At 71.0% G+C, this 113140-nt stretch carries 106 protein-coding genes, 1 tRNA gene and 1 pseudogene (2 of these 108 running past the window's edge); 63 read left to right on the top strand and 45 right to left on the bottom strand.

What is annotated here, in order from left to right; genetic code table 11:
* On the top strand, positions 1 to 496 hold the 3' end of the coding sequence (locus ACWD26_RS07855) for an acyl-CoA carboxylase subunit beta (RefSeq protein ID WP_451267347.1). It extends 1100 nt beyond the left edge of the window; only the last 496 of its 1596 coding nucleotides appear in the window; the start codon falls outside the window, past its left edge; its stop codon occupies positions 494 to 496.
* A gap of 57 nt (positions 497 to 553) precedes the next feature.
* Positions 554 to 748, top strand: coding sequence for an acyl-CoA carboxylase subunit epsilon (locus ACWD26_RS07850; protein ID WP_451267345.1), 195 nt, complete (start codon positions 554 to 556; stop codon positions 746 to 748).
* A 238-nt stretch (positions 749 to 986) separates the two neighbouring features.
* On the opposite strand, the gene ybaK is transcribed toward ACWD26_RS07850, so the two are convergent.
* From ybaK to ACWD26_RS07830, 4 genes are all read right to left on the bottom strand, one after another.
* Positions 987 to 1493, bottom strand: a complete 507-nt coding sequence (ybaK, locus tag ACWD26_RS07845; RefSeq protein WP_451267343.1) for a Cys-tRNA(Pro) deacylase — start codon at positions 1491 to 1493, stop codon at positions 987 to 989.
* Positions 1494 to 1510: 17 nt separating this feature from the next.
* Positions 1511 to 2251 carry an LON peptidase substrate-binding domain-containing protein gene (locus tag ACWD26_RS07840; protein WP_451267341.1) on the bottom strand — a complete coding sequence of 247 codons (741 nt, stop codon included), beginning with the start codon at positions 2249 to 2251 and terminating at the stop codon, positions 1511 to 1513.
* Between the two features lie 11 nt (positions 2252 to 2262).
* Positions 2263 to 3330, bottom strand: coding sequence for a hypothetical protein (locus tag ACWD26_RS07835; protein ID WP_451267339.1), 1068 nt, complete (start codon positions 3328 to 3330; stop codon positions 2263 to 2265).
* A gap of 168 nt (positions 3331 to 3498) precedes the next feature.
* On the bottom strand, positions 3499 to 5082 hold the full coding sequence (locus ACWD26_RS07830) for an oxidoreductase (protein WP_451267337.1): 1584 nt from the start codon (positions 5080 to 5082) through the stop codon (positions 3499 to 3501).
* Between the two features lie 182 nt (positions 5083 to 5264).
* Here ACWD26_RS07830 and hisD point away from each other — a divergent pair, with 182 nt between their 5' ends.
* From hisD to hisF, 8 genes are read left to right on the top strand one after another with little or no spacing between them, the layout of a single operon-like run.
* Positions 5265 to 6614: a histidinol dehydrogenase gene (hisD, locus tag ACWD26_RS07825; protein WP_451267335.1), complete on the top strand. Its 1350-nt coding sequence runs from the start codon at positions 5265 to 5267 to the stop codon at positions 6612 to 6614.
* Positions 6611 to 7723, top strand: coding sequence for a histidinol-phosphate transaminase (locus ACWD26_RS07820; protein ID WP_451267333.1), 1113 nt, complete (start codon positions 6611 to 6613; stop codon positions 7721 to 7723). Before hisD ends, ACWD26_RS07820 begins: the two co-directional genes overlap by 4 nt.
* Positions 7720 to 8313 (top strand): imidazoleglycerol-phosphate dehydratase HisB, encoded by a 594-nt coding sequence (hisB, locus tag ACWD26_RS07815; RefSeq protein WP_200304785.1) that lies wholly within the window; start codon positions 7720 to 7722, stop codon positions 8311 to 8313. Before ACWD26_RS07820 ends, hisB begins: the two co-directional genes overlap by 4 nt.
* Entirely contained in the window at positions 8310 to 8474 is a 165-nt protein-coding gene (locus ACWD26_RS07810) for a hypothetical protein (RefSeq protein ID WP_033528086.1), read from the top strand. The genes hisB and ACWD26_RS07810 overlap by 4 nt, the downstream gene beginning before the upstream one ends.
* Before the next feature lie 26 nt (positions 8475 to 8500).
* On the top strand, positions 8501 to 9145 hold the full coding sequence (gene hisH / locus ACWD26_RS07805; protein ID WP_451267419.1) for an imidazole glycerol phosphate synthase subunit HisH: 645 nt from the start codon (positions 8501 to 8503) through the stop codon (positions 9143 to 9145).
* Positions 9146 to 9147: 2 nt separating this feature from the next.
* Positions 9148 to 9873: a bifunctional 1-(5-phosphoribosyl)-5-((5-phosphoribosylamino)methylideneamino)imidazole-4-carboxamide isomerase/phosphoribosylanthranilate isomerase PriA gene (gene priA, locus ACWD26_RS07800; protein WP_451267331.1), complete on the top strand. Its 726-nt coding sequence runs from the start codon at positions 9148 to 9150 to the stop codon at positions 9871 to 9873.
* Positions 9870 to 10262, top strand: a complete 393-nt coding sequence (locus ACWD26_RS07795) for a RidA family protein (RefSeq protein WP_451267329.1) — start codon at positions 9870 to 9872, stop codon at positions 10260 to 10262. Before priA ends, ACWD26_RS07795 begins: the two co-directional genes overlap by 4 nt.
* A gap of 28 nt (positions 10263 to 10290) precedes the next feature.
* The gene (gene hisF / locus ACWD26_RS07790) at positions 10291 to 11061 is read left to right on the top strand and encodes an imidazole glycerol phosphate synthase subunit HisF (RefSeq protein ID WP_451267327.1); all 771 of its coding nucleotides are present in this window, start codon (positions 10291 to 10293) and stop codon (positions 11059 to 11061) included.
* 80 nt (positions 11062 to 11141) lie between these two features.
* On the opposite strand, the gene ACWD26_RS07785 is transcribed toward hisF, so the two are convergent.
* On the bottom strand, positions 11142 to 11777 hold the full coding sequence (locus ACWD26_RS07785) for a TIGR03085 family metal-binding protein (protein ID WP_451267325.1): 636 nt from the start codon (positions 11775 to 11777) through the stop codon (positions 11142 to 11144).
* Between the two features lie 140 nt (positions 11778 to 11917).
* On the opposite strand from ACWD26_RS07785, the gene hisI reads away from it, so the two are divergent.
* The 11 genes and pseudogenes from hisI to lgt all read left to right on the top strand — a co-directional run.
* Positions 11918 to 12373 (top strand): phosphoribosyl-AMP cyclohydrolase, encoded by a 456-nt coding sequence (gene hisI / locus ACWD26_RS07780; protein WP_451267323.1) that lies wholly within the window; start codon positions 11918 to 11920, stop codon positions 12371 to 12373.
* Between the two features lie 11 nt (positions 12374 to 12384).
* Positions 12385 to 13872 carry an anthranilate synthase component I gene (locus ACWD26_RS07775; RefSeq protein ID WP_451267321.1) on the top strand — a complete coding sequence of 496 codons (1488 nt, stop codon included), beginning with the start codon at positions 12385 to 12387 and terminating at the stop codon, positions 13870 to 13872.
* A 52-nt stretch (positions 13873 to 13924) separates the two neighbouring features.
* A complete protein-coding gene (locus tag ACWD26_RS07770; RefSeq protein ID WP_451267319.1) occupies positions 13925 to 14569 on the top strand; it encodes a TIGR02234 family membrane protein in 645 nt (214 codons plus the stop codon).
* A gap of 158 nt (positions 14570 to 14727) precedes the next feature.
* Positions 14728 to 15000 carry an HGxxPAAW family protein gene (locus ACWD26_RS07765; RefSeq protein WP_451267317.1) on the top strand — a complete coding sequence of 91 codons (273 nt, stop codon included), beginning with the start codon at positions 14728 to 14730 and terminating at the stop codon, positions 14998 to 15000.
* A gap of 74 nt (positions 15001 to 15074) precedes the next feature.
* The gene (locus ACWD26_RS07760; protein WP_451267315.1) at positions 15075 to 15518 is read left to right on the top strand and encodes a DUF2752 domain-containing protein; all 444 of its coding nucleotides are present in this window, start codon (positions 15075 to 15077) and stop codon (positions 15516 to 15518) included.
* Between the two features lie 175 nt (positions 15519 to 15693).
* The gene (gene trpC / locus ACWD26_RS07755) at positions 15694 to 16503 is read left to right on the top strand and encodes an indole-3-glycerol phosphate synthase TrpC (RefSeq protein ID WP_451267313.1); all 810 of its coding nucleotides are present in this window, start codon (positions 15694 to 15696) and stop codon (positions 16501 to 16503) included.
* A 130-nt stretch (positions 16504 to 16633) separates the two neighbouring features.
* The gene (gene trpM / locus ACWD26_RS07750) at positions 16634 to 16837 is read left to right on the top strand and encodes a tryptophan biosynthesis modulator TrpM (RefSeq protein WP_451267417.1); all 204 of its coding nucleotides are present in this window, start codon (positions 16634 to 16636) and stop codon (positions 16835 to 16837) included.
* A 233-nt stretch (positions 16838 to 17070) separates the two neighbouring features.
* The gene (trpB, locus tag ACWD26_RS07745; RefSeq protein WP_451267311.1) at positions 17071 to 18360 is read left to right on the top strand and encodes a tryptophan synthase subunit beta; all 1290 of its coding nucleotides are present in this window, start codon (positions 17071 to 17073) and stop codon (positions 18358 to 18360) included.
* On the top strand, positions 18357 to 19175 hold the full coding sequence (gene trpA / locus ACWD26_RS07740; RefSeq protein WP_451267309.1) for a tryptophan synthase subunit alpha: 819 nt from the start codon (positions 18357 to 18359) through the stop codon (positions 19173 to 19175). Before trpB ends, trpA begins: the two co-directional genes overlap by 4 nt.
* Positions 19176 to 19327: 152 nt before the next feature.
* Positions 19328 to 20107 (top strand): DsbA family protein, encoded by a 780-nt coding sequence (locus ACWD26_RS07735; protein WP_451267307.1) that lies wholly within the window; start codon positions 19328 to 19330, stop codon positions 20105 to 20107.
* 117 nt (positions 20108 to 20224) lie between these two features.
* A pseudogene (lgt, locus tag ACWD26_RS07730) lies at positions 20225 to 21050 on the top strand (prolipoprotein diacylglyceryl transferase); the annotation flags it as partial.
* A gap of 219 nt (positions 21051 to 21269) precedes the next feature.
* Here lgt and ACWD26_RS07725 read toward each other — a convergent pair.
* The 6 genes from ACWD26_RS07725 to ACWD26_RS07700 are packed head-to-tail and all read right to left on the bottom strand — an operon-like array spanning position 21270 to position 28580.
* Positions 21270 to 22124 carry an HpcH/HpaI aldolase/citrate lyase family protein gene (locus tag ACWD26_RS07725; RefSeq protein WP_451267305.1) on the bottom strand — a complete coding sequence of 285 codons (855 nt, stop codon included), beginning with the start codon at positions 22122 to 22124 and terminating at the stop codon, positions 21270 to 21272.
* Positions 22121 to 23320 (bottom strand): CaiB/BaiF CoA transferase family protein, encoded by a 1200-nt coding sequence (locus ACWD26_RS07720; protein ID WP_451267303.1) that lies wholly within the window; start codon positions 23318 to 23320, stop codon positions 22121 to 22123. The genes ACWD26_RS07725 and ACWD26_RS07720 overlap by 4 nt, the downstream gene beginning before the upstream one ends.
* Positions 23317 to 24738 (bottom strand): ADP-ribosylglycohydrolase family protein, encoded by a 1422-nt coding sequence (locus ACWD26_RS07715; RefSeq protein WP_451267301.1) that lies wholly within the window; start codon positions 24736 to 24738, stop codon positions 23317 to 23319. The genes ACWD26_RS07720 and ACWD26_RS07715 overlap by 4 nt, the downstream gene beginning before the upstream one ends.
* Positions 24735 to 25919 (bottom strand): ADP-ribosylglycohydrolase family protein, encoded by a 1185-nt coding sequence (locus ACWD26_RS07710; protein WP_451267299.1) that lies wholly within the window; start codon positions 25917 to 25919, stop codon positions 24735 to 24737. The genes ACWD26_RS07715 and ACWD26_RS07710 overlap by 4 nt, the downstream gene beginning before the upstream one ends.
* Positions 25920 to 25926: 7 nt before the next feature.
* The gene (locus tag ACWD26_RS07705; protein WP_451267297.1) at positions 25927 to 27477 is read right to left on the bottom strand and encodes an ADP-ribosylglycohydrolase family protein; all 1551 of its coding nucleotides are present in this window, start codon (positions 27475 to 27477) and stop codon (positions 25927 to 25929) included.
* Positions 27474 to 28580 carry an ADP-ribosylglycohydrolase family protein gene (locus tag ACWD26_RS07700; RefSeq protein WP_451267295.1) on the bottom strand — a complete coding sequence of 369 codons (1107 nt, stop codon included), beginning with the start codon at positions 28578 to 28580 and terminating at the stop codon, positions 27474 to 27476. Before ACWD26_RS07700 ends, ACWD26_RS07705 begins: the two co-directional genes overlap by 4 nt.
* Positions 28581 to 28887: 307 nt before the next feature.
* Between ACWD26_RS07700 and ACWD26_RS07695 the strand changes: the two genes are divergently transcribed.
* The 3 genes from ACWD26_RS07695 (at position 28888) to ACWD26_RS07685 (ending at position 36062) form a co-directional block, all read left to right on the top strand.
* Complete coding sequence (locus ACWD26_RS07695; protein ID WP_451267294.1) at positions 28888 to 29616, top strand: VIT1/CCC1 transporter family protein; 729 nt, start codon at positions 28888 to 28890, stop codon at positions 29614 to 29616.
* A 394-nt stretch (positions 29617 to 30010) separates the two neighbouring features.
* The gene (gene gltB / locus ACWD26_RS07690; protein WP_451267415.1) at positions 30011 to 34609 is read left to right on the top strand and encodes a glutamate synthase large subunit; all 4599 of its coding nucleotides are present in this window, start codon (positions 30011 to 30013) and stop codon (positions 34607 to 34609) included.
* On the top strand, positions 34602 to 36062 hold the full coding sequence (locus tag ACWD26_RS07685; RefSeq protein WP_451267292.1) for a glutamate synthase subunit beta: 1461 nt from the start codon (positions 34602 to 34604) through the stop codon (positions 36060 to 36062). Before gltB ends, ACWD26_RS07685 begins: the two co-directional genes overlap by 8 nt.
* Before the next feature lie 136 nt (positions 36063 to 36198).
* Here the strand turns inward: ACWD26_RS07685 and ACWD26_RS07680 are convergent, their stop codons facing one another.
* Positions 36199 to 37128, bottom strand: a complete 930-nt coding sequence (locus tag ACWD26_RS07680) for a rhomboid family intramembrane serine protease (protein ID WP_451267290.1) — start codon at positions 37126 to 37128, stop codon at positions 36199 to 36201.
* Between the two features lie 155 nt (positions 37129 to 37283).
* Here ACWD26_RS07680 and ACWD26_RS07675 point away from each other — a divergent pair, with 155 nt between their 5' ends.
* Positions 37284 to 38003 (top strand): vWA domain-containing protein, encoded by a 720-nt coding sequence (locus tag ACWD26_RS07675; RefSeq protein WP_451267288.1) that lies wholly within the window; start codon positions 37284 to 37286, stop codon positions 38001 to 38003.
* A gap of 28 nt (positions 38004 to 38031) precedes the next feature.
* Here ACWD26_RS07675 and ACWD26_RS07670 read toward each other — a convergent pair whose 3' ends face one another.
* Positions 38032 to 39003, bottom strand: coding sequence for an acyl-CoA dehydrogenase family protein (locus tag ACWD26_RS07670; protein ID WP_451267286.1), 972 nt, complete (start codon positions 39001 to 39003; stop codon positions 38032 to 38034).
* A gap of 69 nt (positions 39004 to 39072) precedes the next feature.
* A complete protein-coding gene (locus ACWD26_RS07665) occupies positions 39073 to 40212 on the bottom strand; it encodes an acyl-CoA dehydrogenase family protein (RefSeq protein WP_451267284.1) in 1140 nt (379 codons plus the stop codon).
* Between the two features lie 153 nt (positions 40213 to 40365).
* Between ACWD26_RS07665 and ACWD26_RS07660 the strand changes: the two genes are divergently transcribed.
* The 3 genes from ACWD26_RS07660 to ACWD26_RS07650 are packed head-to-tail and all read left to right on the top strand — an operon-like array spanning position 40366 to position 43005.
* Entirely contained in the window at positions 40366 to 41154 is a 789-nt protein-coding gene (locus tag ACWD26_RS07660; protein WP_451267282.1) for an SDR family oxidoreductase, read from the top strand.
* A 14-nt stretch (positions 41155 to 41168) separates the two neighbouring features.
* Positions 41169 to 41813: a TetR/AcrR family transcriptional regulator gene (locus ACWD26_RS07655; protein ID WP_451267280.1), complete on the top strand. Its 645-nt coding sequence runs from the start codon at positions 41169 to 41171 to the stop codon at positions 41811 to 41813.
* Between the two features lie 34 nt (positions 41814 to 41847).
* Positions 41848 to 43005, top strand: coding sequence for an acetyl-CoA C-acetyltransferase (locus ACWD26_RS07650; RefSeq protein WP_451267278.1), 1158 nt, complete (start codon positions 41848 to 41850; stop codon positions 43003 to 43005).
* Between the two features lie 6 nt (positions 43006 to 43011).
* Here ACWD26_RS07650 and ACWD26_RS07645 read toward each other — a convergent pair whose 3' ends face one another.
* The 4 genes from ACWD26_RS07645 to ACWD26_RS07630 are packed head-to-tail and all read right to left on the bottom strand — an operon-like array spanning position 43012 to position 46391.
* Entirely contained in the window at positions 43012 to 44064 is a 1053-nt protein-coding gene (locus ACWD26_RS07645; RefSeq protein WP_451267276.1) for an NAD(P)H-dependent flavin oxidoreductase, read from the bottom strand.
* Positions 44064 to 44795 (bottom strand): CoA-transferase subunit beta, encoded by a 732-nt coding sequence (locus ACWD26_RS07640; RefSeq protein WP_451267274.1) that lies wholly within the window; start codon positions 44793 to 44795, stop codon positions 44064 to 44066. Before ACWD26_RS07640 ends, ACWD26_RS07645 begins: the two co-directional genes overlap by 1 nt.
* On the bottom strand, positions 44792 to 45640 hold the full coding sequence (locus tag ACWD26_RS07635) for a CoA transferase subunit A (RefSeq protein WP_451267272.1): 849 nt from the start codon (positions 45638 to 45640) through the stop codon (positions 44792 to 44794). The genes ACWD26_RS07640 and ACWD26_RS07635 overlap by 4 nt, the downstream gene beginning before the upstream one ends.
* The gene (locus ACWD26_RS07630) at positions 45633 to 46391 is read right to left on the bottom strand and encodes an enoyl-CoA hydratase family protein (protein WP_451267270.1); all 759 of its coding nucleotides are present in this window, start codon (positions 46389 to 46391) and stop codon (positions 45633 to 45635) included. Before ACWD26_RS07630 ends, ACWD26_RS07635 begins: the two co-directional genes overlap by 8 nt.
* Before the next feature lie 64 nt (positions 46392 to 46455).
* On the opposite strand from ACWD26_RS07630, the gene ACWD26_RS07625 reads away from it, so the two are divergent.
* On the top strand, positions 46456 to 47208 hold the full coding sequence (locus ACWD26_RS07625; protein WP_451267268.1) for an SDR family oxidoreductase: 753 nt from the start codon (positions 46456 to 46458) through the stop codon (positions 47206 to 47208).
* Complete coding sequence (locus tag ACWD26_RS07620; RefSeq protein WP_451267266.1) at positions 47205 to 48122, top strand: SDR family oxidoreductase; 918 nt, start codon at positions 47205 to 47207, stop codon at positions 48120 to 48122. Before ACWD26_RS07625 ends, ACWD26_RS07620 begins: the two co-directional genes overlap by 4 nt.
* A 105-nt stretch (positions 48123 to 48227) precedes the next feature.
* Here the strand turns inward: ACWD26_RS07620 and ACWD26_RS07615 are convergent, their stop codons facing one another.
* Positions 48228 to 49145 (bottom strand): hypothetical protein, encoded by a 918-nt coding sequence (locus tag ACWD26_RS07615; protein WP_451267264.1) that lies wholly within the window; start codon positions 49143 to 49145, stop codon positions 48228 to 48230.
* 83 nt (positions 49146 to 49228) lie between these two features.
* Here ACWD26_RS07615 and ACWD26_RS07610 point away from each other — a divergent pair, with 83 nt between their 5' ends.
* The 6 genes from ACWD26_RS07610 (at position 49229) to ACWD26_RS07585 (ending at position 57154) form a co-directional block, all read left to right on the top strand.
* Complete coding sequence (locus ACWD26_RS07610) at positions 49229 to 49714, top strand: chorismate mutase (RefSeq protein WP_451267262.1); 486 nt, start codon at positions 49229 to 49231, stop codon at positions 49712 to 49714.
* Between the two features lie 71 nt (positions 49715 to 49785).
* A complete protein-coding gene (locus tag ACWD26_RS07605) occupies positions 49786 to 50319 on the top strand; it encodes a response regulator (protein WP_451267260.1) in 534 nt (177 codons plus the stop codon).
* Positions 50320 to 50409: 90 nt separating this feature from the next.
* Positions 50410 to 52914, top strand: a complete 2505-nt coding sequence (pepN, locus tag ACWD26_RS07600) for an aminopeptidase N (protein WP_451267258.1) — start codon at positions 50410 to 50412, stop codon at positions 52912 to 52914.
* Positions 52915 to 53119: 205 nt separating this feature from the next.
* Positions 53120 to 54493 carry a pyridoxal phosphate-dependent decarboxylase family protein gene (locus ACWD26_RS07595; RefSeq protein WP_451267256.1) on the top strand — a complete coding sequence of 458 codons (1374 nt, stop codon included), beginning with the start codon at positions 53120 to 53122 and terminating at the stop codon, positions 54491 to 54493.
* A complete protein-coding gene (locus ACWD26_RS07590; RefSeq protein ID WP_451267254.1) occupies positions 54490 to 55926 on the top strand; it encodes a lysine N(6)-hydroxylase/L-ornithine N(5)-oxygenase family protein in 1437 nt (478 codons plus the stop codon). Before ACWD26_RS07595 ends, ACWD26_RS07590 begins: the two co-directional genes overlap by 4 nt.
* A 64-nt stretch (positions 55927 to 55990) precedes the next feature.
* Positions 55991 to 57154, top strand: a complete 1164-nt coding sequence (locus ACWD26_RS07585) for a GDSL-type esterase/lipase family protein (protein WP_451267252.1) — start codon at positions 55991 to 55993, stop codon at positions 57152 to 57154.
* Here ACWD26_RS07585 and ACWD26_RS07580 read toward each other — a convergent pair.
* Entirely contained in the window at positions 57151 to 58959 is a 1809-nt protein-coding gene (locus ACWD26_RS07580) for a 5'-nucleotidase C-terminal domain-containing protein (protein ID WP_451267250.1), read from the bottom strand. The two genes, ACWD26_RS07585 and ACWD26_RS07580, sit on opposite strands and share 4 nt — an antisense overlap.
* 162 nt (positions 58960 to 59121) lie before the next feature.
* Between ACWD26_RS07580 and ACWD26_RS07575 the strand changes: the two genes are divergently transcribed.
* Together ACWD26_RS07575 and pyk are read left to right on the top strand one after the other, a co-directional pair.
* A complete protein-coding gene (locus tag ACWD26_RS07575) occupies positions 59122 to 59838 on the top strand; it encodes an SIMPL domain-containing protein (protein ID WP_451267248.1) in 717 nt (238 codons plus the stop codon).
* Positions 59839 to 59981: 143 nt separating this feature from the next.
* Positions 59982 to 61418 carry a pyruvate kinase gene (gene pyk / locus ACWD26_RS07570; protein ID WP_451267246.1) on the top strand — a complete coding sequence of 479 codons (1437 nt, stop codon included), beginning with the start codon at positions 59982 to 59984 and terminating at the stop codon, positions 61416 to 61418.
* A 4-nt stretch (positions 61419 to 61422) separates the two neighbouring features.
* Here pyk and ACWD26_RS07565 read toward each other — a convergent pair whose 3' ends face one another.
* Together ACWD26_RS07565 and ACWD26_RS07560 are read right to left on the bottom strand one after the other, a co-directional pair.
* Positions 61423 to 62211: a helix-turn-helix domain-containing protein gene (locus tag ACWD26_RS07565; RefSeq protein ID WP_451267244.1), complete on the bottom strand. Its 789-nt coding sequence runs from the start codon at positions 62209 to 62211 to the stop codon at positions 61423 to 61425.
* Between the two features lie 80 nt (positions 62212 to 62291).
* Positions 62292 to 62375 (bottom strand) — tRNA-Leu (locus ACWD26_RS07560).
* Between the two features lie 97 nt (positions 62376 to 62472).
* Between ACWD26_RS07560 and ACWD26_RS07555 the strand changes: the two genes are divergently transcribed.
* A complete protein-coding gene (locus ACWD26_RS07555) occupies positions 62473 to 63126 on the top strand; it encodes an ANTAR domain-containing response regulator (protein ID WP_451267242.1) in 654 nt (217 codons plus the stop codon).
* A gap of 83 nt (positions 63127 to 63209) precedes the next feature.
* Here the strand turns inward: ACWD26_RS07555 and ACWD26_RS07550 are convergent, their stop codons facing one another.
* The 9 genes from ACWD26_RS07550 to ACWD26_RS07510 form a co-directional block, all read right to left on the bottom strand.
* Positions 63210 to 63926, bottom strand: coding sequence for an ABC transporter ATP-binding protein (locus ACWD26_RS07550; protein ID WP_451267240.1), 717 nt, complete (start codon positions 63924 to 63926; stop codon positions 63210 to 63212).
* The gene (locus tag ACWD26_RS07545; RefSeq protein ID WP_451267238.1) at positions 63923 to 64831 is read right to left on the bottom strand and encodes an ABC transporter ATP-binding protein; all 909 of its coding nucleotides are present in this window, start codon (positions 64829 to 64831) and stop codon (positions 63923 to 63925) included. Before ACWD26_RS07545 ends, ACWD26_RS07550 begins: the two co-directional genes overlap by 4 nt.
* 3 nt (positions 64832 to 64834) lie before the next feature.
* Complete coding sequence (locus ACWD26_RS07540) at positions 64835 to 66661, bottom strand: branched-chain amino acid ABC transporter permease (protein WP_451267236.1); 1827 nt, start codon at positions 66659 to 66661, stop codon at positions 64835 to 64837.
* A 5-nt stretch (positions 66662 to 66666) separates the two neighbouring features.
* Positions 66667 to 67599: a branched-chain amino acid ABC transporter permease gene (locus tag ACWD26_RS07535; RefSeq protein WP_451267234.1), complete on the bottom strand. Its 933-nt coding sequence runs from the start codon at positions 67597 to 67599 to the stop codon at positions 66667 to 66669.
* Between the two features lie 106 nt (positions 67600 to 67705).
* Positions 67706 to 68932 (bottom strand): branched-chain amino acid ABC transporter substrate-binding protein, encoded by a 1227-nt coding sequence (locus tag ACWD26_RS07530; protein WP_451267232.1) that lies wholly within the window; start codon positions 68930 to 68932, stop codon positions 67706 to 67708.
* A gap of 280 nt (positions 68933 to 69212) precedes the next feature.
* Positions 69213 to 69845: a Tat pathway signal sequence domain protein gene (locus tag ACWD26_RS07525; RefSeq protein ID WP_451267230.1), complete on the bottom strand. Its 633-nt coding sequence runs from the start codon at positions 69843 to 69845 to the stop codon at positions 69213 to 69215.
* Positions 69842 to 70294, bottom strand: a complete 453-nt coding sequence (locus ACWD26_RS07520) for a hypothetical protein (protein WP_451267228.1) — start codon at positions 70292 to 70294, stop codon at positions 69842 to 69844. The genes ACWD26_RS07525 and ACWD26_RS07520 overlap by 4 nt, the downstream gene beginning before the upstream one ends.
* Positions 70295 to 70396: 102 nt before the next feature.
* Complete coding sequence (locus ACWD26_RS07515) at positions 70397 to 70885, bottom strand: hotdog fold thioesterase (protein ID WP_451267226.1); 489 nt, start codon at positions 70883 to 70885, stop codon at positions 70397 to 70399.
* Between the two features lie 66 nt (positions 70886 to 70951).
* The gene (locus tag ACWD26_RS07510) at positions 70952 to 73231 is read right to left on the bottom strand and encodes an FdhF/YdeP family oxidoreductase (protein ID WP_451267224.1); all 2280 of its coding nucleotides are present in this window, start codon (positions 73229 to 73231) and stop codon (positions 70952 to 70954) included.
* 301 nt (positions 73232 to 73532) lie between these two features.
* On the opposite strand from ACWD26_RS07510, the gene polA reads away from it, so the two are divergent.
* The gene (polA, locus tag ACWD26_RS07505) at positions 73533 to 76259 is read left to right on the top strand and encodes a DNA polymerase I (RefSeq protein ID WP_451267222.1); all 2727 of its coding nucleotides are present in this window, start codon (positions 73533 to 73535) and stop codon (positions 76257 to 76259) included.
* Positions 76260 to 76727: 468 nt separating this feature from the next.
* On the opposite strand, the gene ACWD26_RS07500 is transcribed toward polA, so the two are convergent.
* Positions 76728 to 77579, bottom strand: a complete 852-nt coding sequence (locus tag ACWD26_RS07500; protein ID WP_451267220.1) for a DUF4184 family protein — start codon at positions 77577 to 77579, stop codon at positions 76728 to 76730.
* A gap of 379 nt (positions 77580 to 77958) precedes the next feature.
* Between ACWD26_RS07500 and ACWD26_RS07495 the strand changes: the two genes are divergently transcribed.
* The 3 genes from ACWD26_RS07495 to ACWD26_RS07485 all read left to right on the top strand — a co-directional run bounded on the left by ACWD26_RS07495 (position 77959) and on the right by ACWD26_RS07485 (position 81039).
* Positions 77959 to 79737: a lytic transglycosylase domain-containing protein gene (locus ACWD26_RS07495; protein ID WP_451267218.1), complete on the top strand. Its 1779-nt coding sequence runs from the start codon at positions 77959 to 77961 to the stop codon at positions 79735 to 79737.
* Positions 79738 to 79883: 146 nt separating this feature from the next.
* Positions 79884 to 80018: an SPW_0924 family protein gene (locus tag ACWD26_RS07490; protein WP_451267216.1), complete on the top strand. Its 135-nt coding sequence runs from the start codon at positions 79884 to 79886 to the stop codon at positions 80016 to 80018.
* 28 nt (positions 80019 to 80046) lie between these two features.
* Positions 80047 to 81039: a DUF3068 domain-containing protein gene (locus ACWD26_RS07485; RefSeq protein WP_451267214.1), complete on the top strand. Its 993-nt coding sequence runs from the start codon at positions 80047 to 80049 to the stop codon at positions 81037 to 81039.
* On the opposite strand, the gene hrpB is transcribed toward ACWD26_RS07485, so the two are convergent.
* Complete coding sequence (gene hrpB, locus ACWD26_RS07480) at positions 81029 to 83569, bottom strand: ATP-dependent helicase HrpB (RefSeq protein ID WP_451267212.1); 2541 nt, start codon at positions 83567 to 83569, stop codon at positions 81029 to 81031. The genes ACWD26_RS07485 and hrpB overlap by 11 nt on opposite strands.
* 25 nt (positions 83570 to 83594) lie before the next feature.
* A complete protein-coding gene (locus ACWD26_RS07475) occupies positions 83595 to 84512 on the bottom strand; it encodes a class I SAM-dependent methyltransferase (protein ID WP_451267210.1) in 918 nt (305 codons plus the stop codon).
* 318 nt (positions 84513 to 84830) lie between these two features.
* Between ACWD26_RS07475 and rpsA the strand changes: the two genes are divergently transcribed.
* From rpsA to ACWD26_RS07455, 4 genes are all read left to right on the top strand, one after another.
* Positions 84831 to 86327 (top strand): 30S ribosomal protein S1, encoded by a 1497-nt coding sequence (rpsA, locus tag ACWD26_RS07470; RefSeq protein ID WP_451267208.1) that lies wholly within the window; start codon positions 84831 to 84833, stop codon positions 86325 to 86327.
* Positions 86328 to 86666: 339 nt separating this feature from the next.
* Positions 86667 to 87605 carry a PAC2 family protein gene (locus ACWD26_RS07465; RefSeq protein ID WP_451267206.1) on the top strand — a complete coding sequence of 313 codons (939 nt, stop codon included), beginning with the start codon at positions 86667 to 86669 and terminating at the stop codon, positions 87603 to 87605.
* Between the two features lie 78 nt (positions 87606 to 87683).
* Positions 87684 to 88307 (top strand): dephospho-CoA kinase, encoded by a 624-nt coding sequence (gene coaE, locus ACWD26_RS07460; protein WP_451267204.1) that lies wholly within the window; start codon positions 87684 to 87686, stop codon positions 88305 to 88307.
* Between the two features lie 55 nt (positions 88308 to 88362).
* Positions 88363 to 88743 (top strand): tetratricopeptide repeat protein, encoded by a 381-nt coding sequence (locus ACWD26_RS07455; RefSeq protein WP_451267202.1) that lies wholly within the window; start codon positions 88363 to 88365, stop codon positions 88741 to 88743.
* Between the two features lie 56 nt (positions 88744 to 88799).
* Here the strand turns inward: ACWD26_RS07455 and ACWD26_RS07450 are convergent, their stop codons facing one another.
* The gene (locus tag ACWD26_RS07450; protein ID WP_451267200.1) at positions 88800 to 89057 is read right to left on the bottom strand and encodes a DUF6343 family protein; all 258 of its coding nucleotides are present in this window, start codon (positions 89055 to 89057) and stop codon (positions 88800 to 88802) included.
* Between the two features lie 109 nt (positions 89058 to 89166).
* Between ACWD26_RS07450 and ACWD26_RS07445 the strand changes: the two genes are divergently transcribed.
* The 3 genes from ACWD26_RS07445 (at position 89167) to ACWD26_RS07435 (ending at position 91508) form a co-directional block, all read left to right on the top strand.
* Positions 89167 to 90156 carry an acyltransferase domain-containing protein gene (locus ACWD26_RS07445; RefSeq protein ID WP_451267198.1) on the top strand — a complete coding sequence of 330 codons (990 nt, stop codon included), beginning with the start codon at positions 89167 to 89169 and terminating at the stop codon, positions 90154 to 90156.
* A gap of 96 nt (positions 90157 to 90252) precedes the next feature.
* Positions 90253 to 90945 (top strand): class I SAM-dependent methyltransferase, encoded by a 693-nt coding sequence (locus ACWD26_RS07440; protein WP_451267196.1) that lies wholly within the window; start codon positions 90253 to 90255, stop codon positions 90943 to 90945.
* A 113-nt stretch (positions 90946 to 91058) separates the two neighbouring features.
* On the top strand, positions 91059 to 91508 hold the full coding sequence (locus ACWD26_RS07435) for a DoxX family protein (RefSeq protein ID WP_451267194.1): 450 nt from the start codon (positions 91059 to 91061) through the stop codon (positions 91506 to 91508).
* Positions 91509 to 91608: 100 nt separating this feature from the next.
* On the opposite strand, the gene ACWD26_RS07430 is transcribed toward ACWD26_RS07435, so the two are convergent.
* Positions 91609 to 92115: an RNA-binding S4 domain-containing protein gene (locus tag ACWD26_RS07430; RefSeq protein ID WP_451267192.1), complete on the bottom strand. Its 507-nt coding sequence runs from the start codon at positions 92113 to 92115 to the stop codon at positions 91609 to 91611.
* A 64-nt stretch (positions 92116 to 92179) separates the two neighbouring features.
* On the opposite strand from ACWD26_RS07430, the gene ACWD26_RS07425 reads away from it, so the two are divergent.
* Both ACWD26_RS07425 and pip read left to right on the top strand, forming a co-directional pair.
* Entirely contained in the window at positions 92180 to 92923 is a 744-nt protein-coding gene (locus ACWD26_RS07425; protein WP_451267191.1) for a uracil-DNA glycosylase, read from the top strand.
* A gap of 64 nt (positions 92924 to 92987) precedes the next feature.
* Positions 92988 to 93974, top strand: coding sequence for a prolyl aminopeptidase (gene pip, locus ACWD26_RS07420; protein WP_451267189.1), 987 nt, complete (start codon positions 92988 to 92990; stop codon positions 93972 to 93974).
* 3 nt (positions 93975 to 93977) lie between these two features.
* Here the strand turns inward: pip and ACWD26_RS07415 are convergent, their stop codons facing one another.
* A complete protein-coding gene (locus ACWD26_RS07415; protein WP_451267187.1) occupies positions 93978 to 95450 on the bottom strand; it encodes a LamG domain-containing protein in 1473 nt (490 codons plus the stop codon).
* An 86-nt stretch (positions 95451 to 95536) separates the two neighbouring features.
* The gene (locus ACWD26_RS07410; protein ID WP_451267185.1) at positions 95537 to 96259 is read right to left on the bottom strand and encodes a GntR family transcriptional regulator; all 723 of its coding nucleotides are present in this window, start codon (positions 96257 to 96259) and stop codon (positions 95537 to 95539) included.
* 194 nt (positions 96260 to 96453) lie between these two features.
* Between ACWD26_RS07410 and ACWD26_RS07405 the strand changes: the two genes are divergently transcribed.
* Together ACWD26_RS07405 and ACWD26_RS07400 are read left to right on the top strand one after the other, a co-directional pair.
* The gene (locus tag ACWD26_RS07405; RefSeq protein ID WP_451267183.1) at positions 96454 to 97956 is read left to right on the top strand and encodes an NCS1 family nucleobase:cation symporter-1; all 1503 of its coding nucleotides are present in this window, start codon (positions 96454 to 96456) and stop codon (positions 97954 to 97956) included.
* Between the two features lie 2 nt (positions 97957 to 97958).
* Complete coding sequence (locus ACWD26_RS07400; protein WP_451267181.1) at positions 97959 to 98690, top strand: aspartate/glutamate racemase family protein; 732 nt, start codon at positions 97959 to 97961, stop codon at positions 98688 to 98690.
* 99 nt (positions 98691 to 98789) lie between these two features.
* On the opposite strand, the gene ACWD26_RS07395 is transcribed toward ACWD26_RS07400, so the two are convergent.
* Positions 98790 to 99194, bottom strand: a complete 405-nt coding sequence (locus ACWD26_RS07395) for a RidA family protein (protein WP_451267179.1) — start codon at positions 99192 to 99194, stop codon at positions 98790 to 98792.
* A 138-nt stretch (positions 99195 to 99332) separates the two neighbouring features.
* The gene (locus tag ACWD26_RS07390) at positions 99333 to 99563 is read right to left on the bottom strand and encodes an SDR family NAD(P)-dependent oxidoreductase (protein WP_451267177.1); all 231 of its coding nucleotides are present in this window, start codon (positions 99561 to 99563) and stop codon (positions 99333 to 99335) included.
* Positions 99564 to 99866: 303 nt separating this feature from the next.
* Between ACWD26_RS07390 and ACWD26_RS07385 the strand changes: the two genes are divergently transcribed.
* The 6 genes from ACWD26_RS07385 to ACWD26_RS07360 all read left to right on the top strand — a co-directional run bounded on the left by ACWD26_RS07385 (position 99867) and on the right by ACWD26_RS07360 (position 106535).
* Positions 99867 to 100286: a hypothetical protein gene (locus tag ACWD26_RS07385; RefSeq protein WP_451267175.1), complete on the top strand. Its 420-nt coding sequence runs from the start codon at positions 99867 to 99869 to the stop codon at positions 100284 to 100286.
* The gene (locus ACWD26_RS07380; RefSeq protein WP_451267173.1) at positions 100283 to 101101 is read left to right on the top strand and encodes a nucleotidyltransferase domain-containing protein; all 819 of its coding nucleotides are present in this window, start codon (positions 100283 to 100285) and stop codon (positions 101099 to 101101) included. Before ACWD26_RS07385 ends, ACWD26_RS07380 begins: the two co-directional genes overlap by 4 nt.
* Positions 101102 to 101207: 106 nt before the next feature.
* On the top strand, positions 101208 to 101939 hold the full coding sequence (locus ACWD26_RS07375; RefSeq protein ID WP_451267171.1) for a DUF7873 family protein: 732 nt from the start codon (positions 101208 to 101210) through the stop codon (positions 101937 to 101939).
* Positions 101940 to 102552: 613 nt separating this feature from the next.
* The gene (locus tag ACWD26_RS07370; protein ID WP_451267169.1) at positions 102553 to 104613 is read left to right on the top strand and encodes an FUSC family protein; all 2061 of its coding nucleotides are present in this window, start codon (positions 102553 to 102555) and stop codon (positions 104611 to 104613) included.
* Positions 104614 to 104748: 135 nt separating this feature from the next.
* A complete protein-coding gene (locus ACWD26_RS07365) occupies positions 104749 to 106119 on the top strand; it encodes an amidohydrolase (RefSeq protein ID WP_451267167.1) in 1371 nt (456 codons plus the stop codon).
* Positions 106120 to 106349: 230 nt separating this feature from the next.
* A complete protein-coding gene (locus ACWD26_RS07360; protein ID WP_451267165.1) occupies positions 106350 to 106535 on the top strand; it encodes a hypothetical protein in 186 nt (61 codons plus the stop codon).
* A gap of 2 nt (positions 106536 to 106537) precedes the next feature.
* On the opposite strand, the gene ACWD26_RS07355 is transcribed toward ACWD26_RS07360, so the two are convergent.
* The 3 genes from ACWD26_RS07355 to ACWD26_RS07345 form a co-directional block, all read right to left on the bottom strand.
* Positions 106538 to 108511, bottom strand: coding sequence for an ABC transporter ATP-binding protein (locus ACWD26_RS07355; RefSeq protein ID WP_451267163.1), 1974 nt, complete (start codon positions 108509 to 108511; stop codon positions 106538 to 106540).
* A 207-nt stretch (positions 108512 to 108718) separates the two neighbouring features.
* The gene (locus ACWD26_RS07350; protein ID WP_451267161.1) at positions 108719 to 109189 is read right to left on the bottom strand and encodes a hypothetical protein; all 471 of its coding nucleotides are present in this window, start codon (positions 109187 to 109189) and stop codon (positions 108719 to 108721) included.
* The gene (locus ACWD26_RS07345) at positions 109180 to 109971 is read right to left on the bottom strand and encodes an ATP-binding protein (RefSeq protein WP_451267159.1); all 792 of its coding nucleotides are present in this window, start codon (positions 109969 to 109971) and stop codon (positions 109180 to 109182) included. Before ACWD26_RS07345 ends, ACWD26_RS07350 begins: the two co-directional genes overlap by 10 nt.
* Before the next feature lie 285 nt (positions 109972 to 110256).
* Here ACWD26_RS07345 and ACWD26_RS07340 point away from each other — a divergent pair, with 285 nt between their 5' ends.
* The 3 genes from ACWD26_RS07340 (at position 110257) to ACWD26_RS07330 (ending at position 112323) form a co-directional block, all read left to right on the top strand.
* Positions 110257 to 111117, top strand: a complete 861-nt coding sequence (locus tag ACWD26_RS07340; RefSeq protein ID WP_451267157.1) for a helix-turn-helix domain-containing protein — start codon at positions 110257 to 110259, stop codon at positions 111115 to 111117.
* A gap of 9 nt (positions 111118 to 111126) precedes the next feature.
* A complete protein-coding gene (locus ACWD26_RS07335) occupies positions 111127 to 111417 on the top strand; it encodes a DUF397 domain-containing protein (RefSeq protein ID WP_451267155.1) in 291 nt (96 codons plus the stop codon).
* 102 nt (positions 111418 to 111519) lie between these two features.
* A complete protein-coding gene (locus tag ACWD26_RS07330) occupies positions 111520 to 112323 on the top strand; it encodes an SAM-dependent methyltransferase (protein WP_451267153.1) in 804 nt (267 codons plus the stop codon).
* Positions 112324 to 112472: 149 nt separating this feature from the next.
* Here the strand turns inward: ACWD26_RS07330 and ACWD26_RS07325 are convergent, their stop codons facing one another.
* Both ACWD26_RS07325 and pdxR read right to left on the bottom strand, forming a co-directional pair.
* Complete coding sequence (locus tag ACWD26_RS07325) at positions 112473 to 112721, bottom strand: phosphatase domain-containing protein (protein WP_451267151.1); 249 nt, start codon at positions 112719 to 112721, stop codon at positions 112473 to 112475.
* A gap of 52 nt (positions 112722 to 112773) precedes the next feature.
* Positions 112774 to 113140: the end of a MocR-like pyridoxine biosynthesis transcription factor PdxR gene (gene pdxR / locus ACWD26_RS07320; RefSeq protein WP_451267149.1), read on the bottom strand. Its footprint extends 1046 nt past the window's final position; only the last 367 of its 1413 coding nucleotides appear in the window; its start codon lies beyond the right edge, outside the window; it ends in the stop codon at positions 112774 to 112776.

The following is a 113140-nucleotide window of genomic DNA, read 5'->3' as shown; positions in this document are numbered from 1 at the left end:
CTTCAATATCCCGATCATCACTCTTCTGGACGTGCCCGGCTTCCTCCCTGGTGTAGACCAGGAGCACGGTGGAATCATCCGCCACGGCGCGAAGCTGCTCTACGCCTACTGCAACGCGACCGTGCCCCGGATCTCCCTGATCCTGCGCAAGGCGTACGGAGGTGCCTACATCGTCATGGACAGCCAGTCCATCGGTGCGGACCTCACGTACGCGTGGCCGACCAACGAGATCGCCGTCATGGGCGCCGAAGGTGCCGCCAACGTCATCTTCCGGCGGCAGATCGCCGAGGCCGAGGACCCCGAGGCGATGCGGGTCCGCATGGTCAAGGAGTACAAGGCCGAGCTGATGCACCCGTACTACGCGGCCGAGCGCGGCCTGGTCGACGACGTGATCGACCCGGCGGACACCCGCGCGGTCCTCATCCGCTCCCTGGCGATGCTCCACACCAAGCACGCGGACCTGCCGTCCCGTAAGCACGGCAACCCGCCGCAGTAACCCGACGGTCCCTTCGCGGTACCCCTGCGGAAACCTCATCCACGGAGACTGACATCCATGAAGCTGCCTGATATTCGCGTCGAGAAGGGCCACGCCGAGCCGGAGGAAGTGGCCGCGATCACCGCGCTGATCCTGGCCCGCGCCGCCGCGCAGCCGGCGGAGCCGGCCCAGGTCCACCGAGGCCGCCTCCGCGCGGGCTGGCGCCGCCTGGAGCGCGAGCCGGGCTTCAGGGCGCCGCACAGCTGGCGCTGAGCCTTGATTGTTCGAAGGGGCCCTCTCCTAATGGAGGGGCCCCTTCGTCGTGCGTCGGCTGCGGGTGCCTGGGGGCTGGTCGCGCAGTTCCCCGCGCCCCTGAAAAGCAGGGGCTGCGCCCCTTGCTTTTCAGGCCCGCAGGGCCGTCGTCTTCAGGGGCGCGGGGAACTGCGCGAGCAACCACACACCACGCGCACCCGCCAACGCACGGGCGCCCCCGAGCTGTAAGGCGCCGGGGTCACACCCGCGCGATGGGCGCGGCTACCGCTTCCGTGAGTTTCCGGAGGTCCACGGGGGACAGCTCGACCTCCAGGCCTCGGCGGCCCGCCGAGACGCAGATCGTGGCGTGGGCGTCCGCCGACGCGTCCAGCACCGTACGGAGCTTCTTGCGCTGGCCGAGGGGGGAGATGCCGCCCCGGACGTAGCCCGTCGTGCGTTCCGCGAGGGTGGGGTCGGCCATCGCCGCGCGCTTGCCGCCGACCGCCGTCGCCAGGGACTTCAGGTCCAGCGAGCCCGCCACCGGCACGACCGCCACCACGAGAGCGCCGTCCACCTCCGCGACCAGGGTCTTGAAGACCCGCTCGGGGGACACCCTCATCGCCTCGGCGGCCTCCTCGCCGTAGGACGGGTGGGAGGGATCGTGCTCGTAGGCGTGGACCGTGAACTCCACGCCCGCCGCCGTCAGGGCCACGGTCGCGGGCGTGCCACCCGCGCCCGCCTGCTGCTTCTTCGACTTCTTCGCCATCGGCCTTCTCGTGTACGTCAGTTGAGGCTCGTCGGACCGCGCGTCAGCTCCGACGCGGGCAACGACGGCAGACTACGGATGATGGCGGACTCGGCGCGCAGGAGTTTCAACTCGTCACGCAGCCGGGACGCGGTGTCGGGAGCCTGCAGAAGCCGCTGCTTGGCCGGCGTGTCGAGCATCATCGCCGCGGCGACCAGGTACGACACCACGGCCGGCTCGTCCGGGAGCTCCGCACCCGTCGACAGCGAGCGCTCCCGGGCGCCCGCGAGCCGCTTCTGGTACTGCCGGAACGCCCGCAGGACACCCTCGGCGAGCGCACCCGCCTCGTCGCCGGGTTCCTCCGGCAACTCCTCCAGATCCGCCACGAGGAACGGGCCCGTGGTGTCCACCGAGAGCAGGCGCACCCGGCTCGTACCGGTCGCGAGGACCTCGTACGTGCCGTTGTCGCGCTCCCGGATGGTCGCCGCGTCCGCGATACAGCCCACGGAGTGGAACGCCTTGGTCGGTTCCTCGCCGAAGCCCGCGGTCGGGCCGAGGTCGGGCACGGCGGTGGGATCCGGCATGCCGGGTGCGCTCGGCGCGACCTCGTGGCCGTCGCGGATGGCGACGACGGCGAAGCGGCGGGGTTGGTCCTCGGGGGTCTTCAGCAACTCGCGCATCATGGCGCGATAGCGCTCCTCGAAGATGTTCAGAGGAAGCACGAGCCCCGGGTACAACACCGAGTTCAGGGGGAAGAGCGGCAGCCGGACGGTGGTCACGAGGCCTGAGCCTAATGGTCGTCGGGGCGTGCGCGTTCGCTCGTACTCGTTTGGTGACCTCCCGGGACCTGCCCGCCGGCTCCCGTGGACCGCTCCCGCCGCACGCGCAGCGGGATCGAGCAGGCCACCTCCAGCCGTACGCCGTCCCGCAACTGCAGGAACTGGCCCAGCGGATCGTCCGAGACCCGGTCCCACGGGAAGGACGTGGCGTACGGGCCGATCATGCGCAGCTGGGTCAGCGCGTCAGGCCAGCGCTCCAGGCGGACCAGGACGTACGTCAGGAGGTTGCGGACCTCGGCCGGCCACGGGTCGCCGGGCTCGTACTCGGCGGAGAGCGCGATCGCGCCGTCCGCCGCCGCGTCCAGGCGCGCTCGGGGAACCACCGCCCCGCCGCCTTCGGTGAGGTACGCGAAGGCCGCCCGTACCGGCAGGGCCCGGACCAGGGAGCCGGGAAGCGCGTCCTCGGCGGCCCGCTCGGCGAAGTCGAAGCACTCGCGGTGCGAGCCGTACCACGCGGCCGAGAGGTACTTCAGGGCCGACACATGGCAGCCGTAGTGGTGCGGGGAGCGGCGGACCGCCTGCGCCCACAGCTGCTCGAAGGCGGCGTGGCCGAGTCCCGTGCCCCGGGCGTGGTCGAGGGCGATCCGCCAGGGCACCGGGTCGCGCGGCTCGCCCTCGGCCGCCGCCATGATCAACGGGCTCAGTTCGCGCAGGAGTTCGACCCGGGCGGGGGAGTGCCAGCCACGGGCCACCGCCAGCTCGGCCTTGATCAGCAGGACGTCGGGGTCGTGCGGGGCGGCCGCCTGCCAGGTCCGCAGCCACTCGTCGCGCGCGTGGGCGAAGCCGGCGAGCCGCAGCGCGTACCGGTCGCGGTTCTCCCACTCGGCTGCCTCCCGGGTGGTGGCCAGCAACTTCGCCGCGGGCGCGTACTCACTGCGGCCGGCCGCCACCAGCACGGGGCCGAGCCGCTCGTCGGGGGCGTCGAGCAGTACCTCGTCGTCGGCGGGCAGCCCGGCGGCGAGCCGTGAGGTGTGGCGTGCCATCCGGGCGGTACGGATGAACGCGCGCAGCGGATGCATGGCGCCAGGCCCCCTTTGCGCCTCGACCGGCGCCACTCTCGCGGACCGGGTGCTCACCGTCGTGGTTTCGCGATTGACGGCTTCGGTAACAAGACGGCGGGAACGCAGGTCAGGTTGTGCGCCTTCCGGATTAGGTCCCGATCATCGGTTGTCGCCGAAGCGAGGCTGTCAGTTCCTGCTCAGCAGCCGGGTGGCGCCCGCCGCCACCGTCGTAGCGAGGATCCAGCCCAGGATGATCACCACCGCGGCCAGCCACTGCCATCCGCCGCGCAGCTGCCAGTAGCCGACCTGGCCGAGGTCGATGACCGGCAGCAGCAGGTCCAGGGCGAACAGGGACGGACTCCAGTTCGGGTGCTCGCCGCTCTTCATCGGCGGATGGTGCGCGTGCGAGAAGGCGTACGAGGTCAGCGCCCACAGCACCGCCATCCACACCGCGGCCCGGCCCGGCCGGTACCCGTACGCGACCGTCCAGTCCTGCGCGTAACCCCAGAGCTTGGCCGCGAACGGCAGGTTCTCCCGCCGGTGGCGCTGCTTGGCGAGGAGCACCTCGCGGGCGCCCTCGTCGTCCCCGCCGGCCCGCAGCACGGCCGCCAGCCGCTCGTACGGCTCCGGGCTGTACTCGGCGGTCGCCGCCGCCACCCACTCCAGCCGTTCGGCCAGCGGGAACTGCCCGCGCGGTACGAGGGTCTCGTACTGGAACCCTCCCATGTGGAGGTTGCCGGGGCCGGGCCAGCTCTCCGCCTTGTCGATCAGGACGCCGACCCGGGCGCCGGACAGGACGACCTTGCCGCGCTCGGGCTTCTCGCCTAGGAAACGCAGCTCCGGCACCTGGACGCGGCGCAGGGACAGCTCCTGTTCGTCCGTGAAGGTGAACCGGGCCCGCTCCAGGTCGACGGCGTCCCCGAACCGGCCGTCGTCCAGCCGGATCCCGCCCTGGCACTCGAACCGCTGGACCCGGGTGCCGCGCGCGGGCGTGCTGCCGCTGGTGTGCAGCGGATTGCCGAGGCCGGCCGGGGTCAGATAGAGGGTGCGTTCGACGGTGAGCTGGGGTGCGTTCAGCGCGAGGCGGCCGTAGGGGTTGGCGAGGCGGCTGCCGCGCAGGCTGAGCGAGGCGCCGACGGTCGCGCCGCGCAGGCTCAGCTCGCCGTGCGACTCCAGCATCTCCGCCTGGACGTCCTGGGCGACGGTCAGCCCGTCGGCCGAGAGTGAGCGGCCGTGCCGGTCGCGGTAGACGACCGCCTGGTTGAGCAGCAGATCAGTGCCGATCTGGGCGTCCGCCAGCCGCACCCCGTTGTGGAACCGGCAGCGCGGCAGATGCAGATCGCCCTCCGTCTGCAGCCGGGCCGCCTCCAGCCGGGGCACCGAGCAGTCCACCAGCCGTACGGTCGTGAACCGGGCCTCCGGCAGCAGGATCTCCTTCTCGAACCGGCAGCCCTTCATCTCGACGTACGGCACCACCTGGCCGCCCGCGAGCTCCAGCACGTCCTTGATCTGGACGCCGACCAGCTTCAGCGCGGAGACCCGGCCGGCCAGCGCGGGCGGCCCGTCCAGCAGCAGCCAGGCCACGATCCGGGCCCGTACGGTCCGGTCGGGCCCCCAGGGGTGGCCGCCGTGCGGATCGTCCACGGCGACGTCCCCGTCGCGCAGGTCGTACACGCTGCCGTTGCGGAATGCCTGCCACATGCCCGCCTCGGCGGCGGTCAGGTCGTCCGGCAGGTCCCCGTCGTCCCGGAGACCGGGCCCCTCGCTCACGCTCTTCCTTCCCCCGTCCTCTGCACTCACGTGTATCGCGCAACTGTTTACGCTGGTGATGCCCGCTGAGTGACGTCCTGAACGCTAGACGTGAAGGTGATCTTCCGGGTTTCCGGGCCGAGCCGTATCACCCAGTGGAACGCGCGGATGACGGCCGACGCGGGTCTGAGAGAATTGGGCCTGTGATCTCCCGAATCGATCTGCGCGGCGACGCCCTCCCCGAGGGACCCGCCCTGCGCGACCTGCTGCCCCGAGCCGACTTCGACGTCTCGGCCGCCCTGGAGAAGGTGCGTCCGATCTGCGAGGCCGTGCATCATCGGGGCGACGCGGCGCTGATCGACTTCGCGGAGAGGTTCGACGGCGTACGGCTGAAGTCGGTACGGGTCCCGGCCGAGGCCCTCACGCAGGCGTTGGAGCAGCTCGACCCGGCCGTCCGCGCGGCCCTGGAGGAGTCGATCCGCCGCGCCCGCATCGTCCACCGCGAGCAGCGCCGCACCACGCACACCACCCAGGTCGTCCCCGGCGGCACGGTCACCGAGAAGTGGGTACCGGTCGAGCGCGTCGGCCTCTACGCCCCCGGTGGCCGGTCGGTGTACCCGTCGTCCGTGATCATGAACGTGGTGCCCGCGCAGGAGGCCGGTGTCCCCTCGATCGCCCTCGCCTCCCCGGCGCAGGCCGAGTTCGACGGGCTCCCACACCCCACGATCCTCGCCGCCTGCGCGCTGCTCGGCGTCGACGAGGTGTACGCGGCCGGCGGTGCCACCGCCGTCGCGATGTTCGCGTACGGCACCGAGTCCTGCCCGCCGGCCAACATGGTCACCGGGCCGGGCAACATCTGGGTGGCCGCCGCCAAGCGGTACTTCACCGGGGTCATCGGCATCGACTCCGAGGCGGGCCCGACCGAGATCGCGGTCCTCGCGGACGACACCGCCGACCCGGTGCACGTCGCCGCCGACCTGATCAGCCAGGCCGAGCACGACCCGCTCGCCGCCGCCGTGCTCGTCACCGACTCCGTGGCGCTCGCCGACGCGGTCGAGAAGGAGCTTCAGCCGCAGGTCGAGGCCACCAAGCACATCGAGGACCGCATCCGGCCCTCCCTCGCCGGCCGCCAGTCCGCGATCGTCCTGGTCGACGGCCTCGACGAGGGCCTCAGGGTCGTCAACGCGTACGGCGCCGAGCACCTGGAGATCCAGACGGTCCGTCCTCAGGAGGTGGCCGAGCGCGTCGTCAACGCGGGCGCGATCTTCATCGGGCCCTGGGCGCCGGTCTCGCTGGGCGACTACGCGGCCGGCTCCAACCACGTGCTCCCGACCGGCGGCTGCGCCTGCCACTCCTCCGGTCTGTCCGTCCAGTCCTTCCTGCGCGGCATCCACATCGTCGACTACACGAAGGACGCACTGGCCGAGGTCGCGCACCACGTGGTGACGCTGGCGGAGGCGGAGGACCTGCCCGCGCACGGCGCGGCGATCAAGGCGAGGTTTGTCGGAGACGAACAAATGTCGCGCGGCTGGAAGGTACCTGAGGGCAAGTGAGCGACGTACGCATCGACGATCTCCCCGTACGCGACGAACTGCGCGGCAAGTCCCCCTACGGCGCGCCCCAGCTCGACGTCCCCGTACGGCTGAACACCAACGAGAACCCCTACCCCCTGCCCGAGCCGCTGGTCGAGCGGATCGCGGAGCGGGTACGGGAGGCGGCCCGGCACCTCAACCGCTACCCGGACCGGGACGCGGTGGAGCTGCGGACGCGGCTCGCCGGGTATCTGACGAAGACGACCGGGTACGAGGTCGGCCCGGCGAACGTCTGGGCGGCCAACGGCTCCAACGAGGTCATCCAGCAGCTCCTGCAGACCTTCGGCGGACCCGGCCGTACGGCCATCGGGTTCGAGCCGTCGTACTCCATGCACGGGCTGATCTCGCGCGGCACCGGCACCGGCTGGATCTCCGGCCCGCGGGGCGACGACTTCACGATCGACCTTGCCGCCGCCGAGAAGGCGATCGCCGAGCACCGTCCCGACGTCGTCTTCATCACCACCCCCAACAACCCCACGGGCAACGCGGTCTCGCGGGAGACCGTGCTCGCCCTGTACGAGGCCGCGCGGGCGGCCAAGCCGTCGATGGTCGTCGTCGACGAGGCGTACGTCGAGTTCAGCCACGGCGACTCGCTGCTGTCGTTGATCGATGGGCGACCGAATCTGGTCGTTTCGCGCACGATGTCGAAGGCCTTCGGCGCGGCCGGCCTCCGCCTCGGCTACCTCGCCGCGCACCCGGCGGTCGTGGACGCCGTCCAGCTCGTCCGGCTGCCGTACCACCTCTCGGCCGTCACCCAGGCGACCGCGCTGGCCGCCCTGGAGCACACCGACACCCTGCTCGGCTATGTCGAACAGCTGAAGACGGAGCGGGACCGGCTGGTCGCGGAGCTGCGCGCGATCGGCTACCGGGTGACCGAGTCCGACGCGAACTTCGTGCAGTTCGGCAGGTTCGAGGACTCCCACGAGGTCTGGCAGAAGATCCTCGACCGGGGCGTCCTGGTCCGGGACAACGGCGTACCGGGATGGCTGCGGGTGACCGCGGGAACCCCGGCCGAAAACGACGCGTTCCTCGACGCGGTACGTGAAGTGAAGAAGGAGCAGAGCGCATGAGCCGTGTTGGACGCGTGGAGCGGACCACCAAGGAGACGTCGGTCCTCGTCGAGATCGACCTCGACGGCACCGGCAGGACGGAGATCTCCACCGGGGTCGGCTTCTACGACCACATGCTCGACCAGCTCGGCCGTCACGGTCTGTTCGACCTGACCGTGAAGACCGACGGCGACCTGCACATCGACTCCCACCACACCATCGAGGACACCGCCCTCGCGCTGGGCGCCGCCTTCAAGCAGGCCCTCGGCGACAAGGTGGGCATCTACCGCTTCGGCAACTGCACGGTCCCGCTGGACGAGTCCCTCGCCCAGGTCACCGTCGACCTCTCCGGCCGCCCGTACCTCGTGCACACCGAGCCCGAGAAGATGGCGCCGATGATCGGCGAGTACGACACCACGATGACCCGGCACATCCTGGAGTCCTTCGTCGCCCAGGCCCAGATCGCACTGCACGTGCACGTGCCGTACGGGCGCAACGCGCACCACATCGTCGAATGCCAGTTCAAGGCGCTGGCCCGGGCCCTGCGCTACGCCTCCGAGCGCGACCCGCGCGCGGTCGGCATCCTGCCCTCCACGAAGGGCGCGCTGTGAACGGGCTGTCCACCGTCCTGATCGTCGTCGGCCTCTTCCTGGTCGGCGGGATCATCTCGTTCGCCAAGCAGCAGATGCCGAAGAGTCTCATCACGCTGCTCTCGATCGGCGCCGCGATGTGTCTCGTCGCGGGCATCCTGCGGCTGGAGGTGTGGAATTGAGCACCACGTCCACGAAGACCGCGTCCATGAAGACCAAGTCCAAGAAGGTCGTCGTCTTCGACTACGGCTTCGGCAACGTGAGGTCCGCCGAGCGCGCCCTCGCGCGCACTGGGGCCGAGGTCGAGATAACGCGCGACTTCGACAAGGCCATGAACGCCGACGGGCTGCTGGTGCCCGGCGTCGGCGCCTTCGCCGCCTGTATGAAGGGCCTCAAGGAGGCGCGCGGCGACTGGATCATCGACCGCCGGCTCTCCGGCGGCCGGCCCGTCATGGGCATCTGCGTCGGCATGCAGATCCTCTTCGCGCGCGGCATCGAGCACGGCGTGGAGACCGAGGGCCTCGACGAGTGGCCCGGCTCGGTCGAGCCGCTCCAGGCCGAGATCGTGCCCCACATGGGCTGGAACACCGTCGACGCCCCGGCCGGCTCGGAGCTCTTCGCGGGCCTCGACGCCGACGCGCGCTTCTACTTCGTGCACTCCTACGCCGTCCACGACTGGTCCCTGGAGACGCACAACCCCGCCCTGACCGCGCCCAAGGTCACCTGGTCGACGCACGGCAAGCCCTTCGTGGCGGCCGTCGAGAACGGCGCCCTGTGGGCCACGCAGTTCCACCCCGAGAAGTCCGGCGACGCCGGAGCGCAGCTGCTGAACAACTGGATCGGAACCCTGTAGCCATGGCAAAGCTCGAACTCCTCCCCGCCGTCGACGTCCGCGACGGCCAGGCGGTCCGGCTCGTCCACGGCGAGTCCGGCACGGAGACCTCCTACGGCTCCCCGCTCCAGGCCGCCCTCGCCTGGCAGAGCGCGGGCGCGGAGTGGCTGCACCTGGTCGACCTGGACGCCGCGTTCGGCACCGGCGACAACCGTGACCTGGTCGCCGAGGTCACCCGGGCCATGGACATCAAGGTCGAGCTGTCCGGCGGCATCCGGGACGACGCCTCCCTGGCGAAGGCCCTGGCCACCGGTTGCACCCGCGTCAACCTCGGCACGGCCGCCCTGGAGACCCCCGAGTGGGTCGCCAAGGTCATCGCCGAGCACGGCGACAAGATCGCGGTGGGCCTCGACGTGAAGGGCACCACCCTGCGCGGCCGCGGCTGGACCCGCGACGGCGGCGACCTCTACGAGACGCTGGAGCGGCTCGACAAGGAGGGCTGCGCGCGTTACGTCGTCACGGACATCGCCAAGGACGGCACCCTCCAGGGCCCCAACCTGGAACTGCTGAAGAACGTCTGCGCGGCGACGGACCGCCCGGTCGTCGCCTCCGGCGGTGTGTCCTCCCTCGACGACCTGCGGGCCATCGCCGAGCTGGTGCCCCTCGGTGTCGAGGGCTCCATCGTCGGGAAGGCCCTGTACGCGAAGGCGTTCACCCTGGAAGAGGCCTTGGAGGCTGTGTCGTCATGAGGTCCGATGCCGTGCGGCGCGTGCAGAGCGGGAGTCCCTGGGAGGAGTCCTTCGGTTTCGCGCGCGCCGTCGCGGCGGGCGACCGCGTCCTGGTGGCCGGCACCACGGCCTTCAAGGGCGAGGTGCTGTACGGGGAGGGCGACCCGTACGAACAGGCCAAGGTGGCCTTCACCAGCGCGATCGAGGCGCTCGCGGAGTTCGGCCTCGGCGCCGAGGCCGTGATCCGTACGCGGATGTACCTGACGCACATGCGGGACGTGGAAGCCGTGGGGCGGGCCCACAAGGAGATCTTCGACCCGGTGCGCCCGGCCTCGACCCTGCTGGTCGTGGAGGGTTTCGTCGACCCGCGCATCCTGGTGGAAGTGGAAGTAGAAGCCTTCCGAGGCTGAGAGACATTCGTTAAGGAGCCGTGGATTCATGACCCTGGCGGTCCGAGTCATCCCCTGCCTGGACGTGGACAACGGCCGGGTCGTCAAGGGCGTCAACTTCCAGAACCTGCGCGACGCGGGCGACCCCGTCGAGATGGCCAAGGTGTACGACGCCGAGGGCGCCGACGAGCTGACGTTCCTGGACATCACCGCCTCGTCGGGCAACCGCGAGACCACCTACGACGTGGTGCGCCGCACCGCCGAGCAGGTCTTCATCCCGCTGACGGTCGGCGGCGGCGTGCGCACCGCCGAGGACGTGGACAAGCTGCTGCGGGCGGGCGCGGACAAGGTCGGCGTCAACACGGCGGCCATCGCCCGCCCCGACCTGATCCGCGAGATCGCTGAGCGGTTCGGCCGCCAGGTGCTGGTGCTCTCGGTCGACGCCCGCCGCACCCCTTCCCGCGGCAGCTCGGGCGGCTCCTTCGAGGTCACCACCCACGGCGGCCGCAAGGGCACCGGCATCGACGCCGTCGAGTGGGCGCACCGGGCCGCCGAGCTGGGCGCCGGGGAGATCCTGCTCAACTCGATGGACGCGGACGGCACCAAGGACGGCTACGACCTGGAGATGATCGCGGCCGTCCGCAAGCACGTCACCGTCCCCGTCATCGCCTCCGGCGGCGCCGGCAAGCCGGCGGACTTCTCCCCGGCCATCGAGGCGGGCGCCGACGCCGTCCTCGCCGCGTCCGTCTTCCACTTCGGCGACCTGCGCATCGGCGAGGTCAAGGACGCGCTGCGGGGCGCGGGACACCCTGTGCGGTGACACCGCAGATAAGGACGTAAGCCCCGGTCACCAGGTGGCCGGGGCTTACATGCAGGGGTCGCGCGTGCGGCGGGTCCCGCTCAGATCCCCAGCTGCTTCGTCTCGTGCAGCTTGGTGATCGCCTCCTTCTCGCCCTCCAGCTCCACGTCGGCGACCTGCTGGCGGCCGTACAGGAACAGCAGCAGCTCCGAGGGCTCACCGGTGACCGTGACGACGGGGGCACCGCGATGGGCCACCGCGGTCTGGCCGTCGGGGCGGCGCAGGACCAGGCCGGTCGGGGAGCCGCGGCCCATGAGGCGGGCGGTGCGCTCCAGACGGGACCAGAGGGCGTCCTGGAAGACGTGGTCGAGCTCGCGCGGGGACCACTCGGGCTGGGCGCGGCGGATGTCCTCGGTGTGGACGTAGAACTCGATCGTGTTGGACGCCTCGTCGATCTGCTTGAGGGAGAAGGGCGAGAAACGCGGCGGACCGGTACGGACGAGCTGGACCAGCTCCTCGTACGGCTTGGCGCTGAACTCCTCCATCACCCGGTCCAGGCGCGAGGCGAGCTGCTTGATGAGGATGCCACCGGCGGCGTCCGGGCGGCGCTCGCGCACCACCACGTGCGCGGCCAGGTCACGGGTCGTCCAGCCCTCGCACAGGGTGGGAGCGTCCGGGCCCGCGGTCTCCAACAGGTCGGCGAAGAGAAGCCGTTCACGCTTGGCATGGGTCGACATGGCAGCCAGCCTACGACCGGGCCACGAGTCCGCCCAGCGCAGGTCCACTGTGGGGCCAGGGTCGCCGTTCGTATGACAAGAGGGTCCGGCCTGTGGACAACGGACGAGGCGGGTCGGCGCGGCGCGGCACAATGGCACGCATGACCAGCACGCCGTCCTCCAGCAGCCCAAGTAGTCCCGGAGCCCCCGTCGGCCCCGGCACCCCCAGTGCGCTGGACCCCGAGATCGCCGCGCGCCTCAAGCGCGGCGCCGACGGGCTCCTGCCCGCCATCGCCCAGCAGTACGACACCGGTGAGGTGCTCATGCTCGGCTGGATGGACGACGAGGCACTGCACCGCACGCTCACCACCGGGCGCTGCACCTACTGGTCGCGCAGCCGCCGCGAGTACTGGGTGAAGGGCGACACCTCCGGCCACTTCCAGTGGGTGAAGTCCGTCGCCCTGGACTGCGACGCCGACGCCGTCCTCGTCAAGGTCGACCAGGTCGGCGCCGCCTGTCACACGGGCGCCCGCACCTGCTTCGACGAGGACGCCCTCAAGCCCGTGGAAGGCGCCCCGGGCGGCGCCGATTCCGACGTACCGTCACTGGATCAGTAAGGTCAGCCGCCATGGACCTCGAGACGTTCCGCAAGCTGGCCACCGACCGTCGTGTCATCCCCGTCAGCCGCAAGCTCCTCGCCGACGGCGACACCCCGGTCGCGCTCTACCGCAAGCTCGCCGCAGAGCGCCCCGGCACGTTCCTCCTGGAGTCCGCCGAGAACGGCCGCACGGCGTTTCAATGGTCTCGCTACTCCTTCGTGGGCGTCCGCAGCCACGCCACCCTCACCGCCCGCGACGGCCAGGCCCACTGGCTCGGCACCCCGCCCGTCGGCGTCCCGGTCGACGGCGACCCCCTCGTCGCCCTGCGCGCCACCATCGAGGCGCTCCACACCCCCCACCAGGAGGGCATGCCGCCCTTCACCGGCGGCATGGTGGGCTATCTCGGCTACGACATCGTGCGCCGCCTGGAGAAGATCGGCCCCGGCGAGCGGGACGACCTCAAGATCCCCGAGCTGACCATGCTCCTGACGAGCGACCTGGCGGTCATGGACCACTGGGAGGGCTCGGTCCTGCTCATCGCCAACGCCATCAACCACAACGACCTGGACACAGGCGTCGACGAGGCCTACGCCGACGCCGTCGCCCGCCTCGACGCCATGCAGGCCGACCTCGCCCGGCCCGTCGCCCAGCCCCCGGCGGCCCTCCCGCCCTCCGAGCTGCCCGAGTACACCGCGCTGTGGGGCGGCCCCGACTTCCGGGAGGCCGTCGAGGACATCAAGGAGCGCATCCGGGCAGGCGAGGCCTTCCAGGTCGTCCCCTCCCAGCGCTTCGAAACCCCTTGCACGGCAAGCGCGTTGGACGTCTACCGCGTCCTGAGGGCGACCAACCCGTCCCCGTACATGTACCTGTTCCGCTTCGACGGCTTCGACGTCGTCGGCTCCTCCCCCGAGGCCCTGGTCAAGGTCGAGGACGGACAGGCCATGGTCCACCCCATCGCCGGCACCCGGCACCGCGGCGCCACCCCGCAGGAGGACCAGGCCCTCGCCGACGAACTGCTCGCCGACCCCAAGGAGCGCGCCGAGCACCTGATGCTCGTCGACCTGGGCCGCAACGACCTGGGCCGCGTCTGCGAACCGGGCTCGGTCGAGGTCGTCGACTTCATGTCCATCGAGCGGTACTCCCACGTGATGCACATCGTGTCCACCGTCACCGGCCGGGTCGCGCCGGACCGCACGGCCTTCGACGTCCTGACCGCCTGCTTCCCCGCCGGCACCCTCTCCGGTGCCCCGAAGCCGCGCGCCATGCAGATCATCGACGAGCTGGAGCCGTCCCGCCGTGGCCTGTACGGCGGCTGCGTCGGCTATCTCGACTTCGCGGGCGACTCCGACACCGCCATCGCCATCCGCACGGCCCTCCTGCGCGACGGCACGGCGTACGTCCAGGCCGGCGCCGGCATCGTCGCCGACTCCGACCCCGTCGCCGAGGACACCGAGTGCCGCAACAAGGCGGCGGCGGTCCTGCGCGCGGTGCACACGGCGAACAGACTCGGAAAGTAGGGCGCTTCTCACGCGAACCCCGGGTGACAACCCACCCGGGGAGCAGGCGATAGTGGGGTACGTGACCGCAGTACCTCACCCCCCTTCCGAGCCCGCGTACATCCGTTCCGGCCGGCGCAGCCTCGCCGTGGCGCTGCTCAGCGGTGCCCTCGGCGCGGCCGTCGCGTTGCTCGCCACCCGTCAGCGCTGGTCGGAGGGCACCATCACGCTGGCCGGCGGCGCCTTCCCGCTGACCGCCAAGGGCAGCGACGTCACGGGCGTGCCCGCGGCCCTCGCCATAGTGGGCCTCGCCGCGCTCGTCGCGGTCTTCGCCGTACGCCGGTCCGGTCGCGTCCTGGTCGCCGCCCTGCTCGCCCTCTCCGGCGCGGGCACGATCGCCTCCGCGCTGCTCGGCGCGTACGACAGCTCGGCGCTCGACGACAAGGCGGCCGAGGCGTCCGGCGACAACGGCGCGACCGTCGAGGCGCTCAGCCACACCGGCTGGCCGTACGTCACCGCCGTCGGCGGCGCGCTCATCCTGCTCGCCGGGCTGCTCGCGCTCCGCTACGGACGGCTGTGGCCCGCGATGTCGGGCCGCTACGAGCGCGACGGCACCCCCCGGCCGCGCAAGGCCAAGCCGGTCGATCCCGACCGGCCCGAGGACATGTGGAAGGCCCTGGACCGAGGTGAGGACCCCACGGGACCGGACCCGGTCTAGGCCGCACAGACCGTACGAGGTCCTCGGAACGTGAGAGTGGACACCCCCGCTCATGGCACTCGTACCCGTACGGGACAATGGACGACGAGCGTCCGACTCAGCACAGGCTTCGAGCGACACGTATCGAGCACCACGCAATGAACAACGAGGAGCAAGTCATGGCGGGCAGCAGCCACGGTCACACCCCGGCCGCCTGGACCGGCGTCACCATCGCCTTCATCGGTTTCTGCGTCTCGGGCGCCTACATGGTGATGGCCCAGCCGCTGGGATTCTGGGCCGGCATGGTCATCGTCGTCCTCGGCGGCGTCGTCGGCATGATCATGCGCGCCATGGGCATGGGCCAGCCGAAGGACGCGCACGCCGTGTACGAGACGGCGGCGGTGCGCACCAAGACCGGGACGACGCCCGAACCGGCCGGCGCCAAGAGCTGACGTTCGCACGAGGGGCGGCCCGGCACCACCACCGGGCCGCCCCTCGTGCGCGTGTACGGCCCGCGCGGGGCAGAATGCGGTGTGTGAACGCCGAGACTCGAACGACCGTGCCGCAGCGGGGGAGCGCGCTGCGCGGGCTCTGGGTGCCCGCCGGAGCGCTCGCGGCCGTCGGCGGGGCCTTCGCCTACGTCGCCGCCGTCGACCCCAACGAGCCCGGCCACTACCCCGTCTGCCCGCTGTGGCGCTTCACCGGGCTCTACTGCCCCGGCTGCGGCGGCCTGCGCAGCGCCCACGCCTTCGCGCACGGGGACATCGCGACCGCCCTCACCGACAACGCGCTGGCGGTGGCCGGCTTCCTGGCCCTCGCCGTGCTGTGGACCGTCTGGGTGGTCCAGGTGGCACGCGGACGACCCCTGCGCCTCCGGTTCGGGACCGTTCAGATGTGGTCGCTCGGCGCCTTGGCGCTGGTCTTCACGGTGGTCCGGAACCTGCCCTTCGGTGGCTGGCTCCACCCTTGACCGAAGGCGAACGTCCAGGACGGGAGAGGGGCCGCCGTCAACCGGATGCGAGGCCTACGCCCTCTTCCGGATACCATCGCAGTGAACTGCCTGAACCCTGAGAACCGCTCGACTGTCAATACACGACTGTCAAACGTTGTCACCGATTTTCACCGTCTGAAAGGGGGCCGCTCGCGTGAGTGTGCTCGACGAGATCATCGACGGAGTCCGTGCCGACCTCGCGGAGCGGCAGGCGCGCGTCAGCCTCGACGAGCTCAAGGAGCGCGCGGCGAAGGCTCCGGCGGCCAAGGACGGCGCGGCGGCCCTGCGCGGCGACGGCGTCAAGGTGATCTGCGAGGTCAAGCGGTCCAGCCCCTCCAAGGGCGCACTGGCCGCGATCGCGGACCCGGCCGGGCTCGCCGCCGACTACGAGGCGGGCGGCGCGGCGGTCATCTCCGTCCTCACCGAACAGCGCCGTTTCGGCGGCTCGCTGGCCGACCTGGAGGCCGTCCGCGCGCGCGTGGACATCCCCGTCCTGCGCAAGGACTTCATCGTCACCTCGTACCAGCTGTGGGAGGCGCGGGCGTACGGCGCCGACGTGGCCCTGCTGATCGTCGCGGCCCTCGACCAGGCGGCGCTGGAGTCGCTGATCGAGCGCGCCGAGTCCATCGGGCTCACCCCGCTCGTCGAGGTCCACGACGAGGACGAGGTCGAACGCGCGGTCGACGCGGGCGCCCGGGTGATCGGCGTGAACGCGCGCAACCTCAAGACGCTCGAGGTCGACCGCACCACGTTCGAGCGGGTCGCCCCCGAGATCCCCGACTCCATCGTCAAGATCGCCGAGTCCGGCGTCCGGGGCCCGCACGACCTCATCGCCTACGCCAACGCCGGCGCCGACGCGGTCCTCGTGGGTGAGTCCCTCGTCACCGGCAAGGACCCCAAGACCGCCGTCGCCGACCTCGTCGCGGCGGGCGAACACCCGGCCCTGCGGCACGGCCGGAGCTGAGCCGACCATGACCGACCGCGCCTTCGCCACCGACCGGCAGGTGTCCGCACCGGCCGGGACGGCGGAGTGCGCGGCGTCATGGGGTGAAATCACCCACACGGGTGAGGCGGGGCCGGTAAGCTGTGCCCCGATGTTCTCGATCACCATGACGACCAGGGACCCCTACGCCCGCCTCGCGCGCGGGTGCCGTCCCCGTGGCTGCCGGGCGCCCGCCCGCCGTGTCCACGGGCGCCGGGTCCGGTACGTCATCGGCGACGAGCCGGGTCAGGTGAACGGTATGCGATGGCCCCGGGCGCGCGTCACCCGCGGTGAGCCGATCCGCGTCTTCCGCTGAACGCACGGCGATGTGTCGCCGCCGGACCCCGTGCGAGGGTTCCGGCCGTACGGCACCGTCGGTATGCGCCCGTACGGGCGCTCGCCGTCACGGCAGAATCAGAGCCACCGGAGCTAGGTCCCACGACCGTCCGCGCCGGTGAGCTCTGACTGCGGCTCCCAGTGCGGCGTGTGCGCGCCACTGTGAACCCATCGTCCGACCAACCCGGGGCCATGCCCCTGCGAGGTAGCCGCATGTCCAGCGAGTTCTTCATTCCCGACCCCGAGGGTCAGGTTCCCAGCGCCGAGGGGTACTTCGGCGCGTTCGGCGGCAAGTTCATCCCGGAGGCGCTGGTCGCCGCCGTGGACGAGGTGGCCGTGGAGTACGACAAGGCCAAGCACGACCCCGAGTTCGCGCGTGAGCTCGACGATCTGCTCGTGAACTACACCGGGCGACCCAGCTCGCTCACGGAGGTGCCCCGGTTCGCCGAGCACGCCGGTGGCGCACGGGTGTTCCTCAAGCGCGAGGACCTGAACCACACCGGATCACACAAGATCAACAACGTGCTCGGGCAGGCCCTGCTCACCAAGCGCATGGGCAAGACCCGGGTCATCGCCGAGACGGGGGCGGGCCAGCACGGCGTCGCCACCACCACCGCCTGCGCGCTCTTCGGGCTCGACTGCACGATCTACATGGGGGAGATCGACACCCAGCGCCAGGCCCTCAACGTCGCCCGCATGCGCATGCTCGGCGCCGAGGTCGTCGCCGTGAAGTCCGGCTCCCGGACCCTCAAGGACGCCATCAACGAGGCGTTCCGGGACTGGGTCGCCAACGTCGACCGGACGCACTACCTCTTCGGCACCGTGGCCGGGCCGCACCCCTTCCCCGCCATGGTCCGCGACTTCCACCGGGTGATCGGGGTCGAGGCGCGGCGCCAGCTCCTCGAACGCGCCGGGCGGCTGCCCGACGCAGCCGTCGCCTGCGTGGGCGGCGGATCCAACGCCATCGGCCTCTTCCACGCCTTCATCCCGGACGCCGGCGTACGCCTCATCGGGTGTGAACCGGCGGGCCACGGTGTGGAGACCGGTGAGCACGCGGCGACGCTGACCGCCGGTGAGCCGGGCATCCTGCACGGATCGCGCTCGTACGTCCTGCAGGACGAGGAAGGGCAGATCACCGAGCCGTACTCGATCTCGGCGGGTCTGGACTACCCGGGCATCGGGCCCGAGCACTCCTACCTCAAGGACAGCGGCCGGGGCGAGTACCGCGCGGTCACCGACGACGCGGCCATGCGGGCGCTGCGTCTGCTGTCGCGCACCGAGGGCATCATCCCGGCGATCGAGAGCGCCCACGCGCTCGCCGGTGCCCTGGAGGTCGGCAAGGAACTGGGCAAGGACGGGCTGATCGTCGTCAACCTGTCCGGGCGCGGCGACAAGGACATGGACACGGCCGCGCGCTACTTCGGTCTGTACGACGAGGGGGCCGACGCCGAGGTCGCCGCCGACGCGGCCGATCTCGCCGAGATCGAGGGGGACACCAAGTGAGCGGGAACATCCAGCTGTTGAGTGACACCCTCGCCGCCGCCAAGGCGGAGGGGCGGTCCGCGCTCATCGCCTATCTGCCGGCCGGGTTCCCGACCGTCGACGGCGGTATCGCCGCCATCAAGGCGGTCTTCGAGGGCGGCGCCGACGTCGTCGAGGTCGGGCTGCCGCACAGCGACCCGGTCCTCGACGGCCCCGTCATCCAGACCGCCGACGACATCGCCCTGCGCGGCGGCGTCAAGATCGCCGACGTGATGAGTACGGTCCGGGAGGCCTTCGAGGCCACCGGGAAGCCCGTGCTCGTCATGACGTACTGGAACCCGATCGACCGCTACGGCGTCGAGCGCTTCACGGCCGAGCTCGCGGAGGCGGGTGGCGCCGGCTGCATCCTGCCCGACCTGCCCGTTCAGGAGTCGGCGCTGTGGAGGGAGCACGCCGAGAAGCACGGCCTCGGCACGGTCTTCGTCGTCGCGCCCAGCAGCAAGGACGCCCGCCTCGCCGAGATCACCGCGGCGGGCAGCGGCTTCGTCTACGCCGCCTCGCTGATGGGCGTCACGGGCACCCGGGAGTCGGTGGGCGCGAAGGCCCAGGACCTGGTGGAGCGCACCAGGGCCACGGGTTCCGGTCTGCCGGTCTGCGTCGGGCTCGGGGTCTCCAACGCCGAGCAGGCCGCCGAGGTCGCCGGGTTCGCCGACGGTGTGATCGTCGGGTCCGCGTTCGTGAAGCGGATGCTGGACGCGCCCGACGAGGCGGCCGGTCTGGAAGCCGTACGGGAACTGGCGGGCGACCTCGCCAAGGGCGTACGCCGGGGCGCGTGACCGGCGTGTGCTCCGGCGCGTCGAGGGGGCTCGATGCGTTCACCCGTTTGTCGTACGGGGACGGCTGAACGTAACGGGTCATCCGCTCACTCGAACGGGTGGAAGTGGGATCGGGGAGGCGCGGTGCGCCTCCCCGGTTCGTTCTGCGGGATGTGAGCGAGAAGAACCGTGACGGAAAGCGCACCGCCCGCGAACGGCTGGCGGAGGAGCGCGAGAAGCAGAAGGCCGCCGAGAAGCGCCGTCGGGCGCTGATCGTGGGCGCCTCCGTGGTGTGCGTGCTGGGACTGACCGCCGTGATCGGCGTCGTGGCGGCGAACGCGGGCCAGGACGACGACGCCGACACCGCGGGCCCGGTCGTGGCCCCCTCGGGGGCCAACGGCGAGGACAGCCTCGCGATCCCCGTGGGGGACGCCGGCGCCAGATCGACCCTCTCGGTGTGGGAGGACTTCCGCTGCCCGGCCTGCAAGTCCTTCGAGGACGCGTACCGCTCGACGATCCACGAGCTGACCGAGGCCGGAAAGCTCAAGGTCGAGTACCACCTCGCCACCCTGATCGACGGGAACATGGGCGGCAGCGGCTCCCGCAAGGCCGCCAACGCCGCCGCGTGCGCCCAGAACGAGGGCAAGTTCCCGGCGTACCACGACGTGCTGTACCAGAACCAGCCACCCGAGACGAACGACGACTTCGCCGACGAGGCCAAGCTGTTCGACCTGGCGAAGAAGGTGGACGGACTGGACACCTCCGCCTTCCGCACCTGCGTGGAGGACGGTACGCACGACAGCTGGGTCGCGAAGTCCAACGAGGCCTTCCAGAAGGGCGGCTTCTCGGGCACGCCGAGCGTCTTCCTCAACGGCACGAACATCTATGCGGACCAGTCCATGACCCCGGCCAAGCTGAAGCAGATGGTGGAGGCGAAGGCCGCGGCGGGGTGAGGCTCGCGCGCCTTCCGGAGGCCGTGGGGCGTCAAGGGAGCCGTGGTACGGCGTTATGGACCCGTTGCCGGGCTGCCTGCCGTCGATCGGGCCCGGCAGGGTAGCGTCGACCTTGCCATGGAACTTGCCTACATTCCCAGCCCGTCGCGCGGGGTGCTGTACCTCGGTCCCGTCCCGCTGCGCGGCTACGCCTTCTGCATCATCATCGGTGTCTTCGTAGCCGTCTGGCTCGGCAACAAACGCTGGGTCGCGCGGGGCGGGCGGGCCGGTACGGTCGCCGACATCGCGGTCTGGGCCGTCCCCTTCGGCCTGATCGGCGGACGGCTCTACCACGTGATCACGGACTACGAGCTGTACTTCAGCGAGGGCCGTGACTGGGTGGACGCCTTCAAGATCTGGGAGGGCGGGCTCGGCATCTGGGGCGCGATCGCGCTCGGTGCGGTGGGCGCGTGGATCGGGTGCCGTCGGCGTGGCATCCCGCTGCCCGCGTACGCCGACGCCGTCGCGCCCGGCATCGCCCTCGCGCAGGCGATCGGGCGATGGGGCAACTGGTTCAACCAGGAGCTGTACGGGAAGCCGACGGATCTGCCGTGGGCCGTGGAGATCACGTCCTCCACGGACGGACGGCTGCCGGGTACGTACCACCCGACCTTCCTGTACGAGTCGCTGTGGTGCATCGGCGTCGCGGTCCTCGTCATCTGGGCCGACCGGCGCTTCAAGCTCGGGCACGGGCGGGCGTTCGCGCTGTACGTCGCCGCGTACTGCGCGGGGCGGTTCTGGATCGAGTACATGCGGGTCGACGAGGCCCACCACATCCTCGGGCTGCGCCTCAACAACTGGACCGCGCTGTTCGTCTTCATCCTCGCCGTGCTCTACATCGTCCTGTCGGCCCGCAAGCGGCCGGGACGGGAAGAGGTCGTCGAGCCGGGAGCCTCCGACGGAGGTGGCGACGAGGACGCCGCGGCGGTGGACCTCGAGAAGGACAAGCAGAAGGACGAGCAGCAGGACGAGGCCTCGGAGTCGGCGAAGTCCGACGAGAAGGACGACAAGACCTCCGACACCCGGGCCGAGGAAAAGGCCCAGTCCGCCGAGAAGAGCTGACGCACGACTACGGATGTTCTCCACCCACCCGCCCTCTCGGGGCGGGTGGGTTTTTCGTTGGTCAGTGCTTGGTGGGGCGGTTGGCCAGGGTGAGGGTTCTCCGGGCGGCGGCAACCACGGCCGGGTCGATGAAGCGGCCGTCGGGGAGGGCTTGGGCGCCGGGGTGGACGGTGGCGGCCTTGAGGGTTTCCTCGGCCGACTCGATCTCCTGCGCGGTGGGGCTGTACGTGCGTTCGATCACCGGGAGCTGGCGGGGGTGGATGGCGGCGCGGCCCAGGAAGCCGAGGGCGCGGCCGTGGGCGGAGGTCGCCGCCAGACCCTCGAGGTCTCCGGTGTCCGGGTAGATGGACTGGGCCGGGGAGGGGAGGCCGGCCGCGCGGGCCGCGACGATCACCCGGGAGCGGGGCCAGTCGAGGGCCGGGTCGGCACGGACGGACAGGTCGGCGCGGAGGTCCGCCTCACCGAGGGCGATGCCGTGCAGGGCAGGGTGGGAGGAGGCGATGTCGAACGCCCGTTCCACGCCCAGGGCCGATTCGAGGAGGGCGTACAGGGGGATCGCTCCTCCCTCCGCGGGGGCGGTTCGTTCCGCGATGTCCATGATCTCGACAGGGGACGTGATCTTCGGGAGACGGAGGGCCGCCAGGCCGGGGAGCGGGGCGAGGGCTTTGAGGTCCTCTTCGGCCTGGGGGGTGTCCAGCGCGTTGACGCGTACATGGACCGGGACGGGGGGCGGGGCCGAGAGGAGTTCGGCGGTGGCCGCGCGGGCGTAGTCCTTGCGGTCGGGCGCCACCGCGTCCTCCAGGTCCACGATCACCACGTCCGCGCCGGAGGCCAGGGCCTTCGTCACCACCTCCGGGCGGTCGCCGGGGACGTACAGCCAGGTCAGGGGGACGGGCGTCGTCGGCTGGGGAGTCACAGGGCACCCTCCTGGCGGAGGGCCTCGATGTCCGGTCCGGACAGGCCCAGTTCGGTCAGGATCGACTCCGTGTCGGCGCCGTGGGCACGGCCCGCCCAGCGGATGGCGCCGGGGGTGGCGGAGAGGCGGAAGAGGACGTTCTGCATGCGCAGGGGGCCGAGATCGGGGTCGTCGACGGTGGTGATGGTGTCCAGGGCGCGGTACTGGGGGTCGGTCATCACCTCCCGTACGTCCTGGATGGGGGCGACCGCGGCCTCCGCCTTCTCGAACACCTCGATGACCTGCTCGCGGGTGTGGCGGGCGATCCACGCGCCGACCGCCTCGTCCAGGACGTCCGCGTGGCGGGCCCGGCCCGCCCCCGAGCCGAACCAGGGCTCGTCGATCAGTTCCGGGCGGCCGACCAGACGCATCACCCGCTCCGCGACGGACTGGGCCGAGGTGGAGACGGCCACCCAGGAACCGTCCGCCGTGCGGTAGGTGTTCCGGGGCGCGTTGTTGGCGGAGCGGTTGCCCGTGCGGGGCTGGACGTGGCCCAGCTGGTCGTACCAGAGGGGCTGGGGCCCCAGGACGGTGAGGATCGGCTCGATGATCGCCATGTCCACCACCTGCCCCTCACCCGTCCGGTCACGCGCGGCGAGTGCGGTCATCACCGCGTACGCCGTCGCCAGGCCCGCGATCGAGTCGGCGAGGCCGAAGGGCGGCAGGACCGGTGGGGCGTCCGGCTCGCCGGTGATCGCGGCGAAGCCGCTCATCGCCTCGGCGAGCGTGCCGAAGCCGGGGCGGTGGGCGTACGGGCCGAACTGGCCGAAGCCGGTGACGCGGGCGAGGACCAGGCGTGGGTTCGCGGCGGACAGTTCCTTCCAGCCCAGGCCCCATTTCTCCAGGGTGCCGGGACGGAAGTTCTCGATGATCACGTCGGAGCCGGCGGCGAGGCGCAGGAGGGTGTCCCGGCCGCCCGGCTTGGAGAGGTCGAGCGTCAGGGTGCGCTTGTTGCGGCCCAGCAGTTTCCACCACAGGCCCACGCCGTCCTTCGACGGGCCGTGGCCGCGGGACGGGTCCGGCTTCGTGGGGTGTTCGACCTTGATGACCTCCGCGCCGAAGTCGCCGAGCATCGTGGCGGCGAGGGGGCCGGCGAAGAGGGTGGCGAGGTCGAGGACACGGAGGTGGGTGAGCGGGGGGTCGTACGCCTGGGTCATGGGTGGGGGGTCTCCCGGAGGGTGAGGTGGGCCAGGGTGTCGAAGCCGATGCCGTTGAAGTCGGCGATCGAGGTGGCCAGGCGGTTCTTGAGGGGGGCCGTCCAGCGGTCCGGCAGTGCGTCGGAGGAGCCGGCCAGGAGGCCCGCGATGCTGCCTGCCGTCGCGCCGTTGGAGTCGGTGTCCCAACCGCCGGACACCGCACGGCAGATGGAGGCCGTGTAGTCGCCGTCCGCGTGGGTGAGGGCGGCGGTGAGCAGGGCCGTGTTGGGGATGGCGTGGACCCAGTGGTGGTCGGTGTAGGCGGTGTGGAGTTCGTCGACGATCGTGTCGAAGTCCCTGGTCTCGGCGGTGAGTTGAAGTGCGTGGTTGATCGCCCTCGCCAGACGGGAGTGCGGGGGGACGACCTTGAGGCCGGTGCGCAGGCAGTGGTGGATGTCGTGGGTGCCGGTGGCCGCGTCCGCGATGGTGGCCGCGATGAACATGGCCGCGTAGACGCCGTTCGCGGTGTGGGTGAGGGCGGCGTCGCGGTGGGCCTGCTCGGCCGCCGCCGCCGGGTCGCCGGGGTTGGTCCAGCCGTGCACGTCGGCGCGGATCAGGGCGCCGATCCATTCGCGGAACGGGTTGCGGTGGCGGGCGGTGTGCGGGGGCTCGATGCCGGTGAGCAGGTTGCGGTAGGCGATGCGTTCGGCGGTGAAGGTGCGGCCGGCGGGGAGTTCGTCGAGCCAGAGGGTCGCCACGTCGGTGGTGGTGAAGTGCCTGCCGTGGCGGGCGAGCAGGAGGAGGTTGAGAAGGGGGTAGTTGAGGTCGTCGTCCTCGGGCATGCCGTCGATGTTCTCGGCGAGGGAGGTGGGGGCCGAGCGGCGGTTCCAGGGGTGGGTGGTGAGGAGTTCCGGGGGGACGCCTCGGGCGGTGAACCAGGTGGTGAGGGGCCAGTTGCCGGTTGCCTGGGCGAGTTGGCGGATGGCCGTGAGGGGGAGTTTCTCGACGGGTTTGCCCAGGAGGCAGCCCGCGGCGCGGCCGAGCCAGGCGGCTTCGAGGCGGGGGAGGTAGGTGGCGGGAGTGGGGACAGGCGGGGTGGGGGCAGGCCGGGAGGAGTGGGCGGCGTGAGCGGGTGGCTCGGTGGGGCACGCCGGCCAGTTCGGGCACAGGGCCTTGATCCTGTGCAGTTCTGTCGGCTCGTCGTCCGTCAGGCTGCTGGGCAGGTCGGCCAGTTCGTCGAGCAGGTCTTCGGCGAGTTGGCGACGGTAGCGGGACGCCGGGTGCGGCGACGCGCCGGCGCGGAGAGGGGCCGGGGGGCCGCCCGCCGCGCGCCAGCGGGCGGCGATGACCGAGGGCTCGCGGCCGTCCTGGCGGGCCTGGTGGAGTTCGTGGCCCAGGAGGTCCTCCGGTTGGACCCAGGTGAGGCGGAGGGGGGTCACCGGAGGGACGCCAGGGTGGCGAACGCGGACTCGTGGGCGCGCCGGCGGCGTACGTCCTGGTCGTGGATCTGCAGCGTGACCTCCGTCAACGTCGTGGCTGGGCTGTGCAGGTCCAGGCGGCTGGCCTCCGCCACCGTCTTGGCCCAGTCGGACGGGACCTCCGAGCCCAGCGCGCCCGCGAGGGCGCCCGACATCGTGGCGATCGAGTCGCAGTCACGGCCGTAGTTCACGGAGCCCAGGACGGCGTGGCGGTAGTCACCGCGGGCCACGAGCAACATGCCGAGGGCGATGGGAAGTTCCTCGATGGCGTGGAGCCGGGAGGCACGGCGGGCGCCGAGGGAGGGGGCGCGGTAGTCGGGGCCGACCGTGTCGAACGGGGTCACCGCCTCGCGCAGCGGCCGTAGCGCAGACTCGAAGTCCGTGTGGCGGTGGGCCACTTCGCACACCGACTCGATCGCCGCGCGGGTGCCGTCCTTCGCCAGGGCGAGGCAGGTCTCGATCACCGACTCGGCGGTCGCGCTCGGTGTGCACGCCGCCGCGACGGCCGCCGCGAACACGCCCGCCGCCTCCCTGCCGTACGACGACTGGTGGGCGCCCGCGATGTCGAGGGCCTCGGCGTACGCGCCGGGCGGGTCGGCCGCGTTGACCAGGCCGGCGGGGGCCATGTACATCGCGGCACCGCAGTTGACGATGTTGCCGTTGCCGGCCTCGCGGGGGTCGATGTGGCCGTAGTGGATCCGGGCCACCAGCCACTTCTCGGCGAGGAAGACCCGTTGGAGGGGGAGGGCCTCCGCCTCCAGTTCGGGGATCCAGCGCGGGGTCGTCATCATGTCCGGCACCAGGTGCTCGGCGACGGCGTACGCGTCCAGGTGGTCGCGGACTCGGTCGTACACCCGGACCAGCGCGTGGGTCATCAAGGTGTCGTCGGTGACGTGGCCGTCGCCCTTGTGGTACGGGGCGATGGGGCGGGCGGTGCGCCAGTCGTCGCCGTTCCAGGGGCCGACGATGCCGTGGACGCGGCCGCCGTGGCGTTCGAGGATCTGCTCCGGGGTGTAGCCCTCGACCGGGCCGCCGAGGGCGTCGCCGACGGCGGCGCCGACCAGGGCGCCGGTGATGCGCTCTTCGAGGTTCGCCTCAACAGGGGGAGGGGTGTGCCGGTGGGCTTCCATGGGGGGCGTCATGCCCGAATCATCCTCCTGGGATGGCGAGTTCCGTGGCTGCGAGAAGTTCGGCGAGGTGTACGAGATCCGTGCCGGTGAGGCGGGGGAGGGCGCAGCCGGAGAGGGTGCGGCAGGCGTCCCGCCAGGCGTCGGGGATGGCGGTGCCGCCGCTGAGCGCTCCGGTCAGGGCGCCGGCGAGGGCGGGGGCGGAGTCGGCGACGCGGGAGAGGCAGGCGGCGGCGGGGACGGCCTCGGAGATCCGGCCGCGGGCGGCGGTGGCCAGGGCGAGCGCCACGGGGACGGTCTCGGCGGCGGCGATGCCGTAGCTGTAGACGTGGTCGACGATCTGGTGCTCGAGGAGCGGGACGAGCGCGAAGGTTCCTTCTTTCTTGTGCCGTTGGGCGAGGTCCAGGGCGTGGCGGGCGTTGCGGCCGATCTCGGTCTCGGCGGGGAGTTCGGCCAGGGCCGCTTCCGCGCAGTCGTCGACGTCCGCGCCGACGAGCGCCAGCGCGAGCGCGGCGGCCATCGCGCGTGCGCCGTGCACGCCGTCGCCGTCCTGGGTGTAGCGGGCGTCGAACTCGGCCAGGTCGGCGGCGCGTCGGGGGTCGCCGGGGTGGGCCACCGCCAGTACGCAGGCGCGTACGCAGGCCGCGTCGTCGAAGTAGTGCGGGTTGTCGTGGCCGGTGGCGGGTGGGCGCAGGCCGGTGGCGAGGTTGCCGAGGCCGGCGCGTACGGAGATACGGGCGCGCAGGGGGAGTACGGCGGACTCGACCTCGGGGGCGCGCTCGGCGGCGGCGGCGATCTCGCTGGCCACGGCGTTCCAGGAGAGGTCGATCGAGGCGCGGGTGCGGCGTTCCAGGCTGAGGTCGCCCAGGGCGGCGGCGTCTCCGGCGCGCAGGACCGCCTCCGCTGCGAACGCCGCCCATTCCGCGTCGTCGGAGGGGCCGAGGCGTAGGGGCTCGGGGGGTTGGTTGAGGGCGATGGGCACCGGGAGTGTGGTGGTGGCGTTCTGTTCGGCGAAGGTGTCCAGCTCGCGGGTGAGTCGGCGGGTCCACTCGGGCATGCGGGCGGCTCGGTGGCGGGCGGCGGGCCAGCCGGCGGCGTCGCCTGCGGCCAGGCCCAGGAGGAGGCCCTGGATGCGGCAGCCCTCCGGGGGGCGGGGCGTTTCGGCCTCGGCTTCGCCTTCGGCCGGGTCGTGTTTCCCGCCCGCACCGTCCGTGCGGCTTTCGTCGTCGGGTGCGGGTGGCCCCTGTGGGGCGTGCTCGGTGTTGGCGGCCGCGGGTCCGGCTTCCGGCGGGTTTGTCGGGGCCGTGGGTTCGACGGTGACCGGCTCTGCCAAGGCCGTGGCTTCGGCTTCGGTCGGCTTCGGGGGGACCGCGAGGTCGAGTGCGACGGGTGTGTTCGTCGCCCATGAAGTGGGTGCCCCGCGGGGCGTTGTCCCGCCGCACGGTGACGGTGTGGGCGTCGCGGTGGGCGTGGTGTCGTCGTACGGCGTGGGTGTCGTGGTGGTCGGGCTGTCGGTCGGCGTGGTGGGGGCTGTGGCAGGCGGTGTCTTGGCCCAGGGTGTGGGTGGGGTCATGAAGTGGTCTCCGTTGTGGTGTCTGCCGCCAGGGTGAAGGCGCTCGGGTCCGGTGGGGGACACTGACCGTGGGGGAGGGGGTGGGTGTTGGTGCCCCATTTGCCGCCCTCGCCCGGGACCAGGAGCTCGGCGACGTCCAGGACGTGGTGGCCTGCCATGGAGGGGAGGCAGCTGCCTCTTGCCGGGCCGATCGCCGCGGTCCACTCGGGCGGGATCGAGGACGCGCCGTGGGTCGCGCCGGCGAGGGCGCCGGCGACGGCGGCGGTGGTGTCGGCGTCGCGGCCCATGTTCACCGCCGTGAGGACCGACTCGGTGAAGTCGCCGTCGGCCGCCGCGTAGGCGCCGAAGGCGAGGGCGACGGCTTCGGGGGCGAGGTCGGTCCAGGGGTAGCCGCCGATGACGACGGCGGAGCGGACGGCGCGTTCGCCTCGGTGGGCGGCGGCCACCGCCCGGCGCAGGGAGCGCGCGGTCCAGGAGTCGTCGGGGACCACGGCGAGGGCGGAGGCCACGACCGCGATCGTGGGCGCGCCCGCCATGGCCGCCGCGACACCGGCGGCGACGGCCTGGCCGCCGTAGATGCCCTCGCCGTCGTGGCTGACCGAGCCGTCGATGGCGACCAGGCGGGCGGCCTCCGCCGGGCGGCCCGCCGCGAAGACGCCGAAGGGGGCCGCGCGCATGGCGAGCCCGTCGCTCCAGGCGTGCCGGTGCTGGGCGGAGATCGGGGCGGCCAGACCCCGGCGGAGGTTCTCCAGGGTGCCGCGTTCGCTGAAGCCCGCGCCCCGGAACGGGCCCTCGTCCTGGTCCGCGATCCACTGGTGCCAGGCCGTCTCCACATGCGCGACCGTGAGCGCCGAGCCGTGCCGGGCCAGCAGCAGCCCGGAGAAGATGGCGTACTCGGTGTCGTCCGTGCCCGAGGGGTTCTCCGCCACGTACCCCGTGATGCGCCCCCAGCGCGCGCGGATCTCGGACGGCTTCATGTTCTCCGCGGGCGCCCCCAGCGCGTCCCCGACGGCGAGCCCGAGCAGGGCCCCGCGTGCCCGCTCGCGGAGGTCGGCGGCGTCCCCCGGCGCCGGAACCGAGGGAATGCAGGCGATGGAAGGCATACGACGCCTCTCTGGCCCGGTGGGCAGGTCTGGCCCGGTGGGCAGTTGATCCGCTCTGAAGATTTCGCGACTTCGAAGATTCGCTGTGAAGATCTCTGCCACACGGGGTGCCCCACCGGCCCCCGGAACGCGTCCGTATCACCCGGTCGACATCTGTGCAGGGTCGTGTACGAATGAGCGGCAACGATTCCTCGAACAGCGGAGAGTGCCTGCCGGGCCACCCGGGTGGACCCGGTAAGTACGGCCTTCCTTGCTGGCAGAAGCGATTTTCCGAGCGTACGTTCGGCGTGAGGGAAGGGGCTTGATCGTGGCGATCATCGACACCGAGGCGGCGCTGCACGAGGCGCATCGCGACAACCACACCCACCGGGATGTGAACGGCGGCTGGTTGCGGCCCGCCGTGTTCGGCGCGATGGACGGGCTCGTGTCCAATCTGGCGCTGATGACCGGTGTCGCGGGCGGGACGGCCGGGCGGGAGGCGGTCGTCGTGGCCGGGCTCGCGGGGCTCGCCGCCGGTGCCTTCTCGATGGCCGCCGGCGAATACACCTCGGTCGCCTCGCAGCGGGAACTCGTCGAGGCCGAACTCGACGTCGAGCGGCGGGAGTTGCGCAAGCACCCCAAGGACGAGGAGAAGGAGCTGGCCGCGCTCTACGAGAGCCGCGGGGTCGAGCCGGGACTCGCCCGGGACGTCGCGCGGCAGCTCTCGCGCGATCCCGAGCAGGCCCTGGAGATCCACGCGCGCGAGGAGCTGGGCATCGACCCCGGTGACCTCCCCTCGCCCACCGTCGCCGCCGTGTCGAGCTTCGCCTCCTTCGCGCTGGGCGCCCTGCTGCCCGTACTGCCCTATCTGCTCGGCGCGAGCACACTGTGGCCGGCCGTGCTGGTGGCGCTCGCCGGGCTCTTCGGATGCGGTGCGGTGGTGGCCAGGGTGACGGCCAGAACCTGGTGGTTCAGCGGTCTGCGACAGCTGGCCCTCGGAGGGGCCGCGGCGGGTGTGACGTACGCCCTGGGCAGTCTGTTCGGAGCGGCCGTATGATGGATCGGATGGCTACGTATGCGCGGGACCGCATAAATAGTCGTTACCAGGCGGTTTCGAATGCTTAACCGCTGGGCATGAGCCGTAAGCGCCGCAGGCAACGACGCCTGCACAGCACCTGAAGTAGTGGGCGACGACGCCTCCTGCGCCCCCCCGGTCGGCCGACACTGATCTGTCCGGTCGACTCCTCCCCTGATCACCTTGATCGCGCTTGATCACGCCACCGTGTGCGGCACCCCCTCCGCACCCGTGGCGTCCGCATGTTGGGACGAAGTATCCGCTTCCCGAGAATCGTTCCATCATGTAACCTGCACGAAATTTTGCACTTTACGCAGAGGGCCAGCGTCGTCCCTCGGCAATTCGCATATGCCAGATGACGACGACGGGAGAGCCGATGCGTACGCCGCGCCAGCCGTCCCAGCACTCCACGAATGGCCAGAAGTGGTCGTTCATGGATGCTCGCCCTGCTGCGCAGGGTATGTACGACCCCCGCAACGAGCACGACGCCTGCGGCGTCGGCTTCGTGGCCACCCTCACCGGCGAGGCGAGCCATGCGCTGGTCGAGCAGGCGCTCACGGTTCTTCGCAACCTGGAGCACCGAGGGGCGACCGGTTCGGAGCCCGATTCGGGTGACGGCGCCGGCATCCTCTCCCAGGTTCCCGACGCGTTCTTCCGCGAGGTGGCCGGATTCGAGCTGCCCGAGGCCGGCTCGTACGCCGTCGGTATCGGCTTCCTGCCCGAGGAGGGCACCGAGGACGCCGTCGCCCGCATCGAGGCCATCGCCGCCGAGGAGGGCCTGACCGTCCTCGGCTGGCGCGAGGTGCCCGTCGCCCCCGAGCTGCTCGGCGCCACCGCCCGCTCGACGATGCCCGCCTTCCGCCAGGTCTTCGTCACCGACGGCACGTCGAAGGACATCGACCTCGACCGCAAGACGTTCGTGCTGCGCAAGCGCGCCGAGCGCGAGGTCGACGTCTACTTCCCCTCGCTCTCCGCGCGGACCATCGTCTACAAGGGCATGCTGACCACCGGCCAGCTGGAGCCCTTCTTCCCGGACCTGTCCGACCGCCGCTTCGCCTCCGCGATCGCGCTCGTGCACTCCCGGTTCTCCACGAACACCTTCCCGTCGTGGCCGCTCGCCCACCCGTACCGCTTCGTCGCGCACAACGGCGAGATCAACACGGTCAAGGGCAACCGCAACTGGATGGTCGCCCGCGAGTCCCAGCTGGTCTCCGACCTGTTCGGCCCGGCGGAGAAGCTGGAGCGGATCTTCCCGATCTGTACGCCGGACGCCTCCGACTCCGCGTCCTTCGACGAGGTCCTGGAACTGCTCCACCTCGGTGGCCGCTCCCTGCCGCACTCCGTGCTGATGATGATCCCGGAGGCGTGGGAGAACCACGACTCCATGGACCCGGCCCGCCGCGCCTTCTACCAGTTCCACTCCACGATGATGGAGCCCTGGGACGGCCCGGCCTGTGTCACCTTCACCGACGGCCGCCAGGTCGGCGCGGTCCTCGACCGCAACGGCCTGCGCCCCGGCCGCTACTGGGTCACCGACGACGGCCTCGTCGTCCTCGGCTCCGAGGTCGGCGTCCTCGACATCGACCCCGCCAAGGTCGTCCGCAAGGGCCGCCTGCAGCCGGGCCGTATGTTCCTCGTCGACACCGTCGAGCACCGCATCGTCGAGGACGACGAGATCAAGGCCGGCCTCGCCGCCGAGCACCCGTACGCGGAGTGGCTGGAGGCCGGGGAGATCGAGCTCTCCGACCTGCCCGAGCGTGAGCACATCGTGCACACCCACGCCTCGGTCACCCGCCGCCAGCAGACCTTCGGCTACACCGAGGAGGAGCTGCGCGTCATCCTCGCGCCGATGGCCAAGGCCGGCGCCGAGCCCATCGGTTCGATGGGCACGGACTCGCCGATCGCCGCGCTCTCCTCGCGCCCGCGCCTGCTCTTCGACTACTTCACCCAGCTGTTCGCGCAGGTCACCAACCCGCCGCTGGACGCCATCCGCGAGGAACTCGTCACCTCGCTGCGCTCCTCGCTGGGCCCGGAGGGTAACCTCCTGGAGCCGACCGCCGCGTCGTGCCGGAGCGTCACCCTGCCCTTCCCGGTGATCGACAACGACGAGCTGGCCAAGCTCATCCACATCAACGCCGACGGCGACATGCCCGGCATGAAGGCCGCCACGCTCTCCGGCCTCTACCGGGTCTCCGGCGGCGGTGACGCCCTCGCCGCGCGCATCGAGGAGATCTGCGCCGAGGCCGACGCCGCCATCGGCAACGGCGCCCGGCTGATCGTCCTGTCGGACCGCCACTCCGACGCCGAGCACGCGCCGATCCCGTCGCTGCTGCTCACCGCGGCCGTCCACCACCACCTCATCCGCACCAAGCAGCGCACCCAGGTGGGCCTGCTGGTCGAGGCCGGTGACGTCCGCGAGGTCCACCACGTCGCCCTGCTCATCGGCTTCGGCGCCGCGGCCGTCAACCCGTACCTGGCGATGGAGTCCGTCGAGGACCTCGTCCGCGCCGGAACGTTCCTCTCCGACATCGAGGCCGAGCAGGCCATCCGCAACCTGATCTACGCCCTCGGCAAGGGCGTCCTGAAGGTCATGTCCAAGATGGGCATCTCCACGGTCGCCTCCTACCGGGGCGCCCAGGTCTTCGAGGCCGTCGGGCTCGCGGACGAGTTCGTCGAGAAGTACTTCAACGGCACGGCCACCAAGATCGGCGGCGTCGGTATCGACGTCATCGCCAAGGAGGTCGCCGCCCGCCACGCCAAGGCGTACCCGGCCAGCGGCATCGCGCCGGCCCACCGCGCCCTGGAGATAGGCGGCGAGTACCAGTGGCGCCGCGAGGGCGAGCCGCACCTGTTCGACCCGGAGACGGTCTTCCGCCTCCAGCACTCGACGCGTACGCGCCGCTACGACATCTTCAAGAAGTACACGGACCGTGTGAACGAGCAGTCCGAGCGTCTGATGACGCTGCGCGGCCTGTTCGGGTTCAAGGCCGGTGACCGTCAGCCGATCTCCATCGACGAGGTCGAGCCGGTCTCCGAGATCGTCAAGCGTTTCTCGACCGGCGCCATGTCGTACGGCTCCATCTCCAAGGAGGCGCACGAGACCCTCGCCATCGCCATGAACCAGTTGGGCGGCAAGTCCAACACCGGTGAGGGCGGCGAGGACCCGGACCGTCTGTACGACCCGGCGCGCCGGTCCAGCATCAAGCAGGTCGCCTCCGGCCGCTTCGGTGTGACCTCCGAGTACCTGGTCAACGCGGACGACATCCAGATCAAGATGGCCCAGGGCGCCAAGCCCGGTGAGGGCGGTCAGCTGCCCGGCCACAAGGTGTACCCGTGGGTCGCCAGGACGCGTCACTCGACGCCGGGCGTGGGCCTCATCTCCCCGCCGCCGCACCACGACATCTACTCCATCGAGGACCTGGCCCAGCTGATCCACGACCTGAAGAACGCGAACCCGCAGGCGCGGATCCACGTGAAGCTGGTGTCGGAGGTCGGCGTCGGGACCGTGGCCGCGGGTGTCTCCAAGGCGCACGCGGACGTCGTCCTCATCTCCGGTCACGACGGCGGTACGGGCGCCTCCCCGCTGACCTCGCTGAAGCACGCCGGTGGCCCCTGGGAGCTCGGCCTCGCCGAGACCCAGCAGACCCTGCTGCTCAACGGCCTGCGCGACCGCATCGTCGTCCAGACCGACGGCCAGCTGAAGACCGGCCGTGACGTGGTCATCGCCGCGCTGCTCGGCGCCGAGGAGTTCGGCTTCGCGACCGCGCCGCTGGTCGTCTCCGGCTGCGTCATGATGCGCGTCTGCCACCTCGACACCTGCCCGGTCGGCATCGCCACGCAGAACCCGACGCTCCGCGACCGGTTCTCCGGCAAGGCCGAGTACGTCGTGAACTACTTCGAGTTCATCGCCGAGGAGGTCCGCGAGATCCTCGCCGAGCTGGGCTTCCGCTCCATCGAGGAGGCCGTCGGCCACGCCGAGACGCTCGACGTGACCCGCGCGGTCGACCACTGGAAGGCGCAGGGCCTGGACCTGGAGCCGCTGTTCCACGTGCCCGAGCTGCCCGAGGGCGCGGTGCGCCACCAGCTGATCGAGCAGGACCACGGTCTGGAGAAGGCGCTCGACAACGAGCTGATCAAGCTCGCCGCCGACGCCCTCGCCGCCTCGGACGCGACCGACGCCCAGCCGGTGCGCGCCCAGGTCAAGGTCCGCAACATCAACCGCACGGTCGGCACGATGCTCGGCCACGAGGTGACGAAGAAGTTCGGCGGGGCCGGTCTGCCCGACGACACCATCGACATCACCTTCACCGGCTCGGCGGGCCAGTCGTTCGGCGCGTTCCTTCCGCGCGGTGTGACGCTGCGCCTGGAGGGCGACGCCAACGACTACGTCGGCAAGGGGCTCTCCGGCGGTCGCGTCATCGTCCGCCCGGACCGTGGCGCCGACCACCTCGCCGAGTACTCGACGATCGCGGGCAACACCATCGCCTACGGCGCGACCGGCGGCGAGCTGTTCCTCCGCGGCCGTACGGGCGAGCGGTTCTGTGTCCGCAACTCCGGCGCCCTGGTGGTGTCCGAGGGCGTGGGCGACCACGGCTGCGAGTACATGACCGGCGGCCACGCGGTCGTCCTCGGCGAGACGGGCCGCAACTTCGCGGCCGGCATGTCGGGCGGTATCGCCTACGTCATCGACCTGAACCCCGACAACGTCAACGTCGGCAACGTGGGCGCCGTCGAGGCCCTCTCCGACGACGACAAGCAGTGGCTGCACGACGTGGTGCGCCGCCACGCCGAGGAGACCGGCTCGACGGTCGCCGAGAAGCTGCTCGCCGAGTGGCCCGTGGCCGTGGAGCGCTTCAGCAAGATCATCCCCAGCACGTACAAGGCAGTGCTCGCCGCCAAGGCCGCCGCCGAGCAGGCCGGTCTCTCCGAGACCGAGATCACCGAGAAGATGATGGAGGCGGCGATCAATGGCTGACCCGAAGGGCTTCCTCAACCACGGGCGCGAGGTCGCCAAGTCCCGCCCCGTCGACGTACGGCTGAAGGACTGGAACGAGGTCTATGTTCCGGGCTCGCTGCTCCCGATCATCTCGAAGCAGGCGTCCCGCTGCATGGACTGCGGCATCCCGTTCTGCCACAACGGCTGTCCCCTCGGGAACCTCATCCCCGAGTGGAACGACTACGCCTACCGCGAGGACTGGGGCGCGGCTTCGGAGCGTCTGCACGCGACCAACAACTTCCCGGAGTTCACCGGTCGCCTCTGCCCGGCCCCGTGCGAGTCGGCGTGTGTGCTCGGCATCAACCAGCCGGCCGTCACCATCAAGAACGTCGAGGTCTCGATCATCGACAAGGCGTGGGACAGCGGTGATGTAGCGCCGCAGATCCCGGAGCGCCTGTCCGGCAAGACGGTCGCGGTCATCGGCTCGGGCCCGGCGGGCCTGGCGGCGGCCCAGCAGCTGACGCGGGCGGGCCACACCGTGGCGGTCTACGAGCGGGCGGACCGCATCGGCGGCCTCCTCCGCTATGGCATCCCCGAGTTCAAGATGGAGAAGCGGCACATCAACCGCCGCATCGAGCAGATGCGCGCGGAGGGCACCCGCTTCCGCACGGGCATCGAGATCGGCCGCGACCTCAAGGCCACGGACCTGAAGAAGCGGTACGACGCCGTCGTCATCGCCGCGGGCGCCACCACCGCCCGTGACCTGCCGGTCCCCGGTCGCGAGCTGAACGGCATCCACCAGGCCATGGAGTACCTGCCCCTGGCCAACAAGGTGCAGGAGGGCGACTTCGTGGCGCCCCCCATCACGGCCGAGGGCAAGCACGTCGTGGTCATCGGCGGTGGCGACACGGGCGCGGACTGCGTGGGCACCGCCCACCGCCAGGGCGCGGCCTCCGTCACGCAGCTGGAGATCATGCCGAGGCCGGGCGAGGACCGTGCCGCGCACCAGCCGTGGCCGACCTTCCCGATGCTCTACAAGGTCACCTCCGCGCACGAGGAGGGCGGCGAGCGGGTCTACTCCGTCTCCACCACCCACTTCGAGGGCGACGAGGACGGCAACGTCCAGTTCCTGCACCTCACCGAGGTCGAGTTCATCGACGGCAAGCTGACCCCGAAGCCGGGCACGGAGCGCAGGATCCCCGCCCAGCTGGTGACGCTGGCGATGGGCTTCACGGGCACGGACCGCGAGAACGGTCTCGTGGACCAGTTCGGCCTGGAGCTCGACGAGCGCGGCAACATCGCCCGCGACGCCGACTTCCAGACCAACGTGCCGGGCGTCTTCGTCGCCGGTGACGCGGGCCGCGGCCAGTCGCTCATCGTCTGGGCGATCGCCGAGGGCCGCTCGGCGGCCCGTGGCTGCGACCGCTTCCTGACGGGCGCGAGCGAACTGCCGGCGCCGATCCGGCCCACGGACCGCTCGTTGATGGTCTGACAGCCCCAGACAAGACGGTGACCCGACGGGTCACCCCGCATACGTCCCGTACAACGGCGTACGGAACACAGACGGCGCCTGCCCGCCAGTCCCCGACCGGACGACTGGGCAGGCGCCGTCGCATGCCCGGGCGCACTCAGCCCGTCATCGCCGCGACCTTCGCGACCGCCAGCACCATCAACAGCGCGAGCATCGCCACACCCGCTCCCGCCTGCACCAGTACCCGTCGCCGGTCGCGAGGCGCGTACGCGAAGGCCAGGGCCACCACCCCGCCGGTCAGCAGGCCGCCGAGGTGGCCCTGCCAGGACGTGACGACCGCCGAGATGATCAGCCACACCAGCAGGCCGGCCATGAAGCGGTTGATGCCCGCCGGGTCGGCGCCCAGGCGGCGGGCGAGGACGTAGTACGCGGTACAGACGCCGAAGATCGCGCCGGAGGCGCCGACCGTGCTCGCGTCGGGGGCGAGGAGGAGGACGAGGACGGAGCCGCCGAGGGCGGACAGCACGTACAGGCTCAGGTAGCGGGCGCGGCCCAGCTGAGCCTCCACCACCCTGCCGACGTTCCACAGCGTGACCATGTTCATCACGATGTGGAGGATGCCGAAGCTGCCCTCCGTGGGCGGGAGATGGAGGAACGCGCCGGTGAGAAGGCGGTACCACTCGCCGTCGATCACGCCTTCGAGCTGGAAGTCGGCCGGGTAGGCGCTCTGCCAGACGTAGTGCAGGCCGTCCGAGCCGAGCAGGCCACGGCCCAGCATCGCGAAGTCGTCCACGATCTCCGGGCGGAGCAGTTCGGCGACGTAGGCCACGACGTTCAGGCCGATCAGGACGTACGTGACCAGCGGGACCGTCGAGATCCGGCCGCCGAAGGCCGTGCGGGCCTGGCGGACCGATCTCGCGCCCTCCTGCACGCACTCCGGGCACTGGTGGCCCACGGCCGCGTCGCGCATGCAGTCCGGGCAGATGAACCGCTCACAGCGGGTGCAGCGGACGTACGACTCCACTTTCGGGTGGCGGTAGCAGGTGGTGATGGCGGGCTCGGACGACGACGGGGACTCGGGTTCCACGGCCGGCTCCTTGAGGGTGCGGGGCTGATGACGAGCCGGTGAGGACGGCGGCGAACAAAATAGCGAACCAGGTGGGGTGCGTGGGGAGGGGGTGGGGTTGTGGAGTGCCTTAGCCTGCGGGTTCCCGCAGGGTTTCGATGCCAGGAGAGCGCCCCATGTCCGCGATCAGCCTCAGCAAGGTCGAGGAGACCGCTCCCGCGCTCGTCGACCTCTACAAGACCGCCGGTGTCTCGCTCAGGAAGCACGGGCTCGGCGGGGCGCGGGCCGCCGTCTACCTCGTCGTCGATCACAGCGGCTCCATGAAGCCCTACTACAAGGACGGCAGCGTGCAGGCGCTCGCCGACCGGGTGCTCGGGCTGTCGGCCCATCTCGACGACGACGGGCGCGTGCCGGTCGTCTTCTTCTCGACGGACATCGACGCCGTGGCCCACATCGACCTGGCCGATCACCGAGGGCGGATCGAGCGGATCGTGGCCGGGCTCGGACACATGGGCCGGACCAGTTATCACACGGCCATGGACGCCGTGATCGACCACTACCTCGACAGTGGCTCCACGGCCCCCGCTCTCGTCGTGTTCCAGACCGACGGCGGGCCCATCAACAAGCTCGCCGCCGAACGCTACGTCTGCAAGGCCGCCCGGCTCCCCCTCTTCTGGCAGTTCGTCGGCTTCGGTGACCCGGACAGCAAGCAGTTCGACTTCCTGCGCCGGCTGGACGAGTTGGCGGTGCCGGGCAAGCGGGTCGTCGACAACGCCGGGTTCTTCCACGCCGGTTCGGATCCGAGGTCCGTGTCCGACGCGGAGCTGTACGACCGGCTCGTGGGGGAGTTCCCCAAGTGGCTGGTGGCGGCCCGGGCTCAGGGCATCGTGAGGTAGGCCCCGGCGGCCGAGGCGTACCGGGAGCTCACCAGCGGCGACCACCACCACTGAGGACCGCGCTCCGGCATACGGCCGGGCTGCCCCACGCCGTCCGCAGCGCGCCGGCCTTGGTCAGCCACAGCGACAGGTCGTACTCCGCCGTGTAGCCGATCGCGCCGTGCAGTTGGAGCGCGGTGCGGGCGGTCGTGTACGCCGCCTCGCAGGCCGTCACCTTCGCGGCGGCCACGTCGGCCGGGTCCAGGGTGACCGCCGCGCCGAAGATCAGCGGACGCGCGAACTCCAGGGCCACCTTCGCGTCCGCCAACCGGTGCTTCACCGCCTGGAACGAGCCGATGGGGACACCGAACTGGGTGCGCTGTTTGACGTACGCCACCGTCCTGTCCAGGAGGGCGAGTCCGACGCCGAGGGCCTGGGCGGCGACCGCGAGACGGGCCCAGGTGAGGGCCCGGGGGAGGGGCGGGTGCGTGGCGAGGAGTTCGCCGCCGGGGGAGAGCGGAGTCAGGCGGCGGGCCGGGTCCAGGGAGGGGCGGATCGGGCCGTGACCGGGCGACAGTCGTAGTTCGGTGTCGCTCAGGGACAGGCGGGTCGTCGCCGCGTCCCCGTCCAGCGCGTACGGCGACGCCGGCGGCGCGACGGTCGCCATGACCTCCCCGGAGACCAGCGCCGGGAGCAGGCGCTTGGCCGGGCCGGGGTCGTCCAGGCCGGCCAGGAGGGCCGCCGCCGTCACCGTCTCCACGAGCGGACCCGGCACCGCGTGCCGTCCCAACTCCACGAAGGCGACGGCCAGTTCGACGGGCAGGGGGCCCATCCCGTCGTACGCCTCCGGCGCGGCCAGCGCGAAGACGCCGGCCTGCGCGATACGGGACCACAGCCCCCGCCCGGCTGCGTGCTCGCCCAGCCCCCAGGCCCGTACGACGGTGGGTGTGCCGGCGGCCGTCAGCATCGCGTCCAGCGAGTCGGCGAACGCCCGCTGCTCGGTGTCCAGGAGGAAGCGCATCAGCGGCGGCCCTTCAGGATGAGGCTGAGGCCACGCATCAGCGGCGGCCCTTCAGAGTGAGGCCGCGCATCAGCGGCGGCCCTTCGGCAGGCCGAGGAGGCGCTCGGCGATGATGTCGCGCTGGATCTCGTTGGTGCCGGCGTAGATCGGGCCGGCGAGGGAGAAGACGTAGCCCTCGGCCCAGTCGGTGTCCGCCGACTCGCCTTCCCCGCCGAGCAGTTCGAGTGCCGTCTCGTGCAGGGCGATGTCGTACTCGGACCAGAAGACCTTGTTCAGGCTGGCCTCGGGGCCGACCGGCGTGCCCTCCAGGAAGCGGGAGGCGGCCGCGTAGGTGAACAGCTGGTAGGCGCGGGCGCCGATCAGGGCGTCGGCCACGCGGTCACCCGAGGCGGCCGGGCACCCTCGCGTATGCCACAGGTCGAACAGGCGGTGCGCGGAGGCCAGGAAGCGGCCCGGCGAGCGCAGCATCAGGCCGCGTTCGTTGCCGGCGGTCGACATCGCGATGCGCCAGCCCTGGCCGGGCTCGCCGATGACGTCCTCGTCCGGCACGAACACGTCGTCGAGGAAGAGCTCGGCGAAGGCCGGTTTTCCGTCGAGGCGGCCTGTAGGGCGGACCGTCACGCCCGGGGCGCGCAGGTCGAACATGAGGTACGTCAGCCCCTGGTGGGGTTTCGGCGTGCCCGGCTCGCTGCGGAACAGGCCGAACGCCCGGTCCGCGAAGGCGGCACGCGACGACCAGGTCTTCTGACCGCTCAACAGCCAGCCCCCGTCCGTACGAAGGGCCCGGGAGGTGAGGGACGCGAGGTCCGAACCGGCCTCGGGCTCCGACCACGCCTGGGCCCACACCACCTCGCCGCAGGCCATCGGCGGCAGCACGCGAGCCCGCTGCTCCTGCGTACCGTGGTCGAAGAGGGTCGGGGCGAGGAGGTTGATGCCGTTCTGGCTGACGCGGCCCGGGGCGCCCGCCGCGTAGTACTCCTCCTCGAAGACCAGCCGGCGCAGCAGCCCCGCGTCGCGGCCGCCGTACGCGGTCGGCCAGTTCACCACCGACCAGCGGCCGGCGGCCAGTTCGGCCTCCCAGGCGCGGTGGGCGGCGAAGCCCTCCGCGGTCTCCAGGGACGGGAGCGGCTCGGGCGGGACATGGGCGCGCAGCCATGCGCGCGCCTCGGCGCGGAAGGCCTCGTCGGCGGGGGAACGGTCGAGGTCCACGGGTCACCTCTCCTTGCCTGACACGATGCTGCCTGACAGGCGGCCGCCGCGCTGCCTGACACAGCGCTGCCTGACACCGCGCTGTTGACGAAACGCTGCCGACGACAACGCTCGGCCTTCCCTAACAAGTGTTTGGTAGGTTAGCGTGCCGCCATGAAGAACGTCGAGGGTCCGACGTACGTCCCCGGGCACGGCCTGCTCGGCGGACGCACCGCCGTGATCACCGCGGCGGCCGGCGCGGGCATCGGCGGAGCGACCGCCCGGCGCTTCCTGGAGGAGGGCGCCCGCGTGCTCATCAGCGACGCCCACGCCCGTCGGCTCAAGGACTACGAAGCCGAGCTGGCCGGGGAGTTCGGGGCGGAGTCCGTCGGGGCGGTGCCGTGCGACGTGACCGACGAGGAGCAGGTGCGGGCGCTGTTCGACCAAGGTGTCCAGCGGCACGGACAGCTCGACATCGTCGTCAACAACGCGGGCCTGGGCGGCACCTCGGACCTCGTCGACATGACCGACGAACAGTGGTCGAAGGTGCTGGACGTGACGCTGAACGGCACGTTCCGGTGCACCCGGGCCGCGCTGCGCCTGATGCGGCAGAGCGGTGGCGGCGTGATCGTCAACAACGCCTCCGTCGTCGGCTGGCGCGCCCAGGCCGGGCAGGCGCACTACGCGGCGGCGAAGGCCGGCGTGATGGCGCTGACCAGGTGCGCGGCGATCGAGGCGGCCGAGTACGGGGTGCGTGTCAACGCCGTGTCGCCGAGCCTCGCCATGCACCCGCACCTCGTGAAGGTCACGACCCCCGAACTGCTGGAGGAGCTGACCGCGCGGGAGGCCTTCGGGCGGTACGCCGAACCCTGGGAGGTGGCCAACGTGATCGTGTTCCTGGCGTCGGGCTACTCCTCGTACCTGACGGGCGAGGTCGTGTCCGTCAGCAACCAGCACCCCTGAGGACAATGAGCAGCGTGCCGACCAACAAGAAGCCCCGGGCGACCACCGCCGCCAAGCCGGCTGCCGCCAAGCCGGCCGCCGCGCCCGCGCGTCGACGGGAACTCCTCGACAAGGCCGCCGCGGTCTTCGCCGACCTGGGCTACAACGCCACCACCGTCCGCAGGATCGCGGACGACGTGGGCATGCTCGCGGGCAGCCTCTACTACTACTTCGAGTCCAAGGACGCGATGCTCGAGGAGATCCTGCGGACCTTCCTCGATGAACTCTGGGAGCAGTACGACACCGTCCTGGACGCCGGCCTCGGCCCTCGGGAGACCTTCGAGGCCCTGGTCACCGAGTCGTTCCGGGCGATCGACCGGCACCGCGCCGCCGTCGCGATCTACCAGAAGGAAGCCAAGCAGCTGGTCGCGCTGGAGCGGTTCCTGTTCCTTGACCGGTCGCAGCGCAGGTTCGAGGAGACATGGCTGGCCACGCTGGAGCGCGGGGTCGCCGCCGAGGAGTTCCGGGCCGACCTCGACACGAGGGTCACCTACCGGTTCGTGCGCGACACCGTCTGGGTCGCCGCGTCCTGGTACCGGCCGAGCGGACAGTACAGCCCGGAGCAGATCGCCCGGCAGTACCTGTCGATGGTGCTGGACGGGATCGCCGTACGCACATAGCCACGTAACTCATCGGAGAGTCTGGGGAGTCGCCATGGCCGAGGCCTACATCGTCGAAGCGGTCCGCACGCCTGTCGGCCGGCGCGGGGGAGGGCTCGGCACCGTCCATCCGGCCGACCTGGGCGCCCACGCGCTCAAGGCGCTCGTCTCGCGCGCGGGCGTGGACCCGGCGGCCGTGGAGGACGTCGTCTTCGGCTGTCTGGACACCGTCGGGCCGCAGGCCGGGGACATCGCGCGGACCAGCTGGCTGGCGGCGGGGCTGCCCGAGGAGGTGCCGGGCACGACCGTCGACCGGCAGTGCGGCTCCTCGCAGCAGGCCGTGCACTTCGCCGCCCAGGCCGTCCTCTCCGGCACCCAGGACCTGGTGGTCGCGGGCGGCGTCCAGAACATGACGATGGTCCCCATCGCCTTCGCCTCCCGCCAGGCCGCCGTACCGCTCGGCCTCACCGAAGGGCCCTTCGCGGGCAGCGAGGGGTGGCGGGCACGCTACGGGGACCGGCCGGTGAACCAGTTCGTCGGCGCCGAGATGATCGCCGCGAAGTGGGGCATCGGCCGCCGCGACCAGGAGGAGTACGCGCTGCGGTCCCACCAGCGGGCGGTACGGGCCGTCGACGAGGGCCGCTTCGCCCGCGAGACCGTGCCGTACGGGGACGTGACCGTGGACGAGGGCCCGCGCAGGGACACCTCGCTGGAGAAGATGGCTGCCCTGAAACCGGTCATCGACGGCGGCACCGTCACCGCCGCCTGCTCCTCCCAGGTCTCCGACGGCGCCGCCGCGCTCCTCCTCGCCTCCGAACGCGCCGTACGGGAGCACGGGCTGACCCCGCGCGCCCGCGTCCACCACCTCTCCGTACGCGGCGAGGACCCCATCCGTATGCTCACCGCGCCGATACCGGCGACCGCGCACGCCCTGAAGAAGACCGGCCTCTCCCTCGACGACATCGACCTCGTCGAGATCAACGAGGCGTTCGCGCCGGTCGTGCTGGCGTGGCTGAAGGAGACGGGAGCCGATCCGGAGAAGGTCAACGTCAACGGCGGCGCCATCGCCCTCGGCCACCCCCTGGGCGCGACCGGCGCCAAGCTCATGACGACCCTCCTGCACGAGCTGGAGCGCACGGGCGGCCGGTACGGGCTGCAGACGATGTGCGAGGGGGGCGGGCAGGCGAACGTGACGATCATCGAGCGGTTGTGACGGTGATCAGCGGGAGGCGGTGAGGCCCTTCAGTGTCTCCTCCGCCTCCTTCATGACCCGCTCCACCAGCTCCGCGCACGACGGCAGGTCGTCGATCACCCCGGCGACCTGCCCGGACGCCATCACCCCCAGGTCCGTACGGCCGTCCACCATCGCGGACCTGAGCAGCATGGGCGTGTTGGCGGCGAGCAGGACCTGGCTCCAGGTGAGGTCCTTGCCGTGCCGCAGCGCGAGGCCGTCGCGGACCATACGGCGCCAGGTGAGCCCGGAGAGCCGCCGGAAGCCGGCCGCGTGGCGCACGGCGTGCAGCAGGGCGCGCGTACGGCCGGACGCCTCCAGGGCGCTCACCAACTCCGTGCGGAGCATGCGGTGCGGCAGCCCGTCCACGGCGGTCGTGACGGTGACGTCCTTCACCGTCGCCGCCAGATACCGGGCCTTCACCACGTCCGGCACCGTCGAGTCCGAGGTGAGCAGGAACCGCGTGCCCATCGCCACCCCGGCCGCCCCGAACGCCAGCGCGGCCACCAGCCCGCGCCCGTCGTGGAAGCCGCCCGCGGCGACGACGGGGATGTCGACGGCGTCCACGACCTGCGGCAGCAGCACGGTCGTCGCCACCTCCCCGGTGTGCCCGCCGCCCTCGCCGCCCTGCACCACCACCGCGTCCGCACCCCACGACGCCACCTTCTCGGCGTGCCGCTGGGCACCGACGGACGGGATCACGACCACGCCCGCGTCCTTGAGCTCCGCGATCAGCTCCCTGGAGGGCGCGAGCGCGAAGGACGCCACCCGGACGCCCTCCTCGACGATGATCCGCACCCGTTCCCGAGCGTCCCCCGCGTCCGCGCGCAGGTTCACCCCGAAGGGCGCCCCGTCCGTACGGCCTCTCACCTCCCGTACAGCGTCCCGGAGTTGGACGGTCGTCATCGTCGCGGAGGCCAGGATGCCGAGCGCGCCCGCGTTCGCCGTGGCGGAGACCAGCCGGGGCCCGGCGACCCAGCCCATCCCGGTCTGCACGATCGGATGGCGGACACCGACGAGCCGGGTCAGAGCCGTGTCCATCAGCCCCGCACCTCACGTGCGCGGGCCTGGGCCGGGTCGATCACCTCGCGGATCAACCGCAGCTCCCACGCCGTCGGTTCACGGGTGTACGGCACCTCGTCCGGGACGGCGAGCGCGAACCCGGTCGCCTCCCCGACCTGCTCGACCGTGACGCCCGGATGCAGTGAGGCCAGCCGCATCGAGTGGTCGGGGGTCGCGAAGTCGAACACCCCGAGGTCGGACACGACCCGGGGGAGGTGGTGGAACCGGGCGGTCACGGGGTGCTCGGCCGCGCGGTCGTACCCCACCCCGCACACCATGTCGACCTTCTCGACGAAGACCCGCCGGGAGTGCCGGGGGATCCAGTAACTCGTCGGATTGTTCAGGGTGTTGACGGGCGCCCCCCGAACCCCGAGCAACTGTCGCGTCGGCTTCGCCCAGTCACCGACGCAACTGATGTTCTGGTTGCCGTACCGGTCGATCTGGCTCGCGCCCATCATCACGTGCCGCCTGCCGCCCGTGACGAGGGCGAGATGCCTACGGTACGGCAGCCAGCCCTCCGGTGTGCCGTCCGGGCCCACGAGCAGGGCCTCGCCGTCCGTCAGCAACAGGTCCGGCGAGAAGGTCCGCTTGGCGAGCCGCGCGCCCAGGGACGGGATGAGACCCATGGGGCTGGCGAGGATCTCCCCGGCCCCCCGCCAGGCCTCGGCGCACGCGATCACGCAGTACTCGGCACGGGTCACCCCGCTCATGAGCCCTCCTGGTGCCAGGCCCGCACGGCCGACTGGTAGGCGTGCTCGTCACCCGTCAGGAACCGCTCGGCGAAGTCACCCCACGGCGTGGTCGCGTAGTGCTTCTGGAACGCCTCGTCCCGCCCGTGATCGGGGGCGCAGGAGGTGAAGTGCGCGCCGTTCGGGGCCTCCACCACGCCCGCCACCACATGACGGCTGACCAGCAGCGTCTGGGGCGCGGCCTCCTTCGTCAGCTCCGCCGTGTCCACGAGCCGTTCGCAGGAGACGTACGCCGTGTCGGCCGCCTCGCAGAAGAGGTCGTCGAAGTACGGGTCCGGCCCCAGATACTGGCCGTTGCCGAGCCGGTCGGCCCGGTTGACGTGCACGAACGCGGCGTCGAGGCGGAGCGCGGGCATGGCGAGGAAGCTCTCCCCGTCGTCGTACGGCGACGTCACCGTCCGCAGACCGGGGTTGACCCGCATCACGTCCGAGCCGATGCCCGCCCGTACCGGCAGGAAGGGCAGCCGGTTCGCGGCGGCCCGCAGCCCCCACATGAACATCGCCTCGTCGATCTCCATCAGCTCGAAGGCGCCCCGCTCGCGGGCCGCGCGGAAGTGCGGTTCGAGGGGGATGGAGTCGAGGGTGGCGAAGGCGGCGACCAGCTTCCGGACCCGTCCGGCGGCGGCGAGCATGCCGACGTCCGGGCCGCCGTACGAGACCACCGTGAGGTCGGTGACCTCGGAGCGCAGCAGCGCCCTCACCAGCGCCATCGGCTTGCGGCGCGAGCCCCAGCCGCCGATGCCGAGGGTCATCCCGCTCGTCAGCCGCGAGACGGCCTCGTCGGCGGTCATGGTCTTGTCACTCACGTGCCCCCTCCTTCCCTGCCGTGCCGAACGTGTCGCGGACCTCGTCGGCCACGCCGCTGAGGTTCGCCTCGAAGGTGAAGCCCTGCTCGAAGCGGTAGCTGCGGCGCACGTCGACGGGGTCGATGCCGTTGATGGCGGCCTTCGCCAGCCGGATCAGACGTCCGTCCTTCGCAGCGATCTCGCCGGCCAACTCCAGGGCGGCGGCGCGGAGTTCGCCACGCGGTACGACCCGCCACACCGATCCGTGCGCCCACAGCTCGGCCGCGGTCGCCGTACGCGAGGTGTAGTACAGCGCGCGCATCAGATGCTGCGGCACCAGCCGCGCCAGATGCGTGGCGGCACCCAGCGCGCCCCGGTCCAGCTCGGGCAGCCCGAAGGTCGCGTCGTCACTCGCCACGATCGCGTCCGCGTTGCCGGCCAGGCCGATCCCGCCGCCCAGACAGAACCCGTGCACCGCCGCCACCACCGGCACCTCGCACTCGTACACGGCGGCGAACGCCTCCGCACACCCATGGTTGGCGCCGATCAGCGCACTCCGCCCCGCCGCCTGGATCTCCTTGATGTCCACGCCGGCGTTGAACCCGCGCCCCTCAGCCACCAGCACCACACACCGGACCTCCGGATCACGGCCCGCCCCGCGCACGGCGTCCGCCAGCTCGAACCACCCGCGCACCGGCAGCGCGTTCACCGGCGGGAAATCGACCGTGACTACGGAAATCCCCTTTTCCGGGGACGAGGTGGAGACACCCATCGCAGCATCCGCTACCTTCCACCTAACGTTTGTTTGGTACCTCTTGTGCGGAAGGTAGCAGCGGATGCGGCTCAACGGGAAGGTCGCCGTCGTCACCGGCGGCACGCGCGGCGTCGGCGCCGGCATCGCCCGGGCCTTCGTCGAAGCGGGCGCCGAGGTCGTGACCTGCGCCCGCCGTCCACCCGAAGTACCGCTCAAGGGCGCCGAGTTCGTGCCCCTCGACGTACGGGACCCGGATGCCGTGCAGGCGTTCTTCGACGACCTGCCCCGACTCGACGTCCTCGTCAACAACGTGGGCGGCACCCCCTACCGGCCACTCGCCGGCACCGCCGCCCACCGCCACGCCCGCGTCGTCGAACTCAACCTCACCGCCCCGCTGACCGTCTCCCTCGCCGCCCACGACCACCTACGCCGGACCGGAGGCGCGATCGTGATGATCGGCAGCGTGAGCGGCAGCCGCCCGTCGCCCGGCTCGGCGGCGTACGGCGCGGCCAAGGCGGGCCTGGAGCACCTGGCACGCTCGATGGCCGTGGAATGGGCCCCCGACATACGCGTCAACACTCTCGTCCTCGGCATGGTCCGCACCGAGCTCTCCCACCTCCACTACGGCGACGAGCGCGGCGTCGCGGCCGTCGCCCGCACCGTCCCGCTCGGCCGCCTCGCGGACCCCACCGACATCGGCGACGCGGCGGTCTTCCTGGCCTCCGACGCGGCGGCCTACATCACCGGCGCCTCCCTCCTCGTCCACGGCGGCGGCGAACGCCCCGCCTTCCTCGACGCGGCGACGGCCGACTCCGACGAAGGAGAACCACGATGAGCGGCACACCCCGGCTCTGCGAAGGGCGCGTGGTCATCGTCACCGGCGCGGGCCGCGGCCTCGGCCGCGCACACGCGCTCGCCCACGCCGCCGAGGGCGCCCGCGTGGTCGTCAACGACCTCGGCGTGGGACGCGACGGCACCCCGGACCCCGACAGCCCGGCGGCCCGGGTCGCCGAGGAGATCCGGGCCGGGGGAGGGGACGCGATCGCCCACGACGGGGACATCGCCACGACCGACGGAGCCGCCTCCCTCGTCCGCACCGCCCTGGACACCTACGGCCGGCTCGACACCCTCGTCAACAACGCCGGCTTCCTCCGCGACCGCATGCTTGTCAACCTCGACGAGGACGACTGGGACGCCGTCCTCCGCGTCCACCTCACAGGCCACTTCCTGCCCCTGAAACACGCCGCCGCCCACTGGCGCGCCGAGACCAAGGCCGGCCGCACACCGACCGCGCGCATCATCAACACCAGCAGCGGCGCGGGCCTGCTGGGCTCGCTCGGGCAGGGCAACTACAGCGCCGCCAAGGCCGGAATCGTCGCCCTGACCCTCGTCGCCGCGGCCGAACTCGCCCGCTACGGCGTCCAGGTCAACGCCATCGCCCCGGCGGCCCGCACGAGAATGACCGAGGACGTCTTCACCGACACCATGACCGCACCCGACACCGGCTTCGACGCGATGGCCCCCGAGAACGTCTCCCCGCTGGTGGTGTGGCTGGGCTCCGCCGCGAGCGAGGGCGTCACCGGCCGGGTCTTCGAGACGGAGGGCGGCCGCATCACCGTCATGGAGGGCTGGCACCCGGGCCCGACCGCGGACAAGGGAGCCCGCCGGACCCCGCGGGAAGCGGGGGAGACCGTACGAAAGCTCCTGGCGGAGGCGAAGGAACCACACCCGGTGTACGGCGCCTCATGAACGGGGGCCGCCGCTTGCAGGGGCGCGGGGAACTGCGCGACAAGCCACGACGAACCCGCGGTCGCACGACAACCGCACCATCCGAGCTCTCACGCGCCCCAAAACCTACGTGTCGCACTCCAGAACCGTCCGACACAACCCACACCGCGCCCGCACTCGCCCCCGAACAGGCACCCGAATCCTCTGATGACACGTCGGACAGGGAAACGACACCCGCAACACCCCCCGACCCTCCACCCCCCGCCCCTCAGGCGTGAACACATACGGCACCCCCACCCCCGCCCCCGGCGAAGCCGACGGCAGGTCCCGCGCATGGCGCCGATCCCGCGCGTACCGCCGCCGCCCCGCCCACCCCGCCGCCGTCAGCGGCGGCTGCCGCTCGTCCCGCAGGGCCCGCCCCCGCCCCTCCACGTACGCGGAATACGCCTGCGGACTGGTGAACCACACCGAAGGATCCTCCCCGAACACCTGCGCCCGCTTGGCCAGCACGTACCCGAACTCCTCCGGCGTCAGATACCCCAGCTTCTGCGACGACGCGGAATCCTCCCGGTACGCGTCCAGCAGCAGCCACCCCGCCCCCAGATACGTCGTCGCCGTGTCCGTGAGGATCTCGTTCTCCCGGGTCCCGGGAAACGACAGCCCGAGCCGGTGCAGATAGACGTGCATGACCTCATGGGCGAGAGCCGCGCCGATGTCCCGGCGGTGCGTACGGAAACGGTCGTTGAGTTCGACGAAGTACTCCGGCCCCGCCGCCAGCTCCACGCTCGCCGCGTGGGTCATCTCCCGGAACCCGACGATCATCCGGGCCTCCGGCAGCCGATAGTGCCGCACCAGCTCACGCGCCACCCGCTGGGCACCGAGATGCAGGTCGTCGGTGTCACAGAACGCCACGTCGACGGGGGCCACACTGGTGGCGAAGGTCTGGATCGTGTCGTACGAGAGCCGCTTGTACAGCGCGGTGATCGACGCCCGCACGGTGTCCAGATGCGGGTAGCCGTGCTCGACAGGTCCGCCGTTCGCCACGTCCGCACCCCCTCAAGACGTCTCGATACGTTCCACTCTAAGCCGGTGCGGGCACCGAACCGCCGCGTCATAGGGTGACGACCATGACCACCAGCAACACCAACGAGGCGAACACCGGCACGGCGCCGGCCCGCGAGGTCGACGCGGACGTTCGGGATGAACTCACCCGGCTGCGGGACAGCATCGACAACATCGACGCCGCCGTCGTCCACATGCTCGCCGAGCGCTTCAAGTGCACCCAGCGGGTCGGCCACCTCAAGGCCGCGCACCAACTGCCCGCCGCCGACCCGAGCCGCGAGGCACAACAGATCAACCGGCTGCGCGGACTCGCCGAAAGTGCCAAGCTGGACCCGGCGTTCGCGGAGAAACTCCTGAACTTCATCATCGCCGAGGTCATCCGGCACCACGAACGCATCGCGGACAACACCCTGAACGGCACAGCGGACACGACCGGCACCACGGGCAACGGCACGGCGGACACCACCGGCACCACCACGTCCGGCACCACAGGCACCACCACGTCCGGCACCACAGGCACGGCAGGCACAGCACCAGACGCAGGGGAGTGACATCCCGCCCTCCAGCGGGCATCCTGCGTGAGCACTCCATGTCAGGAATCGACCACACACGGTGAGAAGCCATGCCGTCGGAAGCCAAGATCCTCATCGTCGACGACCATGAGGACACGCTCTACGCCCTGGAGAGCGCCCTGGCCCCCCTGGGCTACCACCTGACCCGCGCCACCAGCGGCGACGCGGCCCTCAAGGAAGTCCTCCGCGGCCAGGTCGGCCTGCTCCTCCTCGACGTCCGCATGCCCGGCGTCAGCGGCCTCGACGTCGTCCGCTACATGCGCGGCGTCGAACAGACCCAGCACATCCCCGTCATCCTCCTCACCGGCTTCGGCCCCGACGCCGAACTCACCGCCACCGCCTTCCGCCTCGGCGTCGCCGACCTCGTCATGAAACCCATCGACCCCTGGGCCCTGCGCACCAAGGTCCGCTACCTCTACGACGCCCACGCACGCTCCCACGCCCTGGAACACGAGGTCCGCGACCTGCGCGCCCGCCTCAAGGACCACGAGGACCGCGAGGACCACAAGGACAACGGCCACACCGAACACCTCGGACCAGGGCGCGTACCCGCGCAGCACAAGGGCGCGAACGACCGGGCATAGGCCGCAAAAAGCCGGACACACGGCGCGCACGACCGGACATAGGTCGCGTACCAGGCCCGCCCCTGTCCCGTGCCACAGGCATCAGGCAGCATGTCCCTCATGTCCGTACTGACGCGCGACGAAGCGCATGCCCGTGCCAGGCTCCTCGACGTCCACCGCTACGAGATCACCCTCGACCTCACGCGCGGCGACGAGACCTTCGACTCCCGTACCGTCATCCACTTCACCGTACGGGGGAAGAAAAAGGCCGCGGACACCTTCGTCGAGCTCAAGCCCGCCGAACTGCGCTCCGTCACCCTCGACGGAGAGCCCCTGGAGCCAGCGATCCTCGACGGGAACCGCCTCCCCCTCAAGGGCCTCGACCCGGGCAAGCACGAACTGCGCGTCGACGCCGCCATGCGCTACTCCCGCACCGGCGAGGGCATGCACCGCTTCACCGACCCCACCGACGGCGAGACCTACGTCTACACCCAGCTCTTCATGGACGACGTACAACGCGTCTTCGCCGCCTTCGACCAACCCGACCTCAAGGCCACCTTCGACCTCACCGTCACCGCCCCCGAAGGCTGGACCGTCCTCGCCAACGGCATCACCGAGCGACAGGACGACGGCACCTGGCGGGCCGCCACCACCCCCCTGATCTCCACCTACCTCGTCGCCGTCGCCGCCGGCCCCTGGCACTCGGTCCGCACCGAACACCGCGGCCTGCCCTTCGGCATCCACTGCCGCCGCTCCCTCGGCCCCTACCTCGACACCGACGCCGACGAGCTCCTCGCCATCACCCGCGCCCTCTACGACCGCTACCACGAGAAGTTCGAGGAGCCGTACCCCTTCGACTCCTACGACCAGGCCTTCGTCCCCGAGTTCAACGCCGGCGCCATGGAGAACCCCGGACTCGTCACCTTCCGCGACGAGTTCGTCTATCGCTCCGCCGTCACCGACACCGAACGCCAGACGCGCGCCATGGTCATCGCCCACGAGATGGCCCACATGTGGTTCGGCGACCTCGTCACCCTCAAGTGGTGGGACGACATCTGGCTCAACGAGTCCTTCGCCGAGTACATGGGCTACCAGACCCTCACCGAAGCCACCCGCTTCACGGACACCTGGGTCGACTTCGGCATCGCCCGCAAGGCCTGGGGCTACGACGCCGACCAGCGCCCCTCCACCCACCCCGTCGCCCCCGAGAACGTCGACGACACCGCCGCCGCCCTCCTCAACTTCGACGGCATCTCCTACGCCAAGGGCGCCTCCGCCCTGCGCCAACTCGTCGCCTGGCTCGGCGAGAAGGACTTCCTCGCCGGCATCAACGCCCACTTCACCCGCCACCGCTTCGGCAACGCCACCCTCGCCGACTTCATCGACAACCTCGCCGGCGCCACCGAACGCGACGTCCACGCCTGGGCCGACGCCTGGCTGCGCACCACCGGCGTCGACACCCTCACCCCCAAGGTCACCCGCGGCGCCGACGGCACCCACACCCTCACCGTCGACCACACCGGCAGCCGCCCCCACCACATCGCCGTCGGCATCTACGACCAGGACCTCGGCGACGACCAGGGCCACCTCACCCTCCGCGACCGCGTCGAACTCGACATCCCCCAGACCGCCGACCAGCCCATCGGCAAGCGCCCCGCGCTGCTCCTCCTCAACGACGGCGACCTCACCTACGCCAAGGTCCGCTTCGACCCCGACTCCGCCGCCGCCGTCACCGGCCACCTCTCCGGCCTCCCCGACCCCCTCACCCGCGCCGTCGTCTGGAACGCCCTGCGCGACGCCGTACGCGACGCCGAACTCCCGCCCGCCGCCTACCTGGAGGCCGCCCGCACCCACCTCCCCCGCGAGACCGACCTCGCCATCGTCCAGGGCGTCCTCACCTTCGCCACCACCCAGGTCGCCGGCCGCTACCTCGCCCCCGAACACCGCCCCGCCGGCCTGTCCACCCTCAGCTCCCTGTGCCGCGACCTCATCCGCCGCACCGAGGACGGCGACAACCCCGGACTGCGCCTGACCGCCGTACGCCACTTCATCGACGTCGCCGCCCACCCCGAGACCATCGCCGCCTGGCTCGCCGACGGCACGGTTCCGGGCGGCCCCGAACTCGACCCCGAACTGCGCTGGCGCGTCCTCGGCCGGCTCGCCGTCCTCGGCGCGGTCGACGCCGACGCGATCACCGGCGAACTGGAGCGGGACCGGAGCGCCAGCGGCCAGGAGGGCGCCGCACGGTGCCGGGCCGCACTGCCCGAGCCGGAGGCCAAGCGGGCCGCCTGGGAGGCGATGTTCACCACGGACGACCTCTCCAACTACCTGTTCACCGCGACGGCCCAGGGGTTCTGGCAGCCGGAACAGGCGGAACTCCTCACGGAGTACGTCGAGCGTTACTGGGCCGACGCGGTGTCGCTGGCCGCTCGGCGAGGGCCGGCCATGGCGGAGGCCGCCGGGCGGTGGGCGTTCCCCGTGTACGCGGTGGACGCGGAGACCCTCCGGCTGGGGGAGCGGTGTCTGGGGGAGGCCGACCCCATTCCGGCCCTGCGCCGCAAGCTGGTGGATCAACTGGACGATCTGGGGCGGGCGTTGCGAGTGCGGGAGGTTTAGAGGTTCTCCGGGACCCGCGGTTGGGTGCGGGGGTCTGCGGGCTGCTCGTCCGTCGTGGCTGGTCGCGCAGTTCCCCGTGCCCCTTCAGGGCGCGCTGTCCTCGAGGGCGTCCTCTCGTACCCTCTTTCGGCTGTAATTGACGGCCTTTTCGGGCTCGGCATCCGATTGGCGTACAAGATGGGATTCCCCGTGCTCGGAGGAATCCATGACCGCTGCGCCTCTCGCCTCGGGACCCCAAGGTCCCGACGCGCTCCGGCCGTTGCTCGACACCGTGCTCGACGCGTTGCGGGAAGGGGCCGAGGCACGGGGCGGCCCCCTCCCCGCCGGCGGCCCGGAGGCGGTCGCGGCGATGGTGCGGGACGCGCTCGGTGAGCCGCTGCCCGCCGACGGCGAGCCGGACGCCCTCCACCGCCTGGTCCGGGCCCTCGCCGCCGGCACCGCCGACCCGGCCGACCCCCTGTGCGCGGCCCATCTGCACACGCCGCCCCTGGCCGTCGCCGCCGCCGCGGACCTCGCCGTCTCCGTACTGAACCCCTCCCTCGACTCCTGGGACCAGGCCCCGGCCGCCTCCGCACTCGAAGCACTGGTGACGCGGGCGCTGGCCGAGGCGGCCGGCGCCGCCGACGCGCTGGTCACCACCGGGGGCACCGAAGCCAACCAACTCGCCCTGCTCCTGGCCCGGGAGACGCACCCGGGCGTACGGCTCGTCTGCGGGGCCAACGCCCACCACTCCCTCGTCCGCGCCGCCTGGCTGCTCGGCCTGCCCGAACCCGTCGTCGTCCCGACCCCGGCCGGCACCCTCGACACCGCCACCCTGGACGACGCCCTCACCCACCTCCAGGGACCCCTTCTCGTCGCCGCCACCGCCGGCACCACCGACGCCGGCCTCATCGACCCGCTGCCCGAGATCGCCGACCTGTGCGAGGCACACGGAGCCCGGCTCCACATCGACGCGGCCTACGGCGGAGGCCTCCTCTTCAGCGACCGGCACCGACACCGGCTCGACGGCCTCGCCCGCGCCCACACCGCCACCCTGGACCTGCACAAACTGGGCTGGCAGCCGGTCGCCGCCGGACTCCTCGCCGTACGCGACACGGCGGACCTCGCCGCACTGCACCAACGCGCCGACTACCTCAACGCCGACGACGACACCGAGGCCGGACTGCCCGACCTGCTCGGCCGGTCGCTGCGGACGACCCGGCGGGCCGACATCCTCAAGATCGCCGTCACCCTCACGACCCTGGGACGCACCGGACTCGGCCGACTCGTCGACCAAGTCTGCGCCCTCGCCCAGGAGTTCGCCGCCACCGTCGAGGCACACCCCGGCTTCGAGCTCTACGACCGGCCCACCATCAGCACGGTCCTCTTCCGGCCGACCGAAGCCCCGGACACCGCCGTGGCCGCCGTGCGCCGCCGACTCCTCCACGACGGCCGAGCCGTCATAGGCCGCGCCGAACTCGACGGCCGCCTGTGGCTCAAGACCACCCTGCTCAACCCCCACACCCGGCCCGGCGACCTCGCCGCCCTGCTCAAGCTCGTAGAACCCGTAGCACTCGCCGAAGGACACACCCCCACATGAGCACGCCCCCAGAGCACGACCAGCACGAACCCGAAGCACCCCGCGACCTCGTCGGCGTAGGCATCGGCCCCGCCAACCTCTCCCTCGCCGCCCTCGCCCACCCCCTCGCCGAACTCGACGCGGTCTTCTACGAGCAACGCCCCGGCTTCGACTGGCACCCGGGCCTGCTCATCGAGGGTGCCACGGTCCAAGTGCCCTTCCTGGCGGACCTGGTGACGCTCGCCGACCCGGTCAGCCACTGGTCGTTCCTGAACTACCTCAGGACACGCGACCGGCTCTTCCCCTTCTACTTCGCCGAGCGGTTCCACATCCAGCGAGCCGAGTACGCCGACTACTGCCGCTGGGTCGCCGAGAACCTGCCCGGACTGCGCTTCGGCCACCAGGTCGACTCCGTGCGCTGGAACCCCGAACGGGACCTCTTCGAGGTCGACTTCACCGAACTGGACGGCGACGGCGACACCGCCGCACTCGGACGCACATACGCCCGGAACATCGTCCTCGGCGTCGGCACCGAACCCCACGTGCCCGAGCCCCTGAAGCCCCTCGTCGAGGCCACCGGCGTGCCCGTCATCCACGCCTCGGACTACCTCGGCGAACGCGACCGTCTGCTGGCGGCCGGACACGTCACCGTCATCGGCGCGGGACAGTCCGGCGCCGAGGTCTTCCTCGACCTGCTGCGGCACCGGCCCGCCGGACGGGAACGACTGCACTGGCTGGGCCGCACGGAGGCCTTCGCGCCCATGGAGTACTCCAAACTGGGCCTGGAACACTTCACACCGGACTACACGCGCTACTTCCACGCCCTGGCCGAACCGACCCGGGACCGACTGGTCGCCGCCCAGTGGCAGCTCCACAAGGGCATCGGCGCCGACACCATCGCCGCGATCCACGACGAGCTGTACCGCCGCACCCTCGACGGCGGCTGGCCCGACGCCGTCCTCACCCCCGGCGTACACGTCCGCACCGCCGGCCGGCTCGCCACCACCAAGGTCGAACTCCACCTCGAACACATCGAGCAGGGCACCCGCTCCCGCCTCACCACCGACGCCGTCGTCCTCGCCACCGGCTACCACGAGCGCCCCCTGGACCGCGTCCTCGCCGGCCTCGACCCGTACATGCGGCGCGACAGCCGCGAACGGCCCCGCGTCGACGAGAACTTCCGGATGATCCTCGACCCGTCGGTGACCGCCGCCGGCTGCCACGTCTACGTCCAGAACGCCGAACTGCACACCCACGGCGTCGGCGCCCCCGACCTCGGCCTCGCCGCCTGGCGCAGCGCCACCATCCTCAACAGCCTCACCGACAAGGAGCCCTACCCCCTGCCCAGCCGCACCGCCTACACCACCTTCGGCCTCGAACCCGGCCCCCGGATCCCGCCCGCCCGACGCGAGACGACCCTCACCCCACTGACACCCCTCGCCGACGTCAGGTAATCGGAAAGCAAAGAAGTGAGGCAGGTGTAGTGACGGCTGCAAGAAACCTGCCTACCTTTCGGCCATGACCAGCACCCGCACAGAGAAGACCTGGATCGCCGCCCACCGCTCCGCCGTCATCGACCCCCACGAAGCCTTCAAACTCTTCGAGGTCCGAGGCTTCACCGACCAGACCGTCCGCCAGACCCTGCGCCCCGCCGGCGGCGGCGAGGCACTACGCGTCCACCTCAGCAACCGCTACGGCCGCACCCCGCTGCACATCGGCGGCGCCCACCTCGCCCACCGCACCGAAGGCAGCGCCATCGACCCCACCACCGACGTCACCCTCCTCTTCGCCGGCGCCGAAACCGTCACCGTCCCGCCCGGAGAGGAGATCGTCAGCGACCCCGTCGAAGGACCCGTCACCGCAGGCCAGGAACTCGCCCTCAGCCTCTACCTCCCCGGCGACACCGGCCTCACCACCCACTCCGCCATCCCCTACGACGTCGGCCACGCCGTCCCCGGCAACCAGCTCACCGCCGAATCCCTCGACGAGACCGAGGAACTCATCACCGGGCACTTCGTCACCGGCATCGACGTCCTCGCCCCCGAGAACACCCGCATCGCCGTCGCCTTCGGAGACTCCTGGATCGAGGGCATGGCCACCACCCCCGGCACCGGCGGCAGCTTCCCCGCCCAACTCGACCGCCGCCTCACCCACGGCTGGATCGTCGCCACCGGCATCTCCGGCAACCGACTCCTCACCGACGAGATCGGCGCCCACCTGCTGTCCAGAGTGGAGCGGGATGTCCTCGACGTACCCGGCGCCAGCCACGTCATCATCCACACCGGCCTCAACGACCTCGGCCTGCCCGGCGCCATCGCCTTCCCCGAACCGGCCAAACTCCCCACGGCAGCCGAACTGATCACCGGCCTGACCGCCCTCGCCGACCGCCTCCACACCGCCGGCCTCACCGTCATCGGCGCCACCATCGGCCCCTACGCCGGCACCGTCTACCCCGGCTACGACACCGAGGAAGGCCAGACCGTACGCGCCGAGGTGAACACCTGGCTCCTCGGCGACAGCCACCCCTTCGACGCCGTCATCGACATCGCCGCCGCCGTCGCGGACCCCGACCACCCCACCAGGATCCACGACGACTACAACAGCGGCGACGGCCTCCACGTCAACGACGCCGGCGCGAAAGCCATCGCCGACGCCGTCGACCTGTCCCTCCTGAACCTCTAGAAGACCGGCGTACCGTTCCGCGTCAGCTTCCAGTCCACCGAAGCGAACTGGGCCGGATCGATCGACCCCTTCGCCTTCACCCACGAGATCATCGTGTTACGGATCTCGTCCGAGTTCGACCACAACAGCTGGGCCGCGGCGACATGCGGGAAGTTGCCACCGCCGTTGGCCCGGTAGTTGTTCACCGCGAACACGAACTTCTGGTCGTCCGCCAGCGGCGCACCCTCGAACCGCACATTCGCGATACGCGACCCCGCCGGCTTCGCGATGTCGATCTCGTACGACAGACCACTCACCGCGTCGTAGTTGTAGTCCGGCGTACCGTTCGCGTTCGTCAGCGCCGCCGGATCCACCACCGCGTCCGCCGCCGTCCGCACGAAGTAGTTCGCCGAGTACTCCAGATACGCCTTCATCTGCGCACCCGTCATCAAACGCGCCTCCAGCGTGTTCTCGAACACGTACAGACCCGCCACATCCCGAATGGTGACGTTCCCCGCCGGGATCACCGCACTGCGAGAGAACGCCGCCGCCTGCGACAGCACCGGCAGCGACGCGTACTCCGTGGAGGACAGGGCCTGCTTCACCGTGTCCGCCTGGATGTGGTTGATCAGGTCGATGATCGGAACGTCCTTGTAGGGCGCCTCCACCGACGTCATCTCGGCCGCGTTCGTCCCGATGACCTGGTTGACGTACGCCACGACCTTCTCGTGCTCGTCACCCAGCAGCTTCACGATCTTCGGGTCCTCCTCCACCGCGTTGGAGTTGAGAACCTGCGCGCCGACCTTCTCGACCTTCCAGCAGCCCTTGCTCCACACCATCTCGAAGTCGAACAGCGTCAGCCGCTGCCCCCACTTCAGCGGCTCCGACAGCACGACCTGCTTGCCGGTCTCCTTGTTGGTGACGAAGTACTCGGGGATCTCCGTGTGCGCGTGCCCGACCAGAATCGCGTCGATCCCCGGCACCTGCTCGGCCACCAGCCCCGCCGCGTTCTCGATGTACGGCAACTGGTCACCGTACGAGGACGTCCCGGACGACCCGCTGTGCGCCGACACGATGACGACATCCGCCCCCATCGACCGCAGCTTCGGCACCCACTTCGCCGCCTGCTCCTCCAGCCCCGGGAACGTCATCTTCCCCTGCACGTTCGCCTTGTCCCAGATCGCGATACCGGGGTTGGTGAGACCCAGCACCGCCACCTTCACATCCCGCCCGTGCGGCGTACGCAGCCGGTGCATGCTGTACGGCGGAAAAGCCGGACGCAGCGTCTTCGCGTCCAGCGCGTTGGCCCCCAGCAACGGGAAACGACACTGCTCCTGGAACTTCCGCAGCACCGGAATGCCGTAGTTGAACTCGTGGTTCCCCAGCGCCGCCGCGTCATAGTCGATCGCGTTCATCGCCTGCGCCATCGGATGCACCGGACCACCCTTGGCGGTGATCGGGTCCACCTTCGCGTAGTAGTACGACAGCTGCGTGCCCTGAATGGTGTCACCGGCATCGATGAGCAGCGTGTTCCGGCGACCCTTCTCCTGGCGGATCTGGTTCACCAGCGTGGAGATCTTCGCCAGACCGACGTCGTTGTGCGCCTTGTCGTCGAACTCCTTGTCCGTGAAGTAGTCCCAGTTGAAGACATTGCCGTGCAGGTCCGTCGTCCCCATCACGGTGAAGCTGTACCGCTTCGGCGCCTTCTTCCCGGCACCCTTCACCGTGGCCGCCTGCGCACTCGGAGCCAGGGCCGTACCGGCGACGGCCACTCCGGCGCCGGTCACGGCCGACTTCTTCAGGAACTTCCGGCGGTTCAAGGGCATATCGGGTACTCCTCGGAGGAACGAGTTGGTGACGCGCGTAGATACTCAGATGAACGCGCGTAGATTCTGACCCGTCCATGACCCACGGCGACAGGTCTCGCAGGTTGCGATCTGATGACCAGCCCACCCCCCTCCCCGATCACCGGTGACAGAGTGGGACGTATGACCACCAGCCCCGAGGAAGCCCAGCCCACCGCCGTCCCCTACGGCACCCCCGACGCACCCCGCATCGCCGTCCGCGGCGAAGCCCGCCTCGAAGTCGACCCCGAGATAGCCCGCATCCGCGTCACCGTCCTCGCCCGCGGCAAAGATCGCCGCGCCGCCCTCGACGACCTCACCCGCCGCAACACCACCGTCCTCGACCTCATCAAGACCTACGGCGAAGCGGTCGAACGCGTGGAAACCGGAGCCTTCTCCATCACCCCCGAACTGAAGGAGAAGGGCAGAGGGGAGAGGATCCACGCGTACCACGGCCGCGTCCACATCACCTCCGAGCTGACCGACTTCACCGCACTGGGCGAACTCACCACCCGCCTGGCGGACCTGGACCTCACACGCGTCGACGGCCCCTGGTGGTCCCTCCGCCCCGACTCACCCGCCCACAAGCGAGCCCGACAGAAAGCCGTCAAAGAAGCCGTACAGCGCGCCAGAGAGTACGCCGAAGCCCTCGGAACCTCCCTCGCCGCCCTCGTCGAACTCGCCGACATCGGCGCCGAAGCCCCCCAGCCCATCGGCCCCGCAGCCCCCGGCGGCGCCATGCGGGCCAGATCCGCCATGGGAGCCGAGGGCACCGCCGCCCCCCTCGACCTCGAACCCCAACGCCAACGCCTCTACGCCCAGGTCAACGCCCGCTTCACCATGCTGCCGCCACGACTGTGACGTACCCCGGGCTGCCCCGCGCCGCTCGGCCGGGGCACCCTTCGACTTATGTGACCACTTGTCAATTACCCTTCACGCAAAGGACGTTGAGTAGTCACGCTCCACCACGTCGCTACCGGCCGGTAAGCCATAGGCTCGAAACCATGCGCCGAGCAAAGATCGTCTGCACCCTCGGGCCCGCCACCGACTCCTACGACCAGATCAAAGCCCTGGTCGAAGCCGGAATGGACATCGCCCGCTTCAACCTCAGCCACGGCGACCACGCCGAACACGAGGAGCGCTACCACCACGTCCGCAAGGCCGCCGACGAGACCGGCCGCAGCGTCGGCATACTCGCCGACCTCCAGGGCCCGAAGATCCGCCTCGGCCGCTTCACCGAAGGCCCCGTACTCCTCGAACGCGGCGACACCTTCACCATCAGCGTGGAGGAGGGCGTCGAAGGCGACGGCGACATCTGCGGCACGACGCACAGCGGCCTGGCCACGGACGTCACCCCCGGCGAACACATCCTCGTCGACGACGGCAAGGTCACCCTCGAGGTCACGGCGGTCGACGGCCCCCGCGTCCACACCAGGGTCGTCGAAGGCGGGATGATCTCCGACCACAAGGGCCTCAACCTCCCCGGCGTCGCCGTCTCCGTCCCCGCCCTCTCGAAGAAAGACGAGGACGACCTCCGCTGGGCCCTGCGCACCGGCTTTGACGTCATCGCGCTGTCGTTCGTCCGCTCCGGCCGGGACATCGACGACGTCCACCGGATCATGGACGAGGAGGGCCGACGGCTCCCCGTCATCGCCAAGGTGGAGAAACCCCAGGCCGTGGACGCGATCGCCGACATCGTGGACGCCTTCGACGGCATCATGATCGCCCGCGGCGACCTCGGCGTGGAAATGCCCCTCGAACAGGTCCCGATGGTCCAGAAACGCGCCGTCAAACTGGCCAAGCGCAACGCCAAGCCGGTCATCGTCGCCACGCAGATGCTCGAATCGATGATCCAGAACTCCCGCCCCACGCGAGCGGAGGCGAGCGACGTCGCCAACGCGGTGCTCGACGGCACGGACGCGGTGATGCTGTCGGGCGAGACGAGTGTCGGGAAGTACGCGGTGGAGACGGTCCGCACGATGTCCCGCATCGTCGCGGCGGCCGAGGAGGACATGCTGGCGAAGGGCCTCCCACCCCTCACCGAACACAACAAACCCCGCACGCAGGGCGGCGCGGTGGCCCGAGCGGCAGCGGAGATCGGCGACTTCCTGGACGCCAAGTTCCTCGTCGCCTTCAGCCAGTCCGGCGACACGGCCCGCCGCCTCTCCCGCTACCGCTCCCCGATCCCGCTCCTGGCCTTCACCCCCGACCCGGCGACGCGCTCGCAGCTGAGCCTGACGTGGGGCGTGGAGACGTTCCTGGGCCCGCATGTCGATTCGACGGACGCGATGGTCGACCAGGTGGATGAGCTGCTGCTGCAGTACGGCCGCTGCAAGAAGGGTGACGTCGTGGTGATCACTGCGGGCTCACCGCCGGGGGTGGCGGGCTCCACGAACATGGTTCGGGTGCATCACATCGGGGAGGGTGACGGCCTGAAGTAGAGGGTCAGTGCTTGGGGCCTACGTGGGTGTCCATCAGGGCTACTGAGGCTTTGCGGGCGATGGAGATGTTGAAGGGGTCGCTGCCGCGGGCGAGTGTTGTCCACTCGACGGCCACCTTGTCCAGGGTGTCCGTGAAGAGCTTCCGGATGTCATCCGACTTGTTGCTGAAGAAGCAGCGCGGGTACTCGTAACGCTTGGTCACACCGGCGACGAGGCGGGTTGTCCAGTTGGTGATCCGGCAGCCGTCGGAGTGGATGAGGCCCCGGATGAACCCCCAGGGGTAGGCGTCGACGATGGATTGTTGCCAGGCTTCAAGGGCGATCGTGCGGTCGTGCTTCTTGCCGGGACCATGCTGAGGGAACAGACAATGCAGGTGCTTCGAGTAGACCTTCACGTTCCGGCAGCCTCTCTTGCGAACGCGGCATACGGAGTTGTCGGGGAAGACCGCGCGCATGGCTTCTTCACAGCCGTCCATGAGGCCGGGCCACGAGTCGGCGCAGGTAATCATGAGATTGGGTACGCGGTGCTCGGAGTAGCGGCTGATGTGGCCATCGCCGAGATACAGACCGAGCAGATAGCTGTACGAGGCCTCGTCGAGATCCCGCCCATCGCACCGGGGGCACTTGGGGTCGTGCTTTCCTGGACACTCGCCACGTTTCGAGCGATCCATGTGCTTCCAGTAGCTGACCGTGCCAAGAGGGACGTTGTACTTCCGCGCCACGTCAGCGTTCCTCGCGCCGTTGCGCAGGAGAGTGACGGCCTTCTCTCGCACCTCAGTGCCGTGAAAGTTCATGTAGCCACTCTGTGTCACCAATCGTGACCGAGGGCAGCAAAAAGCGGATGTTCACGAGAACGTGGACATCCGCTTGACGGTGCCGGGTATGGGATTCGAACCCACACGTCCTTGCGGACAGAGGTGTTTGAGACCTCCGCGTCAACCAGTTGCGCCAACCCGGCGAGAGCGCCTGCCGGGAAGCATACCCGGTCACAGTACCGGCCCGCAGCTAGGTACCCTGCTTGTCAGCAGTACCCCTGCCCCGAACGAGGAGCCCACGTGACCGCCCCCGAGTCGCCCCAGCCCGTCGCCGACGACGATGACAAGTCGCACGTGCCTCCGCTGACGACCCGTGTCGTCATCGCCGAGGACGAGGCGCTGATCCGCCTCGATCTGAAGGAGATGCTCGAGGAGGAGGGCTACTCCGTCGTGGGCGAGGCCGGTGACGGTGAGCAGGCCGTCGAGCTGGCCCGGGAGCACCGGCCGGATCTCGTGATCCTTGACGTGAAGATGCCCAAGATGGATGGCATCTCGGCGGCCGAGAAGATCGCCGAGGAGCGCATCGCGCCGGTGCTGATGCTGACCGCCTTCTCGCAGCGGGACCTTGTCGAGCGGGCCCGGGACGCCGGTGCGATGGCGTATCTGGTGAAGCCGTTCAGCAAGAGTGATGTCGTGCCGGCGATCGAGATGGCCGTGTCGCGGTTCACGGAGTTGAAGGAGCTGGAGAGGGAGGTCGCCGACCTCACGCTTCGCCTGGAGACCCGGAAGCTCGTGGACCGGGCGAAGTCGATTCTGCAGACGGAGTACGGGTTGACGGAGCCGGCGGCGTTCCGGTGGATCCAGAAGACGTCGATGGACCGTCGGATGTCGATGCAGCAGGTCGCGGAGGCCGTCATCCAGGACGCCGACGAGAAGAAGGCCGCCAAGGGCTGAGCCCCACCAGCCGTAGGTCGTACGCGACGAGGCCCGCACCCCTTTCGCAAGGGGTGCGGGCCTCGTCGCGTGTGGGCCGGGGGCTAGTCCTCGCCGAGGTAGGCCTTGCGGACCGATTCGTCGTGGAGCAGGTCGGAGCCCGTGCCGGACAGGACGATCTTGCCGATCTCCATGACGTGGCCCTGGTCGGCGAGGGAGAGCGCCGCTTGGGCGTTCTGCTCGACGAGCAGGATGGTGGTGCCCTGGGACTTCAGCTCGGCGATGGTGGCCATGATCTTCTGCATCATGATCGGCGAGAGGCCCATGGAGGGCTCGTCCAGCATCAGCAGCTTCGGCTGGGACATGAGCGCGCGGCCCATCGCGAGCATCTGCTGCTCACCACCCGAGAGGGTTCCGGCGGCCTGCTTGCGACGTTCGCCCAGGATGGGGAAGAGGTCGTAGGCGCGCTGGATGTCCTTCTCGATGCCGGGCTTGTCGTTGCGCAGGAAGGCGCCGAGGCGGAGGTTGTCCTCGATGGTCATGCGCGGGAAGATGTGCCGCCCCTCGGGGGAGTGGGCGAGTCCCAGGGACACGATGTTGTGTGCGGGGATCTTCTTGAGCGACTTGCCGTTGAACTTGATCTGGCCGCCGACGGGCTTGAGCAGGCCCGACAGGGTGCGCAGGGTGGTGGTCTTGCCGGCGCCGTTGGTGCCGATGAGGGTGACGACCTCGCCGGCGTCGACCTTGAAGGAGATGCCCTTGACGGCTTCGATCTTGCCGTAGGCGACCCGGAGGTCCTCTACTTCGAGCAGTGCGGTCATCGGTCGTTCTCCTTGCCGGGCGCGGTGTCCTTCGAGGGCTCGGCGTTCGCTTCGGCGGCCTCGACTTCGGCTACCTCGTCCTTGCCGGGTGCGTCTTCGAAGGGTTCGCCGAGGTAGGCGGCGACGACGCGCTCGTCTCCCTGGACGGTGGCGCTGTCGCCCTCGACGAGTTTCTCGCCTTGGACGAGGACGGCGACGCGGTCGCAGAGGTTGAAGATGAACCGCATGTCGTGCTCGATGACGAGGACGGCGATGCCCTTGTCGCGGATGGCGAAGACGAGTTCCTCGGTGGTTCGCGTCTCCTGGGGGTTCATGCCGGCGGTGGGCTCGTCCAGGAGGAGCAGGCCCGGCTCGCTCGCGAGGGCGCGGGCGATTTCCAGCTTGCGCTGTTCGCCGTAGGGCAGGTTGCGTGCGAGGTGTTCTGCCTTGTTGGCGAGGCCGACGAACTCCAGGAGCTCCATGGCGCGTTCGCGGGAGGCTTTCTCGGCCTTGTGGAAGCCGGGGCCGCGCAGGAGGGCGGACCAGAGGCCTTCCTTGGTCCTGGTGTGGCGGCCGACGAGCACGTTTTCCAGGACCGTCATGTTGGCGAAGAGGCGGATGTTCTGGAAGGTGCGGGCGATGCCGGCGGCGGTGACCTTGAAGGACTTGGGCGGCAGGACCTGGCCTTTGTAGCGGACTTCTCCCTCGGTGGGGATGTAGAGGCCGGTGAGGCAGTTGAAGAAGGTCGTCTTGCCGGCGCCGTTGGGGCCGATGAGTCCGACGATCTCGCCGCTGTTGACGGTGAGGTTGACGTTGCGTACGGCGGTGAGGCCGCCGAAGCGCATGGTCACGCCGCGGGCGTCGAGGACGGTCTCGGCGGGGGTGGCGCCGGGTGTGGCGTCCTTGGTGGTGGTGTCGGTGGTCATGGGTCAGGCCCCTGCCTTGCTGAGGACTGTGGGTGCTTCGGCGTCTTCGTGGAATTCGAGCTGGCGGCGCCGGTTGGGGATGAGGCCTTCCGGGCGGAAGCGCATGAGCAGCACGAGGGCGAGGCCGAAGGCGAAGAGCTGGAGGTCGCCGAGGAACTGGAGCTTGGCGGGGATGAGGTAGAGCAGTGCGGCGCCGACGAGGGGGCCGCTGATGGTGCCCATGCCGCCGAGGACAACGGCTGCGAGGAGGAATGCCGAGTTGGGCGGGACGACGTGGGCGAACTGGTACTGCTCGGGCGTCACGGTGTAGGTGACGTGGGCCTGGACGGTGCCGGCGAGGCCGGCGAGTGCGGCGCCGAGGGCGAAGGCGATGAGCTTGACGCGGAAGCCGTTGATGCCCATGGCGAGTGCGGCTGTCTCGTCCTCGCGGATGGCGATCCAGGCGCGGCCGATGCGGGAGTCGCTGCTGCGTCGGAAGACGATCACCACGACGAGGGTGATGAGCAGCATGAGGAAGAAGTAGTTGGCGAAGCGGGCGATGGTGAACCCGGCGATGGTGTGTTCGGCGCCGAAGTCGAAGCCCAGGATGTTGAGGTTGGGGATCGAGGAGATGCCGTTGGAGCCGTTGGTGATGTCGGGTCCGGAGGTGCCGTCCATGTTGAGGACGGCGATGCGGAAGATCTCGCCGAAGCCGAGGGTGACGATGGCGAGGTAGTCGCCGCGCAGTCGGAGGGTGGGGGCGCCGATGATGACGCCGAAGATCATGGCGACGGCGGCGCCGAGGATGGCGGAGGCCCAGAAGGGGAGGTGGATGTCGAAGGGGGAGGAGGGGGAGCCGGAGACCATGGCGGCGGTGTAGGCGCCGACGCCGAGGAAGGCGACGTATCCGAGGTCGAGGAGGCCGGCGAGGCCGACGACGATGTTGAGGCCGAGGGCGACGGTGGCGAAGATCAGGATGTAGACGCCGATGGTCGCGTAGCGGTCGTCGGACTGGGTGAAGGGGAACGCGGCGGCCGCGACGAACGCGCCGATCATGGTGACCGTGCGGTGTTTGGCGGTGAGGGCGGAGACGCGGGCGGCGAGGCCGGCCTTGGAGAGGGCGGCGAAGCCGAAGCCGGCCATGATGAGGAAGCCGACGAAGAGTTCGTCGTATTCGGTGCCGATGCCGTAGGTGAAGACGGTCAGGCCGAGGGCGAGTGCCGCGACGATGACGAGGATCTCGGCGTAGGCGGGGAGCTGGCGGGCGGGGGTGGGGGTGCCGCCGGCGAAGCAGGCCTTGACGACGGACCAGCTGTTGCGGGCGCCGAGCTGGAACTCTTCCCAGGGGGTGTCCTCGGGGTCGGCGATCTCGGGCTGCGGCCTTGGGAAGGGCAGGGCGAGGGCGCCGAGGAGGGCGGCGAGGGTGGCGAGGGCGACGACGTAGCCGCCGGGTTCGAGGTTGACGAGGCCGCCGAGCTGGATGCTGATCGCGAGGATCGTGTACCAGGCGGTGGTGAAGGTGCCGAGGGCGGCGAGTTTGATGGCGCTGTCGGCGCCTGCGGGGGTGAGCCAGCGCAGGCCCTTGATGCCGTAGGAGGCGAGGCCGAACAGGGCGGTGAGGGCGCCGCCGATGAGGACGAGGACCTGGAGGCCGCCGGGGTAGCCGTAGACCGTGAGGTTGCCGGGGAAGGCGGAGGTCCAGGTCCAGGAGAGGAAGGTGGAGATGACGGCGAGGATGCCGCCGCCGGTGGCGAGGGCGCGGCCGATGTTCTCCGGGAGGCCCACGAGACCCCTCGGAGTGCTGTCGTGCTTGGCCGTCGGTGCCGGGGATGCGGTGGTCTGTGTGGTCATCGGTGTCACGCCCTGTCCGCCACGCGCTCGCCGAGCAGGCCCTGGGGCCTGAACAGGAGCACGAGGATGAGGAGTACGAACGCCCAGACGTTGGCCCAGGACTGGCTGCCGAACTGGTCCATGCCGGGGATGTCGGCGATGTAGGCGGTGGAGAGGGCTTCGGCGAGGCCGAGGGCGACGCCGCCGAGCATGGCGCCGTAGATGTTGCCGATGCCGCCGAGGACGGCCGCGGTGAAGGCCTTGAGGCCGAGGATGAAGCCCATGCGGAACTGGACCTGGCCGTACTTGAGGCCGTAGGCGACGGCTCCGACGGCGGCGAAGGCGGCGCCGAGGGCGAAGGCGACCACGATGATGCGGTCGGTGTTGATGCCCATGAGCTTGGCGGTGTCGGGGTCCTGGGCGGTGGCCTGCATGCCGCGGCCGGTGCGGGTCTTCATGACGAAGTAGGCGAGGATCGCCATGCTGATGGGGGCGGCGATCAGCAGGAAGATGTCGCCGGTCTGGATGGTGACGCCGCCGATCTCGAAGGGTCCGCCGTCGATCTGGGGGAAGTTGACGGATTCCTTGGCGTCGGGGTACCAGGCCCACACTGCCTGCTGGAGGGCCAGGGAGAGGCCGATGGCGGTGATGAGGGGGGCGAGGCGTGGGGCTGTGCGCAGGGGCCGGTAGGCGAGTCTTTCGGCTCCGACCGCGGCGAGTACGGCGACGAGGATGCCGCCGATGAGCATGAGGGGCAGGGCGACCCACAGGGTGGTGCCGTCGGGCAGCACGTACAGGTAGACCGTGATGGCGCCGAAGCCGCCCAGCATGAAGATCTCACCGTGGGCGAAGTTGATGAGCTGGACGATGCCATAGACCATCGTGTAGCCGATGGCGACCAGCCCGTACATGGATCCCAGTAGCAGGCCGTTGACCAGCTGCTGCGGCAGTTCGTTCACCGCATGTCCTCCGAGATTCGGATGTTTGACGAATGTGACCGGATGCGAGTCCGCGCGGGGCGCTTTGGTGCAGCGCCCCGCGCGGCTCATGAAGGTGCGGGCTGGGTCAGCCGGTGTAGGTGCCGGACTTGACCGCCTTCCACTCGCCGCCTTCGACCTTGTAGACGGTGAGCTGCTTGTTGGTCGTGTCGCCGTATTCGTCGAAGGAGACCTTGCCGGTCACGCCGTCGAAGGAGACGTTCTGCATGGCCTCGGTGATCTTGGCGCGGGCGTCGTCGGGAAGCTTGCCGTCGTTGTCCTCGACGACCTTCTTGACGGCCTCGATGATCGCCCAGGCGGAGTCGTAGGAGTAGCCGCCGTAGGCCGCGTAGGGCTCCTTGTAGCCCTCGGCCTTGTAGTCGGCGACGAAGTCCTTGGCGGAGGGGAGTTCCTCGACCGGGGCGCCAACGGAGGTGGAGAAGTCGCCGGTGGCGGCGGCGCCGCCGAGGTCCATGTAGGCCGGGTTGTTGATGCCGTCGCCGCCGGCGACGGGGATCTTGGCGCCGGCGGCCTTGATCTGCTTGGTGAGCGGGCCGGCCTGCGGGTACTCGCCGCCGTAGTAGACGACGTCGGCGCCGGAGGACTTGACCTTGGTGGCGACCGCGGAGAAGTCCTTGGTCTCGGGGTCGATGTGCTCGGTGCCGACGACCTCGCCGCCGAGCTTCTCGAACTCCTTGGTGAAGGTGGCGGCCAGGCCGGCGCCGTAGGTCTTCTTGTCGTCGATGACGAAGACCTTCTTCTTCTTGGCGTCGTTGTACAGGTACTGCGCGGCGAACGGGCCCTGGATGGCGTCCGTGGTCGCGGTGCGGAAGTACGACTTGTACGGGCGGACCTTCTCGGTCTCCCACTTGGGGCCCTGGGTGAGGGTCGGGCCGGTGTTGGCGGGGGAGACCTCGACGAGCTTGGCGTCGTCGAAGACCTTCTGCATCGACTCGGCGACGCCGGAGTTGAGCGGGCCTACGACGCCGAGGACGTCCTTGTTGGCGACGAAGGTGGCGGCGTTCTGCTGGCCCGAGGAGGGCTGCGCCTGGTCGTCGAGGGCTTCGATCTTGAAGGATATGCCTTCGACGTACTTCTCTTTGGTGGCGATCTTGGCGGCGAGGTCGGCGGAGTTCTTGATGCCGAGGCCCATGGCGGAGAGGTCACCGGTCAGCGGGGCGTCGACGCCGATGACGACAGTGGTGCCACTGCCGGTGTCCGAGCCGCCGTTTCCCTCGTCGCGCGAGCCACAGGCGGTGAGTGTGAGTGCTCCCGCCGCCAGCGCGGCGGTGATGGCGATGGAACGTTGACGCACGATCAGTCCTTTCCCTGGCACGGCCCTTCCTGTTTGGAAGCGGCCGAGTCGAGCGCTGGGCCGAAGACGTGACTTCGATTCCGTTGGCGCGGTGACTGGGCGTGACTCTAAGCGTGTGTGGGGAACGTGGAGGAGAGTCTGACCAAGGCTGTGACGCTCTTGTTATGACACGAGGTAATGCAGAGCGGTACTCAGTGGGTGGATGTGCGGAATTCAGGCTGATTCGCCCTGTCCGTATGGTGAGAACGTGCAGGGTCGACGCGGGTAGGTTCAGGAGTGTTCAGGTTTTTGGTGATGACGCGGATTCGTTGCTGCAGGCGACGTGAAGGGCGTCGGAGAGGTCCTGTGCATACCGCTCGCCCAAGATGAAACTGTGCGCTTCTATTGCGCGCGTATTACGTAGAGTTACGTCAAGGAAAGGAAGGCCGGCGCTCTCGGGCGCTTTTCCGCACGCGGTGACGCGCATGGTGATGACGATCTTCCGGGGCCCGTCCGTCCCGATCCGGATCGGAGTGCGCGGGTCGGTTCTCATGGCGAGCCCCGCGTAGGGCTGGGTCATCCGTTCGACTGTGATCGCCGGGCCGTGGAGGACGCTCAGTTCCACCTCGAACCCGAAGATCCCGCGCGGTGCCCCGGCGGACCGGGGGGCGGGGCCCAGGTAGCCGATGCCGATCGCCTGGGAGGGGTGCGGTGTCTCGGGCGCGGGTTCCGGCTCCGGTCGGGTCGCATACAGATAACCGCCGCCCGCGAGTACGACGACGGCCGCCGTCGCGGCGAGCACGGCACGGCGGTGCCGGGTGTACGCCTGGGTGAGCGGACGGCGAGGAGGCTCCGGCGCGGACGCGGTGCCCGCTTCCGGTGCGTCCCACGCGCGCGTGCCCTCGCCCGGCTCCACGGGGCCGATCCCGCTCACTGCCAGGGCCCGTCGCCCGGGCCGCCCGCGCGGCGCCACTCCGGGCCGCCCGGGTGCTCCCGCCGGTCGGTCGGCCGCTCCGCCGCCGGACCCGGGCGCCGCCGTTCGGTCCGGGCCGCGTCGACGACCTCCCGCAGGATGTCGTACCGCCCGTTCGGCAGTCCCATGGACTGCTGCAGCCCCATGGACCGATGGTCCCCGTAGGTGTCGCCGGTGTTCCCGATGCCGCCGGTGTCCCCGGTGTCGCGCTTGAGCGTCTGCCCCGGCGAGTGGGCGACGATCTTCGCGTGCGGCTTCTCCGGCGGGGTGACCGACGGCGACGGTGAGCCGCTGTCCCGCGCCCCCGCCGATCCGTCCGTCGCGCCCGACTCCGCGCACCCGGTGACCAGGACGCCGGGTGGCAGCAGCCCGAGCACGGCCCCCGGCCAGGGGGCTCCTCCCGTTGCCATGCCCCGACGCTAGAGCCTGTCCGCCCTGGGGGACCAGAGCCGAGGGCGGCTTCGCCTCCGGCCGTCCCCCGTCCGCAGGCATCAGTCCGCCTTCCGCAGGCATCAGTCCGCCTTCCGCACCTGCTCACCGGCGGCGGGCGGGGCGTCCCGCAGCAGGCACGTCAGCCGGGCCGTGCATACCCGCTTGCCGGCCTCGTCGCTGATGACGATCTCGTACGTCGCCGTCGAGCGCCCCTGGTGCAGCGGTGTGGCGACACCGGTGACCAGGCCGGACCGGACGCCCCGGTGGTGCGTGCAGTTCAGGTCCACGCCCACGGCGATCTTGGAGCTGCCCGCGTGCAGCATGGAGCCGACCGAGCCCAACGTCTCCGCCAGCACCGCGGACGCGCCGCCGTGCAGCAGCCCGTACGGCTGGGTGTTGCCCTCCACCGGCATGACGCCGACGACGCGGTCCGCCGAGGCCTCCACTATCTGTACGCCCAAGCGGGTGCCCAGGTGCCCGGCGGAGAACATGGCGACCAGGTCGATGCCGAGGGCCGCGTACTCGTCGATGACCTCTTGCGGGAACTTCACGTGGTGCTGCTCGCCCATGGGGCTCCGTTCGTCGTCGATGGCGGCGCCGCCGGCGGTGGTGCGCCGGTCTGGCTGAGCAAACGCTCAGTCGGTCGACGATTGTTCCAGACGGACCACGACGGACTTGCTGGCCGGGGTGTTGCTGGTGTCCGCGGTGGCGTCCAGCGGCACCAGGACGTTGGTCTCCGGGTAGTAGGCGGCCGCGCAGCCGAGGGCGGTCGGGTAGTGCACGACCCGGAAGCCGGGGGCGCGGCGCTCGACGCCGTCCTTCCACTCGCTGACGAGGTCCACGTACGACCCGTCGGCGATCTTCAGCGCGCGGGCGTCCTCGGGGTTGACCAGCACGACGCGGCGGCCGTTCCTGATGCCCCGGTAGCGGTCGTCCAGGCCGTAGATCGTGGTGTTGTACTGGTCGTGCGAGCGCAGGGTCTGCAGCAGCAGACGGCCCTCGGGCAGCTCCGGGTACTCCACCGGGGCGGCGGTGAAGTTGGCCTTGCCGGTGGCCGTGGGGAAGCGGCGCTCGTCGCGCGGGGCGTGAGGGAGGGCGAAGCCGCTCGGGTCGGCCACGCGCGCGTTGAAGTTCTCGAAACCGGGGACCACGCGCGCGATACGGTCGCGGATCGTCGCGTAGTCCTTCTCGAACTCCTCCCACGGTGTCCGGCTGTCCTCGCCGAGCACCCGGCGGGCGAGCCGGCAGACGATCGCCGGCTCCGACAGCAGGTGGCCGCTCGCCGGCTCCAGGCGTCCGCGTGAGGCGTGCACCATGCCCATCGAGTCCTCGACGGTCACGAACTGCTCGCCGCCGCCCTGGAGGTCACGCTCCGTGCGGCCCAGGGTGGGCAGGATCAGCGCTCGCGCGCCCGTGACCGCGTGCGAGCGGTTCAGCTTCGTCGACACGTGCACGGTCAGCCGGGCCCGGCGCATCGCCGCCTCCGTCACCTCCGTGTCGGGGGACGCCGACACGAAGTTGCCGCCCATCGCGAAGAACACCTTCGCCCTGTCGTCGCGCATGGCCTTGATGGCCCGTACGACGTCGTAGCCGTGCTCCCGGGGCGGCGCGAAGCCGAACTCCTTCTCCAGGGCGTCCAGGAACGCCGGGGCGGGCCGCTCGAAGATGCCCATCGTGCGGTCGCCCTGCACGTTCGAGTGGCCGCGCACCGGGCACACACCCGCGCCGGGGCGGCCGATGTTGCCGCGCAGCAGCAGGAAGTTGACCACCTCGCGGATGGTGGGCACCGCGTGCTTGTGCTGGGTGAGGCCCATGGCCCAGCAGACGATGGTCCGCTTCGAGGCGAGGACCATGCGCAGGGCGTCCTGGATCTGCTCCCGGGTGAGCCCGGTCGCGGTGAGCGTCTCCTCCCAGTCGGCGGCGCGGGCGGCCTCGGTGAACTCCTCGAAGCCGTGCGTGTGCTCGCGGACGAACGCCTCGTCCACCGCCCCCTCGGTCTCCAGGACCAGCTTGTTGAGGAGACGGAAGAGGGCCTGGTCGCCGCCGATGCGGATCTGCAGGAACAGATCGGTGAGGGCGGCGCCCTTGAGCATGCCCTGCGGGGTCTGCGGGTTCTTGAACCGCTCCAGACCGGCCTCGGGCAGCGGATTGACCGTGATGATCTTCGCGCCGTTCGCCTTGGCCTTCTCCAGCGCGGACAGCATCCGAGGATGGTTCGTCCCCGGGTTCTGGCCGGCGACGACGATCAGATCGGCCTTGTAGAGGTCCTCCAGCAGGACGCTGCCCTTGCCGATGCCGATCGTCTCGGAGAGCGCGGAGCCCGACGACTCGTGGCACATGTTGGAGCAGTCCGGCAGGTTGTTCGTACCGAACTCGCGGGCGAACAGCTGGTACAGGAACGCGGCCTCGTTGCTGGTCCGGCCCGAGGTGTAGAAGAGCGCCTCGTCGGGGGAGTCGAGCGCCTTCAGCTCCTCGGCGACGATGTCGAAGGCGCGCTCCCAGGACACCGGCTCGTACCGGTCGCCGCCTTCGGGGAGGTACACGGGGTGGGTGAGCCGCCCCTGCTGCCCGAGCCAGTACCCACTCCGGTCGGCCAGATCGGCGACCGGGTGGGCGGCGAAGAACTCCGGGGTGACCCGGCGCAGCGTGGCCTCCTCGGCGACCGCCTTCGCGCCGTTCTCGCAGAACTCCGCGGCGTGCCGGTGGTCCGGCTCCGGCCAGGCGCAGCCCGGGCAGTCGAAGCCGTCCTTCTGGTTGACCCGCAGCAGCGTCAGCGCGGTCCGCTTCACGCCCATCTGCTGCTGCGCGATCCGCAGCGTGTGCCCGATCGCCGGCAGCCCCGCCGCCGCGTGCTTGGGCCCCGCGACCTGCGGCGCGTCCTGAACCGGATCACTCTTCGGCGCCTTGCCGGCCATCGCTGCTCCCCATTGGCGTACGTGTGCTGTCGGGCGTGTGGCTACGACTTCGATCGTCGCACGCGACACCGACATGGAACGAGGCCGGGCAACGGCGCGACGACCACCGGAGGGTGCGGCTTCTCCACCGCCGGCCTTCCTTGATCGCTCCTCTCCTCGCTCGCCCCAGGCTGCCGCAGCGACGGCGATCGACCACGATGCCGTTGTCCAGCGGTGCCGAACCCGGCCCCAGGCCGTGCCCGTCGGCCCTCGGGACGTCCCTGGGGTCCGGGTGTCAGTGGTACGTGGCAGGATCGGGGGCGTGGCAGAGACAGGATCGAAGAAGACCGACAGCACCCCCGGCGGCAGCCGTCCCCGGCTCATGCTCATGGACGGGCACTCGCTGGCCTACCGCGCGTTCTTCGCGCTGCCCGCCGAGAACTTCACGACGGCGACGGGCCAGCCCACCAACGCGATCTACGGCTTCGCGTCGATGCTGGCGAACACGCTGCGCGACGAGGCCCCCACCCACTTCGCGGTCGCGTTCGACGTCTCCCGCAAGACCTGGCGCTCCGAGGAGTTCACGGAGTACAAGGCGAACCGCTCCAAGACCCCGGACGAGTTCAAGGGCCAGGTGGAGCTGATCGGCGAGCTCCTCGACGCGATGCACGCCGTCCGCTTCGCCGTCGACGGCTTCGAGGCCGACGACGTCATCGCCACACTCGCCACCCAGGCCGAGGCCGACGGCTTCGAGGTCCTCATCGTCACCGGCGACCGCGACTCCTTCCAGCTGGTCTCCGAGCACACCACCGTGCTCTACCCGACGAAGGGCGTCTCGGAGCTGACCCGGTTCACCCCGGAGAAGGTGTTCGAGAAGTACGGCCTCACCCCGGCCCAGTACCCGGACTTCGCGGCCCTGCGCGGCGACCCGTCCGACAACCTGCCCGGCATCCCCGGCGTCGGCGAGAAGACCGCCGCGAAGTGGATCAACCAGTTCGGTTCGTTCGCGGAACTCGTCGAGCGCGTCGAGGAGGTCAAGGGCAAGGCCGGGCAGAACCTCCGCGACCACCTGGAGGCCGTCAAGCTCAACCGCCGCCTCACCGAGATGGTGCGCACGGTCGAACTGCCCAAGGGGGTCGCCGACTTGGAGCGCGCCGCGTACGACCGCAAGGCCGTCGCGATGGTCCTGGACACTCTGGAGATCCGTAACCCCTCGCTGCGCGAGCGCCTGCTGGCCGTCGACCCGGGGGCCGAGGAGGCCGACGCCGGGCAGCCGACCGCCCCGGGCGTAGCGGTCGACGGTACGGTGCTGGGCTCCGGCGAGCTGGCCCCCTGGCTCACCGAGCACGGCACGGAGGTCCTCGGCGTCGCCACGGTCGACACCTGGGCGCTCGGCACGGGCTCGGTCGCCGAGATCGCGCTCGCCGCCGCCGGGGGAGCGGCCGCCTGGTTCGACCCGACGCAGCTGGACGAGACGGACGAGACCGCGTGGGCCTCCTGGCTGGCGGACACGGCGAAGCCGAAGGTGTTCCACAACGCCAAGGCCGCGATGCGGGTCTTCGCCGAGCACGGCTGGACCGTCGAGGGCGTCTCCATGGACACCGCGCTCGCCGCCTATCTGGTCAAGCCGGGCCGCCGCTCCTTCGACCTGGACGCGCTCTCCCTCGAGTACCTGGGCCGCGAGCTGGCCCCCGCCGCCACGGCCGACGGTCAGCTGGCCTTCGGCGCGGACGAGGGCGCCGAGGCCGACGCGCTGATGGTGCAGGCCCGCGCGATCCTCGACCTCGGCGTGGCCTTCGGGGAGCGCCTGGAGGAGGTCGGCGCGGCGGAGCTGCTGCGTGACGTGGAGCTGCCGACCTCCGCGCTCCTGGCCCGTATGGAACGCCATGGCATCGCGGCGGACCGGGCGCATCTGGAGGCCATGGAGCAGATGTTCGCGGGCGCCGTGCAGCAGGCGGTGAAGGAGGCGCACGCGGCGGCGGGGCACGAGTTCAACCTGGGCTCGCCCAAGCAGCTCCAGGAGGTCCTCTTCGGCGAGCTGGCCCTGCCCAAGACCAAGCGCACGAAGACCGGGTACACCACGGACGCCGACGCCCTGGCCTGGCTCGCCGGCCAGACGGACAACGAACTGCCGGTCATCATGCTCCGCCACCGCGAGCAGGCGAAGCTCCGCGTGACCGTCGAGGGCCTGATCAAGACGATCGCCGCCGACGGCCGTATCCACACCACGTTCAACCAGACGGTCGCCGCCACGGGCCGCCTGTCCTCGGTGGACCCGAACCTGCAGAACATCCCCGTCCGCACCGACGAGGGCCGGGCCATCCGCCGCGGCTTCGTCGTCGGCGAGGGCTTCGAGTCGCTGATGACGGCGGACTACAGCCAGATCGAGCTGCGTGTGATGGCCCACCTCTCCGAGGACGCGGGCCTGGTCGAGGCGTTCACCTCGGGCGAGGACCTGCACACCACGGCGGCCGCGCAGGTGTTCGGGGTCGAGCAGTCGGCGGTGGACGCGGAGATGCGCCGCAAGATCAAGGCGATGTCGTACGGCCTGGCCTACGGTCTGTCCGCGTTCGGTCTCTCCCAGCAGCTGAACATCGAGGCGGGTGAGGCGCGCGCCCTGATGGACGCGTACTTCGAGCGGTTCGGTGGTGTACGGGACTATCTGCGCCGGGTCGTGGACGAGGCGAGGGCGACGGGCTACACGGCGACGCTCTTCGGGCGCCGCCGCTACCTCCCCGACCTCAACAGCGACAACCGTCAGCGTCGTGAGGCCGCCGAGCGGATGGCTCTCAACGCGCCCATCCAGGGCACCGCCGCCGACATCGTCAAGATCGCCATGCTCAACGTCGGCCGCGCCCTGGACGAGGCCGGCCTCGCCTCCCGCATGCTCCTCCAGGTCCACGACGAAATCGTCCTCGAGATCGCCCCCGGCGAGCGCGAGCGCACCGAGCAACTCCTCCGCCACGAAATGGCCAACGCCGTACACCTGAGGGCCCCGTTGGACGTCTCCGTGGGCCACGGCCCGGACTGGGAGTCGGCGGCCCACTAGACCACGGGCAGACGGGGCCCGGCACGCAGCACTCCGGGCCCCTCAACGGGGTCGGCCATGGACCGGGGCCCTCGGGGGAAGGCCGACATTCCCCGAGCAGGCCCGCGGTGCTCTTCGGCGGTACCGAGCCCGCGGGCACCCCTCTCCTGGGGGCGCGGCGTGTCACCCGGCTGGCCCTCATCAAGGCGCACCCGGGGGAGCCGAGCCGTAAGGATGCCCGCATGGGCATACGCACGCTTAGCCGCCGTACTGCGACAGCTGCCACCCGCCTGTCAGTGCTGCGAACCCGGCTCAGCCGGGCGCACCCACGCCTCCCCTGGGCCCGCCCCCGCGTCCGGCGGCCGCACAGCCTCTACCCCTGGACGCTGACCCACCCCCTGGCGGCCCTCCTCGGCCACGTACCGCCGTACGCGGCCCACGCCGCCAGGCCCCGCACCCCCAGGCCGACGCTCACCCGGCGCCCCGTGCTCAGCGCGGGACCGAGCTGTCCGCCGCCGCGTCGACGCCGGGCGCCGGAGCGGGAGGGGCCGGGCGCCAGACCCTGACACCGACGCCGTACAGGACCACGCCCAGCACCAGCCCGGCGCCCGCCCCGAAGCACACGGTCGGGATCACCTCGTACGGCTTGGCGACCGACCCCCAGTACGCCCACCAGCGGGCCACCCGCTGCACCGCCGCGACCAGCGCGCAGCCCCCGATGACGAGTCCCGCCACCCACCGGTCGGCCGAGGAGAGCACCGGCACGCCCACGGGCTCGGCCACCGGCTGCCGGCGCAGGGCCAGCACGACGAAGACCGCGATCACCACCGCCGCGACCGCGGAGCCCCCGTACTGGAGGTACCAGTAGAGCGGCGAGCCCGCGATCTCCTCGCCGAGGACGGGGAACAGCCGCATCCCCCACCGGTCGAGATGTGTGAACGCGTCCCAGACGACATGGGTCAGCGACCCGAGGGCGGCGCAGACGTACCACCACAGCGCCACCGAGGGGCTGAACCGCCGTGCCCCCGACCCGCAGCGCACCAAGGAGGCCACCCGTCCCTGCCGCCCCCGTGGCAGCAACGCGACCAGCGGCTCCCGCAGTACCAGCCACAGCCCGACCAGCGCCCAGGTGATGAGGACGTCGACGGTGAAGACCCCGGCGAAGGAGTGCGTGACATCGCCGAACTCCATGGCCTCGGGCAGCACACTCGCCACGTAGTAGGTCAGGTCGGGCGCGAACGAACCGGCGACGAGCACCGACGGCACCAGTGGTCCGCGCCCGGTCCCGTCCCCCCGCAGGGCGGGCAGTACGGCGGCCGCGTGGCTGAGCGTGAAGGGCAAGTCGTCCCCCTGTGACGGACTTTGGCCGGACCCGCCGGCCCGGCGATGACCGGCCGCCAGTATGCGTGACTTGTGCGAGCGCATCCGAACGGTGCCTCAATGACACGTAACCGATAACGTCAATCGGCGAAAAACGGGCACGAACGGGTGCCCGGGCGACGGAAGTTGTCGTAGGGTCGCCTGGGTCGCGCGCCGGTGGGTATGGGGCCGAGGGAAATCCGGGAAGAGAATTCCGGAACCGGGCAACCAAAGCCGGCGCTCCGGAGTCGGTGTTCCAGAGCAGGGAAAACACCGGTCCGGCAAATGCGGACAAGTGGCTGAGACAGCAGTAAATCGGTAGAGCGCCAAGGCGATCGACCACCGAGGAGGGGTTCACTCAATGGCGGCGCAGTTCGGTTTGAGGCTCCGCAAGGGGGCGGCGACCACCGCCCTGGCCGCGGCCACGGTAGCGGCGTTGGCCGCCTCGCAGGCCCCGGGAGTGACCACCGACAGCGCAGGCAGACAGACGACCGGGGCGCCCGTGCCGGACGCGAGCCCCCAGGCCGAGGACACCGCCTCGGGCAACTCGCAGTACTACACGGACCTCCCGCCGCTCGACAGCCCCACCGTGACGCCCGGCACGGGCGACGGCTCGGGCGCGACCGCCGGTGAACGCGGTATACCCGCGACCGTCCTCGACGCCTACAAGAAGGCCGAGGCGTCCCTGCGCGAGTCCAAGCCCGGCTGCAACCTGCCCTGGGAACTCCTCGCCGCCATCGGCAAGGTGGAGTCCGGCCAGGCCCGCGGCGGCCGCGTCGACGCCGAGGGCACGACGACCAGCAAGATCCTCGGCCCGGTCCTCAACGGCAACGGGTTCGCGAACATCAGCGACACCGACAACGGCGTGCACGACGGCAACACCGTGTACGACCAGGCGGTCGGCCCCATGCAGTTCATCCCCTCCACCTGGCAGTGGGCGGGCCGCGACGGCAACGGCGACGGCGCCAAGGACCCCAACAACATCTACGACGCCGCCCTCGCCGCCGGCAACTACCTCTGCCGGTTCAACTGGGACCTGTCGAACAGCGGGAACCTCCGCAGCGCCATCCTCAGCTACAACAACTCCACCGAGTACTACAACCTCGTCATGACGTGGCTGGACCACTACCGCGAGGGCACCCACGAGATCCCGGACGGCACCGGTTCCCTGCCCGAGACGCCGAGCGGCAACAGCAACAACAACGGCGGCGGCAACGCCGGTGGCAGCAACAACGGCAGCAACAACGGCGGTGGCAACAGCAACGGCGGTGGCGACTCCGCGAGCCCCAACCCGACCCCGCCGAAGCCGGGGGAGCCCGACAAGCCGGGGAAGCCCGACAAGCCGGGGAAGCCGCCCACCGACGAGCCGGGCGACGGCGACACCACCACCCCGCCCGACAACCAGACCCCCACCGACACGGTGCACCACCTGGAGAACGCAGGCGCGTCGACCTTCACGGCCATGGCCGGCGACACCTTCACGGACAAGCTCGTCGCCCGCACCGAGACCAAGGCGGGCAAGGCCGTGGCGAAGGTCCGGGTCCGCTTCACCCTCGTCGGGGCCACGGACACCACCTTCGCCGGCGGCGAGAAGATCGCGACCATCATCACGGACAGCGCGGGCAAGGCCACCGCGCCCGCGCTCGTGGCCGGCGAGAAGACCGGCGCCGTCACGATCCGCGCGACCGTCATCGGCCGTTCCGTGGCCGCCCTCGACTACACGGCGACCGTCACCGCCCGCCAGGCCGACGCCCTCGCCCGGACCAGCACCACCGCGCTGACCTGCGTCCCGAACGGCGAGTTCGCCGAGCAGGTCGGGGTGAAGGCCACCTACCGGGGCGAGGTCGCGGACAAGGTCGCCGTCAAGGCCACCCTCATCAAGTCGCTCCTCGACGTCACCGAGAACGACAAGGGCCCCTACTTCAAGGGAGCGGACGAAAAGCCCGTGCGCACCCTGGCCCTGGAGACCGACGAGAACGGCCTGCTCACGCTGCCCAAGCTCTACTCGGACGACACCCCCGGCACGTTCCTGCTCCGCGTCGAGACCGAGGGCGGCGCGACGCTCACGGTCGAGCTGAAGGTGGAGGCGCCCCCGGCCGAGACGACCGAACCGGCGACGCCCAGCCCCAGCGAGTCCTAGCCGACACCTTCGTCCGTACGGCCATGGCGGCGCCCCTCTCCCGAGAGGGGCGCCGCTGCTGTGTGTGCGCGACGTGTTCTCATCTCGCCCACCCGTTGCTACGGTGCCGGATCTGACGAACTATCAGTTTCCGTCGGGAGGCCCGTATGCGTGCCTTGATCGCCGCCACCACCGGTCTCGCCCTCGCCTTCGCTCTCGCGTTCACGATCACGGCGCTGGGCTCACCGACGGGGGAGACCTCACCGAAGCCGTTGCTGACGACGGTCCCCGCACATCCATGAGCCGCAACCGCCCGGGAGGGAGGCCGAGATGCGCCGTAGGGCCGGTCTGATCCTGCTCGCGCTCGCCGTGTTCTTCACGGCGCTGTCCCCACTGCTGCGCTGGTACGTCTTCCCGAACGTGGCCAAGATCCCGGCGAACCAGTACCAGGACATGGTCCTGGAGGCGAAGAACGCGACCCTCCTCGACTACGGCACGATGACCGCGCGGACGGTCCCCGAGGTCACCATCGTGCAGACCCTCAAGGGCAACGTGGAGGCCTCCGAGGAGATCGAGAAGACGACCGACCGGGACGTCGTCGTCTGGGACGGTCTGTCGTACGTCCAGGGGCCGGACGGTGAGCTGGTCTCCCGTATCCCCGAGCGCTACATCTTCGACGCCCACACCCAGGAACCCGTGCACGCCAAGGGCGAGATGGTCGACGGCGACCCCGTGCGGCGGGAGGGCCTGGAATTCAAGTGGCCCTTCCTCACGGAGAAGAGGGACTACGAGTACTTCGACGCCCAGGCCCGGATCACGGCCCCCATCCACTACAAGGGCACCCAGGACTTCCGGGGCGTGGAGGTCTACTACTTCGAACAGACCATCCCCTGGACCAAGGTCCCCTTCCCCCGGGTGATGCCCGTCGAGGGCATCACCCGGGAGACGGTGGCCCAGACGGGCACGACCCGCTGGTACACCACCGTCCGCAAGTTCTGGGTGGAGCCCGTCACCGGCGCGCCCGTCTACGGCGAGGAGATCCACAAGGAGGAACTGCGTGGCGGCACGCTCCTGGGCGACCGCGAGAAGGTGACCGCCTTCGCCGGCCACGTGAAGATGCGCGAGGACTACACCGAACACACCATCGACCTGGTGAAGTCCCAGCGTCTCCTCGTCCTCCTCATGACCTCCTACCTGCCCTGGGGCTTCCTGGGCCTGGGGCTCCTGCTCCTGGCCCTCTCCCTCTACGTCGAGGCCCGCGGCCGCAGGCCCGGCGCGCCGGAGTCCAGCAAGCCCCCGGCGTCCGAGCCGGTCAGCGCCTGAGCCGCGCGTTCGTGTACCGGGTCGGCTCGGCGGTCGCCGGGTCCTCGGGCCACGGATGCCTGGGGTACCGACCGCGCAACTCCGCCCGTACGGCCCGGTATCCGTCCTTCCAGAAGGAGGCGAGGTCGGCGGTCACGGCGGCGGGCCGCCCGGCGGGGGAGAGCAGATGCACCAGCACGGGAACCCCGGCCAGCACGGGCGACTCCCGCAGCCCGAACATCTCCTGCAACTTCACCGCCAGCACCGGCTGCTCGGGCCGCGTGTAGTCCACCCGTATCCGGGAGCCGCTCGGCACCTCGATCCGCTCGGGCGCCAGCTCGTCCAGCCGTACGGCGTCCCCCGTGGACCACGGCAGCAACCGCTTCAACCCCTCTCCGGCGTCGATCCGCGCCAGATCTGCCCGCCGCCGGGCACGGCTCAGCTCCGGCTCCAACCACTCCTCCACGCGTGCGTGCAGCGCGTCGCCGGAAACGTCGGGCCAAGGCTCACCGAGCCGCGCACGCACAAAGGCCAGCCGCTCCCGCAGCCGCGTCGCGTCCTGGGACCACCGCAACAGGTCGAGCCCCTCGACCCGCAGCCCTTCGACGAGCGCCGCCCGTACGAGCGCCGGCGGGGCCTCCTTGAGCGGCCGCACCGTCAGCTCCACCGCCCCCAGCCGCTCGACCCGCCGCGCGACGACGTCCCCGTCCCGCCAGCCGACCTCCTCGCCCTGGCTGTGGAGGGCCCCGGCCGCCTCCCGAGCGACCCCCTCATCGATCACGACCGCGAGCCGCACGCGCGCGTGCCCGGCCCCCACTGCCCGATCGGCGACAGCCACGGCGATCCAAGGCGCCCCTTGCAACCCGGACCCCGCCCCGACCTCGGCCCGAGTCCCGGAAGCCATGAGATACGCCCCCTTGTCCCCCCGGGCCACCCTCTCCGGAAACGCGAGCGCGACCACGGCCCCCACCCCCCGATCGCCGTCATCACCTGCCCACTCGCCCGCCCCACTCCTGGCCGCAGCGTGAAGGGGCCGCGCCGAAGGCTCGGGCGGTGATGCGGCGCGCAGACGCCGGACCTCGGTGCGCCAGCGAGCGGCGTAGGCGTCACCCCCGCGCCGGGCGCGGCGCAGCGCGGCGGTGAGATCGTCGCCGTACTCCCGTGGCGGCTCCTCGCTCAGCAGCGCGACGACCTCAGCCGCCCGCTCGGCCCCCACCAGCGGCGTCGCGTCGAGGAGGGCCCGGGCCAAGCGGGGGTGCAGGCCCAGGCGGGACATGCGCACACCCCGTTCCGTGGCGTGCCCGGCGGAGCCGACCGCGCCGATCGCGGAGAGAACGTTCCGGGCCGCCGCCATCGCCCCGCTCGGCGGTGGGTCAAGGAGGGCGAGCCCCGAGGCGTCCGGGTCGCCCCAGCAGGACGTCTGGAGAGCGAACGCGGTCAGGTCGGCCACCTTGATCTCCGGCGAGGGGAAGCGCGGCAGACGGGTGTCCTCGGCCTCCGCCCAGCACCGGTAGACCGTGCCGGGGGCCTCGCGCCCGGCCCGCCCGGCCCGCTGCCGCCCGGCCGCCTGCGAGGCCCGTACGGTCGTCAGGGCGCTCAGCCCCCGCGCGTGGTCGACGCGTGGCTCCCGCGCGAGCCCGGAGTCGACCACGACCCGTACCCCGGGCACCGTCAGCGAGGACTCGGCCACCGAGGTCGCCAGCACCACCCGACGCCGCTCACCGCCCGCCAGCACGGCGTCCTGCACGGCGGCCGGCGCCCGCCCGTGCACCTGGAGCACCTCCACGTCACCGAGGTCGCCCAGCTGCCCGGCCACCCGTGCGATCTCGCCCACCCCGGGCAGGAAGCACAGGACGTCCCCGTGCCGCTCGGCCAGCGCCCGCCGCACCACCGACGCCACATGCGCCAACGCCGCCGGATCCACCCGCATCCCGTGCGGCGGCCGTACCGGACGGGCCGGCGGCGCCCACACCACCTCGACCGGGTACGACACCCCCTGCGCCGCGACCACCGGCGCACCGCCCAGCAGCCGCGCCCAGCCCTCCGCGTCCGTCGTCGCCGACGCCGCCACCAGCCGCAGCTCGGGCCGCAGCGCCGCCCGCACGTCGAGCAGGAACGCCGCCACCGTGTCCGCGTCCAGATGCCGCTCGTGGCACTCGTCGAGCACGACGACATCGGCCCCCTGCAACTCCTGGTCCCGCTGCAACCGTTGCAGCAGAACACCGGTCGTCACCACCTCCACGCGCGCGCGGGGGCCCACCACCCGTTCACCGCGCACGGTGTAGCCGACGCTCCGGCCGACGTCCTCGCCCAGCAGCCACGCCATCCGCCGCGCCGCCGCCCGCGCCGCGATCCGCCGGGGCTCGGCGACGACCACCCGCCGTACCGGCCCGCCGTCCAGCAGCCCCGCCAGGGCCAGCGGCACCAGCGTCGTCTTTCCGGTCCCGGGCGGCGCGACCAGCACGGCGGTGCCGTGGCCCTCCAGCGCCTCGTTCAGACCGGGCAGGGCAGCGCGCACGGGCAGCGCGTCCAGGGCGTCGTAACGGATCACGACTCCAGTGTGTCGTGCGCCCGCCTCAGTCCCGCTCGCACACGAAGATCGCCGTACCCGGGATCAGATTCCCGCGCAGCGGCGACCAGCCGCCCCACTCGGAGGTGTTCCAGGCGGGCCATTCCGGCTCGACCAGGTCGACCAGCCGGAGGTCCGCCGCCACGACGTCCCGGACGCGGTCGCCGATCGTCCGGTGGTGCTCCACGTAGACCGCCCGCCCATCGTCGTCCTGCTCGACATACGGCGTGCGGTCGAAGTAGGAGCCGGAGACGGACAGCCCCTCCGGGCCGGGCTCGTCGGGGAAGGCCCAGCGGATCGGATGCGTCACCGAGAAGACGAAACGGCCGCCTGGGCGCAGGACGCGGCGGACCTCCCGCAGCACCCGCACCGGGTCGGCGACGAAGGGCAGCGCCCCGTACGCCGAGCACGCCAGGTCGAAGGAGCCGTCCGCGAAGGGCAGGTCCCCGGCGTCGGCGCACACCAGCGGGAACGATCCCCCGATGCGCAGGGCGTGCTGGAGCTGACGGTGGGAGAGGTCCAGGGCGACCGGACGGGCCCCCTGGGCGGCCAGCCAGCGCGCGCACTGCGCGGCGCCGGCGCCGATCTCCAGGACGTCCTTGCCCTTCAGCTCCTCGGGCGGCCCCAGCAGCTCCGCCTCGACCTCGTCGAGCCCTTCCGGGCCCCACACGAAGCGGTCGTCGCCGAGGAATGTGCCGTGCTCGATCTGGTACTCGTCCGCGTTGCGGTCCCACCAGCCCCGGTTGGCCCGGGAACTCTCCGTCGTCCCGGCCTCGCGCCGGGTGGCCTCCGGTTCGGCGGCCTCGAGGGAACCAGGGGCCCCGTGGGCCTCGCCGGCTTCGTGGACATCGGGCTCTTGGATGATCGGCTCCCTCGTCGTACTCTTCCGTAACCTGCGTGACGCGACCCGTTCCGGTGGTGACACGAAAGGGGTCTCTCAGGCCTGCGTGGCCTCATGGGACAGGTTTTGTGCCGGGTATGCGGCGTTCCGCCCCGGGTGTGCGCCTTCGCGCATTGACCCTGCCTGGCTGCCCCCGTATGCTACAAGTTGCGCTGCGGGCCTGCGCACCTCAGACGTAGCAGGCTGCGCTCGCATCTGTCGTATGTCCCCTCGGTTTTCGAGGCGCCACCGGCTTTTCGCTGGTGTGGCGCTTCCTTGGCTGTCCGGCTTCTTCAGAGCGATACGGGCTCCCGGCGTAGCAGTACCTACGACTTCAATGTCCGCACCGGAGCCCTTTCCCACATGACGAGCAGCACCGAGACCACCGCCACCACCCCGCAGGTTGCGGTCAACGACATCGGTAACGAGGAAGCCTTCCTCGCCGCGATCGACGAGACGATCAAGTACTTCAACGACGGCGACATCGTCGACGGCGTCATCGTGAAGGTCGACCGGGACGAGGTCCTGCTCGACATCGGTTACAAGACCGAAGGTGTCATCCCGAGCCGTGAGCTCTCGATCAAGCACGACGTCGACCCCAACGAGGTCGTCGCCGTCGGTGACGAGATCGAAGCCCTTGTTCTCCAGAAGGAGGACAAGGAAGGCCGCCTGATCCTCTCGAAGAAGCGCGCCCAGTACGAGCGTGCCTGGGGCACGATCGAGAAGATCAAGGAAGAGGACGGCATCGTCACCGGTACCGTCATCGAGGTCGTCAAGGGTGGTCTCATCCTCGACATCGGCCTCCGTGGCTTCCTGCCGGCCTCCCTCGTCGAGATGCGCCGTGTCCGCGACCTCCAGCCCTACGTGGGCAAGGAGCTCGAGGCGAAGATCATCGAGCTGGACAAGAACCGCAACAACGTGGTCCTGTCCCGCCGCGCCTGGCTGGAGCAGACCCAGTCCGAGGTCCGCCAGACCTTCCTCACGACCCTCCAGAAGGGTCAGGTCCGCTCCGGCGTGGTCTCCTCGATCGTCAACTTCGGTGCCTTCGTGGACCTGGGTGGCGTCGACGGTCTGGTCCACGTCTCCGAGCTGTCCTGGAAGCACATCGACCACCCCTCCGAGGTTGTCGAGGTCGGCCAGGAAGTCACCGTCGAGGTCCTCGACGTCGACATGGACCGCGAGCGTGTCTCCCTGTCGCTGAAGGCGACCCAGGAAGACCCGTGGCAGCAGTTCGCCCGGACCCACCAGATCGGCCAGGTCGTGCCCGGCAAGGTCACGAAGCTGGTTCCGTTCGGTGCGTTCGTCCGCGTGGACGAGGGCATCGAGGGTCTGGTCCACATCTCCGAGCTGGCCGAGCGCCACGTGGAGATCCCGGAGCAGGTCGTCCAGGTCAACGACGAGATCTTCGTCAAGGTCATCGACATCGACCTCGAGCGCCGTCGCATCAGCCTCTCGCTGAAGCAGGCCAACGAGTCCTTCGGTTCGGACCCGGCCTCGGTCGAGTTCGACCCGACGCTGTACGGCATGGCCGCGTCGTACGACGACCAGGGCAACTACATCTACCCCGAGGGCTTCGACCCCGAGACCAACGACTGGCTCGAGGGGTACGAGAAGCAGCGCGAGGAGTGGGAGCGCCAGTACGCCGAGGCGCAGACCCGCTTCGAGCAGCACCAGCAGCAGGTCATCAAGTCCCGCGAGGCCGACGCCGCTGCCGCGGCCGAGGGCGGCGACACCGCGGGTGCGGCTCCGGCCGCGGGTGGTGGCTCGTACTCCTCCGAGGGTGCGGACACCTCCGGTGCCCTGGCCTCGGACGAGGCCCTGGCTGCCCTCCGCGAGAAGCTGGCCGGCGGCCAGAGCTGAACGCACACGGCTGACGTCTAGCCGATAACGCTTGAGGGCCCGCACCCTTCTGGGTGCGGGCCCTCAGTGCTGCCCAGGGGGGCGCGCGGTGGCGGCGTGGGGGCGCCCCCCACGGCTTCCACGGCCCGCGCGGCGTGATGGTCGGCTACTACAACTTCGGTGCTACAGCCGTCCGCCCGGGAAGGCCGTGACCGCGCTCCACGCGCGCGGGGAGCGGTCGTAGACGTGCGCCGGGACGCATGCCCTGGACGTATGCGCCGGCACGTGCGGAACGCCCTGCGGGAATGCCCGGCCCCCGTCCCGCGTTGGGAAGTACGGACACGAGGAGGAGCGGTCACAGTGCTTGATCCGCAGGGTTTGTACGCATGGGAGCCGAAGGGCCTGGCAGTCGTCGACATGGCGCTCGCCCAGGAGTCGGCGGGACTTGTCATGCTCTACCACTTCGACGGATACATCGACGCGGGTGAGACGGGCGAACAGATCGTCGAGCGGCTTCTCGGCTCACTGCCCCACCAGGTGGTGGCCCGCTTCGACCACGACCGGCTCGTGGACTACCGCGCGCGCCGCCCGCTGCTGACGTTCAAGCGCGACAGCTGGACCGACTACGAGGAGCCGACGCTGGACGTACGGCTCGTCCAGGACGCCACCGGCGCGCCCTTCCTGCTGCTGTCGGGCCCCGAGCCGGATGTGGAGTGGGAGCGCTTCGCGGCCGCCGTCCAGCAGATCGTGGAGCGGCTCGGCGTCCGCCTGTCGGTGAACTTCCACGGCATCCCCATGGGTGTACCGCACACCCGTCCGGTCGGCCTCACCCCGCACGGCAACCGGGCCGAGCTGGTGCCCGGCCACCGCAGCCCCTTCGAGGAGGCCCAGGTCCCCGGCAGCGCCGAGTCCCTGGTGGAGTACCGCCTCATGCAGGCCGGACACGACGTGCTGGGCGTCGCCGCGCACGTCCCGCACTACATCGCCCGCTCCCCCTACCCGGACGCCGCCCTGACCGTCCTGGAGGCCGTCACGGCCGCCACGGGCCTGGTCCTGCCCTCCGTCGCGCACGCCCTGCGCACGGAGGCGCACCGTACGCAGACCGAGATCGACCGGCAGATCAGGGAAGGCGACGAGGAACTCGTCGCCCTCGTCCAGGGTCTCGAGCACCAGTACGACGCGGCCGCGGGCGCCGAGACGCGGGGCAACATGCTCGCGGAGCCCGTCGACATCCCGTCCGCGGACGAGATCGGACGCGAGTTCGAGAAGTTCCTGGCGGAGCGGGAGGGCGAGGGCTGAGCCGTCTCAGGCCTGTGGGAGACCCGGAAACCAGGGTCTCCCACAGGGGTGTCAGTGGCAGGCCCTAAGCTGCCGGGCATGCTGAAAGTGGGTCTCACCGGCGGTATCGGCGCCGGCAAGAGCGAGGTGTCGCGGCTGCTCGTGGAGTGCGGCGCCGTGCTGATCGACGCGGACCGGATCGCACGCGAGGTCGTCGCCCCGGGCACGCCCGGGCTCGCGGCGGTCGTCGAGACCTTCGGCGAGGACGTCCTCGCGCCGGACGGCGGCCTGGACCGCCCCAAGCTGGGCTCCCTCGTCTTCGCGGACCCGGAGAAGCTCGCCGCGCTGAACGCGATCGTGCACCCCTTGGTGGGCGCCCGCTCCAGAGAGCTGGAGAACTCGGCCGCCGAGGACGCCGTCGTCGTCCACGACGTCCCCCTGCTCACCGAGAACGGCCTCGCCCCGCTGTACGACCTGGTCGTCGTCGTGGACGCCGCCCCCGAGACCCAGCTCGACCGTCTCGTACGCCTGCGCGGCATGACCGAGGAGGACGCACGCGCGCGTATGGCCGCCCAGGCCACCCGTGAGAAGCGTCTGGAAATCGCGGACATCGTCATCGACAACGACGTCCCCCTGGAGGACCTCCGGCGGCGGGTAAGGGAGGTATGGGCGGATCTCACGCGCCGGGCACACCCGTCCCGGGAGGGATCCGAACGCTCGTAGGAATAGCCGGGGCGCAGGGGGCGTTGAACCGTCCCAGCAAGGGAAGGACTCAGCCGTGCCCGAGACCAGCGGTTCCACCGGACGTACCCCGGAGACGCACGTCATCGACTTCCGCGCCGCCGAGCAGCTGCTCGCCGCGCGCGACCCGCGGGGCGCGGTGAAGCTGCTCGACCGGGTCATAGCCGAGCACCCCGAGAACACCGCCGCCCGGTTGCTGCGCGCCCGCGCCTTCTTCGCGGCCGCCCAACTGCGGCCCGCCGAGCTGGAGTTCACCATCGTCCTGGAGCGCGAGCCGGACAACGCGTTCGCGCACTTCGCCCTCGCCCGCACCTATCAGCGGCAGGCCCGCCCCGACCAGGCCAAGCGGCACTTTCGGCTCGCCGCCGCCCTGGACCCCAATCCGCAGTACCTGGAAGCGGCACGCTTCGACACCTGAGGGCTCGCATCGGCCTGTCCCGCGGTTCGCCGCGCCCAGGCGGGGCGCGGGATGTCCTAGTCCCTCACCGGTGGGTACGGGGGAATGTCTCGGCCCGGCTGGTAGTGCGGGCCCTGGCGGATGTGGCGCAGGATCATCGTCAGGTCGACGATGACGATCAGCCACAGCACCCCGCAGGCGGCGGCCCAGCCGGGGCGGCCGGCCAGAGCGAAGGCCACTGTTCCGGCGATCGCCCAGATCAGGCCCCACACGCTCAGCCAGAGACGCATCCGCAGGGGACTGCGCGCTGTCCTCGGTTCACTGCCGGTACGCATCGGATCGCCGCTCCTCCTCGTCCTACTCGGAAACGTACTCTCCGTCTCGTGCGTTCTCCAGAAGACCCGTGCGGTAGAAGACCGAGGCGGTGTGAGGGGGAGGCGACGGGTGCTGCTGGACGCGCTGCGGGCGGACGAGAAGCTCACCGACTGGCTGAAGGAACTGGAGGAGGGCGAGGGCGCCCCGGAAGCCCAGGCGCGGCTTCCGGACGCCGACGATCTGCTCGATGTGCTGGTGGACCTCGCCGTGCCGTACGAGGACATCAACGACATGGTCGCGCTGCGCCGCACGCTCGCGGACGACGAGGGGGCGACCTGGCTGTTCGAGCGGTGTGTCGCCGGGCTCGTGCGGGACATGGGGAAGATCGGCAAAGGGCTGAGGCTGCTGCCGCTTCCCCCGGAATCGGGCCCGCTGGGCCGCTACTTCCATGTGTACGTCTGCGCCGCGGCCCTGCCGTACGTGCGCGCGTACCACCGCGAGCGCGGCATCCCCGACGACATCTCCCGGCGTACCCTCGCGGATCTGGGCCGGGGGCTGGTGCTGCACCGCCGGCGGTACGGCGTGGGCGGGCTGGTGGCACCGACCTGGTTCTCGCTGCACTTCCACGGGGAGCTGTTCCAGCTCGGTCGGCTGCAGTACCAGCGGTCACGGCTGAGCGGGCGCGAGGGGGTCGCGCTGGCGGCGGCCGGTCTGACGCTACGGCCCGGAGACCCCTGCCTCGACCTGCACATACCCGACTACGCGGGACCCCTGACCCCGCAAGCGTGCGACCGTTCCCTGGCGCTGGCCCATGACTTCTTCCCCCGGCACTTCCCGGAGGAGCACTACACGGCGGGCTGCTGCCACTCCTGGCTCCTCGACCCACAGCTGAAGCGGTACCTGCCGGAGAACTCCAATATCGTCCGCTTCCAGGACCGGTTCAGGATCGCCTGCCGGACCGGCGAACCCGAGGACGACCTGCCGATCCGCTTCGTGTTCGGGGACCCGGACCTGCCCGTGGAGACGCTGCCGCGCCGGACGAGTCTGGAGCGGACCGTGGTCGATCATCTGCGGGCGGGCGGGCACTGGTACAGCGGGCATGGATGGTTCGCGTGGTGACGCATCGACGACACGTTCGGCTCGGGGTACACATGTTCACTCCATCGGGTGACAGGTGACAGGAACGGCCCCCGCCCGCCCGGCCGTTGGACGGATATGAGCATTCAGATGCGTGAGGGCTACAAGGGGACCGGACCCGGCGCGATCACCCCGGACGGCTGCGCGGTCGAGCTGTACTCGCGGCTGCCGGTGGGGAACGAGCCGGAGGTGATCGCGGGCGTCGCGCCCGCGGGTGCGCGCATCCTCGAACTGGGCAGTGGGGTGGGCCGTATGACCCATCCCCTGATCGAGCGGGGGTTCACCGTCACGGCCGTCGACGAGTCGGCGGAGATGCTGGAGCGGGTCCGAGGAGCCCGCACGATATGCGGCCGCATCGAGGAGCTCGACCTGGGCGAGAAGTACGACGTGGTGCTGCTCGCGTCGTTCCTCGTCCACGCCGGGGACTCCGAGGTGCGGCGCGCGTTGCTCGCGACGTGTCTGCGGCATGTCGCGGACGACGGCTTCGTGCTGATCCAGCGCGAGGGGGAGGACTACCACACGAACGTGCCCCGGGAGCGTGTCGACCCCCGGGGCCACACGGTCCGCATAGCCTCGACCGAACCGGTCGGGGACGGGGTCAACGAGGTGTTCGTGGAGTACGTCTTCCCGGACGGCGAGTGGACCCAGACGTTCCGGACACGGCCGCTGACCAAGCAGCAGTTCGAGGAGGCGCTGGGGGAGGCGGGGCTGAAGGTGGACCGGTATCTGACGGAGGACCGGATATGGGTGAAGGCGGTGCCGGCGCGGTGACGGGGAGCCGGGGAATCTCGGCGTGAGAATCGGGCGGGCAGCGATGAGTTCGGGGGAGCGCCCCGGTCTACCTCTGTGACAGCACGACGGAACCGCTTCACACAGGAGACCCCATGTCCGAGACCATCGCTCCCGTCACCCGCACCGCTTCCACCCCCGGCACGAAGGGCACCGCTCGCAGCAAGGGTGCGCGGATCTCGCTGCGTGCGCTGCAGATCGTGCTCGCCCTGTTCTACGCCTTCGCGAGCGCGCTGCCCAAGCTGATCGCTCATCCGTCGGCCGTCGAGTCCTTCGACACGCTCGGCTGGGGCAGCGCGGGGATGTACACCATCGGTGCGCTCGAACTGGCCGGTGCGATCGGGCTGTTGATCCCCGCGCTGGCCTCGGTCGCGGCGGCCTCGCTGGGCGCGCTGATGGTGGGTGCGTTCATCACGCAGATCACCGCCTTCGACGGGGAGTACGCGGCGACACCGATCATCCTGATCGTTCCCCTCGCCCTGATCGCCTGGGTGCGGCGCCAGGACATGGCCGGGCCGGCCGGGTGGACGCGCCGGGAGGCGTGAGCGTTGATGGGCCCGGGGAACCGCGTGACCGGCCACGATGGTGCCGCGCACGAGCGACGGCACCTCGCGGTACCTCCAGCGGAGCGCTCAGGCGGAGCGCTCAGGTGGGGCGGCGGTGGCGTTCGGCGTTCGCGGACTCGGCCAGGCCCCGGAGGCGCTCCAGGTCGCGGCGGTCGCGTTTCGTGGGGCGGCCGGTGCCCCGGTCGCGGATGCCGGCGGGGGCGGTGGCCTCGCGGGGCGGGGGCGGCGGGGAGTTGTCGACGTAGCACTCGGCGGCGACGGGCGCGCCGACCCGCTTGCGGATCAGACGCTTGACGACGACGATCCGCTCGTGGCCGCCGGCCTGCCGGAGCCGCACCTCGTCGCCGACACGCACCGCGTACGCGGGCTTGACCCGCTCGCCGTTGACGCGGACATGGCCGCCCCGGCAGGCGGTGGCGCCCATCGAGCGGGTCTTGACCAGGCGGACGGACCAGATCCAGCTGTCGATGCGGACGGTCTCGCCGCCCGTGGGGCGGGCGGCCTCGGCGGCTGCCGCTGCCGTGTCGGAGCCCCGGTCCGTGGTGCTCGGACCGCTCGCCCGCTCCTCCGTACCTTCAGAAGCCATGCTCCGACCTTAGCTCCCCGCTCGGCCCTCTCGGGGAGGCGATCACCGGACGTACCGTGGAGCCATGGGCAGCGGCGTAGACGGTGACGGGGGCAGCGGCTGGGGCGGTGGGGCGACCGGGCTGGCCGCGCTCGACGCGCGGATCACCGGGTGCCGGGCCTGTCCCCGGCTGGTCGAGTGGCGGGAAGAGGTGGCGCGTACCAAGCGGGCCGCGTTCGCCGACCAGGAGTACTGGGGACGTCCGGTGCCGGGCTTCGGGCCGCCCGACGCGGCGCTGCTGATCGTCGGGCTCGCGCCCGCCGCGCACGGGGGGAACCGGACGGGGCGGATGTTCACCGGCGACCGCTCGGGCGACGTACTCTACGCGGCGCTGCACGACGTGGGCCTGGCCTCGCGCGGCACGGTGGCCGGCATCGACGACGGGCTGGAGCTGTACGGCGTACGGATCACCTCGCCCGTGCACTGCGCGCCGCCCGCGAACAAGCCGACCTCCGAGGAACGGAACACCTGTCGGCCGTGGCTGGTCCGGGAGCTGGAGCTGTTGCGGCCCACGCTGCGGGCCGTGGTCGTGCTCGGGGCCTTCGGCTGGCAGGCCACGCTGCCCGCGCTCGCCGAGGCCGGCTGGGACATACCCCGGCCACGGCCCGTCTTCGGCCACGGCACCCACGTACCGCTCGACGGGCTCGACCTCTACGGCTGCTTCCACGTGAGCCAGCGCAACACCTTCACCGGTCGGCTGACCCCGGCGATGCTGCGCGAGGTCCTGGGCACGGCGGCGAAGGCCGCGGGGCTGCCGGTCACGTCGTAGGAGAGCCGGCCCGGAGGGCAAAAACCGGCTGCCGACGCAGTCGTGCGCCGGTTAGGGTCGCGCAATGCCCCTCTATCCGGAGATCGAACCGTACGACCACGGCATGCTCGACGTCGGGGACGGCAACCGCGTGTACTGGGAGGTCTGCGGGAATCCGCAGGGCAAACCCGCCGTCGTGCTGCACGGCGGGCCGGGATCCCGGGCCAACGGGTGGTTCCGGCGGCTCTTCGACCCCGAGGCGTACCGGATCGTGCTGCTCGACCAGCGCGGCTGCGGGCGTTCGACGCCGCCGGCGAGTGCGTACGAGACCGACATGAGCGTCAACACGACGGATCATCTGATCGCCGACCTGGAGCTGCTGCGGCGGCACCTCGGGATCGGGCGGTGGCTGGTGTGGGGCGTGTCATGGGGATCGGCGCTCGGGCTGCGATACGCGCAGACGCATCCGGAGGCCGTGACCGAGCTGGTCCTCACCGGGGTCGCCACGGGCTCCGACGCCGAAGTCGCCCTGCTGACCAGGGGACTCGGGCAGTTCTTCCCGGAGGCGTTCGAAAGGTTCCTGGCCGAACTGCCCGAGGACGAGCGGGACGGGAACCTGGCGGCCGCGTACAACCGGCTGATCGAGTCGCCCGACGAGGCGGTGCGGGCGCGGGCGGCGCGGGCCTGGACCGACTGGGAGACGGCCATCGCGGCGCAGCCGCCCCGCTCCGTGCCGCGCTATGAGGACCCGGTGTTCCGCTACGGCTTCGCTCGCACCGTCACCCACTACTGGGGCAACGGTCACTTCCTCGGAGAGGGTGCGGGAGAGGGCGCGGGCGACGACGCCGACGGTGTCGTCCTGCGCGACGCGCCCCGGCTCAAAGGCGTTCCGGGCACCCTCGTCCAGGGCAGCCTCGACCCCGGGAACCTCCTCGGCATCGTCTGGCGCCTCCACCACGCCTGGCCCGGCAGCGAGTTGGTCCTCGTCGACGACGTGGGACACAATGCGGGCGCACCGGACATGGCGGAGGCGCTGGTGGCGGCGACGGACGCGTACGCCAAGAGCGGCTGAGCGTCAGACGACGCGGGCCGCCGAGATGGGCCGGGCGGCGACGACGTAGTCCGGCGACGCGCCGTAGGAACTCCAGCGGTAGCGGGTGAAATAGCCCGTGGCGTTCGAGGCGTAGAACATCATGTGGCCGATGCCCACCCCTTGGAAGTCCTCGCCGTCGACACTGCCGACCATGCGCGTGTCGGGGTGTGTGGTGGCGCTGGGCTGCCCGTACACGCCGTGCGGGGAGGAGGTCATGTCGATGACCTCGATCGCGTACTGGGTCTCGCCGTCCCTCGCACCGGTCCCGGTGTAGACGCCCTTGACCTCGCGGACCATCACGATGTGCCCGGTGGCGTCGGTGACCTCGGGGCCGTACTCGACCGCGATCAGGTCGCCCGGCAGCAGGTCGGCGACCTTGCGGACGGGCTGGAAGTGCGGGCCGCCGCTGCCCTCGGTGAAGGCCTTGCGGTACTCGGCGGCCTCGGGGATGCCGTCGTCGAAGTACTGCCGGAAGTAGTCCGCGGTGGCCCAGCCGTAGGTGTGTCTGAGCACCCAGGTGATGAAGGACGAACAGCGGGCCTGCGCGACCCAACTGGTCAGGTCGTCGGGTGTGCCCCAGGTGACCGTCGACGAGGCGCCGACAAGGTACTGGTTGTTCTCGGCGGCGGTACGGCCGCTGATGAGGGACGCCTCGTCGGCGCTGAGGGCGCGCCCGTACGCCCGTACGTCGTCCACCGAGCCCTTGAAGCGGTTCACATGGGTGCCGTCCCACTTGGCGCGGCCTATGTTGAAGCCCTGCGGCGAGGCCCAGGACAGGGTGGTGGCGGTGCTGCCATGCCGTTCGCCGTTCACGTACAGGTGGATCTGTGTGCCGTCCCACACTCCGGTCAGGTGGGTCCAGACTCCGCGCTCGGCGGCGGTGTTGGCGAAGGCCGAGACCTTGGTGCTCTGGTCCTCGCTGCGGACCTTGAACGCCCAGGTCTTGAACTCCGGGTCGTACTGGAGGAGGAAACGGCTGGCGCTCGTGCCGTCCTGGCTGACCGCCGTGTACATGTTCGCCAGGTCGGCGGGTGCGTCGCCGTTCGCGAGGCGCACCCAGGCCGAGACCGTGAACGGGGCCGTGGTGTCGAGGACGGAGGCCGTGGCGGCGTACGCGGTGGAGGTGCCGTTGAAGGTGAGTTCGCCGCCGGAGCGCAGGGTCGACCAGCCGGCGCCGGAGCCGAGGGTGACGGGCCGGTCGCGGCCGGAGCGGTCGGCGCCGGTGCCGTCCAGCGGCCAGTGCCCGACGAGGCCGGCCGGCAGATAGCCGGACGCCAGGAGACGCTGGTAGTGCACCATCCGCTCGGCCTCCGCCAGATGCGGGGTTGTGACGGGGGTGAACGGAGTGGTGAGCGGGGCGTCGGCCGCGGCGGTGCCCGCGCTCCCCGCCACCCCGGTGAGCGCCCCCACGCCCACGAACGCCGCTCCGCTCAACAGTCCACGTCTGCTGACCATGCCCCACTCCCCAACTGACTTGGCGACCGCCTGAGTTGACGGACCGGCAGAGTGTAGGCGGACTGGTGCTCGCGGTTCACCAGGGTTTACGGCCCGCCGTCGGCACCGTCCGCACCGTCCGCACCGTCCCTGCTCTCCTCGCTGTTCTCGCCGAACAGGTGCCGCACCGTCGAGCGGTAGTTGGTCCGGACGTGGGTGAGCGCGTGGGCGCGGGCGCGGTCCGGGTCGCCGGAGGCGATGGACTCGTACAACTCGCGGTGTTCGCTGAGGAGTTGGGGCCACTCGGTGTTCTGGCGGGTCAGCCAGCGCAGCCGTCCGTCGACCGGCTCCATGACGGAGATGAGCAGGCTGTTGCCGGCCATGGCGAGGACGCGGTCGTGGAAACGGGTGTTGATGTCGGTGATCGTCTCGGCGTCCCCGGCGCGGGTCGCCTCCGCCGCCCGGTCGAGCAGGGCCGACAGCTCGGCCAGGGACTCCGGGGTGGCGCGGGAGGCGGCGAGCCCGGCGGCGTACACCTCCAGCGCCTCACGCAGTTCGAAGAGTTCCGCCACGTCGGCCGGGGTGAGGCGGCGGACGACCGTGCGGCGCGGGGTCTCGAAGTGGACGAAGCCCTCCGCGACCAGGGCGCGGATCGCCTCGCGGACCGGGACGCGGGAGACCCCGAAGCGGTCGGCCAACTCGCGCTCCACGAGCCGGTCGCCCGGGCGGAGCCGCCCCGCGATGATGTCCTGCCGAAGGGTCCCCAGGACACGCTCGCGCACCGCACCGAGGGGTTCGATCTTCGCTCCTTCCGGAGCCACGGAGCTCATGGGGCAATCTTCGCCGACGCGAGGCGTGTTTTACGTGGCGTTAACAACAGCGACATCGGTCAGAACGGTTGACGGGAGGACTATGAGCGCAGTTTGGTATACCAAACGTCGCGCGGTGCTCCCCTGGTCCCCCACGCCGGTGCCGCACCCGTCCCCACCACCTACCCTCGTCTCCTCTCGCTCCTGGAGGCCCCGTGTCCCTCGCCGACAGTGCCGAAGCCACCGGCACCACAGCGTTCGTCCCCGACCCCCGCCTCACCAACGAAGACCTCGCGCCCGCCGAGAAGCGGAACTGGAAGGTCTTCGACCTCTTCGCCCTGTGGATGTCCGACGTCCACAACCTCGGCAACTACACGTTCGCCGCGGGCCTGCTCGTCCTCGGCATGAACGTCTGGCAGGTGTTCACGTCGCTGCTCGTCGGCTTCGTGATCATCTACATCGGGATGAACTGGATGGGGAAGATCGGACAGCGCCACGGCGTGCCCTTCCCCGTGGTCAGCCGCATCAGCTTCGGCGTCTGGGGGGCCAACATCCCGGCCCTCATCCGGGCCGTGATCGCCATCATGTGGTACGGCATCCAGACCTATCTCGCGTCCGTCGCGGTCAACATCATGCTGCTGGCCGCCTGGCCGGGCCTGGAGTCCTGGACCCACGACTCCTTCCTCGGCCTGCACCACCTCGGCTGGATCACCTTCGTCGCCCTCTGGCTGATCCAGGCGCTGATCATCAGCCAGGGCATGGAGTCGGTCCGCAAGTTCCAGGACTTCTGCGGCCCCGCGATCTGGATCGTCATGATCGCGCTGGCCGTCTGGATCCTCGCCAAGGCCGGCTGGACCATCTCCCTGACCTCGACCCCGAACCCGGTCTCCGTCGGCGAGCAGTGGCGGCAGTGGTTCGGCGCGATCGGGCTGGTGCTCGCCACCTACGGCACGCTGATGCTCAACTTCTGCGACTTCTCCCGCTTCGCGCCCGACTACAGGACCGTCAAACGGGGCAACTTCTGGGGCCTGCCGATCAACTCGACCGCCTTCGTGGTCGTGTCGGTCATCGTCACGGCCGGCTCGCTGGAGGTGTTCGGCGAGGCCATCACCGACCCGGCGGAACTCGTCGCCAAGGTCGGCAACACCTGGGTGCTCGTGCTGGGTGCCCTGACCTTCGCCATCGCCACCATGGGCGTCAACATCGTCGCCAACTTCGTCTCACCGGCGTACGACCTCGCCAACGTCTGGCCGCAGAAGATCACCTTCAAGGTCGGCGGCCTGATCAGTACGGTCGCGGCGCTGGTCGTGACCCCGTGGAACCTCTTCTCCAACCCCACCGTCGTGCAGTACTTCCTCGGCGGCCTGGGTGCCTTCCTCGGCCCGCTGTTCGGCGTGATCATGCTCGACTACTTCTGGGTCAAGCGCGGCCGTATCGACGTCGACGAACTCTTCAACGCCGAGCCCGGCTCCCGCTACTACTACCGCAAGGGCGTCAACCCCAAGGCCCTGTGGGCGTTCCTGCCGGCCGCGGCGGTCTCGGCGGTCCTCGCCCTGGTGACCACCTTCAGCGCGGTCGCCCCCTACTCGTGGTTCATCGGTACGGCGCTGGCCGCCGGGCTGTACGCGGTGCTGTGCCGGGACGAGCGGGCCGCGACGGAGCCTGCCGGGGCCGACCTCGCGGGCGGTACCACCAAGCCGGCAGCCGTGGAGAGCTGAGCGTGCGCATCGTCGTCACCAACTGCAACACGACGCAGGAGATGACCGAGGAGATCGTGCGAGGTGCCCGGGCCGCCGCAGGCCCGGGCACCACCGTGACCGGGCTGACCCCCGCGTGGGGGCCCGAGTCGGCGGAGGGCTGGCTCGACAGCTACCTCTCGGCCGCCGCCGTCCTCGACACCCTGCGGACCTATGAGGAGCCGTACGACGCCGTCGTCATGGCCGGGTTCGGGGAGCACGGGCGCGAGGGCGCGCGCGAACTGGTGGACGTGCCCGTCGTCGACATCACCGAGGCCGCCGCCCACCTCGCCTGCCTGCTCGGGCGGCGCTACGGCGTCGTCACCACGCTGGAGCGCTCCTGCGGGCAGATCGAGGACAGCCTCGACGCCGCCGGGGTGGGCCGCAACTGCGCGGCGATCGTCGGCACCGGGCTCGGCGTCCTCGACCTCGCCGACTCCGACCGCACCACCCGTGCGTTCCTCACCGCCGCGCAGCGGGCCCGGGACGCCGGGGCCGAGGTGCTGGTGCTGGGGTGTGCCGGGATGACCGGGCTGCAGCGGACGGTGAGCGAGAAGCTGGGGGTACCGGTCGTCGACGGGGTGGGGGCGGCCGTCAAGCTCGCCGAGTCACTGGTGTCGCTGGGGCTGACGACGAGCCGGGTGGGCGGGTACGCGAAGCCGCTGCCCAAGCGGAGGAGTTGGGGGCCGGGGGGCTCGGGTGACTCGCGCGGTTGACCATGCTCCTGACGGGGACGGGGACGGGGACGGGGACGGGGACGGGGACGGGGACGAGGACGAGGACGCGAGGGAGGGGGACGGGGGACGGGACGGGGTTCAGGGCTCCGGGATCACCGCTGTCGCTGTGATCTCGACGAGCTGGCCCGTATAGCCGAGACAGGCCACGCCGAGGAGGGTGGAGGAGTGGGGGCCGGTGCTGAGGCCGGAGGTCTCGACGACGTCCCAGACCGCGGAGAGGACCGCGGGCTCGCCGCTCACGACGTACACATCGGTCGACACGACGTGCGCGAAGTCGCTGCCCACCGCCCGCAACTGTTCCCCGAGGTTGGCCAGCACCTGCCGGGCCTGCCGTATCGGGTCCCCCTCGCCGACCAGCTTCCCGTCAGCGTCCAGCGGAACCGAACCGGCGAGGAAGGCGAGTCTCGTCCCTGCCTCGACGACGGACGCGTGCGAGTAGACGGGCGGCGGAAAGAGGCTGGGGACGGTGACACGCTGGATCATGACTGCTCCCGATGGACGACAACCTGTCGATCATGCGCATTCCGTGCGGGTGCGCGCATCCGGATTTCGAGCCGACACCCCCGGAAGCACCGCCTTCCCGGGCCGGGCCCGCCACCCCGCCGTCGCCCCGCCGCTACCTCACCGCAGACCCGGGCGTCGTATCACCGTACGGACTGTCCACGCGCCAGCCCTCCTCCCGTGCCAGCCGATGCCCGCGTAGGAAGTCGGTCCCGCGAGCGAGGAGATGTTCACGATCACCCCGCCGCCGGCCCGGCGCAGCGAGGGCGCCACCGCGCGCATGCCCAGCCACGGGCCCTGCAGATTGACGTCGAGGACCCGGCGGAACGATTCGAGGGACTGTTCCTCCATCGAGCCCCACTCGGCGATCCCCGCGTTGTGACCAGCACCGACACCGGGCCCAGGTCCCGCTCCACCTCGGCCACCGCCCGCTGCCAGCCCTCCTCACCGCTGACGTCCAGGTTCAGGTAGCGCGACCGGCCGCCGAGTTCCGCCGCCGGTTCGGCCCCCTCCGCCCTTCCCGCGCCGAGCCCGGTCAGGCGCCGCCTGCCGGAGCACCAGGGGGGCGGCGTCCTTGTCGCAGGGCACCCGCTCCGTACACGGTGTGACGGTACGGTGGGAGGCCGGTACGGCGATGACGACCAAGGGGGCGCGGTGGACGCGGAGTTGACCACACTGGCGGCGGCGGGAGCCACGGCGCTGGTTCAGGAGATGGTGGGCGACGGCTGGGCGTCGCTGCGCGATCGGATGGTCGCCCTCTTCTCGCGGGGAAGAGACGCGGACGGCGTCCAGGAGGATCTGGAGGAGTCGCGGGCCGACCTGGTCGCCGCGCAGGACGCCGGTGACGAGGAGGCCGTGGCCGACGTACAGGCGGAGTGGCGCAACCGTCTCCGCCGCACTCTCCGGGCGGATCCGAACGCCGCCGCCGAACTCCGGGAGCTGCTGGACGAGTTGGCGCCCGAGTCGGGCTACCGGGGTGCGGGATCGGTCTACAACTACAACACCATCAACGGAGGCGTGCACCACGCCCCCGTGATCCAGGTCGGCCAGATCAGCCGTGAACCCCGGCGATGACCACGAGCGGCCGCGCGGGGCTTTCGCCCGGCCGAGGGTTCTCCCACCCCGCCTTCCTCGATCACGTGGCGGACCGCCTCGCCGTTCTCCCCACCGTCCGCGCCGTCGCCCTCGGTGGTTCACGGGCGGAGGGCACGGACGGTCGGGACAGTGACTGGGACCTGGCGGTCTACTACCGAGGCCCGTTCGACCCGGCCGATCTCCGAGCCGTCGGCTGGGAGGGCGAGGTCTCCGAGATCGGCGGCTGGGGCGGCGGTGTCTTCAACGGTGGTGCCTGGCTGACCGTCGACGGCCGCCGGGTCGACGTGCACTACCGCGATCTCGACGTCGTCGAAGGGGAGTTGGCGAAGGCCGAGGAGGGGCGCTTCCACGTGGAGCCCCTTCTCTTCCACCTCGCCGGCATCCCCAGCTACCTCCTCGTCGCCGAGCTGGCCGTCAACCGCGTCCTGCGCGGGGACCTGCCCCGCCCGGCCGCGTACCCGGAGAAGCTCCGCGCGTCCGCCGCCGAACGCTGGCACGGCACCGCCCGCGCGACCCTCGCGTACGCGAAGGCGAACCACGCCCCGAATGGCCGCCTCACCGAGGTCGCCGGCGCCGTCGCCACGGCCGCGGCCCAGGCGGCGCACGGGATGCTGGCGGCGCGGGGCGAGTGGGTGACGAACGAGAAGCGGCTGCTGGAGCGAGCGGGGTTGCGGGCGGTCGACGGGATCGTCGGGGGTCTGCGCGCGGAACCGGCGGCGCTCGTGCGGGCGGTCTCCGAGGCTGAAATCCTCTTCGAGGACTCCGAGCAGGGCGCCAAGCAGGACTCCGAGTAGGGCGACGGGACGGACTGCCGTGTGAATCCGCTCGGCAGACCGGGGCTCACGCCCTTTCCGAATAATCCTTCGAAGAGAGCGCACTTCCGCTGTTACCGTCTCCCACGTGGCGAAACTCAATCAGATCATCGCAGTCGAGAAGGGCGTCAAGGCCAAGTCCCACCAGGACCTGACCGCCGCTCACCACGGGCTGCAGAAGCCGGCGTTGCTGGCCGGTATCGCGCGTACGTACCAGCCGAAGGACGAGGAGGGCGAGCAGTTGCCGCCCGAGTCGACTCGGGTGCAGGTGCGGGCGGAGGACGTGCTGCGGGAGACCGCGGGGATCCTCACGCGGCTGTTCGACGTGACCGCCACCAAGGACTGGGCCAACTGCACGGCGCGGGCGGATGTGAAGGTGGAGGGCCGGGTGCTCGTCGCCGATGCCCCCGTCTCCTATCTGCTCTTCCTGGAGAAGCAGTTGGGGGAGATCAACACGCTGGTGCGGAAGCTGCCGGTGCTCGACGCGTCCGAGGCGTGGGCGCAGGATCCGTCCACCGACGCCTGGAAGACCGAGGCCGTGCGGACGGTGCGGACGAAGAAGGTGCCGCGCAACCATGTGAAGGCCGAGGCGACCGACAAGCACCCCGCCCAGGTGGAGGTGTACTACGAGGACATCCCGGTCGGTTACTGGACCACCGTGAAGTTCTCGGGGGCCCTGCCCGCCCGGCGCGTGAACGAGATCCTCGACCGCCTCGAGAAGTTGCAGCAGGCCGTGAAGTTCGCGCGGGAGGAAGCGAACGGCGTGGACGTCGTCGACCAGCGGGTCGGTGACGCGGTGTTCGGCTACCTGTTCGGGTAGTCTCACAGACTCCCCGGCCGGCCTGTGCGCCGGACGGGGTGCGCGAGGAGCGCAAGCTGAAGCTGAGGCTTGTCGTGACGGAGCGGTCCGTACCCGCCGAAGAGTTCAGGGACGGACCGTCATCAATCTCAGACTATTGCTCCAGACTCAGTATTCGCCGCCGATCGTCGCAACGACCGGGCCCAGGCCCCGGACGCCGAAGTGCTGGTTCAAGTCCAGCTCGCGCAGCTCGATGCGCGATGGTCCAAAGGCAGGACGCGGCGACATGATGACTGACCTGGGCTCTCAACCGTTGCGGCGTGCCCGATGGGCGGCATCTCAGGGCCCGGGGGCCGGCTACGCCCTCGGGCCCACCTGTTTCCGCCCTGACCCGCCCGCGCGGCCCTGCCTTGCCCGCGCGGCCCTGTTGCGTTCATAAAGAACATGGCCTATCCACGCATCGTCACATCGCGGTAATACGAGCGTTCCACTCCCTCCAGGTCCGGGACCTACGGTGGAGACCACAAGCAGCCGACGCCATGAACCGGCGTCACTGACACCACCCACCCACGCCCACGCCCCGGCCGCCGTCGCCCGAAGGCACACCCCGCCCTCATCCGACGACAGGAGCCCTGTGACCCGCCCCGCTGTCCTCGTCCTGCCGCCCTGGCTCGCCCATGCTCTGCGTACGCAAAGGGGGCCGGTGCCCTGGAACGCGGTGGTGCGAGGGGCGCTGGCCGGTGGGCCGCTGCTGCTGGTGGCCGTGCTGCTGGACCGGCCCTCCGCCGGGGTCCTCGCCGCGCTCGGCGCCATGCTCGCCGGGATCAACGACCGGCCCGGCAGCCGTCGCGTCGCGGTGCAGCGGCTCGGTGCGCCCGCGCTCGCGGGAGCCGTGGGCCTGCTCGTCGGGACGTACGCCGGACAGTACGCCGGGGCCGTCGTCCTCACCCTGCTGCTCACCGCGCTCGGCCTGCTCGCCGGCGGTATGAGCGCGGTCGGGCCCGTGGCGTCCGGGGCCGGCACGCAACTGCTCGTGGCCGCAGCCATCGGCGCCGGGATGCCGTTGCCGGAGACGGGATGGCAGCGGGCGCTCGCCTATCTCGCCGGAGCCGGATGGCTGCTCGTCCTACGCCTCGCCCTGCCCACGCCCGCCGTCCTCACCGCCGGTGACTACCGGTTCGACGGGGAGCGGGACGCCGTCGCCGCCGTGTACGACGCGATCGCGGGCCTGCTGGACGCCGTGGGCACCCCGGACGCGACCGCCCGGCGGGCCGCGCTGACCGCCGCTCTCGACCATGCCCAGGACGCACTCGCCGGGCCCCGGCTGCGGCGGTACGCCAGTTCGTCGGCGGAGCGGCGCCTGCACGCCCAGTTCGCCGCCGCGCTGCCGCTCGCCGAGGCGGCGACCGCGCTGGCCTGGGCCGGGGACGCCGTCATCGGCCGCGCCTCCGAAGGGCCCCGCCGGCTGGCCGCCGCCGTACGCGGCAACACCGCCACCGGGCCGCTGCCCGCGCCCTCACGCTCCGCGCCCGCACTGCGCGCACTCGACGACGCGCTCCTGCGCGCCGCCGACGCCTTCGACCGGGGCGGCGACGCACACGACCTGCACACCCGCCGCCGTACCCTCGGGTCGCTCATGCGTCTCGGCCTCGGGTCCGGCGGACGCGAGTACGGGCTGCGGGTCGCCCTGTCGTTCGGGGCCGGCGCGGCCGTGGCGCAGGTGCTGCACCACGAGCACTGGTACTGGCTGCCCGCGACCGCCGTCTTCCTGGTCAAGCCCGACCTCGGGCCGCTCGTGTCACGGGTGCTGTGCCGGGCCGCGGGGACCGTACTCGGTGCCGTGCTCTTCGCCGGGTTCGCCGCCGTGCTGCCCCGGCCGGAAGGGCTCATCGCGCTGGTCGCGGTCAGCGGGGCGCTCATACCCGTCGCCACGCGGCACTTCGCCGCCCAGACCGCCGTCGTCACCGTGCTCGTCCTCGCCCTCGTCATGGTGGGCGGCGAACCCCAGGCCTCCTGGAGCCGTATCGCCGAGACGCTGCTGGCCTGCGCCATCGTGCTGATCGTCGGCCATCTGCCCATGCCGAAGGGGCAGCGTGGCGGGGGCGTACGCGCCCGGCTCACCGTCGCGGGGACGGCGGCGCACGCTTACCTCGCGCACGTCCTGAACGAGTCGCGCATGCCGGGCGGGGACGCCGAGCCGGGCGGGGCCGCCGAGAGGGCGGCGAGCGGGCTGTCCCCCTCGACCTGGCCGTCCGGGCCCGACGGGGCTTCGGTGTCGAGCCGCGGAACCATGCCGAACGGTGTGTCCATGCCGAACGGTGTGTCCGTGTCCGTAGGGGCCGCCCTGCCCGGTGAGTCCGACGACCGCGCCGCCCGCTGGACCCTGCGCCGTGAGGCCTACCGCGCCCTCGCCCAGGCCCGCGCTGCGATCGCCCTCTCCGGGGCCGAACTGCCCGCCCTGGCCCGCCACACCGAGGGCACCGACGAGGTGGCCGCCGCCCTCGAGCGACTTGTCGACACCACGACCGCCTGCGCCGTGCACCTCGACGACACCGGACGGCTCGCCCGCCGGCACACCGAGCGCCTCACCGCACTGCTCGACGAACTCGCACGGCACCAGAGGCACGCGGGCATCAGCCTCCCCGACGCACCGGACGTGGCCGACGTCCTGCCGAGGACGGACCTCACGGCCTGAGCCACGCCCCAGTCCGTCCCGGCGCGAGCGCGACCCGATTCCACGCCCCACCCAGACGCGGCCTGCTCCACGCCCCACCCGCCGGATGCCCGATTCACCCCCCTCCCGAGCACGTCGTCGTCGTACCGTGACGGCATGACGCCCTCTCCGTCTCCCGCCGATCTCGTCATCACCGGCTGCACGGCCCTCGTCCACGACGAGCACGAGGGGATCGACTTCGTCGAGGACGCCGCCATCGTCGTACGGGAGGGGGTGATCGAGAGCATCGGGCCGGCGGAGGAGACGGCTCCGGTGCCCACGGCGGAACGGATCGACGCGCGCGGCCAGGTCGCGCTGCCGGGGCTGATCAACTGCCACACGCACGCGCCGATGGTGGCCCTGCGCGGCCTCGCCGAGGACATGCCGGCGGAGGAGTGGTTCAACGACGTCATCTGGCCCGTCGAGTCCAATCTGACGGCCAGGGACGTGGAGTTGGGGGCCCGGCTGGCCTGTGCGGAGATGATCCGGGGCGGGGTGACGTGCTTCGCCGACCACTACTTCTCGATGGACACGGTCGCCGCCGTGGTCGAGGAGACCGGGGTGCGGGCGCATCTGGGGGAGGCCTTCTTCTCCTCGCAGGGGGCCGAAGGCCGGGAGCGGTCCCTGGAGTTCGCGCTACGGCACCGGGACGCAACCGGTGGCCGTATCACCACCGCGCTCGCGCCGCACGCCCCCTACACCGTCGAGGACGCCGACCTCGCCGCGACCGCCGAACTCGCCCGCGAACACGGCCTGCCCGTCCATCTGCACGCCTCGGAGAGCCGCGACCAGACCGACAACAGCCTCGCCCGGCACGGGGTCACACCCATCGAGGTCCTGGAGCGCACCGGCCTGCTGGGCGTCGACGCGGGCGTGCTCATCGCGCACGGCACCGGGATCGTCGAGCGCGACCTGCCGGTGCTGGAGCGGGCGACCGGGCCGGTGGCCGTGGCGACCGCGCCCCGCGGCTACCTCAAGTTCGCCTGGCCCACGACACCGGTGCGGGCCCTGTGCCGTATCGGCGTCCCCGTCGGGCTGGCCACGGACGGCGCCGCCTCCAACAACTCCCTCGACGTGTGGGAGGCCATGGCGCTCACCGCGCTCGTGCAGAAGTCCACCGAGGGCGACCCGCGCTGGCTGACCTCCCGCCAGGCCCTGCACCACGCCACCCTCCAGAGCGCCCGGGCCGTCGGGCTGGGGGAGCGGATCGGCAGCCTCGCCCCCGGCCGGCGCGCCGACATCGTCCTCGTCGACCTCACCGGCCCCCACACCCAGCCCGTCCACGACCTCGCCGCCACCCTCGTGCACAGCGCCCGCTCCGCCGACGTACGCACCACGATCGTCGACGGCCGTGTCCTCATGCGCGACCGCCGACTGCTCACCGTCGACGTGCCGGCGACCGTGCGGGAGCTGGAGGAACGCCTGACCGCGCTCACTGACCGCAGTCACGGCGGCCGCATCCAGGACTACGACAAGCCGCCCGCATGAACACGAAGAGTGCCAGTATGAGTACGCAAAGTAACCGGAATGTGTGAATTCTGAGAGGTATCTCACGATCCGTCGTTGACCGCGTGTCAACTACGTCTCAGTAATGTCACTTGGCGAGCCGTTCACCCCATGGTTGGCGTTTAAATCTACGAACCAACGAACCAACGACCCAACAAACCAACGAACCATGAACCACGAGTTACGAGTGCGGCGCGACATGGAGGTGCAGGGTGAACGGGCGAATGGTGCTGGGGCGCTTTCCCGCCGGTGGGCCACGCGGCTCGTGGCCGGCGGAGGAGTTCGCGCACGCGGCGCGTCTGGAGGGCCAGCAGGCCGAGGTCGTGATGGACATCGCGACGGACATGTTCCTGGTCATCGTGCGCGGCGCCGACAGCGCGGCGGGGGCCGCGGCCTGAGGTCAGCCCGTCTTCGGAGCGGGCACCTTCGTGGCGGGAGCCCGCCCGTTCGGCACCTTCGCCGCGAACTGCTCCGCCTGAAGTGAGTACAGCTCCGCGTACACCCCGCCCGTGGCCAGCAGCTCGTCCGGGGTGCCGGACTCCACGAGACGGCCCTGGTCGAGGACGTGCACCAGATCGGCGTGGCGGACCGACGCCAGCCGGTGGGTGATCAGGACGACCGTCTGACCGGTGCCCGCCAGGGCGCGGATCTTCTCGAAGACCTCGAGCTCGGCGCGGGCGTCCAGGGCCGCCGTCGGCTCGTCCACGATCAGGATGCGCCCCCGCCGGTACGCGGCCCGCGCGATCCCCAGCCGCTGCCACTGGCCGCCCGACAGCTCGTGTCCGCCGCTGAAACCGCGGGCCAGGAGCGTGTCCATGCCGCGCGGCAGATCCTCGATGACGTCCTGTGCCCCGGCCTCGGCGACGGAGGAGGCGAGCCGCTCGTCGGTCAGCGGCGCCGAGGGACGGCCGATCGCCATGTTCACGCGGGCGGTGAAGGGCCACCGCTTGAAGTCCTGCGCGACCATCGCGATGCGCTCGGCGAGCTGCCGCCGGTCCGCGGTCGCCGCGTCCACACCGTCCCACATGATCTTGCCCTGGTCGGGGGTGTACAGCCCGGCGAGCAGTTTGACCAGGGTCGTCTTGCCCGAGCCGTTCTCGCCGACGAGGGCCACGATCTTGCCCAGAGGCACGGTCAGGGTGACATCGCTCAGCGCGGGACGGCCGGCCTTCCCCGGATACCTGAAGGTCACGTTCTCCAGGCGGATCTCGCTCGGATCCTCGGGCAGCGGGTCGCCGCCCTCCGGGATGGCGCGCTTGGCGGCCTCCACGTGCAGGCGCTGCATGTCGCCCACGAAGAGGGCCTCCTCGTGGAGGGAGTTCACCTCCAGGACCAGCGTGTCCAGGCTGGCCGAGCCGGTGCGGATCGCGATGACCGCCGTACCGGCCACGGACAGGGCCATGGCCCCGGCGAGCAGCAGACCGCCAAGCGTCGCGTACGTCGCCACGGTGGCCAGCCCGGTCCACACGGCCGCGTACAGGCCCGTACGGGCCGCCAGCCGGGCCAGGCGCGCCTGCTCCGTCTCCGCCGTCTCCGACATGCAGCGGAAGTGGCGCAGCAGGAACGGGCCGACGCCGTGCACCCGGATCTCCGGGGCCGCCTCCGGCTCGATCAGCAGGGAGCTGAGCAGATATCCGGCGCGCACGTGCTGCACCCAGGCGTGGAAGGACTCGTAGCGGCGGCGGGCGATCGTCAGGGCGCTCCAGGCGCTCGGCAGCGTCATCGTGACGAGCAGCGGCAGCAGGGCCGGGTGCAGCACGGTCAGCACACCGGCCGCCGCGATCAGCGAGATCAGCGCGTTCACCACACGCGCCGAGTAGGTGATCATCCGGCGTGCCGACTGGGCGCCGTACTTCGCGGTGTCCAGCAGCTTGTGGAAGCCGTCGTCCTCGATCGCGGACAACTCCACGGCCGCCGCCCGCTCCAGATAGCGCTCGGTGGCCACGCGCTCCACCTTGGGCTCCAGGCGTCCCGTGGCATACGTCGACGCCGCCCGGAGCAGGGTGGCCACCAGCATCACGGCGGCGATGGTGACGAGTGCGGGGGCGGCTCCCCGTAACCGCTCCTCGACGGGTCCGTCCGCCATCAGCCGGGCCAGGACGGCGTTCACCGCGAACAGGCTCACCGCCTGGGCGAGGCCGCGACCCGTCTCGGCGGCCAGTACGGCCCGGGCCGCCCGCCGGTCGGCCTGCCAGGCCAGCCGGAAACTCGACGCGAGCAGCGAGGGAAGCCGCCGTACCATCGCCCGGAAGTTCAGCTCCAGAAACGCGTTGGCATGTTGCGACCAGCCCATGTCGTACCGCAGCGGGCCCCCGAACAGCAGCAGCTCCGACTCCGACGTCTCCGGTTTGCCCCTGTCACGCGCCTTCGCCACCCGTGGCCTCCCGTGTCATCACAGACGGCCACTATCCCGGCACCCTCCGCTCCCGGCCAGGGCGCACGGCAGTGTCACCACCGCCCGCCCGGAGCACACGGGGCGCTCGGAGGCAAAGGAAGTGCGCCCCAAGAGGGGCGCGGCAAGCCGCGAAGGGGGCGCGGTCCGCTGCCGAGCGGCCCCATCGGCGGAGCGCGAGGCGGAGCCCTACGCCGTCATCGTCCGCGACCACGCCGGCGTGGTCCCCGTCACCCGGCACAACGCCAGGTACAGCGGTATCGGCGGCGTATAGGGAATCGTCCCCTCCGGCCTGAGGATCAGCCCCGGCATGTCCGCACCGTCGGAGACCAGCGCTCCGGTGGTGTAGCGGACCGGCGCCGGCCATTCCAACGCGTAGTCGGAGTCGGTCGGCACGATCCACCACCAGTGCGCCCGGTCGGCGTAGACACAGCCCACGCGGGGCAGCCGGGGCAGGACCAGCGGTCCGAAGCGGGCCGGAACGGCCACCGCGTCGCACCCCATGGGCGCGGTCATGCCCTCGGGCAGGGGCAGCGGGCGGGGCGTCGCCGCGGCCCGCTGGGCGCGGCGGAGTCGGGTCAGGGTGTCGAGGCTCACCACGCGGGCCACTCTGCCCCCACCAGGGGGCCGAGAGGGACCGATCGACGTGCTCACACCCATTCGGCCCCCGTCCGACGCCCGACTTCGGGCCGAACCTCGACTTCCGTACGACACTCGCCGCCGCCACTGCCGGGGCGCCCGGCGGGCTTACGGCTCTGAACGCCCGGACGGCTCTCGGCAGCCGCGCGGCGGAACGCCTCCGCCTCGCCGTCCCGGTCTTCCGTGGGCGGCTTCTTCGCGCCCCAGCCCAGATCGGCTCTGACCGCCGTGTCCGGGGTCGTATCCGTGGTCGGTCCTGTGGCCGGTTCCGCGCCCGGTTCCGTGGCCGCGCTCGCGCCCGCCTCGGCGTACACGGCTCCGGCGACCAGCGCACGAGGTACGTCGGCCCACACCAGAAGCCCCAGGCCGACCGGTTGCGCCCCCCAGGAACGGCAGAGGGACTCTATGAGGAGCAGCCCCCTGCCGTGTTCCTCCTCGGGCCGCTGCGGCGACGGATGCGGCTCACCCGGGGCGCAGCCCTCGTCCCGTACCGCTATGCGCACCAGATCGTCGCCGTCATGCAGCTCGCAGACGATCTGGGTGCTCGCGGTGTGCACGATCGCGTTGGTCACCAGCTCGGACACGACCAGGGCCGCCGTGTCGCAGGTGTCCTCGCAGAGGGCCCAGCCGGTGAGCTGGGTACGGGTCACACGCCGGGCTTGGGCCACGGCACCCGGGTGCGCGGCCAGCTCGAATCGAAACCGGCGCTCGGCGATTGTCTCGGGGCGCGCCCCGGCGGCCGGACCGGGACCGACACGGTCTCCGGCGGCGTCTGTTCCTAACGGCGCAGGGGGCGGAATCACGCTTGCCACTATCGCCTCGCCGTGAACACTTGGCAAGTGTCACTCTGAAAATTGCAGAGTGCCGTGTGACTCTCTGAACGGCCATGGCACACTGCACGCAACAGCACGTGTAGCGGCGCCAGTTGGAAATCCCTCGCACAACGTTCGTAAGTACGCACAGTGTTCGTTTGGGTACACGGACCTGGACGGCAAGCGGGGCTCCGAACGGCGCCGCCTGTCTGTCGGGGCTCGCCGGCCCGGGCATCGACGCAGGTCAGTACAAGGGTCAGAGGAGAGAAGGGCGAGATGAGCGAGCCGCGATCCGCGCCGACGGTCGGCCAGGTCGTCCTCGGCCGGCGGCTGCTGGACCTGCGTGAGCGCGCGGGCATCAGGCGTGAGGACGCCGCACGCATCCTGCATGTCACGGCGGCCACGGTCCGCCGTATGGAGACCGCGGAGGTCGCCCTCAAGATTCCCTACCTCCAGCTGCTGCTGAAGGCGTACGGGGTCGGTGACGAGGAGGCCGAGACCTTCGTCCGGCTCGCCGAGGAGGCCAACAAACCCGGCTGGTGGCAGCGCTACCACGACATCCTGCCGGGCTGGTTCTCCATGTACGTCAGCCTGGAGGGCGCGGCCTCCCTGATCCGCGGCTACGACCCCCACTTCGTCCCCGGACTGCTGCAGTCCGAGGACTATGCGCGTGGCGTCATGACCTCGGGCGCCATCGGCCAGACCAAGCCCGATGACATCGAGCGCCATGTGGCCCTGCGCATGCAACGGCAGGAACTGCTCACCCGTGAGGACGCGCCCCGGCTGTGGTTCGTGATGGACGAGACCGCCCTGCGCCGCCCCATCGGCGGCCCGGCGGTCATGCGCGCCCAGATCGACAAGCTGCTGGAGACCATGGAGCTGTCCCGTGTGACGCTCCAGGTCGCCACCTTCGACACAGGACCGCACCCCGGCACGTACGGGCCGTTCGTCCTGTTCCGTTTCGCCATGCCGGAGCTTCCGGACATGGTCTACAGCGAGTACCTGACCGGCGCCGTCTACCTGGACGACCGCTCCGAGGTGGCGACCCACCTCGAGGTCATGGACCGCATGGCGGCGCAGGCCGCCACGGCACAACGCACGAAGGAGATCCTCCGGGATCTCCGCAAGGAGCTCTGAAGACACCGAATGGAATTCATCAAGTCGCAGCCGCAGTCGCAGCCGCGCACGCACACACATTCGCGCATACGCGTCTACAACGGCATGCCCGCCCGGGAACTGGGCAGCGAGGGCTGGCACAAGCCCTGGAGCGGCGGCAACGGAGGCAACTGCCTGGAGGCCATGAAACTCGCCGACGGCCGTATCGCCGTACGGCAGTCCACCGACCCCGACGGACCGGCGCTCATCTACACACCGGACGAGATGAACGCCTTCATCCAGGGCGCGAAGGCGGGGGTGGCCGACTTCCTGCTGTCCTGAGGCTCACCGAGGCTTGTTGCGCCCTTCCTGTTGTTCAGCCCATCTCCCTATCTTTGGCCCTGAGTTGATCACCTACTGCTGCGGAACCTTACGGAGTGCGTCATGACCGGGCGTCCCCCCGCCGAGATCGACACGAGCAGACCCCATCCCGCGCGCATGTACGACTGGTACCTCGGCGGCAAGGACAACTTCCCCGTCGACGAGGCGATGGGGAAGCAGATGCTGGCCCTCGACCCCCGGGTGCCGGTGATGGCACGGGTCAACCGTGCCTTCATGCACCGGTCCACGCGCTGGCTCGCGGAGAACGGCGTACGGCAGTTCCTCGACGTCGGCACCGGCATACCGACCGAGCCGAACCTGCACCAGATCGCCCAGCGCGTCGCCCCCGACGCGAGCGTCGTCTACTGCGACAACGACCCCATCGTGCTGGCCCACGCGGCGGCCCTGCTGCGCGGTACGCCGGAGGGGCGGACCGAGTATCTGCAGGCCGACGCGCGCAGTCCGGAGTCCGTCATCGAGGGCGCCAAGCAGGTCCTCGACTTCGGCCGGCCCGTGGCGCTCTCCCTGATCGCGCTGCTGCACTTCGTCTCCGACGCGGACGGCGCCCACGCCCTGGTCCAGCGGCTGATGTCCGAGCTGCCTTCCGGCAGCTACCTGGTCGTCACCCACGCCACCGCCGACTTCACCCCGGAGGAGTCGAAGGCGGCGACGGAGAAGCTCAAGGCCGCGGGCGTCACGCTGGCGCTGCGCTCCCGCGAGGAGTTCACCCGCTTCTTCGACGGCCTCGAACTGGTCGACCCCGGCGTCGAGGTGCCCCACCACTGGCACCCCGAGCTCGGCGACCCCGTCCCCGGCCAGGACGACGGGGTCGTCCCGGGGTACGGGGCGGTGGCGCGCAAGCCGTAGGGCTTCCGACGGCTGGATGAACCGCATGAGGACGCGGCGCGGGCCTCCTGGCCCGCGCCGCGTCCTCATGCGCCGTGGTGTTCGCCGGCGTTCGTGCGCCGTGGTGCGCGCCGGCGACTACACGTACGACCAGTGGTGCGCGCGGGCGCCTACACGTGCGACCAGATGCGGCGAGGTGCGTCGACCAGGCGGCTCACCGCGACCGCCGGGAGCGGCGGCTGCGCGGTCTCCCGCTCCCGCTCCCGCATCAGCCCGTAGTAGATCTGCTCGATCGACGGCGGCCCGACCGACAGGTTGCGCCAGACCGCTCCGGGCGAGTCCTCCTGCCCGGTCCGCACGAGATAGGCCGCGGCCATCGTCCTCGTACGGCCCACGCCGGCGCCGCAGTGCACGAACACCGGCCCGGAGCTCGGGTCCCCGGGGCCCGGGAGCGCCTCGCCGCACGGCCGCTCACCTGGGCGGCAGCACCCCGCACAGCGCCTCCAGCGCCGCCCCGTACGCGTGCTCCGGTGGCGTCGCGTACCCCACGACGAGCCCGTCCGACGCGGTCCCCGTCGCCTCGGGATGCCGGAAGGCGGCCAGCCCGTCGAGCGCGACGCCCCGCCACGCCGCCGCCTTCACCACGGACCGCTCGGTGCCGGGCGGCAGCCGCAGCACGGCGTGCAGCCCGGCCGCGATCCCGGTGACCTCGATGTGGGGCGCGTGCGCGGCGAGGGTGGCGACCAGACGGTCACGCCGCGCACGGTACCGCTGCCGCATACGCCGCACATGACGGTCGTACGCCCCGGAGACGACGAAGTCCGCGAGCGCCAGCTGA

This window comes from Streptomyces sp. NPDC002787 (genome assembly GCF_053592095.1).
The sequence above is the reverse complement of the archived record's forward strand: the minus strand, read 5'-3'. Positions and strand labels throughout refer to the sequence as shown.

Bases quoted from the DNA above. Each gene is read 5' to 3' on its own strand.
- ACWD26_RS07620 (WP_451267266.1), top strand. From the start codon at position 47,205: ATGAGCGGCACACCCCGGCTCTGCGAAGGGCGCGTGGTCATCGTCACC.
- ACWD26_RS07585 (WP_451267252.1), top strand. From the start codon at position 55,991: ATGACCAGCACCCGCACAGAGAAGACCTGGATCGCCGCCCACCGCTCC.
- pip (WP_451267189.1), top strand. From the start codon at position 92,988: ATGCCCCTCTATCCGGAGATCGAACCGTACGACCACGGCATGCTCGAC.
- ACWD26_RS07605 (WP_451267260.1), top strand. From the start codon at position 49,786: ATGCCGTCGGAAGCCAAGATCCTCATCGTCGACGACCATGAGGACACG.
- ACWD26_RS07590 (WP_451267254.1), top strand. From the start codon at position 54,490: ATGAGCACGCCCCCAGAGCACGACCAGCACGAACCCGAAGCACCCCGC.
- ACWD26_RS07365 (WP_451267167.1), top strand. From the start codon at position 104,749: ATGACGCCCTCTCCGTCTCCCGCCGATCTCGTCATCACCGGCTGCACG.
- ybaK (WP_451267343.1), bottom strand. From the start codon at position 1,493: ATGGCGAAGAAGTCGAAGAAGCAGCAGGCGGGCGCGGGTGGCACGCCC.
- ACWD26_RS07850 (WP_451267345.1), top strand. From the start codon at position 554: ATGAAGCTGCCTGATATTCGCGTCGAGAAGGGCCACGCCGAGCCGGAG.
- ACWD26_RS07390 (WP_451267177.1), bottom strand. From the start codon at position 99,563: ATGGAGGAACAGTCCCTCGAATCGTTCCGCCGGGTCCTCGACGTCAAT.
- ACWD26_RS07550 (WP_451267240.1), bottom strand. From the start codon at position 63,926: ATGACCGCACTGCTCGAAGTAGAGGACCTCCGGGTCGCCTACGGCAAG.
- gltB (WP_451267415.1), top strand. From the start codon at position 30,011: ATGCGTACGCCGCGCCAGCCGTCCCAGCACTCCACGAATGGCCAGAAG.
- ACWD26_RS07670 (WP_451267286.1), bottom strand. From the start codon at position 39,003: ATGCGCTTCCTCCTGGACACCGAGCAGCGGGCGTTCGCCGACTCGCTG.
- ACWD26_RS07765 (WP_451267317.1), top strand. From the start codon at position 14,728: ATGGCGGGCAGCAGCCACGGTCACACCCCGGCCGCCTGGACCGGCGTC.
- ACWD26_RS07415 (WP_451267187.1), bottom strand. From the start codon at position 95,450: ATGGTCAGCAGACGTGGACTGTTGAGCGGAGCGGCGTTCGTGGGCGTG.
- pepN (WP_451267258.1), top strand. From the start codon at position 50,410: ATGTCCCTCATGTCCGTACTGACGCGCGACGAAGCGCATGCCCGTGCC.
- ACWD26_RS07565 (WP_451267244.1), bottom strand. From the start codon at position 62,211: ATGAACTTTCACGGCACTGAGGTGCGAGAGAAGGCCGTCACTCTCCTG.
- ACWD26_RS07410 (WP_451267185.1), bottom strand. From the start codon at position 96,259: ATGAGCTCCGTGGCTCCGGAAGGAGCGAAGATCGAACCCCTCGGTGCG.
- ACWD26_RS07335 (WP_451267155.1), top strand. From the start codon at position 111,127: ATGGAATTCATCAAGTCGCAGCCGCAGTCGCAGCCGCGCACGCACACA.
- ACWD26_RS07350 (WP_451267161.1), bottom strand. From the start codon at position 109,189: ATGGGTGTGAGCACGTCGATCGGTCCCTCTCGGCCCCCTGGTGGGGGC.
- priA (WP_451267331.1), top strand. From the start codon at position 9,148: ATGGCAAAGCTCGAACTCCTCCCCGCCGTCGACGTCCGCGACGGCCAG.
- ACWD26_RS07835 (WP_451267339.1), bottom strand. From the start codon at position 3,330: ATGCATCCGCTGCGCGCGTTCATCCGTACCGCCCGGATGGCACGCCAC.
- ACWD26_RS07640 (WP_451267274.1), bottom strand. From the start codon at position 44,795: ATGAGCGGGGTGACCCGTGCCGAGTACTGCGTGATCGCGTGCGCCGAG.
- ACWD26_RS07650 (WP_451267278.1), top strand. From the start codon at position 41,848: ATGGCCGAGGCCTACATCGTCGAAGCGGTCCGCACGCCTGTCGGCCGG.
- pyk (WP_451267246.1), top strand. From the start codon at position 59,982: ATGCGCCGAGCAAAGATCGTCTGCACCCTCGGGCCCGCCACCGACTCC.
- ACWD26_RS07440 (WP_451267196.1), top strand. From the start codon at position 90,253: ATGAGCATTCAGATGCGTGAGGGCTACAAGGGGACCGGACCCGGCGCG.
- ACWD26_RS07520 (WP_451267228.1), bottom strand. From the start codon at position 70,294: ATGGCAACGGGAGGAGCCCCCTGGCCGGGGGCCGTGCTCGGGCTGCTG.
- rpsA (WP_451267208.1), top strand. From the start codon at position 84,831: ATGACGAGCAGCACCGAGACCACCGCCACCACCCCGCAGGTTGCGGTC.
- ACWD26_RS07645 (WP_451267276.1), bottom strand. From the start codon at position 44,064: ATGGACACGGCTCTGACCCGGCTCGTCGGTGTCCGCCATCCGATCGTG.
- ACWD26_RS07540 (WP_451267236.1), bottom strand. From the start codon at position 66,661: ATGACCACACAGACCACCGCATCCCCGGCACCGACGGCCAAGCACGAC.
- ACWD26_RS07630 (WP_451267270.1), bottom strand. From the start codon at position 46,391: ATGGGTGTCTCCACCTCGTCCCCGGAAAAGGGGATTTCCGTAGTCACG.
- ACWD26_RS07515 (WP_451267226.1), bottom strand. From the start codon at position 70,885: ATGGGCGAGCAGCACCACGTGAAGTTCCCGCAAGAGGTCATCGACGAG.
- ACWD26_RS07330 (WP_451267153.1), top strand. From the start codon at position 111,520: ATGACCGGGCGTCCCCCCGCCGAGATCGACACGAGCAGACCCCATCCC.
- trpM (WP_451267417.1), top strand. From the start codon at position 16,634: ATGTTCTCGATCACCATGACGACCAGGGACCCCTACGCCCGCCTCGCG.
- ACWD26_RS07795 (WP_451267329.1), top strand. From the start codon at position 9,870: ATGAGGTCCGATGCCGTGCGGCGCGTGCAGAGCGGGAGTCCCTGGGAG.
- ACWD26_RS07380 (WP_451267173.1), top strand. From the start codon at position 100,283: ATGACCACGAGCGGCCGCGCGGGGCTTTCGCCCGGCCGAGGGTTCTCC.
- coaE (WP_451267204.1), top strand. From the start codon at position 87,684: ATGCTGAAAGTGGGTCTCACCGGCGGTATCGGCGCCGGCAAGAGCGAG.
- ACWD26_RS07575 (WP_451267248.1), top strand. From the start codon at position 59,122: ATGACCACCAGCCCCGAGGAAGCCCAGCCCACCGCCGTCCCCTACGGC.
- ACWD26_RS07435 (WP_451267194.1), top strand. From the start codon at position 91,059: ATGTCCGAGACCATCGCTCCCGTCACCCGCACCGCTTCCACCCCCGGC.
- ACWD26_RS07485 (WP_451267214.1), top strand. From the start codon at position 80,047: ATGCGCCGTAGGGCCGGTCTGATCCTGCTCGCGCTCGCCGTGTTCTTC.
- trpB (WP_451267311.1), top strand. From the start codon at position 17,071: ATGTCCAGCGAGTTCTTCATTCCCGACCCCGAGGGTCAGGTTCCCAGC.
- ACWD26_RS07430 (WP_451267192.1), bottom strand. From the start codon at position 92,115: ATGGCTTCTGAAGGTACGGAGGAGCGGGCGAGCGGTCCGAGCACCACG.
- ACWD26_RS07625 (WP_451267268.1), top strand. From the start codon at position 46,456: ATGCGGCTCAACGGGAAGGTCGCCGTCGTCACCGGCGGCACGCGCGGC.
- ACWD26_RS07395 (WP_451267179.1), bottom strand. From the start codon at position 99,194: ATGATCCAGCGTGTCACCGTCCCCAGCCTCTTTCCGCCGCCCGTCTAC.
- ACWD26_RS07610 (WP_451267262.1), top strand. From the start codon at position 49,229: ATGACCACCAGCAACACCAACGAGGCGAACACCGGCACGGCGCCGGCC.
- ACWD26_RS07510 (WP_451267224.1), bottom strand. From the start codon at position 73,231: ATGGCCGGCAAGGCGCCGAAGAGTGATCCGGTTCAGGACGCGCCGCAG.
- ACWD26_RS07495 (WP_451267218.1), top strand. From the start codon at position 77,959: ATGGCGGCGCAGTTCGGTTTGAGGCTCCGCAAGGGGGCGGCGACCACC.
- ACWD26_RS07660 (WP_451267282.1), top strand. From the start codon at position 40,366: ATGAAGAACGTCGAGGGTCCGACGTACGTCCCCGGGCACGGCCTGCTC.
- ACWD26_RS07340 (WP_451267157.1), top strand. From the start codon at position 110,257: ATGAGCGAGCCGCGATCCGCGCCGACGGTCGGCCAGGTCGTCCTCGGC.
- ACWD26_RS07545 (WP_451267238.1), bottom strand. From the start codon at position 64,831: ATGACCACCGACACCACCACCAAGGACGCCACACCCGGCGCCACCCCC.
- ACWD26_RS07720 (WP_451267303.1), bottom strand. From the start codon at position 23,320: ATGACCCAGGCGTACGACCCCCCGCTCACCCACCTCCGTGTCCTCGAC.
- ACWD26_RS07675 (WP_451267288.1), top strand. From the start codon at position 37,284: ATGTCCGCGATCAGCCTCAGCAAGGTCGAGGAGACCGCTCCCGCGCTC.
- ACWD26_RS07710 (WP_451267299.1), bottom strand. From the start codon at position 25,919: ATGACGCCCCCCATGGAAGCCCACCGGCACACCCCTCCCCCTGTTGAG.
- ACWD26_RS07785 (WP_451267325.1), bottom strand. From the start codon at position 11,777: ATGTCGACCCATGCCAAGCGTGAACGGCTTCTCTTCGCCGACCTGTTG.
- ACWD26_RS07705 (WP_451267297.1), bottom strand. From the start codon at position 27,477: ATGACCCCACCCACACCCTGGGCCAAGACACCGCCTGCCACAGCCCCC.
- ACWD26_RS07490 (WP_451267216.1), top strand. From the start codon at position 79,884: ATGCGTGCCTTGATCGCCGCCACCACCGGTCTCGCCCTCGCCTTCGCT.
- hisB (WP_200304785.1), top strand. From the start codon at position 7,720: ATGAGCCGTGTTGGACGCGTGGAGCGGACCACCAAGGAGACGTCGGTC.
- ACWD26_RS07595 (WP_451267256.1), top strand. From the start codon at position 53,120: ATGACCGCTGCGCCTCTCGCCTCGGGACCCCAAGGTCCCGACGCGCTC.
- ACWD26_RS07760 (WP_451267315.1), top strand. From the start codon at position 15,075: ATGCGGTGTGTGAACGCCGAGACTCGAACGACCGTGCCGCAGCGGGGG.
- ACWD26_RS07685 (WP_451267292.1), top strand. From the start codon at position 34,602: ATGGCTGACCCGAAGGGCTTCCTCAACCACGGGCGCGAGGTCGCCAAG.
- ACWD26_RS07580 (WP_451267250.1), bottom strand. From the start codon at position 58,959: ATGCCCTTGAACCGCCGGAAGTTCCTGAAGAAGTCGGCCGTGACCGGC.
- ACWD26_RS07425 (WP_451267191.1), top strand. From the start codon at position 92,180: ATGGGCAGCGGCGTAGACGGTGACGGGGGCAGCGGCTGGGGCGGTGGG.
- ACWD26_RS07450 (WP_451267200.1), bottom strand. From the start codon at position 89,057: ATGCGTACCGGCAGTGAACCGAGGACAGCGCGCAGTCCCCTGCGGATG.
- hisI (WP_451267323.1), top strand. From the start codon at position 11,918: ATGACCAGCACGCCGTCCTCCAGCAGCCCAAGTAGTCCCGGAGCCCCC.
- ACWD26_RS07700 (WP_451267295.1), bottom strand. From the start codon at position 28,580: ATGCCTTCCATCGCCTGCATTCCCTCGGTTCCGGCGCCGGGGGACGCC.
- hisF (WP_451267327.1), top strand. From the start codon at position 10,291: ATGACCCTGGCGGTCCGAGTCATCCCCTGCCTGGACGTGGACAACGGC.
- ACWD26_RS07775 (WP_451267321.1), top strand. From the start codon at position 12,385: ATGGACCTCGAGACGTTCCGCAAGCTGGCCACCGACCGTCGTGTCATC.
- hisH (WP_451267419.1), top strand. From the start codon at position 8,501: ATGAAGACCAAGTCCAAGAAGGTCGTCGTCTTCGACTACGGCTTCGGC.